Source organism: Mycolicibacterium sp. SMGY-1XX, assembly GCF_059132455.1.
This window is the reverse complement of sequence record NZ_CP101139.1, coordinates 6,019,025-6,134,367: the sequence shown is the minus strand read 5'-3', so window position 1 is coordinate 6,134,367 and position 115,343 is coordinate 6,019,025. Positions and strand designations below refer to the sequence as shown.

Genomic DNA, 115,343 nt, shown 5'->3' with positions numbered 1-115,343 from the left:
GACGTGGTTCAACGCCGGGCTACGGGTCTATGACATCAGCGACGCCTACCTGCCTCGCGAGATCGCCTGGTATCTGCCGGATGATCCCGTCGAACGCCGCGGATTACTGCCCAAGACGCTGGTCACCCAATCCGAGGACGTCGTGGTGGACGCGCGCGGCAACATCTACTTCTCGGACAAGAACCACGGTCTGCACATCGTCCGGTTGACGGTCTAGGGGGTCGACATCGGCGCTGTGAGACCGAGGTCGGCCAGTACCGTGCGCGCGGTGTTGCGTCCCGGCCGCCCTGACACCGAGCCGCCCGGGTGCGACGTCGAACCGGTCAGGTAGAGGCCGTCGATGTCGGTGCGGTAGTCGAGCCAGCCGGGGATGACGGTGCCGTCATCGAGGGTGAACTCGCCGCCGTGACACGATCCGCCGATGTTCGAGAGATTGTGCCGGGCAAGGGATGTGGGGGATTCCGGTCTGACGGCCAGGATGTCGGAGTCGTCGAGTCCGTCGAGGTGGCGACGGGCGATGTCGAGCAGCACCTGAGCGTAGGCCATGGCGTCGTCGTCGGACCACGGATCGCCGTTGCGCATCATGGGCGCTGCGGTCAGGAACTTGAAGGTGCCACCCGGCGCCCGTCCGGGATCGACTGCCGTCGACGACATCATCAGCAGCCACGGGTCTTCGGTCTCCAGGTGTCCGGACTCCAGGCCGGCGACCTGGCGGAGTAGTCCTTCCGGGGTGCCCAGACCCCCGGCCGCCGAGGTGACGGGCCCATTCGCCGAACGGTAGCGCGCGTCGGCACGTAGTGCGAAATGAACGGCGAACAACGGGATTCCGGGACGCCAGCGCCGGGATGCCTCGTCGGCCACCCGGGAGTCGGCGTCGAGCATCCCGGGGAGCTCGCGAAGGTGGCTGCCTGCGACGACCGCGCGGGCAGCCCGGAACTCGCGGCCGTCATCGGTGCGCACCCCGACACAGCGCCCGTTCTCGACCACATAGGCGCGCACCCACGCCGATGTCTCGATGGTTCCACCGTGGTCGGTGATGTGCGCCGCCAGCGCGTTCGGCAACGCGCCCGAGCCGCCGACCGGGGTGGCCCATCCGTAGGCCAGTCGACCGGCCATGATCGCGGCGGGCAACACGCCGGTGCCGGGCCGTTCCGGTGGTTGGATGGTGGCGAAAGCCATCCAGGCCATCACCTGGCGCGTCACCGCGTGCTCGAATGTCGAGGTGATGACGTCCCAGGCGCTGCGGCGGCGGAGCGCCTCATAGCTGTGTGACCACGGTTTGTCCGGCAGCGGCAGACCCGCTGACACATGGGCGTGCGCAAGGCGCTGACCGGCATTCCAGTCGTCGATCATGGTGACAAGAGCGTCCGCGTCGGCAGGGCAGTAGCGGGCGAACTCGGCCGCCGTTGCATGCAGGTCCGGGTGCACCGTCAACAGGTCGCCGTCGGCGAGTGGGAAGGTCACCGCCGGGTCGGTCACGAGGTACCGGAGTCCGTACCGCGCGATGAGGCCGAGTTCGTCGTCGCGGATGAGTGGATTGGACTGCAGCACAACGTGGGCCGTGGAGCAGGAGTCGTGCTGCCAACCGGGGAGGGTGAGTTCTTCGGTCACGGTGTTGCCGCCGAGTACCTCGCGGCCCTCGAGTACGGTGACCGACACCCCGGCCTCGGCGAGATACGCGGCGCACACCAGGGCGTTGTGCCCGCCGCCGACCACGACAACATCAGTCACCGCCGAATGATCATATTGTGTAGGCACTTTCGTCCTTCCGTCGGCGGGAGCCACTTGCTACGGTAGGAGAGGCCGCAATCGTTTGCAATAGGGAATCGGAAGAGGCTCACACCATGGACGACTACGTCGCTTCCGCCCGTTCGCACTGGGGACCCCGATTCACCGCCAACGGTGTCCCAGCGGCGGACTTCGACCGCGTGATGGGCGGTCTGGAGGCATGGGACGACTGGTGTGCGGCGTGGTCGGCCGCAGCGCGGGTGCACGAAGATCTCGGGAACGAAGCTCTCGACCAGGGCCGGCTTCGCTCCGCGGGCGCGCACCTGAGCACCGCGGCCGTGGTGTATCACTTCGCGAAGTTCGTCTACGTCCGCGATCTCGCACAGATGCGGACCGCCCACGAGGCGGCCGTGCGGTGCCTCAATGCGGCGCTGCCCCACCTTGATCCGCCAGGTGAGCGGATCGAGATCCCGTTCGCGGGCTCAACCCTCTACGGAATCCTGCGCAAGCCCGAAGCGGCGCCACCTCATCCCACCGTGATCCTGGTCCCGGGGCTGGACTCGACCAAGGAGGAGCTCAGGGCTACCGAGCAGCTCTTCCTCGAACGCGGCCTCGCGACATTCAGCGTCGACGGCCCCGGGCAGGGGGAGGCCGAGTACGACCTGCCGATCCGGCCGGACTGGGAAGTTCCGGGCCGAGTTTTCGTGGACACCCTGGTGGCGCGCGACGACATCGACGCCGACCGCATCGGCGTCTGGGGAGTCAGTCTCGGCGGCTATTACGCACCACGGTTCGCCAGTGGCGATCAGCGGATCAAGGCCTGCGTGAGCCTCTGCGGCCCCTACACTTTCGGCGAGAACTGGGAGGGTCTGCCCGCGCTGACCCGGGAGACGTTGCAGGTGCGGTCCCGCTCGGACAACGAAGACCAGGCCAGAGCCCTGGCGCTGACGCTCACCATGGCGGGCCGGACGTCGACGCTGCGGTGCCCAACGCTGGTTGTCGCGGGCAAGAAGGACCGGCTGATTCCCTGGCAGCAGGCCCAGCGGCTGCACCGCGAGGTCGACGGCAGCGAGTTCCTACTGCTCGAAGACGGCAACCATGGCTGCGCCAATGTGCTTGCCGCACACCGCTACCGCACCGCCGACTGGATGGCGGCCAGCCTCACCCCGCAGCGTCGATAGCGGCAACGATGTTGTCGGCGGTGAACGGGAGTGTCCGGACCCGCACTCCGAGGGCGTCGGCCAGCGCATTTCCGATGGCAGCGGTGACCGGTCCCTGGGTTGCCTCGCCCGCGCCCAGCGGCGGCTCATCGGGGCGGTGCACGATGTGCACGTCGACCGCGGGCACCTGGCTGAACCGGGCGATGGGATAGGACTCCCAGTCGGTACTGGTGATCGCACGCCGGTCGAAGCGGACCTGCTCGAACAATGCCCAACTGGTGGCTTGGATGGCGCCGCCTTCGATCTGGTTGCGCACCCCGTCGACGTTCACCACCCGACCCACGTCCACGGCGATGGTCAGGCGATGGACGTGCACTCGGTCGGTGGCCTCCACGTCGGCCACGACGGCGCAGTAGGAGCCGCGGTTCTTGTAGCGGCAGAACGCAATTCCGCGTCCGTGTCCCTCCGGTGCGGGCGTTCCCCAGCCGGCCGCTGCCGCGGCGGTGCTGAGCACCTCACGCGCACGGGGGTCCGACAGGTGGTCGAGCCGCATCTGCAACGGGTCCCGGCCGGCGGCCTGGGCCAGGTCATCGATCACCGATTCCAGGGCGAAGGTGTTGAGCTGGCTGCCCAGCGAGCGCAACGACGACGTGCGGACCGGCATCGTCAGCAGCCGGTGGACCGTCACGTCCACCCGGGCGATGTCGTAGTACGGCTCGGCGTTGCGGGCCGAGCCGTGACCGCGCGCGGCCGGGGGGTCGACAGCGGGCGGGAGCATCGCGATACCGGCGCGGTGGGCGTCGGCGAGCAGGCTGTGGTTCGGCGCATAGCCCGGCCGGGCGGTGTGACCGTTGGTCCAGAGTTCGTAGGTCCAGTCGGTGATGGTCCCGTTCCGGTCGATGCTGGCGGTCACCTCGCCCACCATGGCCGGGCCGAACGGTTCCCAGGAGAACTCGTCACCGCGGCTCCACTGCACCCGTACGTGCCGGCCCGGGACTCGGGTCGCCAGCAGAGCGGCGTCCATCGCCGCGTCGTCGGCGGCATTGTGGCCGTAACTGCCCGGGCCTTCCACGTGCTGGACCACCACCGCGGCGGGGCTCAGGTCCAACGCCGCCGCGATCGCGTGGCGCAGGGTGAACACGCCCTGGCTGTGGCTCCAGACCTGAAGTAGTGCACCGTCGTACCGTGCGATGGCACAGCTGGGACCGATGGACGCGTGGGCCAGGAACGGCCGGGAGAAGCTGGCGGATGTCACTGCTGCCTGCGGGTGACGGGCACCGTCGGTGCGGACCAGGTTGGTCTCGGCGTCGGCCGTCCGTAGCCAGCTCTCCACGTTGCCGGGGTCGGGCAACTCGATCCCGGCCGACCACGTGGAGGCTCCCGCGATGGTCTGGGCGGCCGCTGCCGCCTGGCCCTCCCGGCGCGCGATGACGGCCAGGAAGTCGCCTTCCCGCACGATGCGTTCGACACCGGGAATCGACGAGAAGTCCGCGACTGCCACCTCTTCGAGGTGGGCACCAGGGCTGGGGGGTCGCACCACCCTGGCGTGCAGCATGTCCTCGAATTCCAGGTCGTGGATGAAACGCGCGCGGCCCAGCACCTTGTCGGGCAGGTCGATGCGCGCCAGGTCTTTCGAAGTGGGGGCGGCGAGCTTGACCTCCAGTGCCGAGTCGCCGACCCGCACCTCGAGGTCGACGACGCCGGAGAGGTCGGCATAGGACCCGATGCGGGCGCCGTCGGGGCCGCTGAACACTCCCGACGCCAGCCGAACCTGGGTGATGTCCAGACCCGCCTTGTGTCCGGCTGCTCGGCGGAACAACTCCCGGGTCTCGGCGCACACCCGGCGCACGGCGGCTCCGGAGAACGTGATCGAGAGGCTGCCTGCGGTGAGCCCCTCATCGGGCGAGCACGCCGTGTTGGTACCGGTGGCCCTGACCGCCTCGGGCTGGACATCGAGTTCGTGAGCTGCGATCTGAGTGAGGGCGGTGAGAATCCCCTGTCCGAGCTCGACTTTGCCCACCCGCAGCGCGAAGACACCGTCCTCACTCACGCTCAGCCACGTCGAGATCCACGGGTTGTCGGAGAGTGACGGCGGCAGATCGGGTGTCATGTGGTCGACTCTGCCGCTGCCAGAACAGCATCGACGAAACGCAGATGGGTGCCGCACCGGCAGAGGTTGCGGTCCAATGCCGCCGTCACCTCGGCGCGGGTCGGCCGGGGATTGTCCCGAAGCAGCGCGGCAGCACTGACGATCATCCCGGAGATGCAGTAACCGCACTGCCCGGCCTGCAGTTCCAGGAATGCGGACTGCACCGGATGCGGGGCGCCGGGACGGCCCAGGCCGGCCACGGTGTGGACCTCCCCGCGGACGTATTCGACCGGGGTGTCACACGATGGCGTGGGGTGGGCGTCGACCCAGACGAAGCACGCCCCGCACTGACCGAGGCCGCAGCCGAATTTCGGTGATTTGTCGCCGATGTCGTTGCGTAGCACCTCGAGTAGCGAAGTACCCGGCGGAACGTCGACGTGGTACTGACGGCCGTTGACGGTCAGCTGGAACGAAGGCACTGGTGTCTCAGGCGTGGCTCTGCGCTGCCCAGTAGGCGGGGTCGGCCTTGCTGGCGGCGAGGTCTTCGGCGGTGGTGAAGCCGGGCGCCATCGACGCGGCGGTACCGGCCATGTACTGGTGATGGTCGATGCCCAGCAGCCGGATCCAGCTCTGCTGACCGAATGTCAGTGCGATACAACAACCCAACTCGACGAGTTCCTGCTCAGAGAAGTGAGCGTGCAGACGCGCCCAGAGGGTGTCGAGGTCCTGGCTGCCCCAGGCGATGGCCTCGGCGTAGGCCAGTGCGGCCTTCTGGCGACCGTCATAGAGATCGGACGTCTCGAAGTTCAGCAGCTGGTCGTATTGCTGCTCCTGGAGCCCTGCGCTGGTGGCCTTCTCCGAGCGCTGGTTACCGCAGAATTCACACTTGACCGTTCTGGAGATGTAGACCCGGCACAGGTCTTTGATCGCGTGATCGACGACGCCGCTGTGGAACTGGGCTTTCCAGCTGTCGGCGAAGGCCCAGAAGGCTTCGGGGGAGTGCGCGCGCACCGCGGAACTCTCCGGTCGCGGTGTCCCGTGCCGGGCGCAGCGCTCCATCTCCGCTTGCATGCGCTCGTCCATCTGCTCGAAGGGCACGTAACTGATGCGCGGGTCCGTGGTGGCCATGTCACTCCCTTGTGAAGGCACTGCAATCGATTGCTGTCAGTATGTGCCGCTGCGCTGCGGTGGTCAAGGGTCAGTCGAACACCAGGATCTTGACCAGGGCGACCACGCCGATCACCAGGATGCAGGCCCGCAGCACCATGGGCGGGAGCCGCCGGCCGTACCGCGCGCCGAGATAACCGCCGAGGAACGCCCCGGCCGAGATCAGTGCGACCACCGACCAGTCGATGCGGTCCGTCGCGACGATCATGAACAGAATCGCAGCCACTCCGTTCACCACGGTGGCGAGCACGTTTTTGATCGCAGTCAGGCGCTGGATGCCGTCGCTGAGGATCATGCTCATGAGTCCGACGAGCAGAATGCCCTGCGCCGCACCGAAATAACCGCCGTAGATGCCAAGGACGAAGATCCCGGCGGTCAGCAGCACCTGGGAGAGTGTGCCCGGGGGCCCGTGGTGCCGCGCCGCGGCCGACCGGCGCTGCACACTGGGCCCGATGATCACCATGAGCAGCCCGATCGCGATCAGCACGGGCACGATCGCCTTGAACGAGTCGTCGGGAAGCACCAGCAGCAGGACAGCGCCCACCAGTGCGCCCGCCACGGAGGCGGGAGCCAGTTTCAGCAGGACGTCCCGGTTGGGGCGTAGCTCGCGGCGATACCCGTAGACGCCGGAGACGCCACCGGCGACCATGCCGATGTTGTTGGAGATGTTCGCCGTCAGCGGCGGATAACCGAACAGCAGCAGCGTCGGGAAGGTGACCAGAGTGCCCGACCCGACGATGGTGTTGATCGCGCCGGCCCACACCCCGGCCACGAAGATCACCGAGGGTTCGAGCAGGGCCTCGATCATCGGGCGGTGCGCGAGCCGGCGAGGTGTCGGTCGAGAAACGCGATCACCCCGTCGATGGCGCGTTCCTGGATGTCGTCGACCTGGACCCGGCCGTCCGCGCCAGCGACCGGGAACACATAGCCGTGCAGGGGGTGATCCCACGAGACCCATTCGGCGTTCTTCCCGCTGGCGGCCAGCAGGTCGTAACTGATCCGGAAGATGCCCTGGAGGTGATCGTCATCGCGTCCCATCACCAGCATGGGTAGCGAGATGGGCGCGATCCGTTCCAGGGCCAGCGGTTCGTTGATGCGGGAACGGACGAACGCCGGGTCGCGCATCTGCATCTCCTCGATGTTGCGCAGCTGCGTGTCGGGATTGGTGAACGCTGTGTCGTCCGGGGTGAGATCGAGGAACTCGTGATTGGCGGGCTCGCAGGCGATTCCCGCTCTGAGCGGGCTGTCGTACTGCGAGGCGATCTTGAACAGCATCTCGCCGGCATGGCTCACCCCCAGGTGCCCGAGCCGGTCGGCGTCGATCTGCGGGTGCCGGGCTACGTCGGCCAGGATGGCGAGCTCGTCCTCGAACTCCAGCGGCGACCGGCTCATCAGATCCATGCCCTGTCGCCGGTCCACGACCAGCGGCCCGCCCCGGTGGAATCCGAGTTCGACTTCGGTCCGATATCGGCCCCAGGCGCAGGCGTAGCCGGCATCGAGGAGGCGCTCCATGATGTAGCCGTGGGTGGCGACCCGGCGGCGCAGCCATTCCAGGCCACCGCCGCCGTTGCCGTAGGCCAGGAACACGAACGGCAGGCCGGCAGGGGCTTCCGCCGGGAGGCGCAGTGCGTAGGGAACGTAGAGCCCGTCGAAGGTCTCGGCCAGGCGGTAGCTGACCGGCCGGGACGATCCGGGCACGGGCTCGGTGATCACGGGAAAGCCCGTTGCCGGCATGAGGCCGCTCCTGTCGACTGGCCAGTGCTGTGCAATCGATTGCAACACACGCGGGTCGTTTTGGGAAGGAGGGTGATCGGGAAACCCGGCGTGGCGGCGGTCCGGCGAGGGCGATGAGCGGCCCGGGAACAAAACCGCGATGGTCTCAGTTGACCCATTCGACACCAACTTGAGTGCATCAGACTCAACTCTGAGTTGACAGCAGACGGTCAACGGGAGCAATCTTGAGTCCGGTCCACTCAGACCCCTATCAAGCTATTCAGGAGGCACCACTATGGCTCGTGCGGTCGGTATCGACCTCGGGACCACCAACTCCGTCGTATCGGTTCTCGAAGGTGGCGACCCCGTCGTCGTCGCGAACTCTGAGGGCTCCCGTACCACCCCGTCCGTCGTCGCGTTCGCGCGCAACGGCGAGGTGCTGGTCGGTCAGCCCGCCAAGAACCAGGCGGTGACCAACGTCGATCGCACCATCCGGTCGGTCAAGCGCCACATGGGCACTGACTGGTCCGTGGAGATCGACGGCAAGAACTACACCCCTCAGGAGATCAGCGCCCGTGTGCTGATGAAGCTCAAGCGCGACGCCGAGAGCTACCTGGGTGAGGACATCACCGACGCGGTGATCACCGTGCCCGCGTACTTCAACGACGCCCAGCGTCAGGCCACCAAGGAAGCCGGCCAGATCGCCGGCCTCAATGTGCTGCGCATCGTCAACGAGCCCACCGCGGCCGCGCTGGCGTACGGCCTGGACAAGGGCGAGAAGGAACAGACCATCCTGGTCTTCGACCTCGGTGGCGGCACGTTCGACGTTTCGCTGCTCGAGATCGGTGACGGCGTGGTCGAGGTCCGCGCGACCTCCGGCGACAACCACCTCGGTGGTGACGACTGGGACGAGCGCGTCGTGACCTGGCTGGTCGACAAGTTCAAGGGCACCTCGGGCATCGACCTGACCAAGGACAAGATGGCCATGCAGCGGCTGCGGGAAGCCGCCGAGAAGGCCAAGATCGAACTGAGCTCGAGCCAGAGCACCTCGATCAACCTGCCCTACATCACCGTCGACGCCGACAAGAACCCGCTGTTCCTCGACGAGCAGCTGACCCGCGCCGAGTTCCAGCGCATCACGCAGGACCTGCTGGATCGCACCCGTCAGCCCTTCCAGTCCGTGATCAAGGACGCCGGCATCTCGGTGGCCGACATCGACCACGTGGTGCTCGTGGGTGGTTCCACCCGTATGCCCGCGGTCACCGAACTGGTGAAGGAACTGACCGGCGGCCAGGAGCCCAACAAGGGCGTCAACCCCGACGAGGTCGTCGCCGTGGGCGCCGCGCTGCAGGCCGGTGTGCTCAAGGGTGAGGTGAAAGACGTTCTGCTGCTTGACGTCACCCCGCTGTCGCTCGGTATCGAGACCAAGGGCGGCGTGATGACCAAGCTGATCGAGCGCAACACCACCATCCCCACCAAGCGGTCGGAGACCTTCACCACCGCTGACGACAATCAGCCGTCGGTGCAGATCCAGGTGTTCCAGGGTGAGCGCGAAATCGCATCGCACAACAAGCTGCTCGGCTCCTTCGAGCTGACCGGCATCCCGCCGGCCCCGCGCGGCGTGCCGCAGATCGAGGTCACCTTCGACATCGACGCCAACGGCATCGTGCACGTCACCGCCAAGGACAAGGGCACCGGCAAGGAGAACACGATCAAGATCCAGGAGGGCTCCGGCCTCTCCAAGGAAGAGATCGACCGGATGATCAAGGACGCCGAAGCGCACGCCGACGAAGATCGGAAGCGTCGCGAAGAGGCCGACGTCCGCAACCAGGCCGAGTCGCTGGTCTACCAGACGGAGAAGTTCGTCAAGGAACAGCGCGAAGCCGAGGGTGGCTCGAAGGTTCCCGAAGACACCTTGACCAAGGTCGACGGTGCCATCGCCGAGGCGAAGACGGCTCTGGCCGGCACCGACATCTCTGCCATCAAGGCCGCCATGGAGAAGTTGGGCCAGGAGAGCCAGGCTCTGGGTCAGGCGATCTACGAAGCCACGCAGGCCGAGCAGGCCGCCGGCGCAGACGCCAGCGGTGCCAGCAAGAACAGTGACGACGACGTGGTGGATGCCGAGGTCGTCGACGACGACCAGGAGCGCAAGTGAGCCAGAACGATCCGCAGGAGCCGGTGACTGTCACCGACAAACGGCGCATCGATCCGACCACCGGCGAAGTACGCGAACCGAACTCCGGCCCGGCCCCCAGTGGGCCGGCGCCGGAGGCGGCGCCCGCTGATTCAGCTGACACCGACGAGGTCGCCGACCTCAAGGCCACGCTGCAGCGGGTGAAGGCGGAGTACGACAACTACCGCAAGCGTTCCGTGCGTCAGGAGCAGGCCGCCGCCGACCGCGCCAAGGCCACCGTCGTGCACCAGTTGTTGCCGGTGCTCGACGACCTGGACCGGGCCCGTAGCCATGGTGACCTGGAGACCGGGCCGCTGAAGTCGGTGGCCGACAAGCTCGCCACCGCTCTCGACGGCGTGGGGCTGGCGGCGTTCGGCGCCGAGGGCGATCCGTTCGATCCCTCACTGCACGAAGCCGTGCAGCACGAGGGTGACGGGTCCAATCCGGTGATCGGCACCGTGATGCGTCAGGGCTACCGCCTCGGTGAGCAGGTGTTGCGGCACGCACTCGTCGGCGTGGTCGATGCACCCGCCGAGGACTCGAGCCCCGACACGACCGAGAACTCCGGCGCGACAGCCGATCAGGCGACAGAATCTAAGTGAGGCGTACACGACGATGAAGACAGGTAAGGAGGTGACGCACGATGGCCCAGCGAGAATGGGTTGAGAAGGACTTCTACAAGGAGCTCGGCGTCTCCTCTGACGCCGGCCCCGACGAGATCAAGCGCGCCTACCGCAAGCTGGCCTCCGAACTGCATCCCGACAAGAACCCTGACAACCCCACCGCCACCGAGCGGTTCAAGGCGGTGTCCGAGGCGTACAGCGTGCTCTCGGATGACGCCAAGAAGAAGGAGTACGACGAAACCCGCCGCTTGTTCGCGGGCGGCGGTTTCGGTCGGCGGTTCAACGGCGGCGGTACCAGCGGTGCCAGCGGCTTCCCGGGCGGGTTCGGCTCCGACGGTGCCGAGTTCAACCTCGGCGATCTGTTCGACGCCGCCGGCCAGACCGGTGGGACGAACATCGGCGACCTGTTCGGTGGGCTGTTCGGGCGCGGTGCACAACCGCGCCCGAGCCGCCCCCGGCGTGGCAACGACCTGGAGACCGAGACCGAACTCGACTTCCTGGAAGCCACCAAGGGCGTGGCCATGCCACTGCGGCTGACCAGCCCGGCACCGTGCACCAACTGCCACGGCAGCGGAGCGCGCCCGGGCACCAGCCCGAAGGTGTGCCCGAGCTGCAACGGCGCCGGCGTCATCAACCGCAACCAGGGTGCGTTCGGATTCTCCGAGCCCTGCACCGAATGCCGGGGCAGCGGCTCGATCATCGAGCACCCGTGTGACGAGTGCAAGGGCACCGGCGTGACCACCAGGACCCGCACCATCAATGTGCGGATTCCCCCGGGAGTCGAAGACGGCCAGCGCATCAGACTGGCCGGACAAGGTGAGGCCGGACTTCGCGGGGCGCCCTCGGGTGACCTCTATGTCACCGTGCACGTGCGTCCGGACAAGGTGTTCGGTCGTGACGGGGACGATCTCACCGTGACCGTTCCGGTCAGCTTCCACGAATTGGCATTGGGCACAACGCTTTCGGTCCCGACGCTGGAGGGCAAGGTCGGTGTGCGGGTGCCCAAGGGCACCGCTGACGGCCGGATCCTGCGGGTGCGTGGCCGAGGAGTGCCCAAGCGCAGTGGCGGTCATGGTGACCTGCTGGTCACCGTCAAGGTGGCGGTGCCGCCGAGCCTCGAGGGCGAAGCGCTGGAGGCGCTGGAGGCCTACGCCGCCGCCGAGCGCGCCAGCGGTTTCGATCCGCGGTCCGGATGGGCGGGCAACCGGCTATGAGCAAGGCAGATCGAGCTGCGGAAGCACGGACATTCCTTATCTCGGTCGCTGCCGAGCTGGCCGGTATGCACGCGCAGACGCTGCGGACCTATGACCGGCTCGGGCTGGTCAGTCCGCAGCGCAGCTCGGGCGGCGGCCGGCGGTATTCGCAGCGTGATGTCGACCTGCTGCGCGAGGTGCAGCGACTCTCACAGGATGAGGGCGTGAATCTCGCTGGTATCAAACGCATCATCGAGCTGACCAATCAGGTCGAGGCGCTGCAGGGCCGGGTGCAGGAGATGGCGCAGGAGATCGAGATGCTGCGGACCAACCAGCGTCGCGATGTCGGGCCCCCCAAGACGAGTACGGCACTCGTGGTCTGGCAGCCCCGAAATCGACGATGACGCCCGGAGCTTGCGGAGGGCGGCTGAGGAGATGAGCAGTCAGCCCCGAAATCGACGATGACGCCCGGAGCTTGCGGACACAGAATATGCGACCGAGGGTCGCTGAGCACGGCCGTCAGGCCCGCAGCTCGGCGGCCCTTCTCGCATCTGCGCAGCGTCGTCAAATGGAAACAGCGCTGGGGATTTTCACTCGCCCAATGGATGACGGACGTGGCGTGCACGCCCGAACGAGTCGAAGGGCGGCGCCCCAGCGTGTGGTGACGCTTAGACGCTGATGGTGAATTCCGCCAGGCTCGGTGTGCCGGGCTCGGCGGTCCGGTACCCGCCCCGGGTCAGTGCATCGGTGGGCGCGGCCATCGGCTCGAAGCAGATGACGTCCTCCCCGGGCGGGGCGAAGATCTGCGCGGCGGGGTACCCCTGCACGAACCGCACCTCGATACGCCGGCCCGCACCGGACACCGCGAACACCGAACCGTCGGCGACCTCGTCGTACCCGTCATCGAAGGTCTTGTCGCCCAACAGCTCCCGGTCTGCTTCCTGCCTGGTGGCAGCTCCGGTGGGGATACCCCGGTCATCAACGGCCAGGTGTCGCATCGCGGGCGTCTCCACCAGCCACTGATCGCGCGGCACGCCGGGCAGTTGCAGGTACGGATGGAAACCGAAGCACAACGGAACCCCGACGTCGCCAGTGGCACTGACCACGGTCTGGATCGTCAACGTCCGCGCCCGCAGCGTGACGGAGACATCGACGGTGTGGGGGAACGGGAAACTGGCCAGCAGTTCGGGATGGCCGGCGAAGTCGAACGACGCGACCAGTTCGTCGGCGGTCTCGGAGACCACCTGCCAGTCCTTGTGGGCGGCCAGCAGGCCGTGGATCAGCAGTCCGTTCGGATCGGTGCGCACCCCGGCGCCATCCGGTGCGATGTCCACCTTGATGCCCGAAGCCTCAAAAGTATTGGTGCTCAACCGGTTGGCCCACGGATAGAGCAGCGGCAGACCCATCGTCTTGCCGTCGGAGATGTACTTGTCCAGGCCGCGCCGTTGCCCCAGCAGCTCGACACCGTCGTCGGTCAGCGAGATGCCGATCATCCCGGCGCCGGGGACGAACTGCGCCGCGACGGGTCCGTCATGAAGAGTGACGATGTGCATGTCCCGAGCCTAGCGGGCGGCGTCTGTGCTTCGTCGATTTCTGCGCCAGGGCGGTGCACCGCGCGATTTCACGACCCTGGTGCAGAAAACGACGGCGCGGCAGGGGACTGCGGAGAAATGGGGCGACAGGGGAGTTGCACGGACGGACCCTAGCCCCCCAGCGGGTCAAACTGAATGCGTTCGGGCGGCGCGCCTTTGGCGATCAGCGCCGCGCGGGCCCTGGGCACCATCTGCGGCCCGCCCGCGATGAGGATCTGGCGATCACCCCAGCCGCCGTAGCGGGTCACCACGTCGGGTAACAAGCCCTTCTGCCGCACGTGCAGACCCCGCGGCGGATGCGGATCCGGATACTCGGGCGCCCAGGGGGGATCGGTGTCGTACTCCGAGACGGGTGTGACCGACAGCCACGGATTGGTGGAGGCGATCTCCCACAGGGTGCGCAGGTCATAGAGTTCGCAGGGGTAACGGGCGCCGAAGAACAGGTGCACGCGCGGATTGACCCCGAATCGGCACAGGTCCATGATGATCGCCCGCAGGGGGGCCAGCCCGGTGCTGCCGGCCACCATCAACACGTCACCTGCGTCGCGATTCACCTCGAGACCCCCGTGCGGGCTCGACAACCGCCACCGATCGCCGGGCCGGGTCTCCTCGACGATCGCGGTGCTGGCCATGCCGCCCGAGACGGCCCGGACGTGGAACTCGATGCCGCCGTCGGGTTGTGCGGGAATGGCCGGCGACAGATAACGCCACCGGCGCGGCCACTGCGGCACTTCGACGTTGACGTACTGGCCCGGGTGGTAGTCCATGGGACGGTCGAGGTACAGCCGGACCACCGCCAGATCGCGCGAGACGCGGTGGTGTTCGGCCACCGTACCCTCCCACCAGGCGGGGCCTTCCTCGGCGGCGGCGGCCCCGCTCATGACACCGCCGATCAGGTTGATGGCCTGCCGGGCGGCGTCCTCGACGGCCGGTGTCCAGGCCGGGCCGAGCTCATTGCTCAAGGTTGCATACAGTGCGTGCGCCAGCGTCTCGTAGTGCTTGGCGGCGACGCCGTACTTGCGGTGGTCGCGGCCCAGCTGGGCCAGGAAGGCCACCGGCTCGTCGGCGCGCTGTGCGATGAACTCACCGAGCAGCCAGTTCAGCGCCTGGCCGAAGACCGCACGCTGACCGGTCATGTCGGGCGGGAACATGTCGCGCACCGACTCATCGATGGCGAACCAGGTGGTGTAGAACCGGCCGACCATCGCATCGGAGTTGAGTAGGGCGGACTGCAGCACGGCGAGTGCTTCGCGATCTTCCAGGCCCACTCGCGCGATTTTAAGCCTTACACTGACCGCCGAGCTGACCGATGCCAGGAGGCTGCGAGTGTCCCGGTTCTGGAGTTACGTGCGCTTCCAGCTGATGATGTTCGTCTTCGGCATCGTGGGCCCGATTTTCTTGATCGGTTACTTCGCCGCGCAGCCCGACCCGACGCTGAAATGGATGTACTGGTGGGGGCTGTTCATCACCGCAGCGGATGTGCTGTTGGCGTTATGGGCGACCAGCGCACTGGACCGCAGCACGTCCGACTATGACCTGGCGCGCCGGTTGGAGCTGGCAGCGCGGTTGGGGCGTCAACGGTCTGATCCCGAATAACGCAGCGCCGCAATACCTATCAGCAGTGCACCGGCCAGCGCCCAGCATGCCAGGACAGTGATGGAGCCGGCAGCGGTCGCGCCGGAGAAGGGTTCCGGGAAGTAGGCCGTCGACCGGAGCAGGGTCGCGTTGGCGCCTTGGGGAAGCAATTGTCCGAAGGCTCCCCATCCGCGCGGCAGGAGTTCCGGTGCACCGGCGAGGCCAGACAGCGGGTTGCCGAGCAGTACGCCCACCGCGGCGGCGATGCCGATACCGGCGCGTCCGAACAGTGATCCGAGGCCCAGCACCGGCAGTCCCATCGCGAGTACACCGAGCAGCAGGCCGGCGCTGACGGCCCAGAAGTGGGCGTCGATGGAGCCGAACGCGAAGCGCAGCAGTGTGGTGATGGTCAGCGTCATCAGTACCGCCGCGGTGGCGAACGCACCCAGGCGGAGCCAGGGCCGATTCGGGAAGGTCAGTAGCAGTGCGGCGGCGGGCAGAATGCCGGCCAACGTGAGGGGCAGTGCGGCGGCCGACAACCCGACTCCGCGCGGGTCGGTGCTCGGCAGTGGGGCGGCGTCTTCAGTGGCTACCGGCACGCCGGAATGCTGCGACAGTGCCGCGCCGATCTGGCTGAGGGACTGGGCGATCATCGGACTGCCACCGCTGGCGATCAGCACCGTGGGGCCCTGCGGTGTCACAACGACGCCGCCGTAGACGTCGCGGCGGGTGATCGCCTCACGCAGTGCGGCTTCGTCACCGTAGTTGGTGACGAGGAAGCCTCCGGGTGCGCTCTGTGTCAACCGTTCTTCGATCTGTGCGGCGGACGCGGCCGGGCCGGCGACCCCGATCGGCACGTCGTGTGGGGCGGACTTGGCGGCGGGCAGGGCGAACGCAATGAACACCACCGCCAGGGCCGCGGTCAGACCCAGGATGATCCGGGCGGCGTGGCCCAGGGGTGAGCTCGGGTGCGCGGGGGCGGCGTGCCGACTGGGCGCGGGAACGGTGTTGGTGGCCATCTCACGACTCTTTTCACCGACGGTTGAATTACTGAGCGCAGCGTAACGCGACGAGCCGATCTTTTCAACAGTCGGTGAAATGTTAATGTCGTCTCATGCCCTCACCTGCGCCGACCTCGAGGAGACGGGGCCGCCGGCAGGGGAGTCCGGTATCCCGCGAGGCGGTGTTGACCGCCGCCAAACAACGGTTCGCCGAGCAGGGTTACGAGAAGACGACGCTGCGCCAGATCGCCACCGACGCCCACGTCGACCCATCGATGGTGCTGTATCTGTTCGGTTCCAAGGACGGCCTGTTCCGGGAAGCGATGAAGCTGATCATCGACCCCCAGCGATTGGTCGACGCCATCGCCGGCGGCGGCGCCGACGATCTCGGTACCCGACTGGTGCGTACCTATCTGGGCATCTGGGATGACCCCGAAACCGGGGCCAGTATGGTGGCGATGCTCTCGTCGGCGACGTCCAACCCCGACGCGAACCAGGCGTTTCGCGACTTCATGCGCGAGTACGTCCTGACCGCGGTCTCCGGCGCACTCGGCGGCGGGCCGGACACCAGGCTGCGCGCGGTGCTGGCTGCCACGAACATGATCGGGACGGTGTTCCTGCGCTACATCATGCGCGTGGGTCCGCTCGCAGAGGTGTCCACCGAGGAGGCCGTGCGGATGATCGCCCCCAGCGTGCAGCGTTACCTCACCGCCGACGTCGACGAATTGGGCCTGCCCGACGGCTACAGGCCGTGAGTGTCGTGGGGTGCCGGGAAATCCGGGCGGTGACGCACCTGATTTCCGCCGGCACGCTTCGCCTCGTACATCGCTGAATCGGCAGCCCGGACCAACCTTTCGACCAGGTTCGCCTCGAGCTGAAGGGAACCGCCCGCCAGCGGAGCGCCACAGGTGCCGACGCTGGCCGTGACCGGGTAGGGCAGCGCTTCGATCGCGGCGCGCACCCATTCGGCCCGCGGCGCCGGATCCGCCGCACTGTGCCGATCGGCGATCACGAATTCCTCGCCGCCGATCCGACCGATCACCGCGGTGTCGCGGGAGTTCTCCCGCAGCGCCGCAGCCACACTGATGAGGGCTTGGTCGCCCGCGGCGTGTCCTTGAGTGTCGTTGAGCTGCTTGAACTCATCGAGATCGACCAGGGTGACCACGAGGTAGCGGTTGCTCGGGGCACTGTCTTGCATCTGGAGCTCGTGTGCTGCGCGATAGAACGCGCCCCGATTCAGCAGACCGGTGAGCGGATCAAAGCCCGAGTTCCTCAGGTCGCTGCGCAGGGAATGCGCCAGGGAATGGATGCCGAACGGCACTCCGACGTTGAGCGCGATGACGATGAGGAAAGCCGATGCGGCCAGCGCGACGTCACCCGTGCCGTGCAGGAGCCGACAGGCGCCGATCACTGCGCAGGCCACGGCGGCGCCGAGGTTGACCGTCATCAGGGCGACGGTGTGGAAATAGGCCACGAAGCCGCCGATGATGGCGAAGGTGGTGCAGCCCATCAGCGCGGCGTACGGGTCGGACTGGGACAGGCACGTCACTGCGATGACCCCGATCGCCACCATGGAAAACAGCATCGATTGCCGGCGGGTCGGCCAGCGCCGCAGCCACAACACCCCGCTTGCCGCCGCGACCAGCGACGAGATCAGTGACACCCCGATGGTGACGGGTCGGTCGGGGCCGGTGGGGCTGGCGATCAGGACCACCGGAATGAGCGCAAGCAACACCGTGAACACGAAGGTGGTGGCCCGCCAGCGTGATTGCAGACCACGATCACGCAGGTAGGCGCTGAACCAGTCGAACTGATCGGGTTGCCGCCACCATCGCTCGGCCGACACGACCATCAACAACTCCTGTGAAACGCTCGACCACCGGACCTTACCAGTGCGTCAAAACGTCCAACGGCTACAGACCGTGGACCCCTTTGTAGAGCACCATCACGCCGATCACCACCAGAATGCACGCCACCAACGCTGCGTTGTGCTTCTCCATCCAGGTCTTCACCCGGGTCAGGGTCGGATCCAGGCGCGAACCGGAGGCCACGTAGGCCAGAATCGGCAGCGCCACGGTCGACGCCGACAACACGACGAAGACGAAGACGGCACCGGTGCTGGCGCCGCCCAGTCCCGAGGTGCCGATCGCCAAACCGGCTGCCGCGCAGATGAACAACACCTTGGGATTGGCAACCGTCAGAAGGGCCCCGAGCGCCAGGGCTTTTCCGGGGCCGGCTTCGGTCAGGTGGCGTGCACCCGGCATCTGGTGCGGCTTGGAATGCCGCGTCGCCCAGCGAAAGATGCCGAACACGATCAGTGCGGCGCCGACGACAACGCGCAGCCACGATGCCCAGGTGGGTGGTTGGTCGTGCATGCCACCGAGCAGACTCGAGATGGCCAGGAACAACGCGGTCAGCCCAGCGAGTCCGGCCACCCACCCGGCGAGGAAGGCCAGGCCGGTTGGTTTCGGGCGCGGGGTGTGCAGCACCAGAACCGCGGGAATGATCGACAGCGGAGACAAGGCCACGACCAACGAGAGCGGAACAAGCTCTGTCAGTGCCGAACCCAAGCTGGTAGCCACGCCATGAACCTAGTGTCTGGGCAGCGGCCGTGCAGCCACTGTGTTCGTATTGCTCGTGTGGTTCCACACCGAATCGGAGGTTGCCGCATGACCCAGATCCACCTCGGCCACATCTTTCACATCGCCGGTGCCCCGACGGTCAGCGACGCAGCCGATGCGCTGGTCTCCATACCCGACGGTGCGCTGGTGATCGACGACGCGGGCGCCATCGTGTTCTGCGGCGACCGTGCGACTGCGCTCGACCGGCACGATTCCGCGACGGTGCACGACCATCGGCCGGGCTACCTGCTGCCCGGTTTCGTCGACACCCATATCCATTTCCCGCAGACCTATGCCGGCGACTCCTACGGTGGCGGGCAGCTGCTCGAGTGGCTCGATCTGTGCATCTTCCCGGCGGAGTCGCGGTTCGCCGACCCCGAGTTCGCCCGACGAGCCGCCGTTGAGTTCTGTGATCGCCGGGTCGCGGCGGGCACCACGGCGGCCCTGGTTTTCGGCTCGGCGTTCCCGCACGCCCAGGACGCGCTGTTCACCGAAACACAGCGCCGCGGCCTGCGCCTGGTCAGTGGTCGCGGCATCCAGACGGTAGGACCGGAATCGGCGGCGGCGCTGATCACTTCGGAGGAGGACGCCATCCGGCTGACCCGCGACGAGATCGACACCTGGCACGCCGCCGACACCGGGGACGTCGACACCGCCTTGCTGCATGTCGCGATCGTGCCCCGGTTCTCGTTGGCGGTGACCACCGAGACGCTGAGAAACCTTGGTGAGCTCTACGATTCGGTCCGTCATCGCGGTGTGTACGTGCACACCCACCTCAACGAGAACAACCGCCCCGGCACGGGCGAAGTGGACAGCACCAAACAGGCCTACCAGGTGGACTCATACCTGGACACGTACGACGGCAAATTCCTGCCCGGGTCGAGTGTCGGCGGCAAGAGTCTGCTGGGCCGTCGCACCGTCCTGGCGCACTGCGTGCACTGCCAGGACGCCGAACTGGAGCGTATGGCAGAGACCGGGACCTCGATTGCGCACTGCCCGGTTTCGCAACTGTTCCTCGGGTCGGGCACCATGCCGTGGAAACGGACCGTCGCGTCCGGGGTGAACATCTCCGCCGGCACCGATTTCGGTGGTGGCGACGAGTGGCTGATCCCGCGGGTGCTCGGAGACGCCTTCAAGGTGCACATCACCGAACCCGACGGGGTGTCCATGCAACCCGCGGAGATGCTGTTCCTGGGAACCCTTGCCGGTGCACGGGCCCTCGACATGGAGAACCGCTTCGGTAACTTCGACCCGGGCAAGGAAGCCGATTTTGTGGTCGTCGATCCTTCCGCAGTACCCGCGCTGAATTCGGCGCTCACCCACGGAGTGCGCTCCGGTGATCCCCGATTGGCAAGAGATCAAACGCTTTTCGCCCTGCTGATGAGACTGCGGGAAGCGGCGATCGTGCAGGTGTATGTCCAGGGGCGCCGGATCGCCGCGGGTTCGGCAGAACCGACGTGAGCACGCCCGCCACCGTTGTCAGCGTGTTCCACCAGGCTGGTGATGCGGTGGACTTCGATACATGGGCCGGGGATGTCGTGCATTCGGCCCGCTCCGCGGCAGGCTTTCGGTCGGGTCAGATCGCGCTGCATGACGCCGCATATCTCGACTGGGCCGTGGCGCTGACGTTCGACGACGACGCACAGTTGAACGCGTGGCTCGACGGCCCCGACCGGGCAGCGGTATTGCAGGCGGGTAACGCGCGCGGTTACTACTTGCGGACAACGGATCTCGTGATGGTGGACGGCCAGCCCGGTCCCACCGGAGTCGACGCCTTTCGCCACGCGGTGTCACCGGGACGCGAGGCGGACTTCGCCGCAGCTCAGCGAGGGCTCAACGAGGCCAGCGCCGGGTATCCGGGGTTCGAGGGTGCCGCGCTGTTCGGGCCCACCGTCGGCAACGAGTGGTTGTCGCTGGTGCGATACCGCACTGCAGAACAGCTTTCAGCGTGGAAAGCGTCCGTGGAACGGGCGCAGGCGCTGACCCCGCTGCGTTCGGTGCTCACCGAGGAATTCGCCCCGCTGACCTCTACGACACCATTCGCGACAACCGTGCGTATCGAGAACGGTCGCACACTCATGACGCCGAACTGGAAGTCGGCCATGATGGTGCTGCTCGTGCTCTATCCGACCGTGATGCTCTTGTCGCGATTCGCCGGTCCGTTCTTCGACGAATGGGGCGCGCCGCCGTGGCTCGCGCTCTGGCTGAGCCAGGTGCTCAGTATCTCGCTGATGCAGTGGTGGCTGATGCCGTGGGCCACCACACCCTTCAAGCGATGGCTGGACCCGGTCGACGGCCGTGGATGGCGGACCGGCTGCGCGGGAGCGTCCGTCATTGTGGCCGGTTACGCCGCGACGCTGGTGCTGTTCGCCTCCGTGCACTGGTTGCAATTCTGGGATTACAACAGCTGATTCGGCGTCACAGGATCACCACCGAGCGCAGGACTTCGCCGGTGTGCATTTTGTGGAAGGCGTCTTCGATGTCGTCGAGGCTGATGCGTTCGGAGACGAATTTCTCTAAGGGGAGCCGGCCCTGCAGGTAGAGGCTGATGAGGGTGGGGAAGTCGCGCTCGGGTAGGCAGTCGCCGTACCAGGAGGATTTCAGTGCGCCGCCGCGGGAGAAGAAGTCGACCAGCGGCATCTGCAGTTGCATGTCCGGGGTGGGCACGCCGACCAGGACGACGGTGCCGGCCAGGTCGCGGGCGTAGAAGGCTTGTTTCCAGGTTTCGGGGCGGCCGACGGCGTCGATGACGACGTCGGCGCCGAACCCGCCGGTCAGATCCTGAATCGTCTCGACCGCATCCAGTTCGGCGGCGTTGACGGTGTGGGTGGCGCCGAATTCGCGTGCCCAGGCCAGTTTCTTGTCGTCGCGGTCGACGGCGATGATGGTTTTGGCGCCGACCAGGGCGGCGCCGGCGATGGCGGCGTCTCCGACCCCGCCGCAGCCGATGACGGCCACGGTGTCATCGCGGGTGACGGCGCCGGTGTTGATGGCCGCGCCGATGCCGGCCATCACCCCGCAGCCGAGCAGGCCGGCGACGGCGGGGTCGGCTTGGGGGTCGACTTTGGTGCATTGGCCTTCGTGGACCAGGGTTTTTTCGACGAAGGCGCCGATACCCAGGGCCGGGGACAGTTCGGTGCCGTCGGTGAGGGTCATTTTCTGGGTGGCGTTGAAGGTGTTGAAACACAGGTGCGGGCGGCCGCGTTTGCAGGCCCGGCATTGTCCGCAGACCGCGCGCCAGTTGAGGATGACGAAATCACCGGGTTCGACGTTGACCACTCCGTCGCCGATGGCTTCGACGGTGCCGGAGGCTTCGTGGCCGAGCAGGAAGGGGTAGTCGTCGTTGATGCCGCCGTCGCGGTAGGTCAGGTCGGTGTGGCAGACCCCGCAGGCGATGATCTTGACCACCACTTCACCCGGGCCGGGGTCGGGGATCACGATGTCGGTGACCTCCACCGGAGCACCCTTGGACCGAGAAATCACACCACGCACCGTCTGACTCATGCCTGAACGTCTCTTCTTTCTGTGTTCGTGTTCGATGGCACCGAGGCGGCGGCGGCCCTCGGTGCGGTCAGTGTCCGTACTGATGCGGAACGGGAATACGCACCACGAGAAGACAATCCGATGCCACGGCGCCGTTGTTGGCGAACCGGTGCGGGACCTCGGCATCAAGGCGGATCGAGTCGCCCGACTCGAGCTCGGTCACCGTCTCGTTGATGTGGACCGTCAGCGTCCCGCTCTGTACGACCACCACTTCCTGTCCTTCGTGACGCACCAGCTCCGAGCCGGTGTGTGAACCCGGCTCCAGGTGAAGCGATGCCACCTCCAGTCCGTGCTCGCGGCTGCGCTGGATCACCCGGCGCACCACTCCGCGCCCGATCGTCAGCTGTTGCTGCTCGTCGTAGCGCACCAGTGAAAGGCTTGGCGCTGAGGACGATTGGAACAGCTCACCGACAGCGACACCCATGGCCGAGGCGATGGCCACCAGCGATCCCACCGACACACCGGTCTTGCCGCGCTCCAGCATGGACAGCATCGAAACACTCAGTCCGGTGGTGGTGGAGATGTCGACGAGGGTCAGGCCCCGCTCAGCGCGAACACGCCGGATCTCGGCGCCGAGCCGTCGGGTTGCGAGCTCCGATGCAGACTCCGCGTCGGGGGAGGCGGGTCGACGAGCCGGCTGAGGGACGAGGCCGGTGAGGGAGGGCTCGCCTGGGGATGAGGCGCTTTCGCCACCGACGCTCATGTACCTCCTCAACATTCGGCCAGGATCGACTGCAGTACGACTGGAACGCGGGGTCCACACTGTGCACCGCGGGTTGGCGGCATGCGGGGGAACGCGCCAACCCGCGGGCAGCTCAGCGGGGAACCCTCAGCGGGCGCCCTCAGTGCGCGACACCGAAGAACAGTTCTTCGAGCGCGCCCTCGGCCAGCAGGGACCGAGCGTCTGTTGCGGGTCCGAGCGTGCCGTCCGACATGAAGTGCACCTTGTCCACGGCGGGCAGGCAGATACGGGGGTGCTCCTCGATGATCCACAACACCCCGGCACCTTGGTCACGCAACCGCTGGATGTCGGCGATGCGTTCCCGCACGATCAGCGGGGCCAATCCGGTGGTCGGTTCGTCGAGCATGAGCAACGCCGGTGAGCCCACCAGAGCGCAGGCGATGGCGAGCATCTGCCGTTCGCCGCCGGACAGGGTGGCTGCCGCCTGGGTGAACCGCTCATTCAACCGGGGGAACTGAGACAGCACCTGTTTGGTGATGGCACGGCTCTCGGCGAGGCTGCCGCGGCAGGACACCTGCAGGTTCTCGCCGACGGACAGCTCGGGAAAGACATTGCCCTGCTGGGGTACATAGCCGATGCCGCGCTTGGCGATGGCGTTCTGCGGGACTGCCGACAGATCCTCGCCCTTGAACGTCAGTGACCCACCGTGCAGGGGCAACGACCGCGCAATGGCCTTCATCAACGAGGACTTGCCCGCGCCGTTGGGGCCCACGATGGCGACGATCTCGCCTTCGGCCACCGAGAAGGTGGCGTCGCGAACGACGGTCAGTGGGCCGTAACCGGTGCTCAGACCGCGAGTTTCAAGCAACATCGGATTCCTCCGCTCCTCCGAGGTAGATGCGTTTGACGTCGGGGTCATTGCCGATCTGATCCGGTGTGCCCGAGGCGATCACGGCACCGTGCTCGAGCACGTGCACCCGCGCCGCCAGGCCGAGGACGAAGCTGAGGTTGTGGTCGATGACCAGTACGCCGATACCGCGCGCCGAGATGTTGCGGATGATGCCGGCCAGAGTCTCGATCTGGTTGACCGTCATGGCCGCAGCGGGCTCGTCGAGCAGCAACATCTGCGGCGAAAGCGCCAGTTGGCGCAGGATCTCGACGAGTTTGGCGTCGCCGGGGGACAGGTCGGCCATGGACCGGTCCCCGAGGTGGGCGGCATCCGCCTGTTCCAGCTGCGCCCAGGCGGCGTCATGCGCCTCGGAGCGGCGGCGCCGGTCCTTCTTCCACTGCAGGAACGGCGTCCACGGGTAGTCCAACTCGGAACCGCCGGTGGCGAGTGCGATGTTCTCCACCACTGTCATGGATTTGAACCCGACCGGCGTCTGGAATGTGCGGACCAGGCCGGCGCGGGCCACCTTGTGCGCCGGTAGCCCGGTCAGATCGGTGCCGCCGAACTGGACTTTGCCGGTGTACGGCGTGCCGAAACCCGAGATGACGTTGAACAGGGTGGTTTTGCCCGCGCCGTTGGGTCCGATCAGCGCGGTGATCTCCTCGCCGGAGACCTTGATGTTGACATCCCGCAGGGCGCGCACCCCGCCGAATGTCTTGTTGACGCCGATCACTTCCAGATCGGCTGCTGCCTTGCTCATGCGCGGTCCCCGTTCAGGATCGGCTGCTTGGTGGTCTGCTCTGCCGATGCGGCCGCTGCTGCGGACGCGGAGGCCGGCCGGGGGTAGCGCTTGCGCAGTCTGGCGAAAGTGCCGCTCTCGGAGAGCAATCCGTCTGGGCGCCACCTCAGCAGCGCGATGAGCAGCACGCCCACCAGCAGCGGGTGAGCTGCGGCGTGCAGGTTGGCGTACTCGTGCGGAACCTCGACCAGACGCACCATCTCACTGACCGCGGTGAGCAGCAGTGCGCCCACGATCGGACCGAACCGGCTACCCAGGCCGCCGATCACCAGACCAGCCCAGATGGTGAACGTCAGGCTGGAGCGGAACGCCGAGGGCACCAGTGCTTCCAGAATCCACGCGTAGGCCGGTCCGACGAACAGGCCGCAGAGCAGGCCGACGGTGCCGTAGGTGGTCAGCCGCAGACTCTTGATGGACTTGCCCATGGCCAACGCCAGCGGCTCGTTGTCCCGGGCTGCCCGCAGACTGGCCCCGTACGACGATGTGGCGATACGGGAGCAGATCATCCACAGCACCGCGGCCATCAGGATGACGAGCAGCAGGCGGATGTAGGGGTAGGCCGCGTAGGTGAACTGCATCTCGAAAGGCTTTACGACCGAGGTCAGACCGAAAGTGCCGCCCGTGAGGTCCTTTTGGATGATGATCACCTGCCGGATGATCTCGGCGAAGGCGAAGGTGGTGATCAGGAAGTACTCCCCGCGCAGCCGCAGGGCGGGCCACCCGATCAGGACGGCCACCAAGGCGGTGATCAGAGCAGATCCGAGCATGCCCGCCCAGAACGGCAGGCCGAGTCCCGGTACCGCGGAGTCCGGGGAGGTGGTCAGAAGAACGTAGGAGTACGCGCCGACGGCGATCAGACCGGCGATACCCAGGTCCCACATGCCGCCCCAGCCGGCTTCCAGGTTGAGCAGTTGGCCGGCCATCACGAACACGAACGCCAGTGTGGCGATGGTGACGACGAATTCGATCGAGATCACGCTGCCGCCTCCTTACGGGACTGGAAGGAAAAGAGTCCTTGCGGGCGGATCAGCAACACGATGATCAGGATGGCGAATGCCACCACCGGCCGGTACGTGGTGTCGATGACCAGGGCGCTGAGGTCCATCACCACACCGAGGACCAGCGCGGCGGCGATGACCCCCAGGATGTTGCCGGTGCCGCCGAGCACCGCGGCGGCCAGCACGAGAAGGATGTAACCCCAACCGGATTCGATGGACACCGAGCCGAGGATGCCGGTCATGATGCCGGCGACGGCCGCCAGGGCGCCCGAGATGAGCCAGACCGTGGTGCTGACGCGCCCGATGGCCACACCGCGGATCTGGGCCAGCTCGCGGTTGGAGGCCACCGCGCGGATGTCGCGTCCGACGCCGGTGCGTCCGAGCAGCAGCCACAGCCCGCCGATCACGGCCGCGGCCACCAGCAGCAGAACGATCTCACCCGGGGCGACGTCGAAGGGACCGATGGGCTGCGCCGCACCGAGATTGATGTTGAACACCCGCAGTTCGGTACCGAAGACCGCGATCATCACGCCGTAGGTCACGAAGGCCAGGCCGACCGAGGTGAACAGCAGTACGTTACCGCCGCGATGCTTGACGGGATCGAACAGCAGTCTGCCGCAGACTGCCGCGATCACCGAAGTGAGGACGATCGCGCCTGCGATACCGGCGACGACACCGAAGATCTCGCCCAGGGCCAGCGCGATCAGCGCGCCCAACGCCATGAACTGACCGTGTGCGATGTGGAGGAAGCGTTCGGTGTTGCGCAGCAGCGCGAATCCCGACGTCGCCACCGCCAGCATGCAGCCGGTCAGCAGTCCGAACAGCAGATTGTTCAAGAGATGTTGCCTTTCTCGATGTCGTGCCGGTTGGTGGGGCGGTGATGCGCCCGCCCCACCAACGGTGGTCATCCCTCGGCGCGCAGGGACGGGTCGACCTCGATCTGGTCGCCCGGGGTCCAATCGCCGTTCTGGACGGTGAGGATGGCCAGCAGCGGTGACTCGAGGTTGCCGAACTCGTTCATGTCCAGCGTGCTCGACGCACCCTGGAAGTTGATGTCCTCACCCGCAGCCAGTGCGTCCTTGCCCTCTTGGAAGGAGTAGACCTCCTTGCCGGGACCGCTGGCCACCTCGATGATCTTGCCGGCCACGTCGGCGCCGGTGGTGCTCTTGGCCGCCTCCATCGCCAGTGCGAACAGGATGTACTGGTCGTAGTTGTTGGCGTCGTACATACCGGGTTCCGGCTGGTCGCCCGTGGCCGCGGTGAAACGCTCGGCGTAGGACTTGTACGCGGGGCTGGCAGTGTCGAAAGCGGTGAGGGCGGCGGAGAATTGGTCGGAGTTCGACAGTGCCGCCACCTCATGGGTGATCAGATCGGGGGAGACGTAGATCGGCTTGTCGTAACCGCGGCGCTCGATCTCCCGCAGGATGGGGATACCGGCCTCGACACCCGTCCCGACGTACAGCGCGTCCGGATTGCCTTCGAAGGCCTTGGCCACTTCACTGTTGTAGGACGACGCTCCGGGTTCGATGGACACACGGTTGATCGTGCCGCCGGTCTTCTTGAACGCCTCGGTGGCGACTTCGGCAGGCCCGGAGGCGCCTTCGGTGTTCTGCACGATCATGGCGAGGTTCTTCACGCCGGCGTCGCGGGCGACCTGAGCGACGATGATGCCGGCGTCGCTGTCGGAGGCGGCGACGCGGAAGGAGAATTTCCCACCCTTCGCGTCGAGGAAGGTGGTGCCGCAGGAGGAGCAGATGTTGGGGAGCTGACGCTGCTGGATCTGATCGAAAAGGGCTACCTGGCCGTCGGATTCGAGGCTGCCGAGCACGTCCACGTTGCTGACCGAGGTGAGCTTGGAGAACCCGGCGACGGCGCCGTCGACCGTGGAGCGGTTGTCCTCGGTGACCAGTCGGACGTTGCGGTCCAGTACGCCGCCCGCCGCATTGATCTCCTCGACGGCGATGTTGGCTGCGGCGATGGCAGGCGGGGTGAACGGCGCGTAGCTACCGGTGACGCCGATGAGTTGACCGAAGATGATGTCGCCGCTGGCGGAATCGCCGCCATCACCGCCGCTACCGCTGCCGCCGCTGCGATCGCCGTTCTCGGCGCATGAGGTCAGCACGAGTGCCAGAGCGGCAGCCGCAGCCAGGACCGTGGTGCAGGACTTCAACTTCATTCAATGACCTCCAAGAACGGGCGGGCAGGACTTGCTGTCCGAGTGAAACCTGATGCCTCTACTGCCGCCGAGCGTACAATCTGGTTGAAAATTATTCGCTCAATCTCGTTACAGCGGCGTTAATCTTCTCGCCCGGTTCCACGTCGGAATTCAAGATGGTTGAAAGACTAAGGGAATGTGACCCAGATCGCAAGAGGGGGTGCGCAGTGAGGCCGCGGGGACTCGACTATGCCATATTCGGGCTGTTCAAGAGGGTTTACGGCGGCGGATACGTGCGATCGAATCCCCCTTCGGAGGACTGACGGGGCTCCCGGAGGACGGGTTAATTGTTGTGAGCGCCACCTAAGTCCCACCGAAATAGATTTCATCTCTGCTGAATGGCTGTGCGGTGAATCCGAGAGTGGGTGTCATGCGACCGATCATGCGATTTGCCGGTCGTCTCCCACTGCGCAACGGTGCGTTCGGGTTCCGTTGTATTGGTGAAAGACGCTGCCCAGCCTGCATTTAGGGATACCGGAAACGAACCGGGGCCACCGTGCTCAGACCGTGATGGGCAGCGGCTCCGACGCGCGCTGGCGGCCAACCGGGGGCGCGTCCCGGTGACAGCGTGCCTGCAACCACACGGGCAGCGGCAAACTGTTGATGCGCACATGCGCACGTCAGCTTTGGTTGCAGTCCAACTGAAGCTGGGTTGGGGGCGCCGCAGGGCAGCGAATCCCGATAACGATTCGATACCACTGTATTTCTCTGGTGTTGAACGGGTGGTAGCCAGATCTACACGTCGAGGGGTCAGCCGGCGGGCGCTCGGTGGATGGGCCCCCGGATGTCGGCGAGCGGCCGGCCGGTGCCTCCCCAGCGGCCGGCGATGATCTCGGCGGCGATGCTGATGGCGGTTTCCTCCGGCGTTCGAGCACCGAGATCGAGCCCGATGGGACTGGAGAGACGCTCGAGTTCCGCGGCGGTGAGACCGGCGGCCGTCAGCCGCGTCGCCCGGTCCTCGTGGGTGCGCCGGGAGCCCATGGCGCCGACGTAGGCGAGCTCGGGGAGCCGCAGCGCGATTTCGAGAAGTGGGACATCGGACTTGGGATCGTGGGTGAGCACCGTGATGACCGTGCGTGCGTCGAGGCGGCCCGCGTCGCGTTCGGCGGCCAGATAGCGGTGTGGCCAGTCGACGACCACCTCGTCGGCCTCGGCGAACCGGGCCTTGGTCGCGAAAACCGGTCGGGCGTCGCACACCGTGACCTGGTAGCCGAGAAAGGCGCCGACCCTTGCCACTGCCGCGGCGAAGTCGATGGCTCCGAAGACCAACATCCGCGGTTTGGGCGCGAACGCCCAGACGAAGACGCGCATGCCTTCACCGCGCCGCTCGCCGTCGGGCCCATAGCTGAGTGTGCCGCTGGTGCCGGAGGCGAGCAGCCCTGTCGCATCGTCACCGACGGCAGCGTCGGTGTGTGCCGATCCCAGTGAGCCCTGCGGTTCCCGGCCGGGACGCAGCACGAGGCGCCGCCCGACCCGGCCTGCATCGGGATGCTGAATCACGGTGGCCACCGCCACGGGTCGGCCGGCGTCGATATCGGCGGCGATGTCGCCGAGTTCGGGAAAGGTCTGGCGGTCGACCTTCTCGACGAAGACGTCGAGAATTCCGCCGCAGGTCAGGCCTACCGCGAAGGCGTCGTCGTCGGAGACGCCGTAGCGCTGTAGCACCGCTGCCCCGGATCCCGCGACCTCGCGGGCCAGGTCGTAGACCGCCCCTTCGACGCATCCGCCCGACACCGAACCGGTGACGGTGAGGTCGGGCGCCACCAGCATCGACGCACCGGCAGGTCGCGGAGCGGACTTGAAGGTGGCCACCACGGTTCCGAGGCCGACGGTGTCGCCGGCTTCCCACCATCGCATCAGCTCTGGCAATACTTCACGCATGGGGGCAGCCCTCCCGACTTTGCGTTGCTCGCTTCGGTGGAGGCTTAGTGGCGCCTGTCAGGACTGGGCGGCGGCGTCCGGACGCACCGGAAGGGAGGTGCCGGGTGGGAGTTCGATCGTGTCGACGTCGACACCCGCGGCGCGCAGCATGTCGACATCGGCGGGGCACGGACCGCCGACGCTGACGACGCGTTCGCCCAGATCCGCTGCGACGGCATGCCAGAAACCGATCCGGATGTGGATGGTGTCGCCGGGGCCGAAGGTGAATTTCTCTCCGGTGGTCACGTTTTCGGCGGTGCCGTGGCCCTCGAGGATGTGGATGGTGTCCTCGGAGTAGGCGTGCACGTGCTCGCGGTTTCGTTCGCCCGGTTCGAGGACGACGTAGTTCATGTTGGCGGCGACGGCGCCGACACCGAGCCAGACGACCAGTCGGGCGTCGTTGGAGATGAACGGGACGAGCAGGCCGGGGTTGTCCCGGTGATGAACGGAGATCTCGGGCCAGACGTCGGCGGCAGGGGACGGCACCGCGGGCGCCCCGTTGAGGGGGGCGTCACCCGGGCAGGGGCCGCCGACGATGCGGGTGCCCGCGGTGGCCCGCAACCGGTATGTCGTGTTGGGGCGGACATGCACCATCGAGCCCTCGCTCAACGGCTGGGCATCGGACTCGTCTGCACCGTCGTGAATGACCGAACCCGAGCCTGCCACAACGTAATACGCCGCTTCTGAGGTGTGGGTGAGGGGCACTGAACTGCCGTCATCGACGAACTGCAGGTCGAAGAGACCGCGGCACTTGGCGCCGGCATCGGGCCCCACGATCTCGCGCCACGTACCACTTTCGAGCAAGCCGCTATCGGGCCCCCACTCGTCGCGGGAGATGACCCGCATTCCCGTCATCGTCGTCTGCTGCTCAGCCACGAGGGAAGGGTAACACCCATTTCAATAAGATCAAACGATTTTCTGGCCTACTGAAAAAAACTCTCGCCGGGCGAGCCCGGGTCTCTCTTCACCTTAGTTGAACAGTTCGGGATGTGGCGGGCTTGGCTCCTCGAGGAGGCTGCACCCCAAAACCTTGGTGCCGAGCCGAATGTGCGTCCACATTACGCGTCGTCGATCGGTCCACAGGGCGGCCATAGACGCGGGTGCGTTCATATGCGCTGAAACGCACCGGTCGACTCAGCGGCCGCGGCGTGAAACGGAGCCTGGCGCCGGCGCTCTAATACGTGGGCGGTTTTGTTGCGGCGTGGGTCACATGGACTTAAACTTCTTCAAGTCGATTGAAGTACAGCCCTGATCACCGACTATTCGGGTCGACACGGCCGGCCCTGAAACGGCCGCGGAAGTGTCCACCGCGTAGGTGCGGGGTGTGCCGCAGACAGCCAGGAGGTGACGAGCAATGCAACAGGTGTCGGGTATCGCGCTTGTGCTGTTTCGTCGCGGCCTGGTCGACGGCGGCGACTGGAGGTTGATAGCGGGAGAGTGCGGCGCGTCCGGGCCGCGCGGCGGCAGCACCTCTTCCTGACCACAACCTTCTGATGAACGGAGCTTCACATGTCTGCACCTGCACTCGCGGGTTACTGGCACCCCATTGCCACTGTCGACGAAATCGACGAGCAGCCAGAACGTTTTACCCTCCTCGATGATTTCGTCGTGGCATTCCGCGACGAGAACGGTGTGGCCGCCTTCCGCGACCTCTGCATTCACCGAGGCGCCGCACTCTCGCTGGGCTGGGTACGTAACGGCAACCTCGTATGTCCTTACCACGGTTGGCAATACGACCGCAGCGGTGCGTGCGTGCGGATCCCCTCGCGGCCCGCCGATGCGCCCATTCCGAACGCAGCTCGCGCCCGGGCCTACCAGGTACGCGAGAAGTACGGGCTGGTGTGGGTGGCCATCGACGAGCCCCGCGACGAGATTCCGTTGTTCCCCGGCGACATCTACGACCTGCCGGGGTGGAAATCCTTCATCTCCTACCGCGAGACCTGGAAGACGTCGGCTGCGCGCGCCGTCGAGAACTTCATGGATTTCTCCCACTTCCCCTACGTCCACAACGGCCTGCTCGGTACCGAGGACAATGCCGAGATCGCGCCCTACACAGTCGAAAAGCTCGACAACGGCCTGCACTACTGGCTGGAGCAGGAAGAACCGAGCGACCTCTACGGTGCCGGCGGTACCCAGAAGGTCCGCTATGAATACACCCTGGTGGTCCCGTTCACGATCCATCTGAAGAAGATCGAGATCGGCACCGGCCGGGAGACCATCATCACGCAGTTCACGTTGCCGCGGACCACGAACACCACCGAGTTGTTCGTGTTCATCGTCCGCAACCATTCCCAGGACGAACCCGACAGCAAGTTCGGCGATTTCACCAACACGATCATGGAACAGGACCGCTCGGTGGTGGAGAGCCAGCGCCCCGAGGAGCTGCCCGACTCACTGCGCGAAGAGCTGCACATCAAGGTGCCGGACGCCGCCAGCCTCCTCTACCGGCAACGACTGGCGTCGTTGGCCAAGGTCGAGGTGTTCGGGCCCTACGGCGCCTGAGGCTCACTGTGACAACGGGATTGCGGCTGGCGCGCGTCGCCCGCCGGATCAGACGTGCAGATGGTGTGATCGGACTGACGCTGACCGGCGTGGATGACACGCTGCCGTCGTGGACGCCCGGGGCCCACATCGACGTGGTGTTGCCGTCGGGGCAGTGCAGGCAGTATTCACTGTGCGGGCCGGTGACCTCCGGCGACTACGAGATCGCGGTCCGCGTCGAGCCGAACGGCCGCGGCGGTTCACGCGAGGTGCACGAGGCGCTGCGGCCCGACACCGTGGTCAAGATCAGCGCGCCGCGCAACAGATTCCCGCTGGAGCGGGCGGAGTCCTATCTGTTCGTGGCCGGCGGTATCGGCATCACGCCCCTGTTGCCCATGGTGGAGGCGGTCGACGCACTGGGACTGGACTGGCGCCTGGTGTACTGCGGACGCAGCCTGGCGACCATGCCGTTCCGCGATGAGCTGGAGATGTACGACGACCGGGTGCAGTTCTGGCCGGATGACGAACTGGGCCGGCTCGACGTGCCGGCAATCGTGAGTGCCGCAGTGGCCGCGCACCCCGGTGTGGCCATCTACACCTGCGGGCCCACTCTGCTGATCGAGGCCATGGAAACGGCAGTCCAGGCTGCCGGTGCGGCACCGCTGCGGTTCGAGCGATTCGTGTCCGCGATAGCTGGACCCGATACCAGGGCGAGCGCCCCGGCCACCGGAGGCGAGGTCCAATTGGGGCCGGACGGGCCGGTGGTCGCGGTGCGGGGGGACCAGTCGATCCTGCAGGCCGTCCTCGATGCCGGCGGCGACGTCCTGTACTCCTGTGAAGAAGGAACGTGCGGCAGTTGTCAGACGACCGTGCTCGACGGCGAGGTGGAGCACCGCGATGACCTGCTGACCGATGCCGAGCGCGCCGACCGGCAGATGCTGCTCTGTGTGTCGCGCTGCGCCAAAGGCAGGTTGGTCCTCGACATTCCCGCACCGTGAGCGGAAGGGAACATCGGAATTACACGCGCCGAGTGGCGTGTAAATGGACTGGTTCACGTACGCTGAAACCGCACGTCTTCACCCCGCCTCAACGGAGTTTTCATGACGCCTTCTTCGTCCGCTGTGCCGACTGGTACCCGGAAAGCGCCCACGGGCCCTTCCGCCGGTAGCAAGCCGACGTCGCGCAAACCCCGTAAAGCGCAGAAGTCCCGCGCGGCCGCCGACGGCGCAGACTCCCTGCCCTCTGCTGATGCCGGAACGCAGCGCGGTGTCAGCAACGCTGAACAGACGATGCTGGTGGTCGGCGCGCGCATCCGGGCCATCCGCTCCCGTCAGCAGCTGACCCTGCGTGATGTCGCCGAGCGGACCGGGGTCAGCGTGTCGATGCTCAGCATGCTCGAGCGGGGGGTGTCGACGGCGTCGGTGGGCACATTGGTGGCCGTCGCCTCGGCCCTGGGTGTGCACATGTACGACTTGTTCGCGCACCGGGACTCCGCCGACGGATCGCCGGTGACACGTCTTGCCGAGCAGACGGTGGTGCGCATGGGTGAAGGCACCACACGCCGTGTGGCACACAATGATTCGGCTGCGGGCGTGGAGCTCGCCGTCAATGAGTACGAACCCGGCGGGGCCAGTGGTCCGTCGGCCACCCATCACGACGGCCGTGAGTTCGGTGTGCTGATCTCCGGGAGGTTGACCATCGAGTTGGAGGGGGAGAGTCATGTGCTCGAACCCGGCGACGTGATCGCCTACTCCTCGGATCGGCCGCACCGGATCGCCAACACCGGGGATGAGCACGCAATCGCAGTGTGGGTTAACCTCGACGACTCATAAGTGTTTCAAACACACTTAATGACTTCGACGCTATTGAATGCTACGCTCGGTAGGTGACGGACAGTCTGAATCGTGCCGCATACGGCAGGACCAGCAATAATCGGGCTGATCGCGGATCGGCTCGATGGGTGTCAGAGCGCAGTGGCGGACGGGGCGGACAGGCGATCCGGATCCGGTTTCCATCCGGCGAAATTCGGTCAGCCTTAACTTCCTCGTCCGGTGTGAACCGGTGACGGCCGAGAGCGCCGTTGTCACGGTGGCCCTGGAGCAGATCGACGTCAGCGTCGGCCGGGTCGAGGAGAATCGCGGCACCGCCCTGGCGCGCACGCGGGGCGCCTTGGGCGCCGGCGCCGATCTGGTGGTGCTCCCCGAACTCGCCATCAGTGGCTACGTCGTCGACCGCGAGTTGGCCCGGGAGATCGCCGAGCCGCTCGACGGACCCACGTCGGCCGCCTTCGTCGAGCTGGCCGGCGAATTCGAGCGCCTGGTCGCGTACGGCTTCTGCGAACGAGACGGTGACAACATCTTCAACACCGTTGTGATCGTCGACGGTGACGGCCCGGTGCTGCACTATCGCAAGCTCCACCTGTTCGACCTGGAGAAAGGGGTGTACACCCCGGGGGATCTCGGTCTTCCGGTCGCGGACACCGCTTTTGGCCGAATCGGCGTGTGTATCTGCTACGACCTGCGGTTCGTCGAAGTCCTCCGTACGATGTCCTTGCGTGGTGCCGAGATCGTTCTCGCCCCGGCTGCCTGGGTCGGGGGGTTCGATCGGACAGTCCCCGTGACCGGAGGGACCCGTCACGTGGATTCTGTTCTGGCACAAGCTAATCTGGATCAGGTGGCCGTCGTGGCGGTGAGCCAGGTCGCCGGGGCGGCGCGCGGCGGACCTGCCACCTTGGGCGGTTCGGTGGCCTGTGACGCATTCGGCGAGCTGCTCGCCGGACCGTTGTCCCGCACCGCCGCCGACTCGGCGACGGCCACGCTGGACCTCGAGGCAATTCGCGCCGCACGGGTGCGTGGCGAGCGCATCCGGCCACGCGAGGACCGACGTACCGACGTGTACGCCGTGACATACGAAGGGAGAACCTGGTGAAGCCGCGGCCGTTCGAGTACCACGTGCCGGCCAGTCTCGACGAAGCGCTGGACATCCTGGCCGCCGAACCCGACGACTCCAAGATCCTCGCCGGCGGCCAGAGCCTGGTGCCGATGATGAACTTCCGATTGGCCAGCCCGGCCAATCTGGTGGACATCAACCGGGTTCCCGGACTGTCCGGCATCGAGATCGTCGGTGACCGGGTGGCCATCGCGACCAGGACCCGCCACATCGAGGTCCAGCACAACTCACTGGAAGGGCCGCTGGGACTGCTGTTGCGCAAAGCGGCCGCCTATGTGGGGCACCTGCCGATCCGTACCCGCGGCACCTTCGGTGGTTCGATCGCGCACTGCGACGCCGCGTCCGAGTGGTGTCTGGTGGCCTCGCTGCTCGATGCCGAGATGACCGCGGTCAGCAAGGCGCGTGGTGAGCGGACCATCGCCGCCGCCGATTTCTTCCAGTCCATCTTCACCACTGCTCTGGAGCCCGACGAGATCCTGGTCAAGGTGTCCCTGCCCGTCCTCGATGACACCTGGAACGCGGGCATTGCGGAATTCGCGCGCCGGGCAGGGGATTTCGGGATCGTCACCACCACCGCCGCGATTCGCGTGGTCGACGACGTGATTCGGGAGGCCCGGGTCAGCATCGGCGGAGTCAGTGAAGTGCCCTTCCGCAGCGCCGTCGCCGAGCAGACACTGGTCGGCCAGCCGCTCACCGACGAACTGCTGGTGGCGGCCGCCGAAGCCACCGCCGGCGAAGTCGATCCGCCTAGCGACACGCACGGCGATGCGGACTACCGCCGCGATCTGGTCCGTGCGCTGCTGCCCCGCGCGCTGAGCAGGGCCACCTTGGTCGGCGCCTGATGGCCGCGGCACCCACTCAACCCACTACCTGGACCGGCCGGGCGCTGCCCCGGCTCGAGGATCCCGCGATAGTGCGCGGCTGGGGGCGCTACGTCGCCGACGTCGCCTCCCGCAACAAGCGCTGCGCCCATGTGCGGTTCATCCGCAGCACGGTGGCCTCCGGACGTATCGTCTCGGTGACGGCGGCGCCCGGTGTAACCGTCTTCACCGCAGAGGATCTCGCGGACGTCGCGCCCATCCGGGCGGCACTGCACCGGCCCGATTTCGTGGAGGTCGGCACCCCGATCCTGGCCACCGACGTGGTGCGGTTCGTCGGTGATCCGATCGCCTTCGTGGTGGCCGACACCGAGGCCGCCGCCGAGGACGCCGCCGAACTCGTCGATGTCGAGATCGAACCGCTGCCCGCGTTGCTCTCGGCGGTGGACGCGCTGTCCGAGGGCGCACCGCTGGTGCATGACTCCGTTCCCGAGGATCATCCCAACGCCCCCAACACCATGGTGGACGGCCGGATCACCACCCCGGGGGCCGACGACGCGTTCGCCGAAGCGGACGCCGTCGTCTCGGTGCGGGTGAGCTCCGGCCGTCAGAGTGCAATGCCGCTGGAAGCCAGGGCCGCCCACGCCGCCTACGATCGCAGCACCGGACGCACCACCCTGCACGCGACCCTGCAGATGCCGCACGTCACGCGCACCGGGATCGCTGACTGTATCGGTATGGCCGAGGACGACCTGCGGGTCATCGCCCCGGATGTGGGTGGTGGCTTCGGCGCCAAGATGACGTTGGCGCGTGAGGACGTCGCCCTGGTGTGGGCGTCGCGGCACCTGCGCCGCGACCTGGCCTGGATCGAGACCAGGGAAGAGAACTTCATGGCCTCGTGGCACAGCCGCGAGCAGGTCTACGACATCGAGGGCGCCTTCACCGCCGACGGCGAATTGCTGGCTCTGCGTGGCGATCTGATCTGTGACGTCGGTGCCTACTGCTGTTACCCGGTGACCTGGGCGGTGGAGCCGCTGATGGCACTCGCCGAGTTGCCGGGCCCGTACAAGGTGGGTGAGTACGACGTGCGCTCGCGGGCCGTCGCCACCAACAAGTGCCCGATCGCCCCGTACCGCGGTGTGTCACGGCCCATGCAGGTGCTGGCGATGGAACGTCTGATGGACCGTGCCGCCGCCCAACTGGGCCTGGACAAGGTGGAGATCCGTGACAAGAACCTGATCTCGGAGTTCCCCCACCGCGCTCCCACCGGACTGGTGCTGGACCTGGCGTCACATCGCGAAACCTTGGCCGCAGCAGCGAAACTGGCCGACCTCGACGACTTCGCGGTACGCCAGGCCAAGGCCTTGCAGGACGGGCGCTACCTGGGTATCGGCTTCTCCTGCTTCGCCGAACGCACGGGCTACGGCACGCCCGCGTTTGCGGCCCGGTCACGTCCGTTCGGGCTCGACCCCACCAAGGCCGCGCCGGTGATCACCCCCGGGTTCGAGCGCGTCATCCTGACCATGGACCCGTCCGGGGGACTGACGCTGCGCATCGGGGCCTCCCCGCACGGTCAGGGCCTGAAAACCACTCTGGCGCAAGTGGTGTGCGACGAGCTCGGGATGCGTCCGGACCAGGTCCGGGTGATCGCCAGCGACACCGATGCCACCCCGTACGGCTGGGGGAGTTATGCCAGCCGCGCCATGGTGATCGCCGGCGGGGCCTCACTGATCGCCGCCAAGGAGCTGGCCGAGCGTATCCGCGGGCTGGCGGCCGACCGGCTCGGTGGGCTGCCCGACGACATCGTGCTCGAGGACGGCAAGGCCAGGCTCAACGGCTCGGCTCAGGCCGTCGACCTCGCCGTGATCGCGCGGGACACCTACCATTCCAGCCACCTCATCCCGGACAAGGGTGAGCCGGCGCTGGAGACCATCGGCACCTACGACCCGTCGGGTACGTTCGCCAACGCCTGCCACGTCGCCGAGGTCGAGGTGGACGCGCTCACCGGTCAGGTCGAGATCACCCGGTTCCTGGTCGCCGAGGACGCGGGCAAGTTGATCAACCCCGCCATCGTCGACGGACAGATTCACGGCGGGGTGGTCCAGGGCATCGCCAACGCACTGTTCGAAGAGCTGATCTACGACGACAGAGGCGTTCTCGTGACGACATCGCTGATGGATTTCCTGCCGCCCACCATCGCCGAAGTGCCGGACATCGAGATCGCCCACATCTACACGATGTCGCCGGCGTCGCTGACCGGAGCCAAGGGCGTGGGCGAAGGGGGCACCATCGGTGCGCCCGCCGCCATCGCCAACGCGATCAGCGACGCACTGAGCCCGCTCGGTGTCGGTGTCTTTCATCTTCCCGCCACCCCGCACCGGATCCGGACCGCGATCCGCCAGCGCCGCGACATCCAGCCTGCCCGCCACCCCGCCGACCCGCAGGAGATCACCTCATGAGTTCACTTCGCCTGTACGTCAACGGCGATCGTTACGACCTGGACGTCGAACCCCGTCGCACGCTCGCTGACGCCCTGCGCGACGACTGCGGTTTGACCGGTACCCACCTGGGCTGCGAGCACGGGGTATGCGGCGCGTGCACCGTGCTGATGGACGGACAACCCATCCGGGCCTGCTTGATGTTCGCGGTACAGGCCGAAGGTGCATCCATCCGTACCGTCGAAGGCCTGGCACCCGACGACACCACACTGCACCCCGTCCAGCAGGCGTTCTGGGACAACCACGGTCTGCAGTGCGGTTTCTGCACCCCTGGTTTCCTCACCCTGATCGCCGGGTTCCTGGAGGAGAATCCGGACGCCGACGAACACGAGATACGCGAGATGCTCTCGTCGAACCTGTGCCGTTGCACCGGATATCAGAACATCATCAAAGCCACGCTCAGCGCTCAGCGCGTGATGCGCGGAGAGGAACCCGTCGCCGACGAGACCCCGGCATGATCGGCGCTCGCGCCAGGCGCATCGAAGACCCTGTGCTGCTTCGCGGCGCGGGGCGCTTCGCCGCTGACAACCATTACGCCGGTGAACTGCACATGCGGGTGGTCCGCTCGCCGATCGCCCACGGGCGACTGGTGTCTGTCGACGTCACGGCGGCCCTGCATGTCGACGGCGTGGTGGCGGCGTGGTCCTACGCCGACATCGAGACACTGCCGGCCATCGCCTTCCGGCTGACCCCGCGACCGGAACTGCTGCCGTACCGACAGCCGGCCCTGGCAAGGCGATTCGTGCGCTATGTCGGGGAGCCGGTTGCGGTGGTGTTCGCGACGTCGGCCTACCTCGCCGAGGATGCCGCAGAGCTGGTCGAGATCGACATCGAGCCGCTGGAGGCGCGCATCGACGCCGATCTGGAGCCGCGGGTCTGGATCGACGGTGAGCAGGCCACCTGGGCCGCCGGGACGGGGCAGGAGATGCCCGAACAAGACTCGGAAGCAACCTCTTTCGTCGAAGAGTACGGCGACGTCGACGCCGCGTTCGCCGGGGCCGATGCGCTGGTGGCCGCGGGCACCCACCGTGTGTTCGAGATGGACGCGCGGATCGGACGGCATTCCGGGGTGCCCATGGAGTGTCGCGGGCTGGTGGCGGCGTTCAACGAGTCCGAACAGGTGCTCGTGGTCGACGGTGCGGCCAAGGTGCCGTTCTGGAACCGTGAGGCCATTGCCGCGATATCAGGGCTGCCACCGCACCAGGTGCTGGTGCGGGAGACCCACGTTGGTGGTGGCTTCGGTCCCCGCGGCGAGCTCTACCCGGAAGACGTTCTGGTGACCGTGGCGGCCATGCGGCTGCGCCGGCCGATCAAGTGGATCGAGGACCGGCAGGAACACCTGGTGGCCACCAATCACTCTCGCGGCCAGCATCACCGGCTGCGGGCGCTGGTCCGGGTGGCCGACGGCTGGGTCGAAGCGCTCGACGCGGATTTCATCCTGGACCAGGGTGCCTACGTCCGTACCCACGGTGCCACCGTCGCATCGCTCACGGCATCGATGTTGCCGGGGCCGTATGTGATTCCGCATTTCCGGGCCACGGCGCACGTCCGCCTGACCAACAAGACCCCGGCCGGAACCTACCGGTCGCCGGGGCGTTACGAGGGCACGTTCGCCCGCGAACGCCTGATGGACAAGATCGCGCGCGAACTGTCGCTCGACCCGGCGGAGCTGCGGCGTACCAACTTCATCCCGGTCGCCGAGATGCCCTACGAACGGCCGATCCAGGCGATGGGCACCCACCTGGTGCACGATTCGGGTGACTACGAATTGCTGCTGGACAAGGTGTCGGCGAAATTCGACTTCCCGGGCATCCGCGCCGAGGTCCAGGCCAGGCGTGCCCAGGGTGAACTGGTGGGATTCGGTTTCGGCTACTTCGTCGAGAAGAGCGGTATCGGTCCCTACGAGGGTGCCCGGGTCTCCGTCGACGGCAGCGGCCTGATCACCATCAGCTGCGGCGCGTCGTCGGTGGGCCAGGGGGTGGACACCGTGCTGGCCCAGATCGTCGCCGAAACCCTGCAGGTGCCGCACGACTCGATCCGGGTGGTCCGGGGCCGCACCGACCAATTCGAGTACGGCCGTGGCGCATTCGCCACCCGGCTGGCTGTGATGGCCGGATCGGCGGCCGCCCACGCCGCAGAGGCACTGGCGGACAAGGCCCGTCGGGTGGCCGCACACCAGTTCAAGGTCAGCGTCGAAGAGACGAAGATGACCGACGGTGCCGTCACCGTCATCGAGGACCAGCAGAAGGTGCTGACCCTGGGCGAGATCGCGCTGCTGCTGGAACCGGTGCGGGCCGGCGAGATGAAGGAAGACCCCGGGCTGTCCGCCGACGGCTGGTTCCGGTCGGATCACATGACCTATCCGTACGGGCTGCACGCCGCGCTGGTCTCGATCGACCGGGGTACCGGCAACCTGTCCATCGAACGCTTCATCGTCGGTTACGACGTTGGCCGCGCGTTGAATCCGATGTTGGTGGAAGGGCAGATCGCCGGAGGCGTCGCGCAGGGTATCGGCGGCGCGGTGTACGAAGAGTTCCTCTATTCCGAGGACGGCACCCCGACCAGTACGACGTTCATGGACTATCTGATTCCGACGGTGTTGGAGGTCCCGGACGTGGAGACGCTGGTCACCGAGGATGCGCCCAGCCCGATCAATCCCTTGGGCGTCAAGGGGGCCGGCGAAGGTGGTACCACAGCCGTGGCCGCCGCCGTCGCCTCCGCCGTCGACGACGCCCTGCGACTGCCGAACAGCATCACCGCGGTGCCGATTCGGCCGGATCTCGTCCGTCGTCTGGTCAAATCCATTTCAGTGACATAGAATTTGATTCAACGTAGTTGATTTCAGGAGGCTTATATGCGGATTGTCGATCTCACCCACCCCTGGGGTATCCACACTCCCGGCTGGGTCGGGTACCCGGGTGGCAAGATGTACTACACCCAGAACTTGCAGACGAATCAGATTGTCTCGCAACGGATCGAGAGCTCGCTGCACTCCGGCACCCACCTCGACGGCCCCATGCACGGCACCGACGGCGGCCTGGACATGGCGTCGCTGCCGCTGGACAAGCTGATTCACCCCGGCGCAATCGTGGACGTCTCCGACGTGGTCAGCGACTGGGATCTCATCGAACCCGAGCACATCACCTCGAAGGTCGAGATCAAAAAGGGTGACATCCTGATCATCCACACCGGCTTCATCGACTACTACCAAGGCATGCCGCGGCAGGACCTGGTGCGCTACTTCACCATGCACCCGGGCGGCAGCATCCGGCTGGCCCGTTGGATGGCCGACATGGAAATCCGTTGGTGGGGAATCGATGCCGGCTCCGGTGATCACCCCATGAACACCACGATCCGCAACATGCGCCCTGATCTGCTCAAGAAGTTCGAAGAGCACGTCGGGATGACCTACAAGGAATTCCTGGGCGAGTACACCTATACCCACCACATGTCGGGCCGCGAGATCACCTCCGACATCTTCCCGATGCACCACCTGGCTTTCCAGGACGGCTGCATCCATGCCGAGAACGTCGGCGGTGACCTGAAGACCGTTCTCAACCAGCGCGCGATCATCGGCGCCTTCCCGTGGAAGATCGAGGGCGGCGAGGCCTGCCCGTGCCGCATCATGGCATTCTTCGACTGCGGTGCCGACGAGGTCATCGAAGGACTCGCCGGCCGCTGATCGTCGGCCGAAACTCGAAGGGCGGCATCCAATGCCAATGCAACTGAAGAACGAGTTCGAGATCGACACCGATCTGGAACACACCTGGGAGCTGCTGACCGACATCCCTCGGATCATGCCGTGCATGCCGGGTGCCGCCCTCGATGGCGTCGAGGGGGACGACTACCTCGGCAATGTGAAGATCAAGGTCGGCCCCATCGGGGCGCACTTCCGTGGGCGGGCCCGCTTCACCCACAAGGACGACGCCACCCACAGCGCGGTCATCTCGGCATCCGGGAAGGATCCCAAGGGGCAGGCCGCGGCCAACGCGCAGATCCACGCCAGGCTGGAGCCTGTCACAGCCAACCGCACCCGTGTCCTGATCGACACCGATCTGGACATCAGCGGCCGGATGGCGCAGTTCGGCCGCGGCGCCATCGCCGATGTGAGCAACCGGCTCATCGGGCAGTTCGTCACCAACCTGTCGGCACTGCTGACCGCGCCCGGCGGCGCTTCGAGCAACGGTGTTGCGGCACAGCCGGTCACGCCCTCGGCCTCGGTCGGCGGTCCCGCAGCAGCTCCGGCTTCAGCTCCCGCGGGCGATGCCGGTCTGGACGTGGTGTCCTTCGTGCTGCCGATGATCAAGGAACGCTACGGCCAGGCGCTCATCGGCGGCCTGCTCGGCTTCCTGCTCAGCTGGGTGGTGTTCGGCCGCCGGGTCGGCAAGCAGCAGCAACCCACCTTCCGTTACTTCCCGTACCCCGAGGGTCCGCGTTGGCCCAGCGACTGAGCGCTTTGACACCGGACCAGCTCACCGACGAGCAGCGGGCGGTGTACGAGGCAATCACCGGCGGTGACCGTCTCAAGGGGACCCAGCACTTCCCGGTGGTCGCCCAGGACGGATCCCTGAACGGGCCGTTCGGCATCATGGTGAACGTCCCCGGGATGGGTGGCGCGCTCCAGGAACTCGGAGCCGCCATCCGCTACCGGACCAGCCTCACCGCCCGGGTCCGCGAAATCGCCATCCTGCTGGTCGCTTCCAAGTTGGGCTCGGATTTCGAATGGTGGGCCCACGAGCGGGTCGCGCGCGCGGTCGGGCTCACCGACGGCGAGCTCGAACAACTGTCGACAGGGCAGTTGGCTGCGGCGGATCCCGCCGAACAGGCGGCGGCCGATCTGAGTGTGGCGCTGCTGGACAACGCCGCCGTCTCCGACCAGGACTACGCCCGATACGGCGAGGCGCTCGGAGTCCAGGCGATCGTCGAGCTCACCACGCTGGTGGGCTACTACCGGACGCTGGCCCAGCTGATGGCGGTGTTCGACATCGGCGTGCCCGCCGACGCCTGAGCACCACCACACCAGACAGAGGTATGTCATGACGTTGAAAATCGTTCTCGACGACAATCTTTCGCCGACCGTACAGGAAGCGGCGGACGTACCCCAGCCCGGGGCCGGGCAGGTGCGCGTGCGCGTATCCCGTGCCGGCGTCAACTTCTGGGAGGTCATGCAACGCCGCGGGCGGGTCCCGGTACCCGAGCACCGCGTGCCGGGTTCGGAAGGTGTCGGTGTCGTCGAAGCGGTGGGCGACGATGTGTCCGGACTCGTGGTCGGCCAACGCGTGGCGTGGTCCAAGGTGCCGGGCAGCTTCGCCGAGGTGGTCGTCGGTCCCGCCGCGTCCTTCGCCCGGGTGCCGGATACGGTCTCCGACGAGGTGGCCGCCGCCCTGCTGTTCCAGGGCGGCACGGCCTACTACCTGGCCCACGACGCCTGGCACCTGACCGTCGGAGACGTCGCGGTGGTGACTGCCGCCGCCGGCGGCGTCGGCGTGCTGCTGACCCAGCTGCTCACCTCCGCCGGTGTGCAGGTGATCGGTGTGGTGTCCAGTCAGGAGAAGTCCGAGGCGGCCCGCCGGGCGGGTGCCTCTCACGTCTTCACCTACCGCGAGGACCTGATCGACGAGATCCGCGGTGTGGCGCCCCAAGGGGTGGCCGTGGTGTACGACGCAGTGGGAGCCGGTGTCGCCGAACCACTTCTGGCCACTCTGCGGCCACGCGGAGCGATGGTGCTCTACGGCTCTGCCTCGGGCCAGGACGCCGATATCAGCGCCAAAGACCTGGGCCGGGCCTCGCTGTTCCTCACCCGCGCCGCAGGGCGCGACTATGCCGGTGACGCGCACGTTGCGGCCGAGCGCGCGGCACTGCTGCTGGACCTGGCGGCCCGCGGTGTGCTGCGCCCGGAGCTGGGTGCGGAATTCCCGCTGTCCGAGGTCGCGGCCGCGCTGGACGCCCTCGAATCCCGTGCCACCGTCGGCAAGCTGCTGTTGGTTCCCTGACAGTCCTGTCTGCGGTCAGGCGGTGGGGTGCAGAGCTCCCGCCCAGGCCGAGGTGATCACGTCGGCGTCGGTGACCAGCCCGAAATGCAATGACATCATCGCCGTGGCGGCCTGCTCGAGAGATTCGTTGGTGCCCCGCACCAGGTCGGCAGGAATCACCACCCGGTAGCCGATGTTCGACGCCTCGAAGGCACTGTTGAGGACACAGCAGTCGGCCATGATGCCGTTGATGACCACCGCCCGGATCCCCATCTGCCGCAACAGGAAATCGAGATCGGTCGGATAGAACGCCGAGAGGCGCTTCTTCCCGGTCACGATCTCGTCACCCGGCAGTACCTCGGTGACGAACTCCGTCCACTGCGAACCGGCCAGGGCATGCTGGTCCGCGCCGGGGATGGGGCCGGCGAACTGAGGGAAGGTGAGCCGCCAGGCACTGGAACTGGACCCCAGGACATCATCTCGCCCGGACGGACGCAGTTCCGACCGCACGTGGATGACCGGTATCCCGAGCGCGCGGGCGTCGGCGTGGAATGCGTTGATACCTTTGATGATCTCCCGGCCCCGCGGCGCTGGGCACGGGCAGTCCTCGCGCTCGGAGAGATGACCGGCATGCATGTCGATGGAGATGACGGCGGTATGGGCCGGGTCCAGATACTCCGCGAACACACCTCGGGCATCGAGATCGCGGCGCTCGCCGTTGACGTAGTGATGGTGCGTCGTCACCTCTGGTCCTCTCCTTTGGCATCGAACAGGTGCACCGCCGGCTCCGGAGTCGCTTCCCGTCGCCGTTCCAGAAACGGGCGGATACCGAAGTTCACGATGATGTTGAGGCCGATGAGCATCAGGATGCCGAGCATCATCGGTGTGGTGAGCACACTCTGCACCGCCGGTGACATCGACGCCACGATGTCCTCGGGGATCCACTGACCGCCGAGGGCGATGATGAAGGAGGTGGCCGCCACGGTGATGTTCAGGTCATCCCAGTCCACCTTCCGCAGCATCTGGACACCGCTGAAGGCGATGATGCCGAACAGCACCGTGCTGGCGGCGGACAGGACCGCACCGGACAGCCCGGCGATGAAGAGGCTGAGCTGCGGCAGGAAGGCCAGCGCCAGGGCGAAGACACCGGCCGCCATGGTGACGAACCGGCTGCCGATGCGCGTGACGCGAATGATGCCAACGTTTTCCGGATACGAAGTGGTGCCGATACCGCCGAACATCGACCCGATCGAGGTGCCGAGGAACTCGGTGAACAGGCCGCGATTGATGCGGTTGAGGCTCAGCTTCTCACCACCCCAACCCGCGACCAGCGTGTACATACCCATCGCTTCCGCGCCGGCCTGCAGGAACGCCAGGAGCATCAGGACGACCACCGGCCACGCGACGCCGAACCCGAACGGGAACAGCGACGGCACTCCGACGATCGCGGCCTGGCTGAGGTCCGGCGGCGACCACAGGCCCGTCGCCAGTGCCAGCACCGAGCCGGCGATGATGCCCCACACGATGGCGCCGCGCTTGAACAGGGTGTTGCCGCCGAACACCATGCACGCCAGGATCACCAGCACCACCACAGCGCCGACCCAGAAACTCGCCCAGCCGTAACCGGAGGTGCCCTGGACCCCGAACCAGCCCGGCAGGCCGATGCTCGCCAGCTGAGCACCGATGATGATGAACAACGTCCCGAAGACAATGGGGTCGGCCGCGAATTTCCTTATGTGGCCGAACAACCCGAGACGACCGACCGGAATGGTGAGAAGCATGAAGATGACACCGGCCACCAGCATCGAACCGAAGGCCGTGCCCAGGCCATAGGTGGCGCCGGACACCAGCAGTGCGGCGAAGAAGGCCGCGGTGGGCCCCTGCACGATGGGCAGGCGAACTATCCGGCTGGATTGCAGGATGGTGACGATGCCGGTGAGCAGGAAACAGGCCTGCACGATGTGGCTGACGTCGAGAGAACTCAGTTCCAGCGCCGAGCCGAGAAGCACCGGGAAGATCCAGATTCCGGTCAGTGCCAGCAGGTGCTGGAGACCGAAGAGCCCCATCTTCGGAAGCGGGACACGATCCTGGATGCCGACGTCGAGTACCGGCCGCTCGTCCGAAGTGATTTCAGCCATACAAAAATGATTACTGCGTTGTTGAGCTACGTCAAGACTTGGTTTGTGAACAGTTCACGGGGACCGTGATGCCCGGCCGGTCTTGCGGCGTGGGTGGCCGCCGCCGGGTTTATGCTGATCACGCCCAACAACGGCGACGATCTGCGGATTCCGCCGTCGCGCGCGCAGCAATCACCGCAGGCCCGGCGACCGATTCATATGCGAACTGCACTATCTCGTGTTTTAATGCTGTTGAATAGCCGCGTGCTCACGCATCACTGCCTGGAGCGGTGCCGTGCCCTCGTCGAACGGAGACCGTGATGGGGCAACCCGAAGAGCTGTCGCGTGGACCGTGCGAGTCGCGCCCCCGCGCCGCAGGATCGGCATTCCGGCCCGCCTTCCTGGGGCCCATCGACATGCGTAACCGCTTGATCCGGGCCGGAACCGGCGAATCCATGGCCGACGCCGCCGGGCGTATCGGCAGCGATTACGTCGGATTGCACGAAGCGCTGGCTGCGGGCGGGGTGGGGCTGGCCTTCACCGGTCACATCTTCAGTCACGTCCGCGGCCGGTACGGCGCACTACAGGCCGGGCTCGACTCCGACGATGCGATCCCGGATTTCCGGCGGGTCACCGACACCGTGCACCGGCGCGGCGGTCGCATCTTCGCTCAGATCGCACACGCCGGAAGCCAGTCCATGATGTTCGAGACCGAGCCGCTGGCGCCGTCGCGCGTGGACAACGTGATGACCGGCCGCCCGGTCCGGGCGGCGACCGAAGACGAGATACAAGAAGCCATAACCGCTTTCGCGAGCGCCGCCCGCCGGGCAATGGAGGCCGGTTTCGACGGTGTGCACCTGCACGGCGCCAACGGCTACCTCATCAGCCAGTTCCGCTCGCCGCTGACCAACCGCCGAGAAGATGACTGGGGCGGTGATCAGCTGCGCCGCGACCGATTTCCGTTGGAGATCATCCGCGCGATGCGCGCGCAGATCCCCGCGGATCGAGGTTTCACGATGAAAGTCGGGCTCGCCGATCTCGTCGACCAGCGGGGCGGTCTGGAGATCCGCGACTCGGTCCCCGGTGTCGCGAGCTTCGTCGCGGCAGGCCTCGACGGTGTGGAGGTGTCGTCGAACTTGATGAGTGACTATGTGTCGGCGTCCATCCGCGGTTACATCGCCGTCACCCGGCGAAGGGCGTTGCAGGATCTGCTTTTTCACCGCCTGCACCGATCAGCAGAACCCGAGGGCTACTTTCTGCCCTTTGCCGATGCGGTCCGCAAAGGTGTCGACACCAACATCATCCTGGTCGGAGGGATGCGCACGGCGGCGATGATCGATGACGTGATCGCCTCGGGGCGGGCGGATTTCGTGTCGATGGCCCGGCCCTTCATTCGCGAACCCGACCTGGCCAGCCGGCTGTCCGACGGAGGCCAGCTCGGTGCCGCGTGCGTGTCCTGCAACATCTGTCTGATGCACGACGAGCATCACGCGTTGAAATGCTGGCGCACTCCGCGGTCCAACCTGTGGGAGCACGCCCGGTATCGGTTCTCCGGTGGGTTCAAGGGCAAGGGGTCCGGACGCAAACCGTCGGCCGCGGGCAAGGGTGAGTCGACCGGACGCTGATGTTCAGTCGCCGTGCCGGTTGACGGCCTGCGCCCACAGCGCCTCGCCGTCGAGGTGCGAATCCTGGTCCCGGATGGCCTGCGGAACCAGGATGCGGCCGGTGGAGGTCAGGTGTGTGCGCATGGCCTCGGTGGCCACCTCTGGTTGATTCGCCACGATGGCATCGATGATCGGCCGGTGTTCGGCGTCGATGTCGAACAGCGTGCGCGCCCGATCCGTGGTGGCGCCCAACAGTCGGGTCGACTCGCGCAGCGACCTGACAATCGTCCGGGCGCGGGTGTTGCCGGCCGCTTCCATGATGTGGTCGTGCAGTAACTGGTCATGGCGGGTGAAGGTGCGTTCGTCGCCGGCGGCCGCGGCGCCGTGGAGCACCTCCATGCGGTACTGCAGACGCGCCGCCAGGGCGGTGTCGCACACCGTGGCGGCGCGGTGGACTGCGGGGAGTTCCAGCGCCAACCGGATGGCGAAGATATCGGCGATCTCCCGCGGATCGGGCAGCAGGATGCGGAAGCCTTGACGGGCCTCGAAGCGAATCAACCCCACTTCTTCCAGGCGCAACAGGGCGTCGCGGACCGGCGTGCGGGATACCCCGAGGGCGTCGGCGAGTTGGTACACCGAGTACTTGACGCCGGGTCGCATCACCCCGGCATCCAGCGCTGCCCGCACCGCTTCCATCACCTGCTCGGCACGCCGGCCCTGCGCTTGGGGAAGGGGTGACAGTTGGAGCTCGGCCTCGGCCATTTCCGCACTGTAGCAAGGTGCCGCGGCGCCTAGCATGCTACAAGTGTCGTAGCATGCTAGGAATGATCAAGCCAGAAGCCCTGGGTGAGGCCCTGCGCGCTGCCGGTATCGCTGACGTACGGGTGGACGGCACCAGCAGGGCGGCCTACACGTCGGACGCGTCGCTGTACCGGGTCACCCCGACGGCGGTGGTGTTCCCGGCCGGCCATGACGAGGTCGCGGCGGTCCTCGACGTCTGCCGTCGGGAGAGCGTCCCCGTCACCGCCCGTGGCGGGGGGACATCGATCGCAGGCAACGCCGTCGGCGCCGGCGTCGTCCTCGACTTCAGCCGATATATGAACCAGGTGCTGTCCATCGATCCCGAAACGCGCACCGCCGTCGTCCAACCCGGATTGGTGCAAGCGACATTGCAGAAGGCCGCCGCCCCCTTCGGACTGCGGTTCGGGCCGGACCCGTCCTCGTTGTCGCGTTGCACCATCGGCGGCATGATCGGCAACAACGCCTGCGGATCAAGAGCTTTGGGCTACGGCCGCACCTCGGACAACGTCTCGGCGATGCGGATTCTCACCGCGAACGGCGACGACCTGCGGTTGACGTCGCGCGGGGCGGTTCAGCCCACGTCGCCCATCCTGGATGCGTTGTCGGCGGTGACACGCTCCGGGCTCGCCACGATCCGCACGGAATTCGGCACGTTCGGCCGACAGGTATCGGGTTACTCCCTGGAACACCTGTTGCCGGAGAACGGATTTGACGTAACCAGGCTGTTGGTGGGCAGTGAGGGCACGCTGGCGGTGTGCACCGAGGCGACGGTGGACCTGGTTCGCGAACCCCCACACCGCATGCTGGTGGTGCTCGGCTACCCCGACATCGCGGCGGCCGGGGATGCCACGCCGGCCATTCTGGTACACCGGCCGACCGCCTGCGAAGGCATCGACTCCCGCATCGTCGACGTGGTCCGCGAACGCAAGGGGCAGGGCGCGGTGCCGCCCCTGCCTGCCGGCGGGGCATGGGTGTTCGTCGAAGTCGTCGGCGACACCGCCGAGGAGGCCCGGCTCCGTGCCGAAGAGGCCGGAAGAACCTGTGGAGCCATCGATGCGCTGGTGGTCGAGGATCAGGCGCGGGCGGCGACGCTGTGGCGTATCCGCACCGACGGCGCCGGTCTGGCGGCGCGCAGCCCGCGGGGTCGCCCCGCCCACGCAGGCTGGGAGGACGCTGCGGTTCCCCCGGCCCGTCTCGGAGACTATCTGCGCGACTTCGATGCCTTGATGGCCGAATTCGGTGTCACCGGCATGCCCTACGGCCACTTCGGTGAGGGCTGCATGCATGTCCGGATCGACCTGCCGTTGGACCGCCCCGGCGGGTCGAAGGTGTTCCGGGACTTCATGTTTGCCGCGGCAGAGTTGGTGGCCGGTTACGGCGGATCCTTGTCAGGGGAACACGGCGACGGCCGGGCCCGCGGCGAGCTGTTGCCGCTGATGTATTCACCCGACGCGCTGGCGCTGCTGGCCGCCGTCAAACACGCCTTCGATCCCGACAACCTGCTGAACCCGGGCGTCGTGGTGGACCCGGTGCCGCTGGATGCCGATCTGCGCATCCCCGCCGCACCGGTACTGCGCCGCGACCTCGCGCTGGCCTACCGGCACGACGGCGGAGACTTCACCCAGGCGGTGCACCGCTGCACCGGGGTGGGGAAGTGCCGGGCCGACAACACCGGCATCGGTGAGGTGATGTGCCCGTCGTACCAGGCCACCCGTGAAGAGAAGGACTCCACCCGCGGCAGATCCCGCGTCCTGCAGGAGATGATCAACGGGACCGAGGTGCGCGGTGGCTGGCGGTCGCCGGAAGTGCATGAGGCCCTTGACCTTTGCCTGTCCTGCAAGGGGTGCGCGTCGGACTGCCCGACGGGCGTGGACATGGCGGCCTACAAGGCCGAGGTGCTCCATCAGAGTTACCGGCGCCGCATCAGGCCGGCCTCGCACTACTCACTGGGCTGGCTACCCAGGTGGGCGAAACTGGCGAGCGTCGCGCCGCGGCTGGCGAATGCCGGTGTGCGCATTCCCGGTGTGGGGCAGGCCGCGCTCGCGGTGGCCGGTGTCGATCACCGTCGAACCATCCCCGCCTTCGCGCCGCAGAGCTTCCGGTCGTGGTTCCGGCGACAGCAATTCAGGCACACGGGGGATGAGGTGCTGCTGTTCGTCGACACCTTCACCAACTACTTCTCGCCGGACACCGGTATCGCCACCGTTCGGGTCCTGCAGGACGCCGGATACACGCCCCGACTGACCGACCGGCAGCAGTGCTGCGGTCTGACCTGGATCTCCACGGGTCAGCTCGACACCGCCCGACGCAAACTGGACCGCACGCTGCAGGCGCTGGCTCCCAGCGTCGACCGTGGTGTGCCGGTGGTGGGGATCGAACCGTCCTGCACCGCTGTGCTGCGTTCGGAAGCGGTGGAACTGATCGGTGGTGCGCGCGCCGAATCGGTGAGCGCGGCCACCCGGACGCTGGCGGAATTGCTGACCGCCCGCGGGTGGGAGCCTCCCTCTCTGGAGGGCACCAGGGTGATCGCCCAGCCCCATTGCCACCACCACTCGGTCATGAGCTGGAGCCCGGACGCGCGGCTGCTGGGGGCCGCGGGTGCGGAGGTGACGCGGCTCGGCGGTTGCTGCGGCCTGGCCGGCAATTTCGGGGTGGAAAAAGGCCACTACGAGGTGTCGGTGGCGGTCGCCGAACAGCAACTGTTGCCCGCGGTGCGGTCCGCCGCCCCCGACGCGGTGGTGCTGGCCGACGGCTTCTCCTGCCGCACACAACTCGACGACCTCACCGACCGCAGCGGTACACACCTGGCGCAGCTGCTCGCCGCACGGCTGCCTGCCCGGGCGAATTCACCTCACTGCTAACGTTTTCAGGACCATTGAAGTAGTTGGCGTCGCGTACTGCGGGTCTTCGTCGCACCGCGGTATGAGGAGGCACAGTGCGGGGAATGCTCGGCGGGCGAGTGCTCGTCGCGGTATCGGTCTTCGGGCTCGCCTCCTGTCTGCGGCCGGCGCTCACCGCGGTGGGGCCGCTGCTGCCCGACATCAACGCCACCACCGGTCTGAGCTACGCCAGCCTCGGCATGCTGGGCTCGTTGCCGCTGCTGCTGTTCGCGGGTGTCGCACCGTTCGGGGCGCTGGCGCTGCGGTACGGCAGCCCCGCGGTCGTGGCGCGCTGGGTGGCGCTGATCCTGGTGCTCGGCATCGTCGTGCGCTCCACCGCGGGCGTTCCCGGGCTGTGGCTGGGCACGGTGATCCTGGCCGGCGCCGTCGCGATCGGCAACGTGCTGGTTCCCGTGCTGGTGCGCCGCGACTACGCGAGCAGCGCCGCCATCGCCTCCGGCGCCAACGCGCTGGTGATGAGCGGGTTCGCGGCGCTGGGGTCGGGGCTGGCGATCGTCTTCACCGACTGGACCGGGGACTGGCGGCGCACGCTGCTGTTGTGGGCCGTCCCGCCGGCCGCGCTGGCGGTGGTGTGGTTCCTGCGCCGTGATGAACGGCCCGAGGAGTTCCTGGGGCCGCGACCCGAGCGGGCCAGTCAGCTCAAGCGACCGGTGGCGTGGGCGGTGACCGGGTTCATGGGCCTGCAGTCGCTGACCTTCTATCTGATCATCAACTGGATGCCGAGCATCGAACTCACCCGCGGGGTGGGTGTCGAGGGCGCCGCACTGCACCTGCTGGTGTACCAATTGCTGGGCGCGCCGTTCGGATTGGTGGTCAGCTGGTGGCTGCACCGGACGGGCCGCTACGTCCTGGTGACCGTGGTGACGAGCCTGCCGATGCTGATCGGCGCGGTGGGCCTGCTGGTCACCGACGGCAGCGCCCTGCCGTGGCTGATCATCGCCGCGCCAGGCAGCGCGGGCGCCTTGTCGGTGGCGTTTCTGCTCATGGCCTACCACGCCGCCGACGCCAGGGAAGCCGCCGGCCTGTCCGCGATGGCCAACGCCGGCGGTTATCTGCTGGCGGCCACCGGACCCTTCACGGCGGGCCTGCTGCACGAGTGGACGTCATCCTGGACACCCGCGTTGGTCCTGCTCGTCGTCGCCGCCGCGCTGCAGGTGGCCGTCGCGGTGCCGGCCTCCAGGTCGTCCCGGACTTCCGGATGAGGAGGCCGCGCCTCAGCGGGGACTCGTGCCGTTGCCGCGGGGCTTGAGCGTCCACGCCGGAACCCAGTGCGTCACGGGCTTGCGGCGCGAGCCGTAGACCACCTCGTAGGTCACCAGGCCCCACCAGTCGCCCTGTTCGCACAGCCCCCAGCAGCTCAGCTGGCCCTCGACGACCTTGTGCATCTGCAGACCGTGCGGGTGATAGCGGCCGTCACGGTGAGGCTGGCGCGGGAACAGCACCGTCAGGTCCACGAGCACCGTGATCGGCGGCTGCACCCGTCGAAACGGCTCCCGTAGCGGCTGACCGTTGTAACCGATCGACGGCAGCTTTCCCACTGTTCGATCATACGTTCGAACGATGGTGGCAACCAGTGGACGCCGAGCGCGCGCATTTGTACGTCTGAGGCCGGCGTGTTCCGTACAGACACGCTCGCTCACGGGTGGGTGGGGGTGGTGGTGGTTCCTGGTCAATCCGGTCAGTCTGGTCAGTCAGCGCGGATGTTCTCGCGCAGCGTTCGCCCGGGGTAACGGCTGCGGTACCGGCCGCGGCGCTGCAGCTCGGGCACCACCAGGTCGACGAACTCCTCGAAGCATCCCGGGGTGTAGGTGGCCAGCAGCATGAACCCGTCGGCGCCGCCGTCATCCATGAACACCTCGAGTTGATCTGCCACGGACTCCGGCGTGCCGATCACCTGCGGCATGGAGAAGCGGAAGGCGTAGATGTCGGCCGCCTCGGCCACCGTCACCGCCTCGCCGGCACCGGTGGCCACCAGAGCGTCCTTCACACCCTGGATGCCCGGAACCGGGATGTCGTCCAGTGGTGCGGCCGGATCGAAGGTGGAGAAATCCACGCCCAGCTGCCCCGACAGCATGGCCAGCGACGCTTCCGGGCGCAGCAGCGAGCGCAGGTAGTCGGCTTTCTCGTGTGCTTCACGTTCGGTTGCGCCGATGATGACCTGCGCACCGTAATAGAGCTTCACCAACTCCGGATCACGCCCGGCAGCTGCAACCCGTCGGCGCATGTCGTCGGAGTAGGCACGCATGGAAGACACGGTCGGCTGGATCGCGAAGATGGCCTCAGCGGTACCGGCGGCGAACTGCCGGCCCTGTTCACTGGCGCCCGCCTGCCACAACACCGGGCGGCCCTGGGGTGAAGGGGCCACGAAATGCCTTGCCCGGCACCGGAAGTGCTTGCCCTCGAACACCACTTCGGTGATCTTGTCCGGGTGTGCATAGATGCCGGTGGCACGGTCGGCCACCACCGCGTCCGGCTGCCACGAATCCCACAGCCGGCAGCACAGGTCGACATACTCGGCGATCCGCTCGTAGCGGATGGAACGGTCCGGCATGTCCTGGCCGTAGGCGGCGAACTCCGAGGGGGAGTACGACCCGACGATGTTCCAAGCGATCCGGCCACCGGAGAGGTGATCGAACGTCGAGAGCCGCCGCGCCATCGAGTAGGGGTGCTCGAAGGCGGTCGACAAGGTGATGCCGACGCCCAAGTGCTCGGTGGCCCCGGTCAGGATGGGGGTCAGGGCCGCGGGTTCGTGCGTCGGCGCCTGCACCGCGTACCGCACCGTGGCATCCGAGCTGTTCTCGAACGAGTTGTACGGGGCCAGTTCGTCGGCCAGGAAGACCGCGTCGAACAGGCCCCGCTCCAACGTCCGCGCCAGGTGCTGCCAGTACGGCGGCGACGCGTAATCCCAGCCGACCTTGTCCAGCGGGTGTCGCCACATGCCCACGGAGTGACTGCTCACCCCGTGCTGCATGAAGGCCAGAAAGTGCGCTTTGCGAGTCAGCTCAGTACTCCTGCAGGCTCTCGCGCAGGGTGGTTCCGGGGTACCGCGTGCGGAACCGGCCGCGCCGCTGCAACTCCGGCACCAGGAGTTCGGTCATGTCGTTGAAGCAACCCGGGGTGTCGGTGGCCAGCATCATGAACCCGTTGCAGCCGCCGTCGTCGAGGTAGGACTCCATCTGGTCGGCCACATCGGCCGGTGTGCCGACCGCCACGGGCGCACCCATCGACACGCCGTAGATCTGGGCGGCTTCGCGCACCGTCACCGGGGCACCGTCCTTGGCCTCCAGGATCGCGTCGAACAGACCGCGGATGCCCTGTACGTCGGCGTCGACCACGTTGTCGTCGAGGCCGAGGGTGGAGAAGTCGAAACCGGTGTGGCCGGACAGGATTCCGAGTGCACTCTCGATCTGGACGTTCTCGACGAACTCGGCGTAGCGGTCGTTGGCGCGGGACTTGTCCCGGTCGATGATGGTCTGCAGGCCGTAGATCAATTTCACCGATTCGGGGTCGCGGCCGGCGTTGTCGGCGCGGGTGCGGATGTCGTCGGCGTAGGCCCGCATGCTCTTCGGGGTGGGGAAGATGCCGAAGACCGATTCCGCGTGCTTGGCCGCGAATTCGCGACCCTGATCCGAGGATCCGGCCTGCCACAGCACCGGCCGCTTCTGCGGCGACGGGGCCACGAAATGCCTGCCCTTGGAACGGAAGAATTCACCCTGGAAGTCGACCTCACGTACCTTCGACGGATCGGCGAACACACCGTTCTCCCGGTCGTAGACGATGGCGTCGTCGTCCCAGGAATCCCAGAGTTGATACAGCAGCTGCATGTACTCCTCGACCACCTCGTAACGCTTGTCCCGCGGGGTGAGGTTCTCCTTGCCCATCGCCTGGAACTCGCTCTTGGAGTACGAGGTGACGATGTTCCAGCCGACGCGGCCCCCGGTGAGGTGATCCAGCGTCGACAGCTGGCGCGCCATCATGTACGGCGGCACAAAGGATGTCGACAACGTGATGCCGATACCGAGGTTCTTGGTGAACGCGCCCACGATGGGCACCACACTGGCCGGTTCGTGCACCGGGCACTGGCCCGCGAACTTCACCACCGGATCGGAGTTGCCCTTGTACGTCGTGTACGGCGCCAACTCGTCGGCGATGAACATCGCGTCGAACAGCCCGCGTTCCATGGTGCGGCCCAGATCTCGCCAATACTCGGGACGGGACCAGTGGTAGCCGACCTTGTCGCGCGGGTGCGCCCACATGGTCGAGGCGTGGTTCATCACACCGTGCTGGACGAACCCCAGCAGGTGGGCCTTCTTCTTGGTCATGCGTCGCTCCTAGCGTCGATGAGGAATGCCACGATGACGGCCACGGCGGAGCCGATGGCCAGGATCGCGGGGACATACCAGAACACCGGACTGACGCCCAGCAAGGCGATCACCGAGGTCGAGATGACCACGGCGCCAAGCGCTTTCCAGCTGAAAGAGCCGGCGTCGTTGGCCTCCAGGGCATCGGTGTCCAGATCGGCGGTCTCGCCGGAGGCCGCCAGGGCCAGCACGTCCTTGCGGACCCGGAAGAACGCCTGGACTCCCAGCGCGATGTAGACGACTCCGACCACCAGGCCGACGATGACGGCGATCCAGAACGCGATCATGCGACCGGGTCCAGATCGCCGGAGGCCGCGCGGCGTTTGTCGTCGGACAGGGCGCCGCCACGCGACTTCAACGAGTCGTAATCGAACGACTGCTTGGACAACAGGCTGATACCGACGGCAGCCACGAGTGAGATCGCCTCCAATGTGATGATTCCGGGGAGTTCGCCCACGAATTCGCGGACGGGGTAGCCGACGGCGATGGCCAGCAGCAGGCTGGTCACGAACGCCGTCGAGGTCATGCGCCGCCAGAAGATCGCCAGTCCCAGCGGAATGATCAAGGCGGCCTTGATGAAGTACACGGTGTTGACCAGTTCGACGTAATCGATACCGGAGCTGACCACGATGCCGCCCAGGACTCCGGCGATGATGATCGAGGCTTTTGTCCAGCGGAACAACGACTTCGGTGCGATGTCGGGCTTGGCGCGCTTGAGGATGTCGACCGCCACCACCGAGGACAGCGCCGAGAACGCGCCGTCGATCGTGGAATAGCACGCGTTGAGGATGATCAACACGTACAGCGCCACCAGGATGATCGGCAGGCCGAGGTTACTCACCACATACGGGCCGACACCGCCGGGGCCGGCGCTGCCGAGGTCTTCGACGTTGAGGTTGAACGCCAGGGCGACCAGACCGAGCAGACCCATGGCGATCGGAATCGGGTAGAACCACAGTCCGGCCCAGACGAAGGTGCGGCCCATGGTGGCCGGTTTGAGCGCCCACGCCTTCTGCCAGAACGTCTGGTCGGCCATCGTCGAGGCCAGCAGGCCCAGCGCCAGCGAGATGCCGAACGCGGCGGCGGCCTGGCCGTCAAAAGCGTTGAGGGTGTTGGGCCCTGCTTCGTCGACCTTCTGGAAGATCACGTCCGGGCCGCCGACCTTGGCCAGCACGTACAGCACCACGACGGCGGCGGGCACGGTGATCAGCAGGGTGTTGAACGTCGCGGTGATCGCCGAGGTCCACAGCCCGCCGAAGTAGGAGTAGACGGTGACGGTGGCCAGCGTGACGATCAGCACCACGGTCGGATTGAGTCCGAACACCACGCCGGTGACCAGCACGACGCCGAACAGGTTGATGAAGATCTCGGCCAGCAGGCCCAGCAGCATCGCGACGAGCATCACCGTGGTGGCGGGCTTGTTCTGGAAACGCTCGCGGATGAACTCGACGATGGTGTAGCCGGCCGGCATCTGCCGGCGCAGCTTCAGGGCGAAGGGCACCATCACCATGACGGCCAGGCCGTTGGGGACGACAAACCAGATCAGGCCGGAGATGCCGAAGGTGTAGGCCTGCGCGGACGACATCATCACGGCCATCGACCAGGTCCAGACCGCGATGACGGAGCCGACGCCGAACCCGAAGCCGATGCGGCGGTCGGCGATGACGAAGTCGTGGGTGTTCTTCACCATCGAGCGGACCGTGAAGGCGACGACGAACATGAACGCGCCCAGGCCCAGCATCAGCGCGATGCCGATGCCGGGCGACAGGTTGGACGGGTGGAACACGAAGACTCCTAGGCGAGGTGATGGCATCGCGACGTCACCGGCGGTGATCAGCCTGCCGGTCAGGTGGTGATGGTCATGGAGGCATGCGGCAACGGATTCGGCCGCAACGTTGAGGCCGGGTCAGCCTCGCGGACGCAAGGGGGTTTAAGAAATAGTTCAACTCAGGCTGAGCGGATGTATTCAACTCGCGGTTGAGGTAACGGCACCGCGCGCTCGCGCTTCGGGTTGGTCAGCTGCCCTCGAACTGATTGCGTCCCAGGTTGTCGACGAATCTCGGCCCGAGCAGGTCCAGCTCGCTCAGGTAGTCCTCGGCCCAGGAGCTGTACGGGTGGTGCGCCAAATGGTCGTTGCGGAACCGGTCGTCCTCGGACACCTCGGTGGTGCAGAACGAGGGGATGGCCAGATCGAGCACCGGCCCGTCACGTTCGACCTCGGCCAGCAGTAGCGGCGCGTTGCCGCCCAGGAACCGGTCGATGACCCAGCCGTCTTCGCCCAGCCAGACCGATGACCTGATCTTGACGATGACATGCTCGGCACGCGAGACGATCTGGCCCGCCACCAGTGGGTCGAGATCACGCTCGGCTTCGTAGCGGGTGCCGCCTGCGGCGGGACCCTTGGCCGTCATGGTGCCGATGGTGTCTTGCTCGCCCAGCGCGGCGACGAGCTCGGCGGGCGAGACATTGACCTCGGCGGGGGCCGGTCCTTGCAGTCGCACGCGCACCGCGTAGCCGTCCGCGGCGAACAGATAGGCCTGCGCGATCAGCAGGGGGCTGGGGTCGGACGCCGCCACCGGCGGCATTCCGCGGAGGAAGAACTTGCGCTCGAACTCGAAGTCACCAGGGGTGGAGTCGGACATCTGGCGACGTTATCCCGACTGACGGCCGTCACAGTGGGCATGCGGTCCGTGTCCTGGTGGCGAAGAATCCGAAAAATTCCTAGAGTTGAGCGGAACAGACTCAACCTTGACTGCGTTGTGCAAGGCGACAAGCATTTCAAGGGCCCTCCGTGCGGCCCTGTTGTACATGGAAAGGGAGGTGTCGTGGACTCGTTCAACCCGACCACGAAAACCCAGGCGGCGCTGACGTCGGCGTTGCAGGCGGCCACCGCCGCCGGTAACCCGGAGATCCGTCCCGCCCATCTGTTGATGGCGTTGCTGACGCAGAACGACGGCATCGCCGCCCCGCTGCTGGAAGCGGTCGGAGTTGATCCCGCGACTGTCCGTGCGGAAGGCCAACGTCTGGTCGACCGGCTCCCCAGCGTCAGCGGCGCCAATTCGACGCCGCAGCTGTCCCGTGAATCGCTGGCGGCCATCACCGCCGCCCAGCAGCTGGCCACCGAGATGGACGACGAATACGTCTCCACCGAGCACCTGCTCGTCGGCCTGGCCACCGGAGACAGTGACACGGCCAAACTGCTGACGGGTGCCGGTGCGTCGCCGCAGGCTCTGCGCGACGCGTTCGTCAAGGTCCGCGGCAGTGCCCGCGTCACCAGCCCCGACCCCGAAGGCACGTACCAGGCGCTGGAGAAGTACTCCACCGACCTGACCGCCGCCGCGCGCGAGGGCAAGCTGGACCCGGTCATCGGCCGCGACAACGAGATTCGTCGAGTGGTGCAGGTGCTGAGTCGCCGCACCAAGAACAACCCCGTGCTCATCGGTGAGCCCGGCGTCGGCAAGACCGCCATCGTCGAAGGCCTGGCCCAGCGCATCATCGCCGGTGACGTCCCGGAGAGCCTGCGCGACAAGACCGTGGTCTCCCTGGATCTGGGTTCCATGGTCGCCGGGGCGAAGTACCGCGGTGAGTTCGAGGAACGGCTCAAGGCCGTCCTCGACGACATCAAGAACTCGGCCGGTCAGGTCATCACGTTCATCGACGAACTGCACACCATCGTCGGAGCCGGTGCCACCGGCGAGTCGGCGATGGACGCCGGCAACATGATCAAGCCCATGCTCGCCCGCGGCGAGCTGCGACTGGTCGGTGCCACCACACTCGACGAGTACCGCAAGTACATCGAGAAGGACGCCGCCCTGGAGCGCCGGTTCCAGCAGGTGCTGGTGGGTGAGCCTTCGGTGGAGGACACCGTGGGCATCCTGCGTGGCCTCAAGGACCGCTACGAGGTGCACCACGGCGTGCGCATCACCGACTCCGCGCTGGTGGCCGCGGCCACGCTCAGTGACCGCTACATCACCAGCCGGTTCCTGCCGGACAAGGCCATCGACCTGGTGGACGAGTCGGCGTCGCGGCTGCGCATGGAAATCGATTCGCGCCCAGTCGAAATCGACGAAGTGGAGCGGCTGGTCCGTCGCCTCGAGATCGAGGAGATGGCGCTGGCCAAGGAGGAAGACGCGGCCTCGAAGGACCGTCTGGAGAAGCTGCGCGCCGAGCTGGCCGACCACAAGGAGAAGCTGGCGGAGCTGACCACCCGGTGGCAGAACGAGAAGGGCGCCATCGACGTGGTGCGCGACCTCAAGGAGCAACTGGACACGCTGCGCGGTGAGGCCGACCGGGCCGAACGCGACGGTGACCTGGCCAAGGCCGCCGAGCTGCGGTACGGCCGCATCCCCGAAGTCGAGAAGAAGCTCGACGCGGTGCTGCCCGCCGCCGAGGCCCGCGAGAACGTCATGCTCAAAGAAGAAGTGGGGCCCGACGACATCGCCGAGGTGGTCGAGGCATGGACCGGGATCCCAGCCGGCCGCATGCTCGAAGGCGAGACCGCCAAGCTGCTCCGCATGGAGGAGGAGCTGGGCAAGCGCGTGGTCGGGCAGCGCAAGGCCGTGCAAGCCGTCTCGGACGCCGTGCGGCGGAGCCGGGCCGGCGTTGCCGATCCCAACCGGCCCACCGGTTCGTTCCTGTTCCTCGGTCCGACCGGCGTCGGTAAGACCGAGCTGGCAAAAGCGTTGGCGGACTTCCTGTTCGACGACGAGCGGGCGATGGTTCGCATCGACATGAGCGAGTACGGCGAGAAGCACTCGGTGGCCCGCCTGGTCGGTGCGCCTCCCGGCTACATCGGCTACGACCAGGGTGGCCAGCTCACCGAGGCGGTGCGGCGACGCCCGTACACGGTGGTGCTGTTCGACGAAGTGGAGAAGGCCCACCCGGACGTGTTCGACGTGCTGCTGCAGGTGCTCGACGAGGGCAGGCTGACCGACGGCCAGGGCCGCACGGTCGACTTCCGCAACACCATCTTGATCCTGACGTCCAACCTGGGTTCGGGTGGCACCGAGGAGCAGGTGATGGCGGCGGTCCGGGCGGCATTCAAGCCGGAGTTCATCAACCGTCTCGACGACGTGCTGATCTTCGACGCCCTCAACCCCGAGGAACTGGTCCAGATCGTCGACATCCAGCTGCAGCAGCTGCAGAAGCGGCTGGCGCAGCGCCGGCTCGAGCTGCAGGTGTCGCTGCCGGCCAAGAAGTGGCTGGCCGAGCGTGGGTTCGACCCGCTCTACGGCGCCCGGCCGCTGCGCCGGCTCGTCCAGCAGGCCATCGGCGACCAGTTGGCGAAGATGCTGCTGGCCGGTGAGGTGCACGACGGTGACGTGGTGCCGGTCAATGTCACGGCCGACGGCGACGGCCTGATCCTCGGCTAGGTCCGGGCTCGGCAGACACAGACTCGCACTCACAAGGCGCTGAGCATGCGAGTTTGTGTCTGTCCGCGCCCGAAGGTGACCGAGCTGTTATTCGTTCGAGTTCGGGCAACACGGCCCCCACCCAGTAGGCTGGGGGCAATGGTCCCGCTCTGGTTCACGCTGTCCGCACTCTGTTTCGTGGGTGCGGCGGTTTTGCTGTACGTCGATCAAGATCGACGTCGCGGGCTCGGTCGTCGCCGGAAGTCGTGGGCCCGGTCCCATGGCTTCGACTTCGAGCCGGAGTCCGCCGACATCCTCAAGCGCTGGAAGCGCGGTGTGATGTCCACAGTCGGTGACGTCACCGCACGCAATGTCGTGCTGGGACAGATCCGCGGTGAAGCCGTCTTCATCTTCGACCTCGAGGACGTCGCCACCGTCATCGCGTTGCACCGCAAGGTGGGCACCAACGTGGTGATGGATCTGCGACTCAAGGGCCTCAAAGAGCCCCGCGAGGACGACATGTGGCTGCTCGGTGCCATCGGCCCGCGGATGGTGTACTCCACCAATCTCGACGCTGCGCGACGCGCCTGTGACCGCCGGATGGTGACATTCGCCCACACCGCGCCCGATTGCGCCGAGATCATGTGGAACGAGCAGAACTGGACCCTGGTGTCCATGCCGATCAGCAGCACCCGCGCCCAATGGGACGAGGGGCTTCGCACGGTGCGCCAGTTCAACGACCTGTTGCGGGTCCTGCCGCCGATTCCGCAGCAGGCCGCCCTGGCCGGAAACCCACGGCGGAACGCGGCCCCCGGTCGCCCGCTGGCGCCGGCCCGGCCGGGTGAACTGCCGCCCGCCCGCTCCGACGGGCCCACCATCAGCCCGGAGCTCACCCGCCGGGAGGCGCCGCCGGCCGAACCTGCCCGGCGTCCACTGCCGCGCACCGGGCGTCAAGCACCGCATTACCAGCGCTAGCTAGGGTTGTCGGGTGGCTACCGGTACACACCCCAGCCCGCCCACCGCACTGATCACCGGGCCCACCTCGGGTCTGGGTGAAGGGTATGCGCGCCGGCTCGCCTCCGATGGATACGACCTGGTTCTCGTCGCCCGCGATGTGGACCGGCTCAACGCACTGGCCGCCCACCTGCGTGCGCGGCACGGCCGCGGGGTCGAGGTGCTGCCCGCCGATCTGGCGGTCGCCGAGGATCGCCAGGCCGTGGCCCAGCGACTGGCGTCCGGGGTCCGGGTGCTGGTGAACAACGCCGGGTTCGGAACATCGGGGGAGTTCTTCACCGCCGACCCCGCGCTGCTGCAAGCGCAGCTGGACGTCAACGTGACAGCGGTTCTGCAGCTCACCCGGGCCGCCTTACCCGCCATGATCGCCGCCGGTGAAGGCACGGTGATCAACATCGCGAGTGTCGCCGGCCTGGTGTCCGGGCGCGGCTCCACCTACTCGGCATCCAAGGCGTGGGTGGTGTCCTTCACCGAGGGGCTCGCGGGCGGACTGTCGGGCACCGGCGTCTCCATCCACGCGGTGTGCCCCGGGTTCGTGCGCACCGAGTTCCATCAACGGGCCGGGATCAGCATGGCCGGTACGCCGGCGCCGCTGTGGCTCTCCGTCGAGGACGTGGTGCGAGACAGCCTGGCGGCCGTCGGCAGAGGCACCGTGGTGATCGTCCCGGGCTGGCAGTACAAGATACTGACCACTGTGGGCCGACTGGCACCGCGCAACATGGTCCGGGCCTTGGCCACCACCTTCGGCAAGGGCCGGGGACGAACGTGACAGGAGACAGCACAGCCGTGACAGCACCTGCGATGACCGAGGCCGACCGGGCAGAACTCGCCGGACTGGTACGCGACCTGGCGGTGGTGCGGGGCCGGGTCGTCTTGTCCTCGGGCAAGGAGTCGGACTATTACGTCGACCTGCGCCGCGCCACGCTGCATCACCGGGCGTCACGGTTGATCGGCTCCCTGATGCGCGAACTGACCAGCGACTGGGAGTACGCCGGCGTCGGTGGCCTCACCTTGGGAGCCGACCCGGTGGCCACCGCGATCATGCACGCCGCCGGGCGGCCCATCGATGCCTTCGTGGTGCGCAAGTCCGCGAAAACCCACGGGATGCAGAAGCTCATCGAAGGTTTCGACGTCGCCGGCCAGCAGGTGCTGGTGGTCGAGGACACCAGCACCACCGGGGCATCGCCGCTGACCGCGGTGCGGGCCGTCCGGGAAGCCGGCGGCGTGGTGGTCGGGGTGGCCACGGTGGTGGACCGCGCCACCGGCGCGGCAGAGATCATCGAGGCCGAAGGGGTGCCGTATCGCAGTGCACTCGGGCTCGGCGATCTGGGGCTGGGATGAGCGACGCGGACGGCCGGTCCAGCTGACTTGATGGCCAAGTACCGGGTCGACGATGTCGACCATGATTACCGCAGGCCCCGCGGCCGCGCCGGGGCGGACGTCGAGCACGATGACATCGACGACATCGACGAATCGCTGTGGGATGACGTCGTCGACGTCGTCTGCGTCGGCCGGGGGCGCCTCGGTGAGGCGGTCGCGGCCGCTGCCCGCAGGGTCGGCCTGGAGGTGCTGGTGTCCGATCGGCCCGACACCGCCACGAGTGACGCCGAGCACCTCGACGGGCTACTCGGGGTCACCGACGAGCAGACGGTGGCCTATCTGCGAGCGCTGACCGAGGACTTCGGCCCGTTGGCCGAGACCCATTCCGGCATCCCGACGCGCGTTGTGGGCGAGCCGCTGCGCCCAGCGGCGCGGCGGGCCCGGCTCGAGACGTTTTACGGTGCCGCACTTCGGGATTGGGGTACGGCGTGTGTGTCGTCGCCCTACGGATTGCTGTACACCCGCGTGGTCGACCCCATTCTCTCGGTGCCCTACGCGGGGACCGGCGGTTCCATCGCGGCGACGGTGCTGGACTCCATCGACCTCGATCCGGAACTCCCGGAAGACAGCGTGGAGCACTGGCTGTCGGCGACCGCGCAGGGTGACCAGGCTGCGACCGCGGACACGTTCACGCGGTTGTTGTTCGACGACGCTGTGGTGGTGGGGGCGGTCCTGGAGTCACCCGACGGCGAGCGCACCGTCCGGGCCCGGCACGGGGTGATGCTGCCTCTGCGTGACGGAGTCAGCGCGTCTGCGCACGGCGCCGGCCTGAATCTGCGCGAAACCGCCGAGGTGGCACTGGTTTCCCGCACCGCGAGCAGATTCGCCCGGCTGGAGTTCCTGGTTCGCGAGTCGCCCTGATCAGGGTGACACCGGGGCCGGCGTCGGGATGGGAGCCGGTATCCGCTTCTGGGCGAACATGGCCTCCATGGCCGGACCCACCAGCGGCCGTGACAGCAGATAACCCTGTGCCCTGTTGCAGCCATGCTGCACCAGGGTGCGGGCTGCGGCTTCGGTTTCCACTCCTTCGGCCACCAACTGCAGGTCGAAAGCTTCGGCCAGTGCGATGACAGCGCGGACGATCGCCAGATCGCCTGCGCTGCTGCCCAAGTCGTGCACAAAACTCTTGTCGATCTTCAGGGTGTCCACCGGCAGCGACTTCAAGTGCGACAGCACGCTGTAGCCGGTCCCGAAATCGTCGATGGCGATCTGGACGCCGACCGCCTTGAGGGCGGCCAAAGTGATCCGGGTGGTTTCGATGTCTTGTACGACAACACTTTCGGTGATCTCCAGGCATACCGACTCGCCCGCGAGCCCGAACTCGTCCAGAATGTCGGCCACCGCCTCGGCGAACCCCTCGGCTACCAGCTGGACCGGTGAGACATTGAGCCGCAGAACGGCATCGAGCCCGACGCCGCGGGAGCGCCACTGTCCGAACTCGGCGCACGCGGCGCGCATCACCCAGCGTCCCAGCTCACCGGCGAGGTTGATCGACTCGGCGACCGCGATGAACGAATCCGGGTACAGCAGTCCGCGGGTCGGATGCTGCCACCGCACCAGGGCTTCGGCGGCCAGCACCTCGCCGGTGCGCATGTCGATCTCGGGCAGATAGTGCAGCACCAGCGCGTCGCTGTCGATGACGCCCTGCAGGTGCAGTTCGATGTCGTTGCGGAAGGCGGTCTTGAGTGACATGTCCTCGGAGAACACCGCGATCTTGTTGCCGCCGGCGTTCTTGGCGGTCAGCACCGCCTGGTCGGCCTTGCGGAGCAGATCCGAGGCGCTGTCGCGGCCCGGTTCACCCAGTGCGACGCCCACACTGACTGTGCGCGTGAGCATTTCGCCGTCAATGGCGACGCGTTCCCGAAGCGCAGCCTGCATGCGCTGGGCCAGTGCCTCGCCGTCGCCGACATCGGTGGGGACCGTCGGTACCACCACGAACTCGTCACCGCCGAGGCGCGCGATCAGACTGTCCGAGCCGGCCTTGGCGCGCAACCGTTCGGCGAAGATGCGGATGAACCAGTCACCGGCGTTGTGGCCGAGGTAGTCGTTGACGGCTTTGAGCCGGTCCAGGTCCAGGAACAGGACAGCGACGGGCCCCGGTTGGCCGGCCTTGAGTCGGTGCTCGAGGTGGGAGATCAGTGCGCGCCGGTTGTAGACGCCGGTCAGGTCGTCATGATCAGCCAGATACCGGAGCTGTTCTTCGGCGAGGATGCGTGCCTGGACCTGGGCGAACAGTGACGCGATGGCCTTGAGTGCGTTGAGTTCCTCCGAGCCCCACTCGCGGTCGCCGAACTTGATGAAACCCATTGCCCCAGTGGTGACGTCACCGGACAGCAGAGGGACGAAGGCGCCGGAGGTGGCGACCACGCCGCTGCTTTCCTCGATCTTCTTCTGATAGTCGTCGGTGGCCGGGGTGGGCCGGATGACCAGCGGCTCCTTGGCGTGCTCGGCGAAGGCGAAGACAGGGTCGGCGTCGGCGAAGTAGACCACCGCAATGGGATCGGGATCGGGAATGAACGGGCGCGGCGGCCATTCCGCGATCAGCTTGGTCGCACGGATCTCGTGGTCGTTGTACCGGAGGAAACTCACATCGACACCGAGGTATTCGACCAAGTGCTCGAGCACCTGTGTACTCAGCTCGACGTGGGTCTCAGCGTCGGCCGCCATCAGTCGCGTGGCGACTGATGTCACGAGGAGATCCAAGCGCCTCGACATACCGTTACGCCTCAACCATTTTCCTAGTGTAGGCCTCGCGCCGGCTCCGGATGGGTGCGCGTGTCGTATCCGACAGACGCAACATCAGCGCATGGCGTGCACCCGCAGTATCGGTCAGTTCGTTGAATGCAACTTGCAGTTCCCGCAATTCGGGGGCGAAGCGGGGCGACAGCCCGGTGAGATCGTCCTCGTCATGTGCGTACAGGAACACCGGCGAGATCGGTTGCACTCCGAATCCTTGCTGCTGAGCGGCAATCCACACCGCTTCGGTGGCGGCGCCGCCGCGGGCGTAGTCGGTCAGTGTGTCGCCCTCGAAGATCACCAGCGCCAACGCCGAACTCGAGACCACCCGGTCGTAGGTGTCGTCCCCGAGTGATCGACCGGCGTCCCAGTCCGCCAAGGACGCCATGACGTCGGGACGGCGCAGCACATCCAGCAGCACCAGGTCATTGCGTTCGATACCGAGACTGCTGACGTCAATGCCGGTGTCCGGATCGGGATCACCGGGCCAGCGCAGCTCCGAGATCATCTCCCGATGCAGCTCAGCGGTCAGATAGCGAACCCGGTCGGCGGCGGCGAGGATCGTGGCGAGCGAGTCGATGGTCGGCCGGTCGGCGATCAACTGCAGCGCGGCGCCCTCACCGTCGGCCGCCGCTTGCAATACGCGGGTGAGTTCGGGCGACGGCGTCTGCGGAGTGCCGAGATGGCGGTTCGTGCCGCGGCCGAGCATGGCTTCGTAGAGCGACGCGAGGTCCTCGGTCTGGCCGTCGGTGAGCCGGACGGTGGCCCGTAACGGGGAGCCGTCGGCCTCGGGCGGGAGTTCCGTCACGGTGACCTCGGCACGCCGGTGTACTGCCGCCGCGGCGACACGGGCGTTGAACACCGCCGCGCCCAGCGCCACCGCACTGGCGCGGTAGCCGACGTCCATCCTCGAGGTCCGTTCGGGCACCAGGTGCACTGTCACGGTGTCGGCGGTGGTGCTGATCCGCCACGGCTGCGTATTGCCGCCTGAGGGCGCCCGCACGGCCGCAGCGGCGACGATCTCAGCGGGAGAGGCGCCGCCGGCTTCGGCGACGGCCTCGGTGGCCACCAGATCCCGCGGCGGCAGTGGCTGATCCAGGTCATCGAGGGCGGCGCTGACGTCGATGCGCGACCGCCCGGACTGCAGGGGCTCGCCGAGCCCGATGCGGCGCACCCCCTCGACAACCGAGGTGGCGCCCAGGATCACTTCGCCCGCGAGCTGCGGCCACGTGGTCAGCGTGGAGTTCACCTCGAGCATCGACGCGGCCCCGCGTGCCGACGAGTGCGCCACGTCGATGAACCGGAGCATGTGGGGAATCTTGTCACGTGTCGACAAGCCGGCCATCTGGGCCGAATCGATACCGCGCAGGAGCCCGTGCAGGATCGGGCGATCCGGCTCGAGATCGAAGCGCTCCACGTCGATCAGGCCCCGGTCTCCGGTCGACATCAGTACGGGCAGTTTCCGTTCCCGCGCAGCCTCCCGAATGACGACTTTCATGTCCAGGGAGTCGCACTCGTCGATCACGATGTTCAGACCCTGGAAGAACCGGTCCACCGACTCGGTGCTCAGCCCGTGGGTATCCGCTTCCACCTGCAGGTAAGGGTTCAGCTCGGCGATCCTGCGGGCGGCGATGACGGCCTTGTTGAGACCGAGATCGAGCACTGTCGCAGGCACCCGGTTCAGGTTGGAGAGCTCGAGTTCGTCGAAGTCCGCGAGCCGGAGCCGGCCGACCACACCCTGTAGCGCGAGGGTGTGCGCAATGACGTGGCCGACGCTCAGACCCACGACGCCGATGGTCAGCTGCCCCAGCCTGGCCTGCTCGGCGGCGGTGATCATGTTGCGGTTCCGGTCGAGCCGCAGCGCGGCGAACGATCGCGGCCCCAGAACTCCGACGACGGTGCGCCGCCACGGGTAGTACGCCCACCGGTGCGGCTCCTCGAAGAGCTCAGCGGGCACGGCGGGACGCAACCGGCCCAGCGTGTCGCGCTGCTGCGCGAGAGTGTCGAGGACCTCGACCGCCGGGTCGGCACGAAGTTGCTCGAGCACACCTCGATGCTCCGGGTCCCTCTCGTCGAGAAGCGTTGCCCTGTGCGCTCCGCCAGGGGTGTCGTCCACGCCTGCGGGTCGGCTCACAGGCGTGCACCGGCGGAGGTCGCTGGCAACTCGTGCAATCCATAGGTCACCGGGGCAAGGTACGCCGCCTCGGTGAGCACCTTGGCCAACTGGTTGGGTTGGGCGTGGTTGGCGTAGGTGCGGCGGTCCCAGAACATGATCTTGGTCCGGTACCGTTCGTCGGGGTACGGGGTCGCCGGGATCCGGGACACCACCACCCCTCCGGAGGAGCGCCAGCGGTCGAGGACGTGGGCTGCGGCGGTGGCCATGATGAACTGAATATCAAGTACTGCCATGGTGTGCATCGCGGTACGGGCCAAAGTGGTCGTCACGGCGCGGCTCCGATCCGGGTCGTCGGACACCCACGCGGTCTTCATCTCCGAGAGTCCGAACGGGATGCGGTCGTTGATCATCTTGCGCACGGTGCCCTGTCCGGGCTGGCCCTCCCATTCCAGCACGGCATGGGATTGATCAGCGTTACGGTAGGGTTCCTTGGCCCTGACACCGCCGACAACTTTGCCCGATCCGTCGATCGCGGCAAAGAACAGGGCGGTGCCGGTACCATCTGCGATCTCGTCCCAGTCCAGTGCGGCATCGGCGCCGTATTTGTGGTAGCTGCGCTGTGCGCCGGTTAGGTATTCTGCCCACAAATTCTGCTCGCTCTGAGGTTGCGACATCACTATCGTGCAGTCGGTATCGCTGTCGTACCAACTCGCACTGGCCGGCATGTGCAGAGTTTGGGTAACGGCGTCCTGATGCGGAATGGTCACGGTGCTTCCGTTTCTGTCGGGCTTGGAGCCGGGCGTTTGCCACGGCCTTATTCGGTTTGCGCGTCCCCCCGACGTGCTAATCAGCACTCCTAATTATCGCCCGGTATGGGGCGATTTTCCGACTGTTAGCCCAGTTCAGACGCCTTTCCGCAAGTCGGGGGCGTGCGACTGCGGACTGATCGTGTCCGTTACCGTGTGTTTGCCATCCGAACTCGTCAGTAGGTGTTTGAGAACGGTTGGGTACAGCAACTGGCGCGTCCTGAATTCAAAATTTGCGGGATCGTCAGAAAGCATGCAATGCTGGCTCGCGTTTCGGGGTTCAGGTGGGGTTGCATTCACTGCCGGATCGATGCCAAGCGGTCCAACGCCCGACCCCTTGAATTCATCGATTGGAAGTGCGCTGGACTCTATTCCCGAACCGGTTGCCGGTCATAGCGCGCCACGGCCGGATGTTTGCGCCCAAGAAGATCGAGGAGCGCCCCGGTGTTTGCTCAGGGAAGCCTTGCCGAACCGCCGCGGGGGTGTGGACGCTGCGGTTCGGGGACGTCGTCGCTGACATCTAGCGAATAACGCGGCGCTTGGCGGCGGCATCGGTCGATGGGCGAGCACCGTACAGTGCAACGGAGTTCCCGTCCACCGAACACCTGTAGCTGGAGCTGATGTGCACCTCCCACGAGTCCTGCGCCACCGCCTCGCACTCGCGGTGGTGGTCGTGCTCCTCCTGGCGGGCTGCGGCGACAGTGCAGCCAGTACCGCGCCCTACGGCGCGGGCGAGGCGCGTATCGGCGAGTCACTGGCGGTGCTGGGCTGGAACATGTCGGTGGCGAACCTGCGTTTCGAGGCCGATCACGTTCTCATCGACGTCGACGCCGTTCCCACCGACACCGCTGCCCCGCATGCGGCACCCCAGGACATCCGGTTCGGGTTGTACGGCGCGCTCGTCCACCCCATCGAAGCCGCCGGCCTGGGCAGCTGCGACGCGGTGCTCGACGCCGCCACACCGTTGTCGCTGCGCGAACCCGACCACCTTTCCGGCACCGTCTGCCTGGGCCCGATCCGCGACCAGGCGCAGGTGCGTGGCGTGTACGCCTATTCACCCGCAGAGCGCCTACCGGGAACGGCTGCGGCCTACGCCGCGGCATTCCCGGTGGGCTTGCCGCCCACCAACGCCGCCGACACCGGGCTGACCGTGAGCACGACGAGCGTCGAGGCATGGCGCGCCGACGGAGTACCGCTCACCCCCGAGTCGCTGGGTGATCCGGCGGCGTTCTCGGGGGACGGCTACATGCTGCTGGGTCTGCAGATCGACGCCGTCGCCCAGCAGTACCGCGACGACTCGGCACGCCGGGGCGGACCGATGATGGTGATCGTGGCACCGACGCGACCACCACCCGGCGTCAACGCGGCCTGCTCCACCTACGGCGCCGCACTGCTGGTCCTTCCGGACGCCTCCTTGAACTCCGTGCACATGGCTGCCTCGTTGTGCACCCAGGGCGAGATCAATGCCGCGCTGCTGTACGCGACGGTGTCGGTGGTGGGCACACGGGCCGCGGTGTGGACCGAATGACCGGACCTGGACCCACCGAGTGGGGAACGGGCACCACCGGCGTGGGCCCGTGGGAAGGACCTTGGCCCCAGGACCCGCGGTACGACCCCGACCTGCTGCGCGACGGTGACACCCGCAACGTCGTAGATGCCTACCGGTATTGGACCCGGGAAGCGATCGTCGCCGACATCGACACCCGGCGTCACCCCTTCCACATCGCCATCGAGAACTTCGGCAGTGACGCCAACATCGGCGGGGTGGTGCGCACCGCCAACGCGTTCGCCGTCGACACCGTCCACATCGTCGGCCGTCGCCGGTGGAACAGGCGGGGCGCGATGGTGACCGACCGCTACCAGCGATTGCAGCATCACGACACCACCGCCGAACTCCTGGCGTTCGCCGCGGATGCCGATCTGACCGTTGTCGCCGTCGACAACGTCCCGGGCGCCACCCGGCTCGAGACCGCCGAGCTGCCCCGGCGCTGTCTGCTGGTGTTCGGCCAGGAAGGCCCCGGTATCACCGACGCGGCCAGCCAGGGCGCCGAGCAGGTGGTGTCCATCGCCCAGTTCGGGTCGACCCGCAGCATCAACGCCTCCGTGGCCGCCGGCATCGCGATGCACGCCTGGATCCGCCGTTGGGGTGACCTCGACGCCGCCTGGTAAGGAAAGATCGAGGCTCATGGGTGCAAAAAACGATGAGGTCTGGGCCAATCGTGCAGCCTCAGCCGAAACCGCGGTCACCACCCGTCATCTCAAGAAACTCTGGGGCCTGCCGGGCACCCAACTCGGGGTGGTCGCCTGGCCCCCGACCTCACGGGACACCCGCTTTCTCACCTGGCATTACTGGTGGCAGGCCCACGTGCTGGACTGCCTGGTCGACGCCCAGGTGCGCGACCCCCAGCCGGATCGTGTCACCCGGATCAGCCGCCAGATCCGCACGCACCGGCTGCGCAACAACCTGGCCTGGACCAACGACTACTACGACGACATGGCCTGGCTGGCGCTGGCGCTGGAGCGCGCCGGCAGGCTGGTCGGCGTTGCCAAACCCAAGGCGCTGGAGAAGTTGGCCGACCAGTTCCTGAAGGCCTGGGTGCCCGAGGACGGCGGCGGCATCCCCTGGCGCAAACAGGACCAGTTCTTCAACGCACCCGCCAACGGCCCCGCCGGAATCTTCCTGGCGCGATACCTGACTTCTCACGGGGACCGGCTGCGGCGCGCGCAGCAGATGGCCGACTGGATCGACGCGACGCTGATCGACCCCGAGACCAACCTGGTGTTCGACGGCATCAAGGCCGGGTCGCTGGTGCGGGCGCAGTACACCTACTGCCAAGGGGTGGTGGTCGGTTTGGAGACCGAACTGGCGGTGCGCACGCAGGACCCGCGCCACGGGGAACGGGTGCGCCGGTTGATCGCGGCGATCGACACCCACATGACCGCCGACGGAGTACTCAAAGGCGCCGGCGGCGGTGACGGTGGGCTGTTCCACGGGGTGACCGCGCGCTACCTGGCGCTGGCGGCCACCGCGCTGACCGATCAGGAGGCGGCCGACCAAGCCCGCGCACTGGTGCAGCGCTCGGCGGAGTCGGCGTGGGACAACCGCCAGACGGTCGACGGCCTGCCGCTGTTCGGTAGCTCGTGGGACCGGGCCGCCACCATTCCGACCGCGGGAGGCAAAGAGGCCGAGTTCGTCGAGGGCGCGGTGAATGCCTCCGAGGTGCCCGAGCGGGATCTGTCGGTGCAGCTGTCCGGTTGGATGCTGATGGAGGCCGCCTACGCCGTGTCGACCACCGGCGGTGATGACGATGGCTGAGCCCGGTGGTTGGGATCCGGACGTCCACACGGTGGCGCACGCGAACATCACCCGGTTCACCGACTGGTTGCGGGACTCGGGCCGCGGCGACTTCCCGGATTACCCGTCGTTGTGGGAGGCCTCGGTCAGCGACGTCACGTGGTTCTGGTCAGCGATCTGGGACTTCTTCGGCATCAAGGCCGGCGTGCACGCCTCGACCGTGCTGGCGGAGGCCAGGATGCCGGGGGCGGTGTGGTTCCCGGGCGCCAGGCTGAACTACGTGTCGCAGGTGTTCCGGCACGCAGATGACACCCGGGCCGCCGTGGTGGCCGTCGGGGAGGACGGCGCAACGGAGTGGTCGTGGGACCGATTGCGCACCGAGACAGCCGCTTTCGCACACTATCTGCGCCGCGCCGGGGTGCGGCCCGGGGACCGGGTGGTGGGATATCTGCCCAATGTCGCCGAAACCGTCGTGGCATTCCTGGCCGCCGCGTCGGTGGGCGCGACGTGGGCAGTGTGCAACCCCGACCTGGCTGTCGGAGGGGTGATCGCCCGGCTGGGCCAACTCGAACCCACGGTTCTGGTGGCGACCGACGGCACGGTGTACGGCGGCAGACAGCATGACAAGCGCTCCGATCTGGCCGAGATCCAGAGCCGACTGCCCACTCTGGTCGCCACCGTCGTGATACCCCGACTGGGACTGGAGGTCCCGGAAGGCGCGGTGCCGTGGTCGGAGGCGGTGTCGGCGGACGTGCCGTTGGAGATCACCGACGTGGCTTTCGACCACCCGTTGTGGGTGCTCTTCTCGTCAGGCACCACCGGCACCCCGAAAGGTATCGTCCACGGCCACGGCGGCGTGCTGCTCGAACACGTGAAATACCTTTCGCTGCATGTGGATCTGCATCCCGGGGACCGCTTCCTCTGGTACTCGACGACCAGTTGGATGATGTGGAACTTCCTGGTGGGCGGGCTGCTGGTGGGGGCGACGACCGTGGTCTACGACGGCAGCCCGACGCATCCACACACCGACCGTCTCTGGCAGGTGGTCGCCGACCACCACGTCACCGTCTTCGGGGCGGGCGCCGGTTACCTGCTCGCGTGCGCCAAAGAGGATCTCCGCCCGGGCGACGAGTACGACTTGTCCGCGCTCCGCAGTGTGGGCTCCACGGGATCGCCCTTGCCCGCGTCCGGTTTCCGCTGGGTGCAGGACGGGGTGGGACGCGCGATCCCGGTTCAATCATGTTCGGGGGGAACCGATGTCGTGACAGCGTTCATCGGCTCGGCGCCCACCGTGCCCGTGGTCGCCGGTGAGCTGTCCTGTCTGGCCCTGGGCGCTGCGGTGGAGGCCTGGACCGAGGAGGGGACATCCACGATCGGCTCCCCGGGTGAGTTGGTGGTCACCAAACCGATGCCGTCGATGCCGGTGTTCTTCTGGAACGACCCGGACGGGGAGCGTTACCGTGACGCGTACTTCGACAAGTTCCCCGGAATCTGGTGCCACGGCGACTGGCTGACCATCACCGAACGCGGCTCGGTGATCGTGCACGGCCGCTCGGATGCCACCCTCAACCGCCACGGAATCCGAATGGGCAGCGCCGAGATCTACAACGCGGTGGAGCACATGCCCGAGATTCGTGACTGCCTGGTGGTGGGGGTCGACAAGAGCGACGGCGGCTACTGGATGCCGCTGTTCGTCGCGCTGGCCGACGGCACCGATCTCGACGACGATCTCCGTGCCCGCATCACCTCGGCGATCCGCACCCACGCCTCACCTCGCCACGTCCCCGATGACATCATCGAGGTGCCCGGAATCCCCCGCACCATGACCGGTAAACGTTTGGAGATCCCCATCAAACGCATCCTGCAGGGAGCCGACCCGGAGAAGGTCGTCGCGCCCACCGCCATCGATCACCCCGACTTCTTGTCCGCCTTCGCCGAATACGCCCAGACGTGACCGAGACGACGGATCAATCCAGCACGGCCGGTAGCTCCGGGTTGGGCAGGTTGCTGCCCCGCCGGTTCGGGCAGGATCCCACCGCGCCGCGCAGCGGTGAGAACACCGCGGCGGCAATGTTGTTGGTGTTCACCGTCGCGGCCATCGTCTGGGCCAACTCGCCGTGGGCCGACACCTACACCACCTTCTGGGGCACTCATGTCGGCCTGAGCTTCGGCGACGCCCACGTCGAGCTGACGATGAAGCATCTGGTCAACGACGGATTGATGGCGTTCTTCTTCTTCATCGTCGGACTCGAGGTCACCAGCCAGTTCAAGATCGGTGAGCTCACGGACCGGGCCAGGGCGGTGGTCCCGGTGGTCGCCGCGCTGGCCGGATTGATCCTGCCCGCCGTGGTGTTCCTGCTGTTCAACCCCAGCGGCGAGAATGCCGCCGCCTGGGGTGTCGTCATCTCCACCGACACCGCGTTCCTGGTGGGTGCGCTGGCCATCATCGGGCCCAAATTCCCTGCCCGCCTTCGCACCTTTCTGCTGACGCTGGCCGTCGTCGACGATGTGGGCGCCCTGCTGGTCATCGCGTTCTTCTACTCCGAGCACGTCGAGGTGATGCCCCTGGTGGCCGCGGTGGTGCTGCTGGGTGCCATCGCACTGGTCCGGCACCTGCCCGCCTGGCGGGGTCCGGTGTATGCGGTACTGGCCTTCGCCCTGTGGGTGGCGCTGTACAACGGGGGAGTGCACCCCACTCTCGCGGGTGTCGGTGTGGCGCTGCTGATTCCGGTGTTCACTCCGCAGCGACAGCGTGTCGAGGCGGCCGTCGAGGTGATTCGCGCCTTCCGGCAGTCGCCGAACTCGGAGTACGCGCGGGAAGCCAGCCGCAGTCTGCGCGAATCGATCTCGATCAACGAACGCCTGCAGACCGGGTTCGGGCCCTACGTCTCCTTCCTGGTGCTGCCGCTGTTCGCGTTGGCCAACGCCGGGGTGCGGCTCGACGGTGCCACGGTGTCGGCGGCGCTGGCTTCGTCGCTGACCTGGGGCATCATCGCCGGTCTGGTGCTGGGCAAGCTGATCGGTATCACCGGCGCCACGGCTCTGGTGCGCAGATTGGGCCTCGGTCAGTTGGCGCCCGGACTCACGTTGCGCCGCATCGCCGGCGGTGCCGCGCTCTCGGGTATCGGGTTCACCATCTCCCTGTTCATCATCGACCTGGCGATCGAGGATCCGGTGAAACAGGACGAAGCCCGCGTCGGCGTCCTGGTGGCGTCGCTGGCCGCATTCGCCCTGGGCTGGGCCATCTTCCGGGTCACCGACCGGATAAGCCCTCCGGAACCGGTGGGCGCCAAGCTGATCCGCGATATCGACCCGTCCCGCGACCACATCCGCGGCAACCCGAACGCACCGCTGACACTGGTCGAGTACGGCGACTACGAATGCCCGTTCTGCAGCCGGGCCACCGGCGCCATCGACGAGGTCCGCGAGTACTTCGGTGACCAACTGTGCTACGTGTGGCGGCACCTGCCGCTGGAGAAAGTGCACCCCCGCGCCATGGACGCGGCGCTGGCCGCCGAAGCCGCGGGTCTGCAGGGCAAGTACTTCGACATGGGCAAGATCATGTTCCAGTTCCAGGACTACCTCGAGTGGGAGCACCTGTACCGCTACGCCGACAGCGTGGGCTGTGACATCCGGCAGTTCGACGAGGACCTGCAGTCCTCCAAGGTGCTGCACCGGGTCGAAGACGACGTTCAGGACGCCGAGCTGATGGACCTGCAGTCGGTGCCGACGTTCTTCGTCAACGGCAAACGCCACAAGGGACCGTGGGATGCGGCCAGTCTGATCCGTGCGCTGGAAGCCGGGAGGTCGTGAGCTTGCCCTCCACGGGGTGGCGAACGGGCCGGCGGGCTTAGATTGGTTTGGTGCGAGAAGTACTGAACGACCTGTTGGCGGTATGGCGCGCCGGTGGCACCGCCGGAGTGGGGACGGTGGTGCGCACCTTCCGGTCCGCGCCGCGGCCCGCCGGAGCCTCGATGGTCGTCGCGCCGGACGGCACCGTGAGCGGCTCGGTGTCGGGTGGCTGCGTGGAAGGCGCGCTCTACGAGCTGGCCACCGAGATCGCCGCCTCCGGTGAGCCCGTACTGCAGCGTTACGGGGTCAGCGATGACGACGCATTCGAGGTCGGATTGACCTGTGGCGGTGTGCTCGACGTGTTCGTCGAAGCCATCTCGCACACCACTTTCCCTGAATTCGATGCCGTGGCAGACGATATCGCCACGCACCAGCCGGTGGCGGTCGCCACGGTGATCGCCCACACCGACCCGCTGTGGCTCGGCCGACGCCTGATCGTGCGCCCCGGGGAGGTGTCGGGCAGTTTGGGCTCGGTCCGTGCGGACGCCGCGGTGACCGACGACGCGCGAGGCCTGTTGGCGGCCGGCCGTAGCGAAATCCTGACTTTCGGTCCCGACGGTCAACGCCGTGGCGAGGGGATGGAGGTCTTCGTCGCCAGCTACGCGCCGCAGCCGCGGATGCTGGTCTTCGGTGCCATCGACTTCGCCGCGGCCGTCGCGCAGCAGGGTTCGTTCCTCGGCTACCGGGTGACGGTGTGCGACGCCCGGCCGGTGTTCGCCACCGTCGCGCGCTTCCCGACCGCCGACGAGGTGGTGGTCGACTGGCCGCACCGGTACCTCGCCGCACAGGCCGACGCCGGCGCCATCGATGCGCGCACGGTGATATGCGTGCTCACCCACGACCCGAAATTCGACGTTCCCCTGCTCGAGGTGGCGCTTCGACTGCCCGAGGTGGCCTATATCGGCGCCATGGGTTCGCGGCGCACCCACCTCGATCGTCTCGACAGGCTGCGTGAAGCCGGCGTCACCGACGCCGAGATGGCGCTGATGTCCAGCCCCATCGGACTCGACCTCGGGGGCCGCACCCCCGAGGAGACGGCGGTCTCCATCGCGGCCGAGATCGTCGCCAAGCGGTGGGGTGGGGCCGGCCGTCCGCTCACCGAAACCGCCGGGCGGATTCACCACGAGCAGGTTTCGCCGAGCGAGTTGAGCCATTCCTCGCCTCGCGGGTGACGCGACAACCGATGCCGGGTGGGATGCGATGTGGCCCGGGTGTTGTCCTCTGGGACAACGCCAGTAGGGTCGGGACGAACCGTTGACACCTGTCAGGAATCAGGGAGACGCATGACCAGCAGCGAGCGCGCACGGATCGATTTCCCCTCCCGGGTCGGGGTCTGGTGGGCCAGCGACACCTGGGCGATGAGCGACGCCCAGGACGTGGCCCGCGAGATCGAGGACCTGGGCTACGGCTCGCTGTTCCTGCCCGAGACGGTGGGCAAGGAATGCCTCACCCAGTCGATGGCCTTCCTGGCCGCCACCAAGCGTCTGGTGATCGGCACCGGGATCGCCAACATCCACATCCGGCTGGCGTCCGCCGCCGAAGCGGGGGCACGCACCATCACCGGGCTGTACCCGGGCCGTTTTGTGCTCGGACTGGGGGTCAGCCACGGGCCGCTGGTCGAACACGGTATGGGCGGTTCCTACAGCAAGCCGCTTGCCACCATGCGCGGTTATCTGGAGCGGATGGCTGCCCTGCCCGAGCAGATCGAGCCGGGCTCCGGCCGCCCTGTCCGGCTGCTGGCCGCGCTGGGCCCGAAGATGATCGAGTTGTCCGGTGAGCGCGCCGACGGCGCTCATCCCTACCTGGTGACCCCGGAGCAGACCGCGACCACCCGCTCGATCCTGGGTCCGGACAAGTGGATCGTCTCCGAGCAGGCCGTCGTCGTCGGTGGCAGCGATGAGCAGCAACTGCAGTACGCCCACCAGCATCTCAACGTGTACAGCGGGCTGCCGAACTACCGGAACTCCTGGCTGCGTCAGGGGTTCGACGAATCCGATCTGGTTCGAGGTGGGTCTGAACGGCTGGCCCGCGCCGTCGTGGGATTGGGTTCAGTGGAGGATGCGGCCGCGAAGATCACCGCGCACTTGGATGCGGGAGCCGACCACGTGGTGGTGCAGGTGCTCGGCGACAGTCCGGTGGCCGACCCGCGTGAGTCGTTGCGGCAGCTGGCCGAGGTGCTGCAACCGGCGAGTGCCTAAGGCTGCTCCGGGGCCGGTTCCTTGGTTCCGGCGGACCGGCCGCGGGAGCGCTTCACGACTTCCATCACGATCGGGATGATCGACACCAGCACGATCGCGATGAAGATGAAGTCGACGTTGTCCCGGATGATGCTGATCTGCCCCAGCAGGTAGCCGAGCAGCGTCAAGCCGGCGCCCCAGATGATGCCGCCGAGGACGTTCCACTTGATGAACGTGGAGTACTTCATGTTCGCCGCGCCCGCCACCAGCGGCGCGTAGGTGCGCACGATCGGCACGAACCGGGCCAGGAAGATCATCGCCGGGCCGTGCCTGTCGAAGAAGTCGTGGGCTTCGTCGATGTAGCTCCTCTTGAACAGCTTGGCGTCTTCCTTGAACAGCCGTTCTCCGCCGCTCTTGCCGATCCAGTACCCCACCTGATCACCCAGGACGGCCGCCACGGGGATGGTCAGCATCAGCACCCACAGCGGGGCGAACGCCGGGACCTCCTCGGAACCGCCGGCGGCCACCAGGCCCGCGGTGAACAGCAGGGAGTCACCCGGCAGCAGCGGGAACAGCAGACCCGACTCGATGAAGACCACCAACAGCAGCCCCGCCAGCGTCCAGTTGCCGAAGGAGTTGAGCAGGGTCACCGGCTCCAGAAACCCTGGTAACAGGGCCAGATGGGTCACGGTTTCGGTCGAGGCCAGCACGGTCACGGCGACCAGAGTACCGGCGGGACCTGGTTGACCCGGTCCGCGCTGCTGTGGGGTGGCGCCTATTGAGATACTGCTTAGGACGCACGTAACACGCCGAGAAGCCATGCCAGCACGCCAGGAGGAGTCCGCACATGCCGATCGCCACGCCCGAGGTCTACGCCGAGATGCTGGGCCGCGCCAAGGAGAACTCGTACGCGTTCCCGGCCATCAACTGCACGTCCTCGGAAACCATCAATGCCGCTTTGAAGGGCTTCGCCGACGCGGGTAGCGACGGCATCATCCAGTTCTCCACCGGTGGCGCCGAATTCGGCTCCGGCCTCGGTGTCAAGGACATGGTGACCGGCGCGGTGGCACTTGCCGAGTTCGCCCATGTCGTCGCCGACAAGTACCCGATCACCGTCGCGCTGCACACCGACCACTGCCCCAAGGACAAGCTGGACACCTACGTCCGTCCGCTGCTGGCCATCTCGGCCGAGCGGGTCTCCAAGGGCGCCAACCCGCTGTTCCAGTCGCACATGTGGGACGGCTCGGCCGTGCCGATCGACGAGAACCTCGAGATCGCCAAGGAACTGCTGAAGCTGTCGGCCGAGGCCAAGATCATCCTCGAAATCGAGATCGGCGTGGTCGGCGGCGAGGAGGACGGCGTCGAAGCCGAGATCAACGACAAGCTCTACACCACCGCCGAGGACTTCGAGAAGACCATCGACGCACTCGGCGTCGGCGAGCACGGCAAGTACCTGCTGGCCGCGACATTCGGCAACGTGCACGGCGTCTACAAGCCGGGCAACGTCAAACTGCGTCCCGAGGTGCTCGACCAGGGCCAGAAGGTGGCCGTCGCCAAGCTCGGGCTGGCCGAGGGATCCAAGCCTTTCGACTTCGTGTTCCACGGCGGCTCGGGCTCGCTGAAATCGGAGATCGAGGACTCGCTGCGGTACGGCGTGGTGAAGATGAACGTCGACACCGACACCCAGTACGCCTTCACCCGCCCGCTCGCCGGTCACATGTTCTCCAACTACGACGGCGTGCTGAAGATCGACGGCGAGGTCGGCAACAAGAAGGTCTACGATCCGCGCAGCTACCTCAAGAAGGCTGAGGCGTCGATGTCCGAGCGCGTCGTCGAGGCCTGCAACGACCTGCACAGCGCAGGCAAGAGCGTCACGGCTTAGAGGGATTTCGGCGCGCTGGTAACCGCTGAGCGGTTACCAGCGCGCCGAAATCACAGGAATTACTGCGGGGACTGGCAGATCTTCCACTGCTCGTCGCGGAACTCCAGGTCGAAGCTGCGCGTCGACCGCGTGGAGGGGTCATAGGCCATGAAGCTGGTGACGTTGGCCTCGGCGTGGTCCCCGTTGACGACCACCTGGTCGATGCTGGCCACCACGGGATACTGCTTGGCTGCGGCCACCCGGGCGTGGGTGTCCGACCACTGCTGATCGTCGTACCTGGTGTAGCTGTCGGCGGTTTCGCCGCAGGTGACGTTGCGAAGTGTGGACAGGTCGCCGTTCTGGATGGCGGTGTCGAAGCTCTGGATGGTTTCGCGGACCTTGTCTTCCTGAGTGGCGGACGCATCCTCGCCGCGGGTGAGCAGCACCGTGCCCAGGATGGCCACTGCCGCCAGGGCGGCGATCACCAGGATCACCGCGACCACCCACCCCCAGCTGCGCTTGCGGCCGGGAATCTTGGGCTGGTCGGAGCGCGGCGGAATGGCCTGCGGGGCCGCCGGCCGTGGGGGCGACCCGGGCGGCGGCATCATCGGCGGCGCGAACGCGGGATCGGTGGCCCCACCCGGGACGGACATGATCTCCGTGGCCGGTTCGGGGGCGCGGCCGATGATCTGCGTGGAGCCGGCGTCCATTCCCGAGGGCGCGGTGAAGCGGCGCTCGCCCGAGGTGATGGCCGGTTCGGTCTTGTCGGTCTCCGGATGCTGATCCGGAACGGCGAACACCTCGGTGGCCGGCTCGTCATGGGCCTGCGAACTCTCGGTGTCGGCGTCGTGCGGGTGATCGTCGGCGGGGACCTTCGATTCGGCGTCCTGGTCCGGCCCTGAGGGGTCTGACATGGATCTGAGGTCCTCCCGTGTGGCGTGGCTGTGCGTGTTCGAGACTAGTGCCCACGGGCAGCACCAGCCGCCGCATCCCCACTCCCGCCCAGCACGGCACAATAGTCGCCATGACGCGGATGGGTGATCTTCTGGGACCGGAACCGGTGCTTCTGCCCGGTGATATCGAGGCGGAGGGGGATCTGGCGGCCGGCGAGAACCCGGCGATCGTGGCGGCGGCGCATCCGTCGGCCTCGGTGGCCTGGGCGGCGTTGGCCGAGCAGGCGCTCGACGAGGACAGGGCGATCACGGCTTACGCCTATGCGCGTACCGGTTATCACCGCGGACTCGACCAGTTGCGCCGCAACGGTTGGAAGGGTTTCGGCCCGGTGCCGTTCTCGCACGAGCCGAACCAGGGCTTCCTGCGGTGCGTCGCGACACTGGCGCGCGCCGCCGACGCCATCGGTGAGACACCCGAGTACGCGCGCTGCCTGGATCTGCTCGACGACTGCGATCCGCAGGCCCGAAAGGAACTCGGCCTCGGCTGAGCGCCTCTAGTGGGTGTGGCCGTGCTCGGATTCGGGCTCGGCCGGGCTCTGGCAGTCGTCGGTGCACCCGGGCGGTTCCACCTGGACGGTGGCATGGGCCAGCCCACGAGCGGCGAGGACGGCCTTGGCGTCGCCGAGTACCCGCGCGGAGTCGGCGGTGCTGGTCAGGTGCGCGGTGGCCATGTCCCTGCCGGGGACCAGCGTCCACACGTGCAGGTCGTGGACTTCGGTGACACCCGGCACCGCGCCGAGCGCCCGGCGGAGTTCGTCGACGTCGATGTGGTGGGGGGAGCTCTCCGAGAGGATCCGCAGCGCGGACCGCGCGAGCGAGAAAGCCCGCGGCAGCACCCACAGGGCCACCAGGACGGCGACGACGACGTCGGCGTACGGCCAGCCGGTGGTGACGGTGACGACGCCGGCGATCAGGACGCCGATGCTGCCGACCGTATCGGCGACCACTTCCATGTAGGCGCCTTTGACGGCAAGGCTCTTCTCGGAATCGCCGCGCAGCAGGAACACCACCACCGCGTTGGCGATCAGTCCGGCCAGCGCGACCACGATCAGGGGGACGCCGGGCACTGCCGGCGCCGAGTCCAGGCGCTCGAACGCTTCGTAGAGGATGAAGGCCGCGACACCCAGCAGGAGCACGGCGTTGGCGACCGCGGTGAACACCTCGGCGCGGTGCCAGCCGTAGGTGCGGGCCGGTGAGGTGGACCCGCGCCGCGCCAGCAGCACCGCGGTCAGGCCCATGAACATCGCCACCAGGTCGGTCAGCATGTGTCCGGCGTCGGCCAGCAGGGCGATCGAGTTGATCAGCAGCGCGGTGACCAACTCGACGATGAAGAACACGCTCAAGATCGCGGCGGCGATCAGCATGCGACTGACTCGTGTGTCACCGCCATGACTGTGGTCGTGTCCGGCACCCATGCCAGCAATATATGCGCATCCATGCATGTGTTGCAACCATGGGTGCAGCCCGGATTATGGAGCCCTACTTACATACACAGACAAATGTATTGTGGAGCCGTGATCAGGCAGCCGGCACGGCGGCGCAGCCAGGAAGAGCGCAGCGCCGAAACCCGGACCCGCCTGCTCGACGCCACCATCGAATGCCTGCTGCGCTATGGCTACAGCGGCACCACCACGCCGCGCGTCGCTGAGCTGGCCGGCGTGACCCGCGGTGCGCAGGTCCACCATTTCGGCTCCAAAGATGATCTGATGCTGGCCGCGTTGCAGCACCTGACGGCCAAGCGGATCTCCACCGAGGTGGCGCGCTTCTCACTGGATTTCGCCTCGGCCGACGACGTGATCGACGCGATTCTGGAGTTGCTCTGGGATATCCACAGCGCTCCCATCTTCATTCCCATCGTCGAACTGTGGGTGGCCGGTCGCACCGACACCGAGTTGGGCCGTGAGGTGGCAAAGTTCGAATCCGTAGCCACCACCACGTTGCTGTCGGTCATCGCGGAGTTCGCCCCCGAGGGGATACATCGATCGATGGCCGATTTCGTCTACACGGCGATGGACGCGTTGCGCGGAATCCTCATCTCGAGTTTCGTGGACAGCGACCCCAGCCGAGCGCGGCGACGCTGGGAGCGTGCCAGTGCCAACCTGCGTCGCATCGTCGATCCCGATGTCGCCGACTGGGCGCTGGCCCAGAGTGCCCGCTGACAAAAGCCCGGTTGACTGGCGCACTTACATACACGCCTGTATGTTTGTTTGGTCTGACGGCGCGCCAGGGTGGTATCTGCAAGAACGGGCGGCACGGTAGAGGGGGTCGTGTGAGCCCGCCGAGGGGTCTGATTCCGCCCCGGCGTGCCGTCGGACCCGCACTTCAGAGCCAGGCTGACCAGAACCGGGTGAGCTGACCGCCGATCGACGACAGGTGGCCCGGCACCCCGGACAATTCGTAGAGCCAGTACACCCCGCCGAAGAACCACTGGTTGAGTTCCGGTGCGATCAGCAACAGCAGCAGGATCAGGAAGCCCCACGGCTTGAAGCGGTCCAGGGCCCGCTGGGTGTCGTAGCTCAGATGCGGCTCCAGCGCCCCGTAGCCGTCCAGACCCGGGATCGGCAGCAGATTCAGCAGCACGGCCGTGACCTGTAGGAAGCCCAGGAATGCCACGCCCGACCAGAACACTCCGTGCGCCGAGTCGTAGAACAGCCGCGTCAGCGTCAGCAGCACCACCGCCAGCACCACGTTGGCCAGCGGCCCCGCCAGGCTCACCATGGTGCGCTGACGCGGTGACATGTTCGACGTCCGGACGTACACCGCGCCTCCGGGCAGGCCGATCCCGCCCAGCGCGATGAACAGCAGCGGCAGCCCCAGTGACAGCAGGGGACTGGAGTACTTCAACGGATTCAGCGTCAGGTAGCCGCGTACCGCCACGTCGTGATCGCCGTATCGCCACGCGGTGAAGGCGTGCCCGAACTCGTGCAGGCACAGCGACACCACCCATCCTGCGATGACGAACAGGAACACCCCGGCGTAGGCCAGTAGGGTCACCGATTCCGCGGCCAGCCACGCCAGCACACCGCCCACCACGGTGGCGGCGACGATCGCCAGGAAGACCGGGCTGGGGCGCACCGACTGGCCCACGGGGCGAATGCTCACGTGAATTGACGTTACCTAGACGCGCAACCAGCCCTCGATGTGCCGGTAGAACGTCGACCGGCGAGCGGGACGGGAGGCGGGCACGCCGTCGCGCACCACGATCACCCCCGGCGTGCCCAACTGGGCGGCGCGTCCGCTGACCCATGGCCCCGATCGCCAGCCGGTACCCAGCACTCGGGCCCGCAGCCCGGGCATGACGGCCGTCGGCTCCACCTCGACGCCGGCGACCGCGCCGTCGAACAGCACGGTGTCATCGACGATGCCCTCACCTTCGAGAAGCCCGCCCGCGTTGGCCGGCTGCCAGACCGCGCGGCCCACGATCACCTGTCCGGTCTCATCCCGGATCAGTGGAACGCGTTGTGCTGCAGCCGTTGTCGCTCGTCGTGCGCCGCGCCGTCCAGTCAGGTGAGCCACTTCGACTCCCAGCTGTTCCCGGCGCAGCAACCGGGTCAGAACGGTTGCCAGATCAACGTTCGAACCCAGCACCACCACCCGCGATACGCCGTCGACAGCAGTGTCCACGTCGGTCGGCTCGGTCACGTCCACCCGGGGGAGAGCTGCCACTGCCCGGGGCACTGTCCGGCTTCCGAAGCGCAGCACGACGGTCGGTGAGGCGGGCAAAGTCGCTCCTCGGAGATGGGCGGGCCGAAGTTCGGATAAGGTAGCTCACCGGCTGGAACACAATAAGCTGCGAGCCAAGCGGGAGATCTTTTCATGCCGGCAATCGTCCTGATCGGCGCCCAGTGGGGCGACGAGGGCAAAGGTAAAGCCACCGATCTTCTCGGTGGTCGCGTGCAGTGGGTTGTGCGCTATCAAGGTGGGAACAACGCCGGGCACACCGTGGTGTTGCCCACCGGCGAGAATTTCGCACTCCATCTGATCCCCTCGGGGATCCTCACGCCGGGGGTCACCAACGTGATCGGCAACGGCGTGGTCGTCGACCCCGGTGTGCTGCTCACGGAGCTGTCCGGCCTCGAGGAGCGCAACGTCGACACCTCGCGGCTGCTGATCTCCGCCGACGCACACCTGCTGATGCCGTACCACGTGGCCATCGACAAGGTGACCGAGCGCTACATGGGCAGCAAGAAGATCGGCACCACCGGCCGCGGTATCGGCCCCTGTTACCAGGACAAGATTGCCCGCATCGGTATCCGGGTGGCCGACGTGCTCGATCCGGCGTTGCTGGCGCAGAAGATCGAGGCCTCGCTGGAGCTGAAGAACCAGATCCTGGTCAAGATCTACAACCGCAAGGCGCTGAACGCCGACGAGGTGGTGCAACAACTGCTGGAGCAGGCCGAAGGCTTCAAGCACCGCATCGCTGATTCGCGCCTGCTGCTGAACCGGGCGCTGGAGCAGGGCGAGACGGTGTTGCTGGAAGGTTCGCAGGGCACGCTGCTCGACGTCGACCACGGCACCTATCCGTTCGTCACCTCCTCCAACCCGACCTCGGGGGGCGCCGCCGTCGGCTCCGGCATCGGACCCACCCGTATCACCACCGTGCTGGGCATCCTGAAGGCCTACACCACCCGGGTCGGCTCGGGCCCGTTCCCGACGGAGCTGTTCGACGAGTACGGCGCCTACCTGTCCAAGACCGGCGGCGAAGTGGGTGTGACCACCGGACGCGCACGTCGCTGCGGCTGGTTCGACGCCGTGATCGCGCGCTACGCCACCCGCGTCAACGGCATCACCGACTACTTCCTGACCAAGCTCGACGTGCTCTCCAGCCTCGAGACCGTGCCGATCTGCGTCGGGTACACCGTCAACGGCAAGCGCACCGACGAGATGCCGATGACACAGAGCGACATCGCCAAGGCCGAGCCGATCTACGAAGAACTGCCCGGCTGGTGGGAAGACATCTCCGGCGCGCGTTCCTTCGACGACCTGCCGGCGAAGGCGCGTGACTACGTGCTGCGGCTCGAAGAGCTTGCCGGAGCGCACGTTTCGTGCATCGGCGTGGGACCCGGCCGCGATCAGACCATCGTGCGGCGCGACATCCTGGCTCCGCGTCCGTGACGGATCAAGATCCTGAGTACGAGCATCACGGCGGGTTCCCGGTCTTCGAACCTGCCAAGCCGGGCCCCGGGTTCGGCAGGTTCCTGACGTCGATGCGACGGTTGCAGGACCTGGCCGTGTCCGCCGACCCCGGTCCGGACACCTGGGACGACGCCGCTGACCGGGTGGAAGCCCTGGTCGAGCTGCTGGAACCGTTCGAGGCCGGCGAAGGGGTGGGCCCGGCCAACCGCGTGGTCGAACTGCCCGGCGCGGGCAGCCTGCTGATGCCGCCGTACCGGGTCACCCGCTTCGAGCCCGACGGTGTGGAACTGGCGGTCGAGTTCAGCCGCTACCACGTGGGCGGCAACTATGCCGTGCACGGCGGTGTGCTGCCGCTGCTGTTCGATTCGGTGTTCGGCATGGTGATCCACGCTGCGGGCCGGCCGATCAGCCGCACCGCGTTCCTGCATGTCGAGTACCGCAAGGTCACCCCGATCGACACCACCTTGACGGCCACGGGCTGGATTCGCCAGGCCGAGGGCCGCAAGGCGTTCACCAACGCCGAACTACGCGACCCCGAGGGCAATCTGCTCGCCGAAGCCAACGGCCTGATGATCCGGTTGCTGGCCGGTCAACCCTGACGCGGGAATTTCGCGCCAATCCCGCACGGGGCGCGGTTTCAGCGGCACCATGAGCCGGTGAGCACCCCACGTTCTGAGCGCACTCTGCGGCGGCTGTCGACCCCGAAGGCCGCCGGCCTGGCCGGCGTACTGTTCGCGGTGTTGTTCGGTGCGGCCATCACGCTGATACACACCGCGCTGCCCGAGGGCGCCCGACCCGGCTCGCAATGGGTGGAAGGATCCGAAGACAGGCTGCGGCTGGCGGCGCTGCTGATGCCGTTCGCCGGTATCTGCTTCCTGTGGTTCATCGGGGTGGTGCGCGACGGGCTGGGCAAGTTCGAGGACAAGTTCTTCGCCTCGGTGTTCCTGGGCAGCGGTCTGCTGTTCCTGGCGATGATCTTCGTGGCGTCGGCGGTGGGTGTGGCCCTGGTGGCCAGCCGGACTGCGAACCTGGACGAGGTGGGTACGTTCGGGCAGACGCTGCTGATGACCTTGTCCAAGACGTATGCGCTGCGGATGGCCGGCGTGTTCATGATCTCGCTGGCCACCATCTGGCTCAAGACCGGATTGGTGTCACGGTGGCTGGTGGCGCTCACCTACGTGTTGGCGCTGACGTTGTTGGTGGCCAGCGAGCTGTCGATGTGGATGACGCTGACGTTCCCCGTCTGGGTGCTGATCGTCAGCGTGATGGCGCTGAAGCGGGCCGGACTGATCGATCTGCATCGCGAGGAGCCGGGCGCCTAGTCCGCGATGGCCAGTGCTCCCGACGGGCACAGCTGCACGGCCTTGCGCGCGTTGTCCTCTTCGCCGGCGGGGACGTCGGCGGTCAGCACCACCACCAGGCCGTCGTCGTCTTGATCGAACACCGCCTCGGTGCTCATCACGCACACTCCGGCGCCGATGCACACCTCACGGTCAGCCAGGACTCTCACCACGCCACCTCCAGTGACTGCAAGCCGTAGATGAAGTGGAATGACCGGAAGGCCACCTCGTCGAACGGCTCGGCCAGCCGCAGTGTGGGAAACCGTCGCAGCAGCGCCGGGAAGGCGAAACGCATCTCCATCCGGGCCAGCGGTGCACCCAGGCAATGGTGCACGCCGTGGCCGAAAGCCAAGTGGCCCATGGCTCCTCGGCTGATGTCGAGGGTTTCGGGTCTGTCGATGAAGCCTGGGTCGCGATTGCCCGAGGGCAGCGATACGAACACCAGCTGGTGTTTGGGGATCTGCACACCGGCGAGCTCGACCTCAGTGGTGGTGATGCGTGGAATGCCGGAGTGCACGATCGACAACCAGCGCAGCAGTTCTTCGACGGCCGGGCCCACCGCGGCGGGATCGTCACGCACAGCGGCCAGCTGGTCCGGATGCCGCAGCAGCGCCAGTGTGCCCAGGCTGAGCATGTTGGAGGTGGTCTCGTGTCCGGCGAGGAGAAGCAGACTGCAGATGCCCACCAGTTCGTCATCGGTGAGCTCGTCGCCGTGCTCGCGCACCAGCATGCCCAGCATGTCGTCTCCGGGGGCGCGACGGGCGCCGGTGACCAGTGTGTGCATGTAGGCGCGGCCCGTGCGTTGCAACTCGATCCGCTCCTCGAACGGGATCGACAGATCGAGCTGGCGGGCCGAGCGGTGCTGGAAGTCCTCGCGGTCGTCATAGGGCACCCCGAGCAGTTCGCAGATCACCAGCGACGGGATGGGCAACGCGAAGTCGGCCACGAGATCGCTTGGCGGCCCGGCCTTCTCCATGGCATCGAGCTGCCTTTCGACCAGTTCGACGATGCGTGGTTCCAGGCGTTTCATCCGGCGGGCGGTGAATTCCCCGGTCAGCATGCGGCGCAGCCGGGTGTGCCGCGGTGGGTCGAGGCCCAGCAGGTTGCCGGATTGCGCTGCCCTCTGTTCCTCTGCGTCGACGGCAGGAGCGCCGGGCACGACGAACCCGGTTGGCCGCTCGTTGGAGAAGCGCTCGGGATCGGCCAGCACGGCTTTGACGTCCTCGTGGCGGGTCACCAGGTACACCGGCATACCGAAAGCGTTGACGACGGTGCGCACACCCTCGTTCTCGCGGATCTCACCCAGCTCGGGAATGGGGTTGAAATCGGTGCGGCGCATGTGCAGCGGCGGTAGTGACGTGGCTTGCGGCGTCATGCCACGACGTTACGCGCGGTGCGGCTGATCGAGATTTCGCTCAGCGAGGAAATCGTCGATCACCGAGTTCACCAGCCCCCGACCCAGCCGTCGAAGATGGCGTCGGGCTCGTTCTCCGGATGTTGGGAGCGCCCGACCAGGAAGTCGAAATCGCACCCCCGGTCGGCCTGCAGCACCCGGTCGACGTACATCGAGGCGTATCCGCGGGTGTGGGAGGACGGCGGCACAGCGGCCTGCCGGCCCGCGAGTTCGTCATCCGAGACGAGTACCTCGAGAGTCCCGGCGGGTGCGTTCAGGGAAATGATGTCACCGTCGCGCACCAAGCCCAGCGGGCCACCGGCCGCCGACTCCGGGCTGACGTGCAGAACACAGGTACCGTAGGCGGTTCCGCTCATCCGGGCATCGGAGATTCGCACCATGTCGGTGACGCCCTGGCGAAGCAGCTTGCCGGGAATGGGTAGTTGTCCCCACTCCGGCATCCCGGGCGCACCGCGTGGCCCCGCATTACGCAGCACCAGAACGGAATCCGCGGTGACGTCCAGGTCGGGATCGTCGAAGCGGGCCATCATGTCTCGCATGTCGTCGAACACCACTGCCGGGCCCTGATGCACCAGCAGCGACGGGGTGGCCGCACTGCATTTGATCACCGCGCCGTTGGGCGCCAGGTTGCCGCGCACCACCGCGAGCCCCTGCGGCGGCTGAAACGGTGCGTCCAGCGTCGCGATGACCTCTGCGGCGGTGGACAACGTGGCTGGCAGGTTGTCGGCGACGGTCTTGCCGGTGACGGTCAGGGCGTCGGTATGCAGCAGCGCTTCGACCGATTTCATGACCGCCGGGATGCCGCCGGCGTGGAAGACCTGCTCGACGAGGTGCTCACCGGCGGGGCGGACATTGACCACCAGCGGCGTGCGGGCCGACAGTTCGTGGAAGCGGTCCAGCGTCAACGGAATGCCCACCCGGCCCGCGATGGCCAGCAGGTGCACGATCGCGTTGGTGGACCCGCCGACGGCCAGCATCAGAGTGATGGCGTTGTCGAAGGCTTCGGACGTGAGCACCTGCGAGGGCCGCAGTCCCTCGGTGGCCAACCCCACTGCCCGTGCGCCCACCTCTTCGGCCACCTGGAGCCGCCGGGAATCCATGGCCGGCACCGCGGCGGTGCCGGGCAGCGTCATCCCGAGCCCCTCGACGAGCGTGGCCATGGTGGAGGCCGTGCCCATCTCCGGACAGTGCCCGCGCGACGGGCCGGCGGCCGCCTCCAACCGCTCGTAGTCGGCCATCGACATGCGGCCGGCGCGAACGTCGTCGATGTACTGCCACAGGTCGGTGCCCACCCCGATCTGCTTGCCGTCGAACACCGCTGGGGCGGCGGGCCCGCCGGTGAGGACGATGGCCGGCACATCCGCACTGGCCGCACCCATCAGTTGCGCGGGCACGGTCTTGTCGCAGCCGCCCAGCAGTACCACCGCGTCGAACGGATACGCGCGGATGGATTCCTCCACGTCCATCGCCATCAGGTTGCGGAACAGCATGGTCGTCGGCTTCATCAGCTGCTCGCCCAATGACATGGTGGGGAACTCCAGCGGAAATCCGCCCGCTGCCAGCACACCACGCCGCACCGAGTCGGCGAGACCGCGAAAATGCATGTTGCAGTTCACGACTTCGGACCACGAGTTGCAGATCCCGACGATGGGTCTGCCCTCGAAAGCCATCCGTGAGAACCCGGATGCCCGCATGGCCGACCGATGCACGAACCCCGGCACGTTCTGCCCGGCGAACCATTTGGCGCTGCGTAACTCGCTCACCGGACACGCGCCGCGTAGGCGGTGATCTTGCGCAGCGCGGGCTGCCGCGCGGCCTGGTACCCGAACCAGCGGCCCGGCCGGGTGCCCATCAGCGTCCCGACCATCCGCTGCTGCCACGGTGCCTTGGCCGCAGTTGACAGGGCCCTGGGTGCAGGAGCCACCCCGTCGGCATCGGCGAGAGCGACCTTGGCGGCGTTGTGGCCGTTGGCTCCCATCACGCCGCCGCCGGGGTGGGTGCCGGATCCGCAGAGGTAGTAATTCTTCACGGGGGTGCGGTAATTCGCGAGCTCGGGGATGGGGCGGGCACCGAACAGCTGATCGAGCATCATGCTGCCGTGGAAGATGTTGCCGTCGGTGATCAGGTACTCGTTGTGCAGATCGTCGGGGGTGATGATCACCCGGTCCAGGATGTGTTCCCGGAGGTTCGGCGCGTAGGTGTAGAGCTCTTCGAGCACCAGGTCCGCCCACTTCTCCTTCTCGGCGGCCCAGGTGGTGCCGGTGAGTTCGGACGGCAGCTGCTGGATACCGAGGGTCATGGTGTGCAGGCCCGCGGGTGCCAGCGAGTCGTCGGTGACGGACTGGGTGACGGCTTCGATGACGAAGGTGCTGGGGAAGGTGCCGCGGCGTTGCGCTTCGTAGGCCTCTTCGAAGGCCTCGCGGCTGGGACCCAGCAGCTGGTGTCCGTGGTGCTGCGGGCCAACCGATGCGTCGGCGAACGGAAGGTACTGCGGCAGTTCGTCGATCAGCAGGTGGATCCTGGCCATCGAGCCGCGGGTGTCGATGTTCGCGACGTCGCGCACCAACTTCGGCGGAAGGACACCAGGATCGAGGAGCCCCAGCAGTGAGCGCTTGGGGTCGGCGTTGGAGAACACCTGGGCGGCGGTGACCACCGAGCCGTCCCGGAGCCGGACACCGGTGGCCACTCCACGTTCGACGATCACCGTGTCCACCGGAGCCGATGTGCGGATGGTGGCCCCGTGTGCTCGGGCGCCCGCCGCGAGCGCCTCACTGATCGCCCCCATCCCGCCGCGAGCCATCCCGAATTGGCCGAAGTTGCCGTTGAACTCGCCCCAGGAATGGTGCCCGTAGGTGTAGGCGGTGCCCGGGGTGGACGGGCCGCCGAAGATCGAGACCATGCCGAAGAACGTGAGCATGCTCTTGAGCCGTTCGTCGTCGAAATACCGGTCCAGCAGATCGCGCACCGACAGCAGGGTGAACTCGTCGAACAGCGTCTGCTCACCTGCGGCCTCGAACGCCGCGAGAACCTCGGAGCGCTCCGGGGGAGGCTTGAGCAGGTAGGGCGTCACCAGCCCGGCGAAGCGCTGCAACCGGATCCCGAAATCGAGGAACGCCTGCGCGTCCTTCTTGTTCAGCTTCTCGAGTTCGCGCAGGGTCCGGTCGGTCTCCTTCCACATGGTGAAGTGCGTACCGTCGCGGAACAGGCTGAACGACAACGCATCACCCTGGTAGAGATCCAGGCCGTACTTGGCCAGCTCGAGTTCGGTGATGATCTCCGGGCGCAGCAGGCCGGCGATGAACGCGCACGACGACCATTTCGAGCCAGGGATCAGTTCCTCGGTGACGCAGGCGCCGCCGACGACGTTGCGGGCCTCGAGCACCAGCACTTTCTTGCCGGCGCGGGCGAGGTAGTTGGCGGTGACGAGGCCGTTGTGGCCGGCGCCGATGATGACGGCGTCATAGTCGGTTGTCATCAGATCTCCTGAGGCAGCGGGGAATGACGGGTGAAGACGGTGGTGACGCTGCCGGGTTCCACCAGTTCGTCGAAGCGTGCGACGACGGGCTTCAACTGGGGGGCGTTGTCGCGGACCGTCTCCCATTCGGGCCAGGACGCCACGGTCATGATTTCCACAACGGTGCCGTCGTCGGAGAGATAGACCTCGAATCCGAGGACCTCGTCGAAGCTCAGACAGACAGGTCGGTCGAGTTCGGCGGAGAACTGCTCGAAATCCGAAACCGGCACCCCGGGGCGCAGCCGGAACGTGTTGATGGCGCTGACCGTCATGTCAGGCGCTCTCACGGTTGATCATCACGTGCTTGATCTCGGTGTACTCCTCGAGCGCGTACACCGACATGTCCTTGCCGTTGCCGGACTGTTTGAATCCGCCGTGCGGCATCTCGGGGGTGACGGGCAGGTGGTCGTTGACCCACACCGTGCCGAACTGCAGGTCGGCCGAGGCGGTCATGGCCCGGCCGATGTCCTGGGTGAAAACCGATGCAGCCAAGCCGTATTCGGTGTCGTTGGCCCAGGCGATCACATCGTCGTTGTCGCTGAACCTGGTCACCGAGGTCACCGGACCGAACACCTCGGTGCTGACGATCTCGTCGCCCTGGCGCGCGCCGACCACCACGGTGGGGGCGGTGTAGAAGCCGGTGCCGGGGTTGTCGCCCTGGATCAGTTCGGTGTGGCCGGTGGCCTTGGCGCGGGCCACGAACCCTTCCACCCGGTCCCGGTGCTCGGCGGTGATGACCGGTCCCATGGCGGTGTTCTCATCGGCGATGTCGCCGAGATCGAGTTCCTTGACCGCTTTTTCGAGACCGGACACCAGATCGTCGTGCACCGACTCGTGGACGTAGAGCCGGGAGGCCGCCATACAGTCCTGGCCGGAATTGCAGAACGCGCCCTCCATGATCTTGGCGACGGTCAGCGCGATATCGGCGTCGGGGTACACCAGTACCGGGGCCTTGCCGCCGAGTTCGAGGTGCAGCCGCTTGAGGTTGGAGTCGGCCGAGGCGCGCATCAGGGCCCGGCCGGTGTCGACCGAGCCGGTGAGTGAGGACATCCGCACCAGCGGGTGGGAGACCAGGCGCGCACCGACGTCCTCGCCGTCGCCGGTGACGATGTTGAGCACACCGGCGGGGAACAGGTCGGCAGCAAGTTCGGCGAGGCGCAGCACCGAGAACGGGGTGTGTTCAGAAGGCTTGAGCACCAGCGTGTTTCCGGTGAGCAGGGCGGGCGAGATCTTCCAGATGGCCATCAGCAGGGGGTAGTTCCACGGGGCCACCGAGCCGACGACGCCCAGCGGGTCGCGCCGGATGATGCTGGTTTTGCCGCGGACGAATTCGCCGGCCGCGCGGCCTTCCATGGTGCGGGCGCCGCCGGCGAAGAACCGGAGGTGATCGGGGATCATCTCCATCTCCTCGAGGGCCAGGCCGATGGGCTTGCCCACGTTGCGTGACTCGATCTCGGCGAGGGTGGGTGCGTCGTCTTCGATGCGGTCGGCGAGCTTGAGGAAGGCGCGGGCCCGTTCGCCGACGGGCGTGCGGGCCCAGTCCGGGAAGGCGGCGTGAGCGGCGGCGACGGCCTTGTCGACGTCGGCGACGGTGCCGTGGGCCATCTCGGCGAAGGCTTCCCCGGTGGTGGGTGCGGGGATCTGGTCTTTGGCGCCCCCGGAGGCGTCGGTCCAGGCGCCGTCGATGAACATCTTGTCGTGAAAGGTCATGATTGCTCCAGTTCAGTTCGGGCCGGCGTTGGCGGCCGTGGTCAGCAGGGCGCGTACCGCGTCCTTGGAAATCGGTTGTTGCGCAATGGACATGTGCACCATCAGTCCTTCGATGACGACGTCCAGCAGGCGGGCGGTGGCGCGGTCGAAGTGCTGTGCCAGGGCGTCTTCGGCGCGCTCCATCCATTCCTGGGTGATGCGTTTGTTGTCTGCCCTACGCACGGCGTCGCCGTACAGTTCGAAAGTCACGGCGAGTTCGTTGGGGTTGGCGGCCAGGTCGTCGGTGATGGCCAGCACGATGCACTCGATCAGATCCGCGCCGGGTTCGCAGGCCGCCAACCGGTTTTCGAACCGGGTCGCGAGCTTGTCGACGTGGGTCTGGAAGGCGAGTTGGACGATATCGTCGAGCGTCTTGAAGTGATACGTGATCGAACCGAGGGGGACGTCGGCGGCTTCGCCGATCGCGCGGTGCGTGATGCCTGCAACACCGTCGCGGGCCAGGACTGCCAGGGCCGACTCCACGATGCGCTCCTTTCTGTCTGGGTCGTGACGGCGGGCGCGCCGGGGAGCGGTGGCCATGGTCGACCTCTCGTTAGGAACGTTTGTACGTATCGTTACGTACAAACGTACCTATCGCTCCGCCGACGTGCTCGGCTTCGGCTGAATTCGTCTAGACGGCTTCGGGCGCCGGGTCGTCCAACTCGCGTTCGTTGAGTGCTCTGCCGACCAGCGCGTACCTCTCGGGGGCGAAGAAGCGCAGGTAGAGGCCGTAAGCCATGCCTCCCAGCAAGGCGAGGAAGACCAACGAGAGCATGAGTACGGCCGTCGCTCCCGTCACCCCCAGCAGGACGTCCAGGCTGTCGAGCGTCAGGATGAAGAAGGCACTGAGCCCGAGGATCGCGAGGAGGGGTGCGATCACGGTGTTCCACGGACGTTTGTCGACGTCCGATCGGCGGAAGAAGGCGAAGATCGCGATCCCGGCGACCAACTGCGAGAAGATCACGCCGATGGTGCCGATACCGGTGGCCCAGGTGAACAGCGTGGCGAACGGATCCTGGCCGGCGATGGCGAACGCGACGATGACCACGCCGACCGTGACGCTCTGGACGATCGATGCCACCCACGGCGTCTGTCGGCGGGGCAGCGTCCAGCCCAGCGGTTTCCACACCAGAGTCTGGCGGCCCAGCGAGAACATGTATCGCGAGACGTTGTTGTGGAAGGTCACGATCGCGGCGAAAGTTGCTGTCACGATCAGGATCTGGAAAAGCAGCGAGATGTTGTGCCCGATGATGGTGTCGCTGGCGGCGAAGATGAAGTTGCCGCCGGTCTCGGTGGCGATGGACACCACGTTGTCCAGCCCCAACGCGTTCATGATGAGCCAGCCCGACACCGCGTACAGGATGCCCATGAAGGCGATCGAGAGGTAGGTGGCGCGCGGGATGGTACGGGCGGGGTCGCGGGCTTCTTCGCCGTAGATCGCTGATCCCTCGAACCCGATGAACGACGCGTGCGCGAACATCAGTGCCACGCCCAGCGCGCCACCGAGCACGATGCTCGGATTGAAGGGTTCCAGCGAGAAGTCGGAGAGCGGGACATCCTTGCCGAACAGGCTGAACACGCTCAGGACCGAGATCATGGTCACCTCGAGCGTCATGAAGACGCCCAGTACCTTGGCCCCGGAGTGCACGCCCTGGATGCCCAGGCCCAGGCAGGCCAGCAGCCCGGCAAAGGCGTAGGCCCACCAGGGGATGGCCACGCCGAGAACGGGATTGAGCAATTCCGCGGCGTAGTAACCGAATCCGCCGTACAGCCCGGCCTGGATGGCGTTGTAGGCGAAGATCGCCAGCGACGCCGAACCGAGTCCGGTGATGCGGCCGAGGCCGAGCGTGACGTAGGCGTAGAAGGCGCCGGCATTGGTGACGTGCCGACTCATGGCCACGTAGCCGACGGCGAAGATCATCAGGACGACGGCCGCGATGACGAACGCGCCCGGCATCCCGATGCCGTTGCCGGCACCGATGATGATCGGATACAGGGCCACCACCACGGTCAGCGGCGACGCGGCGGCGATGATGTAGAAGAAAATGCTGGGCACGCCGAGGGTGTTCTCTTTGAGCCCGTGGTTTCGCCGCCCGCCGAGCTGGGCGGCCCCGGCGGACGACGATGACGTGTTCTTGACGGGCCTTCTGTTGGTGGGGCGCTGTGGTGGCAAGGACTGGGTGACGTTGTCCATAGTCGTTCAACTCTCGTGGATTGTGACGATCGCGGGGCCAACTTCGTGCCCATGTGCCCGCAGATCAGTGGCGGGCACACGGTCGAAGAGTCTGTTCACCTCCCTCGGGTCGGGCGCGAGACCGATGGTCAGTTGGCGAGAACGGGGGTGGCCGTACGGGGGCGCGGCGACACTGCCACGTCCGGGGAGCTGGTGTGGGCGAGTTCGTTGAGTATCGCCGCGTGGCGCACCTTGTGGCGGATGAGCTCTTCATGGAACTCGGGCCGGACCCAGCCGTTGTACATCACGGCCTCGGATTCACCCGGCTCGACCTTGAAGTACACCGGGCCCGCCACGCGGGCGATGTCGCCGGCTTCCCACAGCCGGTTCATCCCGCCGAATGACTCGAAGGTCTCGGCCCACACGTCCAGGGGCACGTCGACGGCCCGGCGGATGGCGGCGAGCATCGGCCGGCTCAGGTCGCCGACGGGGTTGACGCTGTCGGCGCCGAGGTCCTGCAGGATCCGGATCGAAGCAGGGTTGGCGTGGCCCGCGTACACCGAGATCTTGAACTTGGCGTCGGCGGGGATGTGCCCGGCGTCGCGGGCCTTGTTCAAGATGTCGAGAACGCCTTCGTCCCAGACGAGTACGCCGCGGATACCGGTGGAGAACACCCGGAGGTAGTCGTCGAGCAGGAACCGGACGTTGTCGAGACCGCGTACGCGCCGGCCGCCGGCCTGGCCTTCGGTGCTCAAGGCCTGGCGGCCGAGATCCCATCCGGTGCGAGGGCCGGGGACTGCGATCAGCTCGATGTTGTTCTCGGCCGCCAGCATCGCGACGTCGCGGAGCTCGGAGGTGTTGAGCAAGGTGGTGCCGCCTCCGAAGGCGATGATGCGGTGGATGAAGACGTCCTGTTTCTCGGCTTCGTCCAGCAGTACCTCGAGGGTCGAAAGCCGTTCGACACCAGAGATTTCCAGCCGGTACTTACCGCCGTCGTCGAAAGCCTTGTCCGACGAGGCGAGCGTGTAGTCGTCGGCGGACAGCAGGCCTTGCGAAGCCAGAATGCTGGCCCCGTCGACCTTCGATGAACGGCTGTCGGCTGCGGTGGGCATGGCATCTCCTTCGGGAACGGTCTGTGCGGGTCCGCTCTGAATTTCATTTAGTGAAAATCAACTGCGGTGAATGAAAAACTAAAAGATGGCAAGCGTGGTGTCAATAGGAAGCGGCGAGTCCGTGGCCTTCACTGGGTACTGGTAGCCTTCACTGGGTGAAAAACGAGGCTCGGTCCGAGAAGGGCTCGAATCTGATCGGTGTCGAACGCACAGCGCGAATCCTCAGTGCGATCGCGGATGCGGATTTCGGGAATCTGACCGAAATAGCAAGGCGCACAGAGCTGAACGAGGCCACCGTGCTGCGGTACCTGAACAGTCTCGCGGCCTTGGGCTATGTCGAGCGATTCAACACCGCGCAGTACCGCCTCGGCTGGGAGATCTTCCGCCTCGGGCAGCGGGCCTTCACCGGCCAGGTTCCCGGCGACGTGGTGCTGCCCACCATGGAGCGGTTGATGCTCGAGTTCAACGAAACGGTGAACTTCGCCGCGCACAAGGAGCGCAGCGTGGTGATCCTCGAAGTCGTGGAGGGCCGTCGCGCGGTGACGAAACTGAGCAATGTCGGGCAGTCGGACCCGTGGCATGCCTCGGCGCTGGGCAAAGCCTTGATGGCGAGCATGCCCGACAGCGTCTGGCGCGACATCGTGGCCACCGCAGGGTTGCCGGAACTGACGCCGCACACCATCACGACCATGAAGAAGATGGCCGCCGAGATCACGCAAGTGCGCCAGCAGGGCTTCGCCGTCGACCGGGAAGAAGCCGCCGAAGAACTGACCTGCGTGGCCGCCGCGGTCCCCGCCGCCGGCGGCGGGCCCTCGCGCTACGCGTTGAGCATCAGCTTTCTCACCCACCGGTTGACGCCTGAACGTCTGGAACACGCTGGCGCGCAAGTGATTGCAGGCGCCAACGAGATCGCTCGCAAGCTGCCGTGACGGATCGGCGCCTGGCAGGCAAGGCCGTGGTGGTCACCGGCGCGACGTCCGGCATCGGCTGGGCCACCGCGACGCGCCTGCATGCGGAGGGGGCATCGGTGTTGGCCACCGGCCGCGACTCCGGCCGCGGCGACGAGCTGGTCCGATCGCTGGGTGAGCGCATTCGCTTCATCAGCGCCGACATCACCGATCCCGAGACCGCCGGCGCTGTGGTCAACGGCTGCACCGAGTCGTTCGGCGCCATCGATGCCGTGGTCAACAATGCCGCACTGGACCTGTCTCAGGAGCTGCTGTCCACCCCGATGAGCGCCGTTCGCCGGCTCTTCGAGGTCAACACGTTCGGCACCATCGCGATGGTTCAAGCGGCCGCCGGCTCGATGGTGCACGGTGGGTCGATCGTCAACATCACCTCACGCCTGGCCCTCATCGGGGTGCCGACCATGGCTGTCTACGCCGCCTCCAAGGGGGCGGTGCAGGCGTTCACCCGCTCGGCGGCGGTCGAACTCGCTCCTCGGGGAATCCGGGTCAACGACGTGGCGCCGGGCATGACCAAGACACCGCTCTACGATGAATGGCTGGCGGGCACGGCTGATCCCGATCAGACCGAGAGTGACGTGGTGTCTCGAATTCCGTTGCGCAGGTTGGCACTTCCCGATGATGTTGCGGCGGCGGTGGCCTACCTGATCTCTGATGACGCGCAGTACGTCACCGGCACGACCATCAGGGTGGACGGCGGTTACACCGCGCAGTGATCACTCGGCAGGATCAAGGCGGGCCGGCCACCAGACCCGCGGGCCGATCAAGGTGAACAGTGCCGGGATCACCACCGTGCGAACCAGGAAGGTGTCCAACAGGATTCCCAATCCGACGATGATGCCCAGCTGGGTCAGCACGATCAGCGGCAGAACGCCGAGCACGCAGAACACCGCGGCGAGCACGATTCCCGCGCTGGTGATCACGGCGCCGGTGGCCGAGACCGCCCGCACGATGCCGCTGCGGGTGCCGTGGTCGCGCGTCTCTTCGCGAGCCCTGGTGACCAGGAAGATCGTGTAGTCCACACCGAGTGCCACCAGGAACAGGAACGCGAACAGCGGGGTGCTGTTGTCGAGTGCGGGGAAGCCGAACACATGCACGCTCAACCACCCGCCCAGGCCCAGGGCGGCCAGCGAGCTGAGCACTGTCACACCGACCAGCAACACCGGTGCCACCACGGCGCGCAGCAGGACGAACAACACCGCGAGCACCACGGCGAGGATCGCCGGGATGATGATCAGCCGGTCACGGACGGCGGCGTCGCGGGCATCGAGTGCCTGTGCGTCCGAGCCGCCGACCACCGCGTCCGGATCCGCGGCATGCACCGAATCACGCAGGGCGGTAACGGTGTCGAAGGCTTCGTCGGTGCCGGGTGCGGCCTCGATGACCACGGACCACTGGGTCAGTCCGGACGGAGACTGGCCCGTCGGGTTGGCCGACACCACGCCGGGGGTGTTGTCGATATCGGCTTGCAGCTGCGCGGCTTTGTCGGTAGCGCCGATCACCGAAGTGGGGTCGGTCAGTCCGCTGGGGAAATGCGCCGCCAGCGTTTCGAATCCGCTGACGGATTCGGCTTTCACCCGGAACTGTTCGGTTTGCGACAGCCCGATGTTGAGCCCTAGCAGGCCACAGGCGAGTACGGTCAGCGCCACCACCGAGGCCAGCAGGATCTGGGCCGGCCGTCGCGCCACCGAAGTGGCGATCCGGTGCCAGGCTCCCGCGTCCGCCAGATCTGGGCCGCCCTGGCGGGGGATGAACGGCCAGAACAACCGGACACCGCACACCGCCAGCAGCGGCGGCAGCACCAGCAGTGAGAACATTGCGGCGACAACGAGTCCCGACGCCGCCTGCACACCGAGGCTGCGGGTGCTGGGGGAGGCGGCGAACAGCAGGGTGAGCAGTGCCAGCACCACCGTGGCGTTGCTGGCCACAATGGCGGGGCCGGCGGTGCGTACCGCGGTGCGCAGCGCCGAGCGGTGATCGGTGTCGCGGTGTAGTTCCTCGCGATACCGGGAGATCAGCAGCAATGCGTAGTTGGTGCCCGCGCCGAACACCAGCACGCTGGTGATACCGGCGGTGGATCCGTCGGCGGTCAGGCCGGCCAACGCGGTGACGCGTCCGCCGACGACGGAGCCGAGCCGGTCGGCGAACCCGATGACGGCCAGCGGTACCAGCCACAGCACCGGGGAGCGGTAGGTCAGGATCAGCAGCAGCGCCACCACCGATGCCGTCACCGCCAGCAGGGTGATGTTGGCGCCGGCGAATGCGTTGGCGATATCGGCGCCGAACGCCGGGCCGCCGGTCACCTGCGCCACCAGCTCCGGAGGAAGGCCGGTGGAGGCGGATTCGCGTAGTGCGGTGACGGCATCGTCGAGCGCGAAACCGGACAGGTCGCCGCTGAGCGGGACCGCGGCCAGCGCGGCCTGGCCGTCCTCGGACACCATCAGCGGTGCTCCCGGGGCGCCGGATGTGGCGCGGAGCCGGGCGTCTTCGGCGGCCGTGCGATCGGCCGGGCTCAGGGCGGCGCCGTCGGTCCGGGAGATCACCAGGATGGCGGGTGCCTGGTCGCCGCCGGGAAACTCCGCGGCCAGGGCGCTGGCCCGCGCCGATTCGGCCGAGTCCGGGAGCGCGACCGGGGACTGCCCGGCCGAGGAGTCGCTTCCGGCCAGCGCCATCAATGCCCCGGACAGCAGTGCGATGACGAGCGCGAGAACCCATGAACGCGGTGCGGTGACAAGCCCTGCCAGACGATTCCAGCCCATCGTCCCAATATTTCAGTAACTGAAACATTAATCAAATGAACAAAGAGGCTAAGCTGCCGGGGTGACCGAACGCGGCGACCTCGAAGGCCAGATCGCCGCCGATGTCCGGGCGCTGTCGGCCGAGTCCGAGCAGATCGGCCGCTCGTTCGCCGGCCTGCACGATCTGACGGCCAACGACTTCCGCGCGCTGGTGCACATCCTGGTCGCCGACGACGACGGAGCGCCGCTGACGGCAGGCGACCTCCGCAAGCGGATGGGCTTGTCCGGCGCGGCCATCACCTATCTGGTCGAGCGGATGATCGCCTCCGGCCACATCCGACGGGAATCGGATCCCGCCGACCGGCGCAAGGTGATCCTGCGCTACGACCAGCACGGCATGGCCGTCGCGCGCGGCTTCTTCACCCCACTGTCCGAGCACACCCGCATCGCGCTGGCCGACCTCCCCGACGAAGACCTGGCGGCGGCGCACCGGGTGTTCACCGCACTGGTCGAGGCCATGCGCGCGTTCCAGGAGGGAATGGCCGGGCCCGGCTGACCTCAGTCTCTGTTCAACGTGGCCTCTTCGAGGTCCAGGTTGTGCAGCATCGAACGCAGCACCTCGTCGTCGATGCGCTCCTCGTCGCGCTCCGTGATCAGCGCGGCGCGCTCAGCGGCCAGCATCTCCAATCGGAACCGCCGGAACACCGCCGCCGGGCTCTCGCCGATCGCGCCGCCGTCGCGGCCCAGCTGCTCCCACGCAGCGTCGCCGCGACTGCTGTTCCACCGGCGCAACACCGCGGCCGCGCGCTGATGAACCGCCGAGGACTCCCCGGATTCGGCTTGCTCGGCCAGCAACTCGTCGAGCCGGCGGCCCGCCGCGGCGGTGGCGCGGCTCTGCGCGGCAGCGGCGCGCACGGCGTCGGTCTGGGCTTCGTCGCCCTGCACGCCCAGGGTGCGGATGAGCCACGGCAGCGTCAGCCCATGCAGCAGCAGGGTGCCGATGACCACGACGAAGGTGAGGAACACCAGCTGCGGCCGGCCCGGCAGCGCATCGCCGGACAACGTGGTCAACGGAACCGCGAACGCCGCCGCCAGCGACACCACACCACGCATGCCGGCCCACGCGACGACGAACACCTGCGCAGGTTTGGGCGCTGGGGAACCGTTGCGGATGCCGGGCAGTTGCGTCAGGTAGGCGACCAGGAACACCCAGACGATGCGGGTCAGGATCACCGTCGCCAGCACACCCACCGACGCGAGGGCGATGGTCTTGCCGGGAATGCCGGTCAGTTCGTCGATGACCTTCGGCAGCTGCAGACCGATCAGGAGAAACGCGAACGACTCGAGCAGCAGCTGCAGCGCCCGCCAAACGGCGTCGTCCAGAAGCCGGGTCGCATAACTTGCGCGCGTCGAGCGCTGCCCCACCACCAGAGCCGCGCTCACCACGGCGAGCACACCGGAACCGTGGAGTTCCTCGGCGATCAGGTAGATCAGGAACGGTGCCACCAACCCGATCGCGCTTTCCACCAGCGGGTCGTTGAGCCGGGCCCGCACGAAGACGATCAACTGGCCCAGCACGACGCCCACGAATACGCCGCACACCACCGCGAGGCCGAACGTGCCCAAGGCGCCCTGCCAGCTGGTGGCGGCGCCGATCGCCGCGGCCAGCGCCACCTTGTACGCCGTCAGCGCGGTGGCGTCGTTGAGGAGGGACTCCCCGCCGAGCAGCGTCATCATCCGGCGCGGCAATCCCAGCCGGCGCCCGATCGCGGTGGCGGACACCGCATCGGGTGGGGCGACGATCGCACCCAACGTCAGCGCTGCAGCCAAGGTCAGATCGGGTACCAGCTCGTAGGCCACGATGCCCACCACTGCCGTGGTGACCAGCGGCAACCCCACCGCCAGCATGCCGATGGCCCGCTTGTTGCGCCGCAGGTCCACATAGGAGCTCTCCAGGCCGGCCGACCACAGCAACGGCGGGAGCAGGACGAACAGCACCAGGTCCGGCTCGAGGCTGATCATCGGGACCCCCGGGATCAGGCCGACGCCCAGACCGGCGACCACCAACAACAGCGGCGACGACAGATTGAACCGTCGTGCCAGCGCAGCCACCAACACAGCGGTCACCAGCACCGCCAACGTCTGGGCACCCACGTCCGTCCGACCTCCGTTCGCCGCAACCTATCCTTGGACGCACAGCTTGCAGGATGACGTCCGGAGGTGCCCGACCTTGTTGAGACTGTCCCGGCGGCGTCGGGTCCCTGCGGCCGGCGCGTCGGCGAAGCGAGGCCCCTGCGCGCACCTGCTGGCTGCTGCCGACGCCCACGAACCCAAACCCGCCGCGATGCGCTGTCAGGAATGCGTCGAAGACGGCGAGCCCAGCTGGGCACACCTGCGGATGTGCGTGACATGCGGTCACGTCGGCTGCTGCGATTCCAGCCCGAAGCGGCACGCCACCGCTCACCACGAGGCCACCGGACATCCGGTGATGCGGTCGATCGAACCGGGTGAGAGCTGGCGCTGGTGTTACGTCGACCTGGAGTTGCTGGCATGAGTGACGAGTCGACGGACGCCGATCCGACCGTGCCCGGCGATGCCGAGGACACCCCGGTGGAAGGCACCGAACCCGAGATCGGCACCCCATCGCCGCGGCATGCGCCGGTGATCCTGCTGCTCGGAGCCGGCGAGTACGGCCGTGACCTGGTGAACGCGTTCCAGCAGTTCGGTGCCACGGTCGCTGCCGCCGACACCTACGCCGACGCACCCGGGCATGCGGTCGCCGATGACGCGGTGGTGGTCGAACTGACCGACCCCGAACAGCTTTCGGCGTTGATCGAGCGGGTGCGGCCCGATTACGTGGTGACCGCCACCGATGCGGTCGCCGCGGACGCCCTGGCAGCGGCGGCCGAGGCCGGACTCGCCGAGGTGGTTCCCAGTGCGCGCAGCGCCCGCCTGTCGCTGGACCGGGAAGGCCTGCGCCGATTGGCGGCCGACGACCTCGGGCTGCCGACGGCGCCGTTCTGGTTCGCCGGATCGGTCGAGGAACTGACGGCCATCGCCGACCACGCCGGCTTCCCGTTGGTGGTCAAGCCGCTGGTCGCGCTGCCCGGCGAAGGGCAGTCGGTGCTGTTGCGGCCCGACGACGTCGAACCCGCCTGGGACCTCGCGGTGTCGGCCGGTGGCCGGTTCACCCACAACCGGGTGCTGGCCGAGACGGTGGTCGAGATCGACTACGAGGTCACCTTGCTGACGGTGCGCACCGGTGACGGGCCGAGCGCGCTGCACTTCAGCGAGCCGATCGGCCACCGGCAGGTCGACGGGTTCTCCAGCGAGTTGGTCCTGGAGGCGTGGCAACCGCAGCCGATGGGCACCGCGGCGCTCGACGCGGCGAAATCGATCGCCGCCCGGGTGGTCAACGCGCTCGGCGGCCGCGGCGTGTTTGCCGTCGAACTCCTGGTCCGTGGCGACGAGGTGTACTTCTCCGATGTCACCGCCCGCCCCACCGACACCAGCGTGGTGACGCTGCGCTCGCAGCGGCTCAACGTCTACGAGCTGCATGCCCGCGCAGTGCTCGGCCTCCCGGTGGACACCATCATGATCTCGCCGGCGGCCGCGGAACTGGTCTACGGCACAGGCGCCACCGTCCTCGAGGGAGACGGCCTGATCGCCGGCCTGGCGACCGCGCTGCGTGTGCCCGAGAGCGACGCTCGGGTGTACGGCAATCCGCCCGGACACCCGGCGCTGTCCAGGCGCCGGCTCGGGCTCGGTTTGTCCACCGCCGCCGATGTCACCACCGCACGTGACCGTGTGCGTCAGGTCTCCACGGCGCTGCGTAAGTTGTGGCAGGAATGAACAAGCCCAAGCCCGACGACTCAGGCGGTTCCACGCCGGTGCCGTTCATGATCGCCCTCGCGATCATCGTGGTTGTAATCGGTGGAATCGGCCTGTCCACGTTGATCGGCGGCGACGACGTTCCCGAGGTCGATGTCGTGGCGCAGGCGGCGATCGCGCAGAACGACGCGCTGCAACGCGCCGACTACACCGATTTCGCCGCCTTCACCTGCAAGGCCGAGGTGGGCGAGGAAGCCGATGTGCTGAAACAGCAGCAGGATTCGGTCAACACCAGGGGTGCCCGCTTCATCGACGGGGTGGCCGGTGTCACCATCGACGGCGACAAGGCCACCGGAACGGTGACCTACCACTTCGACAAGGCGCCCGATGACTTGATCGACGCCGCGACCACCTTCGTCCGTGAGGACGGTTCCTGGAAGGTGTGCTCACCCGGTCCGTGACGCGGGCGCGTCGCGTCATGTGGAAAACTCGGCTACGTGAGTTACGCAGGCGATATCACTCCCGAAGAGGCGTGGAACATACTCAGCGACAACCCCGACGCTGTGCTCGTCGACTGTCGTACCGACGCCGAGTGGAAATTCGTCGGCGTGCCTGACCTGTCGGACCTGGGCCGCGACGCCGTCTTCATCGAGTGGAACAGCGTCGACGGCACCCGCAACACCAACTTCGTGTCGGATCTCGCCGCAGCCGGAATCGAGGCCGGTGAGCGTCCGGTCATCTTCTTGTGCCGGTCCGGTAACCGGTCCATCGGCGCCGCCGAGGCGGCCACCGCCGCGGGGATCGCGCCGTCCTACAACGTGCTCGACGGGTTCGAGGGCAACCTCGACGAGCGCCGGCACCGCGGCACCACGGGCTGGCGCGCGGTCGGTCTGCCCTGGGTGCAGTCATGAGCGAAAGTCCTGAGGTGCCCAGCGTCCGGATCCCGGCGCCGCTTCCCGACGGCGTGAGCCAGGCCACCATCGGTGTGCGCGGCGGGTTGCTGCGGTCGGGTTTCGAGGAGACCGCCGAGGCGATGTACTTGACCTCGGGCTACGTCTACCAATCGGCGGCCGATGCCGAGAAGGCGTTCACCGGCGAGATCGACCGTTATGTGTACTCGCGGTACGGCAACCCGACCATCTCGATGTTCGAAGAGCGGCTCCGGCTCATCGAGGACGCACCGGCGGCCTTCGCCACGGCCACGGGGATGGCCGCAGTGTTCACCGCGCTCGGCGCGCTGTTGGGTGCCGGTGACCGGCTGGTGGCCGCGCGCAGCCTGTTCGGTTCCTGCTTCGTGGTGTGCAACGAGATCCTGCCGCGCTGGGGCGTCGAGACCGTGTTCGTCGACGGGGAGGACCTCTCCCAGTGGGAGGAGGCGCTTTCGGTACCCACCCAGGCCGTCTTCTTCGAGACCCCCTCCAATCCCATGCAGTCGCTGGTCGACATCGCCGCGGTCAGCGAGCTGGCCCATGCCGCGGGCGCAAAGGTGGTGCTGGACAACGTCTTCGCCACGCCGCTGCTGCAACAGGGCATCCCCCTGGGGGCTGACGTGGTGGTGTACTCCGGCACCAAACACATCGACGGCCAGGGACGGGTGCTCGGGGGCGCGATTCTGGGGGACAAGGAATACATCGACGGTCCGGTGCAGAAGCTGATGCGCCACACCGGTCCGGCGATCAGTGCTTTCAATGCCTGGACGCTGCTGAAGGGCCTGGAGACATTGGCGGTCCGGGTCGATTACTCGAATCGATCGGCGCAGCGGATCGCCGAGTTCCTCGAAGATCATCCGGCGGTCAAGTGGGTGAAATACCCGTTCCTGGAATCACACCCGCAGTACGACCTGGCCAAGCGGCAGATGCGCGGTGGCGGAACCGTCGTGACCTTCGAGCTCGACGCGGCGGAGGGGGCGGGTAAGCAGCGGGCGTTCGACGTGCTGGACCGGTTGCAGGTCATCGACATCTCCAACAACCTCGGAGACGCGAAGTCACTCATCACTCATCCCGCCACCACCACACACCGGGCCATGGGTCCTGAAGGCCGGGCCGCCATCGGTCTCGGTGACGGCGTGGTGCGGATCTCGGTGGGCCTCGAGGGCACCGACGACGTGATCGCCGACCTGGATCAGGCGCTGCGCAAGGGCTGACAGCGAACCGGCACGCGGCCGGGCGTCCGGGGCTATGCTGAGCGGGTGATCAGCGGCGAGGCGCTGACGGGGCGGGACAGTGAACTGACCGCGATGCGCCGTGTGCTCACCGGGCCGGGCACCTATGCGGGCGTGGTGATAGCCGGTGCCGCCGGCGTCGGCAAGACACGGCTGGCCCGTGAGCAGCTGGCACAGGCCGCGGCGTCCGGTATGCGTACGTGCTGGATCATCGGCACCGCCTCGGCGCGGCCGATCCCGCTGGGCGCCTTCAGCGCGACGCTCGGCGACACCATCACCGACCCCGCGCCCAGCGTGCGTCGTGTGATGAATTCACTTGTCGCCCAGCAACGCCCGGGTCGCGTGCTGATCGGTGTCGACGACGCGCACCTGCTCGACGGCTTCTCCGCGCACGTTGTGCACCAGCTCGCCCAGACCCGCGAAGCGCGACTGATCCTCACCGTCCGTACCGGGGCCGCGGCGCCGGATGCCATCAAGTCGCTGTGGAAAGACGGCCTGCTGCTGCGACTCGACCTCGAACCCCTCTCGCCGGAATCCACCCGGTCCATGGTCGAGGCCATCCTGGACGGTCCGGTGGATTCTTTGAGCGCGCAACGTTTCTGGAAGCTCACCGGCGGCAATCCGCTGTTCCTGCAACAGCTCACCAAGGACCAGGTGGCGGCAGGGCATCTCAAGCAGCTTGCCGGTGTGTGGATGTGGGACGGCGGGGTCGCGGTGTCGCAGAGCATGAGCGACCTGGTGGGTACCCAGCTCGACCAGCTGCCGGCCGAGCTCGCCGCGGTGGTCGACACGCTGTCGCAGTGCGAACCGCTCGAGGTCGACCTGCTGGCCGAACTCGTGGGCCGCGAAAACCTGGAAACCGCTGAACGCATGCACCTGATCACCGTCGACCGCAGTGCCACCGGGTTGGTGGCGCGGTTGGCGCACCCGCTGTTCGGTGAGCTGCGTCGTGCCCGGGCCGGGGAGATGTACCTGTCGAAGGTGCGCGGGGGACTGGCCACGCAGCTGGCCCGGCGGGATGAGCGCGACCCGCAGGTCACCGTGCGACAGGCGCTGCTGACCCTGGAATCGGACCTGCCGCCGGATCCTGGCCTGTACCTCGAGGCGGCGCGCCATGCCATGACGTTGCTCGATCTCGACCTGGCCGACCGGTTCGCCGGCGCGGCGGCGATGTCGGGTTCGGTTGAGGCGGCGGAACTTCGCGCGGTCAACCGCTTCCTCGCCGGGCGTGGTGAGGAAGCGTCGGTGTTGCTGCGTGCACTGGTCGAGCGTGGTGACGAACATCGTCATCGTTGGGTGACGATCCAGGCCGTCAACCTGATCTGGATGCTGGCGCGCCCTGCGGAGGCGGGTGATCTGCTGGCGGAGCTGGCGCAGCTCCCCGAAACCGAGGCGCAGCGGATGTCGCGTTTTGCCGCCGAAGCCTCGGTGGATGCGGTGTTGGCGCGGTGTCTGGACGCCGAACGCAAGGCGCGGGCCGCGCTGGAATCCGGGTTGCTCTCGGATCTCGACCACATGCTCGCCTCGGTGGCCTTGATGATGGCGGCCGGTGCGCTCGGCCGGGCCCAGGACATCACTCCGACCGCCCGCGCGGCGTTGGACCGGGCGGCCGATTCGCACGAGACCGCGCACATGCGGTTCTGGTTCGGGGGTGTCTACGCCCGCGCCTGCAGGCTCACCGGCCGGATCGAAGAGTGCCACAAGACCGCCGATGTGCTGGCGGTGCTGGCCAAGGACATGCCCGGACTGGCCTATGCCAACCTGGCATCCTTCATGGGCAGTACCGCGCTGATGCGCGGCGACCTGCTATCGGCGCAACGATTGCTGCACGAGGCGCTGGCCGGTGTGGAGAACCACGGCATCACCACGGGGCTGCAACCGGCCTGCACGTTCGCCCTCGCCGAGACCCACGCCAAGCTCGGGCAGGCCGAAGAGGCTGCGGACATGCTGGCCCAGGCCCGACGCGTGGTGCGGCCGGAGTTCTTGTTCATGCAGACCGGACTCGCCTTGGCGACAGGCTGGTCACTGGTGGCCGGTGGCGCATTGTCCGAGGGCATCGACACGGTGCTGGCCGAGGCCAAGGTGGCCGCCGGCCGGGGACAACCCACGCACGAGTTGGCCTGCCTGCAGGCCGCGACACAATGGGGCGCCACCGAGCACCTGTCCGAGATCGCCGCCCGGGCCCGGCAGTTGGCCGAACAGTTGGCCCTGCCCGTGGCCGATGCCGTTGCGCTGCACGCCGAAGCGTTGAAACGCCGCGACGGGGAGGGACTGCTGGCGGCGTCGCGGGCCTATCAGGCGCTGGGGGACCGGGCCACCGCCGCCGACGCCGCAGCGCAGGCGGCCGTCACCTTGACCGGCGCTCAGCTGCGCAGCCGAGGGCTCTTCGCCGCCTCGATTTCCGCGCAGCTGGCGGCGGACTGCGGTGGGTTGTCCACTCCCGCGACCCGCATGCCGAAAACGCCCACCCCGCTGACCGGGCGGCAGCGCGAAGTGGCCGAGCTGGTGGTCGCGGGGTTGTCCAACAAACAGATCGCCGAGCGCACCTACAGTGCGGTGCGCACCGTCGAAGGCCACATCTACCGGGCCTGCCAGCGGGTGGGGGCGTCCTCACGTGAGGAACTCGCCGAGATCCTGCGCCGGGGCGGGTTCGGCACGAACGGGCGGAAGTAGCTGGGTCGACGATGCACGCGCCCGGCTCTCGACGTCAGCTCTTGTTCTCGATGACACCCACCGCGCTCTGCGCCCGCTGCTCGTAGGCAGCGCGTGCGGTCGCATCGAAGTTCAGGAACACGTCGTCGTTACCGAATTTCTTGGTGAGCCAGCGCCGGCCCTTGGGGGGCAGCAAGGCGGTGAGCAGGCCGACGAAACGCAACGGGCCGGGCACCGACAGGTGGGTGATCTTCGGGTTGTCCAGAGCCTTGACCACCCCGGCGGCGATCTCTTCGGGCTGCACCGGCTTCTGGGCGCCGGTGTTCTTGGTGCCGGAGGTCAGGTCGGTGTTGGTGAAGGTGGGCATCACGCAGGTGACGTTGACGCCGTGGGGGGCGAATTCGTCGGCCATGGCGGTGGTGAGCCCGACGACGGCGAATTTCGTGCCGGCGTAGACCACCTGGCCGGGCAAAGCGATCAGGCCGGCCAGCGACGCGATGTTGATGATGTGTCCGCTGCGCCGCTTCACCATGTCCGGAAGCACCAACTGACTACCGGTGAGCACGCCGTAGAAGTTCACCTCGACCGAGGTGCGGATGGATTGCTCGGAGGCATCCAGGAACGGGCCGATGGGCATGACGCCGGCGTTGTTGATCAGTACGTCGATGTGGCCGCCGCCGTCGGCGCGGGCCTTGTCCAGGAACACGGCGAAGGATTCGCGATCGGTGACGTCGACGGGGTAGCCGCTGACCTGCCCGAGGCGGTTCAGGTCGGTGACCGATTCGTCGAGGACCGCCACGTCGCGATCGCCGATGACGACCCGCGCGCCGCGCGCCAGCAGTGCCTTCGCGGTGGCCAGGCCGATGCCGCGGGCGGCCCCGGTGATCACGATGGTCTTACCTCTGATGTTGTCCATGGCGGGGAACTTTACACCTGTCAAGTTTTGATGGACAAGTATGTGCTTGCGGCGTGAGCGTGCCGGATTTCGGCGCAGCCTGAGTTGAATGGCCCCCCAGGAATGCATCCGCCGTCCTGGCGTTGGACCCTTGAGTGATGACCGGCTACCCAATCGGCCCATCAGGAGGTCAAGCGATGACTGTGCCGCTCTCGATATTGGATCTCGCGCCGGTCAGCGCCGGTTCCGATGTGGCCACCGCGCTGCGCAACACCGTCGACCTGGCCCAGCAAGCGGAAGCCTGGGGTTTTTCGCGGTACTGGGTCGCCGAGCACCATTTCGTGGCGGTGGCCAGCTCCGCGCCGGCGGTGCTGATCGGACAGATCGCCGCGGCCACCAGCACCATCCATGTCGGTGCGGCGGCGGTGCAGCTGGGTTTCACCACCGCCACTGCGGTGGTGGAGAGCTTCGGGATGCTCGAGGCGTTCTACCCGGGCCGGATCGACCTCGGCGTCGGGCGCTCGGGGCAGCGACGGGCAGAGGCGCAGCAGCAGACGGCGAAAAAGCCTGAGCCGCAGACCCAATGGCGAGACATCGACGGAGTGGTGGTGCCGCCGCCGTTCGACCTGAGTGCGATGATGCGCAGCGAGCGGCTCCGCGCGACGACGACGCTGCTACAGCAACCGAACGCCGTCGCCCCGGATTTCGCTGAGCAACTCTCCGACATCCTGGCGATGATCAACGGGACGCACACCGTCTCCGGTTTCGATGTGCACGCGGTGCCCGGTGAACGCAGCGGTCTCGTCCCCTGGGTGTTCGGCAGCAGCAAGGGGCAGAGCGCGCAGGTGGCCGGCGAGCTAGGCCTGCCGTTTGTGGCCAGCTACCACATCACGCCGGCGACAGCGCTGGACGCGATCACCGCCTACCGCAACGCATTTCGGCCTTCCAGTAGTTTGGCTGCGCCCTATGTGGCGGTGTCGGCTGATGTGCTGGCCGCCGATGACAGTGCCACGGCGCACCGGTTGGCCTCGAGTTTCGGGCACTGGGTGTACTCCATTCGCGCCGGCGGTGGTGCCGTGCCGTATCCGGACCCGGACACCGTTGCGCCGCTGACAGACGAGCAGCGCGCGCTCGTCGCCGACCGGACCGCCACGCAGTTCGTCGGCGACGCCGGCGAGGTGGTTTCGCGCCTGGAGACGTTGCAACGGGTCACCGGCGCAGACGAATTGGTGATCACCTCGGTGGCGCACCGGCATGAGGACCGGTTACGCAGCCACGAACTGATCGCCAAACAGTGGAACTTCGGCTGAACCATCCAAAGTAGGCGCTGCGCAGCCGGTTTCACCGTCCAGGCCGGGCCTCGTCGACCATCTCCCGGATCGGCCCGCGCCAGACGTCGCCGTGCCCGGGAATCAGGACGTCGGTTTCCAACAGGGCCAGGGCGTCGAGACTGCGCACACAGTCGCCCTCGTTGTGGTTGAACACACGGTGCAGAAGCTGCGGGCCGTGTTTGGGGGAAGTGGGGTGCCCGGTGACCAGCGCGTCACCGCTGACCAGTACGCCGTCGACCAGATACGAGCAGTGCCCGCCGGTGTGCCCGGGCGTCGGGATGGCAATCGGGTGGCCGGGCAGCGTCGCGGCGATCCCCTCGGTGAGCACCTGCGCCGACGGGATGCCGTCGTGGACGAAAGCGCCCTTGCGGACGATCTCCAGTGACCAGGCCAGCCACCGTGGCTGCCAGGCGTGCATCACCACATCGATCGGCGAGGCCTGTTCCAGATAGTCCCGTTTGGCGTGGCCGACTTCGTCGGCGTGACAGAACACCGGTGTGCCGTGCTCGCCGGCCAGCCAGATGGCCGTGCCGAAATGGTCGATGTGCGCGTGTGTCAACAGGATTGCGTTGATATCGCCGACATCGAATCCGAGTTGACGCACCGAGGCCAGCACTTCGGCACGCTGACCGGGATAGCCGGCGTCGATCAGGATCACCCCGTCTGTACCGGCCACCAGCGTCCAGTTCACCAGGTGGGTTTGCGCCAGATACACGCTGTCGGTCACCTGGACGAGGTCGTTGACGGCGGCTGCCATTGGGCGAGTTTATCTGGGGACCGAGGCCGGGAACTCTGGGTCTCGGCGCGGGTGGCGGTGCCCTCGGTAGCCGCGAGGAGTAGAAATGAGATCGTGGCTGAACTCAAACTGGGATACAAGGCGTCGGCGGAGCAGTTCGCGCCGCGTGAACTGGTCGAACTGGCGGTCGAGGCCGAAGCGCACGGTATGGACAGTGCGACGGTCAGTGACCATTTCCAGCCGTGGCGCCATGAGGGCGGACACGCCCCGTGGTCACTGGCCTGGATCACGGCCGTCGGCGAGCGCACCAAGCGCCTGCAGCTCGGGACCTCGGTGCTCACACCGACGTTCCGCTACAACCCGGCCGTCATCGCCCAGGCGTTCGCCACCATGGGCTGCCTTTACCCCGGCCGCATTTTCCTCGGCGTCGGCACCGGCGAGGCGCTCAACGAGATCGCCACCGGCTACGAGGGGGAGTGGCCGGAGTTCAAGGAGCGTTACGCCCGGCTGCGCGAATCGGTTCGGCTGATGCGAGAGCTGTGGAACGGTGACCGCGTGGACTTCGACGGGGAGTACTACAAGACCAAGGGCGCCTCGATCTACGACGTGCCCGAGGGCGGGATCCCGATCTACATCGCCGCGGGCGGGCCGCAGGTGGCCAAGTACGCCGGACGGGCGGGTGACGGTTTCATCTGCACCTCGGGCAAGGGCGAGGAGCTCTACAAAGACAAGCTGATCCCGGCGATGCGCGAAGGTGCCGAGGCGGCGGGCAAGAACCCCGACGACGTCGACAGGATGATCGAGATCAAGATCTCCTACGACACCGATCCTGAACTGGCGCTGGAGAACACCCGCTTCTGGGCGCCGCTGTCGCTGACCGCGGAGCAGAAGCACTCCATCGATGACCCGATCGAGATGGAGAAGGCCGCCGACGCGCTGCCCATCGAGCAGGTGGCCAAGCGCTGGATCGTGGCCTCAGATCCCGACGAGGCCGTCGCCAAGGTCAAGGATTACGTGGACTGGGGCCTCAACCACCTGGTGTTCCACGCCCCGGGACACGATCAGCGTCGTTTCCTGGAACTGTTCCAGCGGGATCTGGAACCGAGGCTGCGGAAGCTGGGCTGACCTCGTCCTCGCTCGAGGGCGGCCTTCCGGTGAACCGGTAGACCCGGAACCGCTCGTCGCCGGTTGCGCCGTAAACCGAGAGCACCAGCTTTCCCAGGCCTGCGCCGTCATCCCAGAGAGCGGGGTAGCGCACGTTCAGGGCGTCTGCGTCGGAGACACGCGGATTACTCGCGACGATGTAGCGGACGCCGAAGTCCCACGGACGGTTCATCACCGCGGTGAAGTCGTAATCGCTGGTGATGACGAACTGCTTGGGGTTGTCCGATGCCAGCCACACGCCCCAGGTGTTGAACGAGTCCATCAGAACCGAACCCTCGGGCAGGTCACGGCTGTCGAAGTACTGGGCCAGCGTGCGGTCGTTGACCATCAGTCGCCGGTACCACTGCTCTTCCGGGGGATAGGTCGCCGGATCGAGCAGTGATTTGAATCCGAACTGCAGTTGTTGGTTGCCGACCCTGGAGTCGGACATCGCCATCACGGTGACCGGTATCCCGACCACCAGCGACAACGACAACAGCACCGCGCCGATCCGGCTGGTGGTGTCGTCAGCTCGCCAGGCCCTCTGCTTCACAGCGCCGTTGGGTGTCCACAGTGCCAGCGCTACACAGATCACCAACGGGATGGCCAGGAGGTAGAACCGGAACCAACCGAAGGTGGTCGACGAGTACTGGCTCGCCGCGGCGAAGGTCAACACCGCACCGAACACCACCGCGGGCGCCAGTGCGGCGATGTTCCTGCGCAGCACCGC

105 protein-coding genes (2 of these 105 running past the window's edge) are annotated in these 115,343 nt (G+C 67.1%); 54 read left to right on the top strand and 51 right to left on the bottom strand.

Annotated elements, in window-relative coordinates:
• Positions 1-217 carry the end of an LVIVD repeat-containing protein gene (locus NL241_RS29260; RefSeq protein ID WP_487694068.1) on the top strand. 1,001 nt of this gene lie to the left of the window's left edge, so 217 of the gene's 1,218 nt are visible here — the last part of the coding sequence; the start codon falls outside the window, past its left edge; it ends in the stop codon at positions 215-217.
• Here the strand turns inward: NL241_RS29260 and NL241_RS29255 are convergent.
• Positions 214-1,731 (bottom strand): phytoene desaturase family protein, encoded by a 1,518-nt coding sequence (locus NL241_RS29255; protein ID WP_487694070.1) that lies wholly within the window; start codon positions 1,729-1,731, stop codon positions 214-216. The genes NL241_RS29260 and NL241_RS29255 overlap by 4 nt on opposite strands.
• Positions 1,732-1,844: 113 nt before the next feature.
• On the opposite strand from NL241_RS29255, the gene NL241_RS29250 reads away from it, so the two are divergent.
• Positions 1,845-2,909 carry an alpha/beta hydrolase family protein gene (locus NL241_RS29250; RefSeq protein ID WP_487694072.1) on the top strand — a complete coding sequence of 355 codons (1,065 nt, stop codon included), beginning with the start codon at positions 1,845-1,847 and terminating at the stop codon, positions 2,907-2,909.
• Here the strand turns inward: NL241_RS29250 and NL241_RS29245 are convergent.
• From NL241_RS29245 to NL241_RS29225, 5 genes are all read right to left on the bottom strand, one after another.
• Positions 2,890-4,998 carry a xanthine dehydrogenase family protein molybdopterin-binding subunit gene (locus tag NL241_RS29245; RefSeq protein ID WP_494395779.1) on the bottom strand — a complete coding sequence of 703 codons (2,109 nt, stop codon included), beginning with the start codon at positions 4,996-4,998 and terminating at the stop codon, positions 2,890-2,892. The genes NL241_RS29250 and NL241_RS29245 overlap by 20 nt on opposite strands.
• Complete coding sequence (locus NL241_RS29240) at positions 4,995-5,456, bottom strand: (2Fe-2S)-binding protein (RefSeq protein WP_494395778.1); 462 nt, start codon at positions 5,454-5,456, stop codon at positions 4,995-4,997. The genes NL241_RS29245 and NL241_RS29240 overlap by 4 nt, the downstream gene beginning before the upstream one ends.
• A 7-nt stretch (positions 5,457-5,463) precedes the next feature.
• Positions 5,464-6,105 (bottom strand): carboxymuconolactone decarboxylase family protein, encoded by a 642-nt coding sequence (locus tag NL241_RS29235; protein WP_494395777.1) that lies wholly within the window; start codon positions 6,103-6,105, stop codon positions 5,464-5,466.
• Between the two features lie 70 nt (positions 6,106-6,175).
• The gene (locus tag NL241_RS29230; RefSeq protein ID WP_487694077.1) at positions 6,176-6,952 is read right to left on the bottom strand and encodes a sulfite exporter TauE/SafE family protein; all 777 of its coding nucleotides are present in this window, start codon (positions 6,950-6,952) and stop codon (positions 6,176-6,178) included.
• A complete protein-coding gene (locus tag NL241_RS29225; protein ID WP_494395776.1) occupies positions 6,949-7,878 on the bottom strand; it encodes an alpha/beta hydrolase family protein in 930 nt (309 codons plus the stop codon). Before NL241_RS29225 ends, NL241_RS29230 begins: the two co-directional genes overlap by 4 nt.
• Positions 7,879-8,152: 274 nt before the next feature.
• Between NL241_RS29225 and dnaK the strand changes: the two genes are divergently transcribed.
• Genes dnaK through NL241_RS29205 form a run of 4 tightly spaced genes read left to right on the top strand, consistent with a single transcriptional unit; the run spans position 8,153 to position 12,250 of the window.
• A complete protein-coding gene (gene dnaK, locus NL241_RS29220) occupies positions 8,153-10,012 on the top strand; it encodes a molecular chaperone DnaK (RefSeq protein WP_487694080.1) in 1,860 nt (619 codons plus the stop codon).
• The gene (gene grpE, locus NL241_RS29215) at positions 10,009-10,632 is read left to right on the top strand and encodes a nucleotide exchange factor GrpE (protein ID WP_494395775.1); all 624 of its coding nucleotides are present in this window, start codon (positions 10,009-10,011) and stop codon (positions 10,630-10,632) included. The genes dnaK and grpE overlap by 4 nt, the downstream gene beginning before the upstream one ends.
• 41 nt (positions 10,633-10,673) lie before the next feature.
• Positions 10,674-11,867, top strand: coding sequence for a molecular chaperone DnaJ (gene dnaJ, locus NL241_RS29210; RefSeq protein ID WP_494395774.1), 1,194 nt, complete (start codon positions 10,674-10,676; stop codon positions 11,865-11,867).
• Positions 11,864-12,250, top strand: coding sequence for a heat shock protein transcriptional repressor HspR (locus tag NL241_RS29205; RefSeq protein WP_487694083.1), 387 nt, complete (start codon positions 11,864-11,866; stop codon positions 12,248-12,250). Before dnaJ ends, NL241_RS29205 begins: the two co-directional genes overlap by 4 nt.
• 264 nt (positions 12,251-12,514) lie before the next feature.
• On the opposite strand, the gene NL241_RS29200 is transcribed toward NL241_RS29205, so the two are convergent.
• Positions 12,515-13,399 carry an aldose 1-epimerase gene (locus NL241_RS29200; protein WP_494395773.1) on the bottom strand — a complete coding sequence of 295 codons (885 nt, stop codon included), beginning with the start codon at positions 13,397-13,399 and terminating at the stop codon, positions 12,515-12,517.
• Positions 13,400-13,548: 149 nt separating this feature from the next.
• A complete protein-coding gene (locus NL241_RS29195) occupies positions 13,549-14,706 on the bottom strand; it encodes an FAD-binding oxidoreductase (RefSeq protein WP_494395772.1) in 1,158 nt (385 codons plus the stop codon).
• Between the two features lie 58 nt (positions 14,707-14,764).
• Here NL241_RS29195 and NL241_RS29190 point away from each other — a divergent pair, with 58 nt between their 5' ends.
• The gene (locus NL241_RS29190) at positions 14,765-15,034 is read left to right on the top strand and encodes a hypothetical protein (RefSeq protein ID WP_487694086.1); all 270 of its coding nucleotides are present in this window, start codon (positions 14,765-14,767) and stop codon (positions 15,032-15,034) included.
• On the opposite strand, the gene NL241_RS29185 is transcribed toward NL241_RS29190, so the two are convergent.
• The gene (locus tag NL241_RS29185) at positions 15,013-16,032 is read right to left on the bottom strand and encodes an ABC transporter permease (RefSeq protein WP_494395771.1); all 1,020 of its coding nucleotides are present in this window, start codon (positions 16,030-16,032) and stop codon (positions 15,013-15,015) included. The genes NL241_RS29190 and NL241_RS29185 overlap by 22 nt on opposite strands.
• A 95-nt stretch (positions 16,033-16,127) precedes the next feature.
• On the opposite strand from NL241_RS29185, the gene NL241_RS29180 reads away from it, so the two are divergent.
• Positions 16,128-16,769: a TetR/AcrR family transcriptional regulator gene (locus tag NL241_RS29180; protein WP_494395770.1), complete on the top strand. Its 642-nt coding sequence runs from the start codon at positions 16,128-16,130 to the stop codon at positions 16,767-16,769.
• Here NL241_RS29180 and NL241_RS29175 read toward each other — a convergent pair.
• Entirely contained in the window at positions 16,757-17,866 is a 1,110-nt protein-coding gene (locus NL241_RS29175) for a GGDEF domain-containing protein (RefSeq protein WP_494395769.1), read from the bottom strand. The genes NL241_RS29180 and NL241_RS29175 overlap by 13 nt on opposite strands.
• A gap of 61 nt (positions 17,867-17,927) precedes the next feature.
• Entirely contained in the window at positions 17,928-18,596 is a 669-nt protein-coding gene (locus NL241_RS29170) for a GAP family protein (protein ID WP_487694092.1), read from the bottom strand.
• An 87-nt stretch (positions 18,597-18,683) separates the two neighbouring features.
• On the opposite strand from NL241_RS29170, the gene NL241_RS29165 reads away from it, so the two are divergent.
• Both NL241_RS29165 and NL241_RS29160 read left to right on the top strand, forming a co-directional pair.
• Positions 18,684-20,096 carry a guanine deaminase gene (locus NL241_RS29165; protein WP_494395768.1) on the top strand — a complete coding sequence of 471 codons (1,413 nt, stop codon included), beginning with the start codon at positions 18,684-18,686 and terminating at the stop codon, positions 20,094-20,096.
• Entirely contained in the window at positions 20,093-21,046 is a 954-nt protein-coding gene (locus tag NL241_RS29160; protein WP_494395767.1) for an antibiotic biosynthesis monooxygenase, read from the top strand. Before NL241_RS29165 ends, NL241_RS29160 begins: the two co-directional genes overlap by 4 nt.
• A gap of 7 nt (positions 21,047-21,053) precedes the next feature.
• Here the strand turns inward: NL241_RS29160 and NL241_RS29155 are convergent, their stop codons facing one another.
• The 9 genes from NL241_RS29155 to NL241_RS29115 all read right to left on the bottom strand — a co-directional run bounded on the left by NL241_RS29155 (position 21,054) and on the right by NL241_RS29115 (position 30,557).
• Positions 21,054-22,139 (bottom strand): S-(hydroxymethyl)mycothiol dehydrogenase, encoded by a 1,086-nt coding sequence (locus NL241_RS29155; RefSeq protein WP_494395766.1) that lies wholly within the window; start codon positions 22,137-22,139, stop codon positions 21,054-21,056.
• Positions 22,140-22,206: 67 nt separating this feature from the next.
• The gene (locus tag NL241_RS29150) at positions 22,207-22,881 is read right to left on the bottom strand and encodes a helix-turn-helix domain-containing protein (RefSeq protein WP_494395765.1); all 675 of its coding nucleotides are present in this window, start codon (positions 22,879-22,881) and stop codon (positions 22,207-22,209) included.
• Between the two features lie 139 nt (positions 22,882-23,020).
• Entirely contained in the window at positions 23,021-23,731 is a 711-nt protein-coding gene (locus NL241_RS29145; RefSeq protein ID WP_487694096.1) for an ABC transporter ATP-binding protein, read from the bottom strand.
• Complete coding sequence (locus NL241_RS29140; RefSeq protein ID WP_487694097.1) at positions 23,721-24,509, bottom strand: ABC transporter ATP-binding protein; 789 nt, start codon at positions 24,507-24,509, stop codon at positions 23,721-23,723. The genes NL241_RS29145 and NL241_RS29140 overlap by 11 nt, the downstream gene beginning before the upstream one ends.
• Positions 24,506-25,525, bottom strand: coding sequence for a branched-chain amino acid ABC transporter permease (locus NL241_RS29135; protein ID WP_487694099.1), 1,020 nt, complete (start codon positions 25,523-25,525; stop codon positions 24,506-24,508). Before NL241_RS29135 ends, NL241_RS29140 begins: the two co-directional genes overlap by 4 nt.
• Positions 25,522-26,382, bottom strand: a complete 861-nt coding sequence (locus tag NL241_RS29130; protein WP_487694101.1) for a branched-chain amino acid ABC transporter permease — start codon at positions 26,380-26,382, stop codon at positions 25,522-25,524. The genes NL241_RS29135 and NL241_RS29130 overlap by 4 nt, the downstream gene beginning before the upstream one ends.
• 68 nt (positions 26,383-26,450) lie before the next feature.
• A complete protein-coding gene (locus NL241_RS29125) occupies positions 26,451-27,722 on the bottom strand; it encodes an ABC transporter substrate-binding protein (protein ID WP_494395764.1) in 1,272 nt (423 codons plus the stop codon).
• 789 nt (positions 27,723-28,511) lie between these two features.
• Positions 28,512-29,642, bottom strand: a complete 1,131-nt coding sequence (locus tag NL241_RS29120; RefSeq protein ID WP_487694104.1) for an XdhC family protein — start codon at positions 29,640-29,642, stop codon at positions 28,512-28,514.
• A gap of 57 nt (positions 29,643-29,699) precedes the next feature.
• Complete coding sequence (locus NL241_RS29115) at positions 29,700-30,557, bottom strand: cupin domain-containing protein (protein ID WP_487694105.1); 858 nt, start codon at positions 30,555-30,557, stop codon at positions 29,700-29,702.
• 633 nt (positions 30,558-31,190) lie between these two features.
• Between NL241_RS29115 and NL241_RS29110 the strand changes: the two genes are divergently transcribed.
• The 12 genes from NL241_RS29110 (at position 31,191) to NL241_RS29055 (ending at position 44,420) form a co-directional block, all read left to right on the top strand.
• On the top strand, positions 31,191-32,183 hold the full coding sequence (locus tag NL241_RS29110; protein ID WP_494395763.1) for an aromatic ring-hydroxylating dioxygenase subunit alpha: 993 nt from the start codon (positions 31,191-31,193) through the stop codon (positions 32,181-32,183).
• Positions 32,184-32,272: 89 nt separating this feature from the next.
• Positions 32,273-33,160, top strand: a complete 888-nt coding sequence (locus NL241_RS29105) for a PDR/VanB family oxidoreductase (protein WP_487694107.1) — start codon at positions 32,273-32,275, stop codon at positions 33,158-33,160.
• 102 nt (positions 33,161-33,262) lie between these two features.
• Entirely contained in the window at positions 33,263-33,994 is a 732-nt protein-coding gene (locus tag NL241_RS29100; protein WP_487694108.1) for a type II toxin-antitoxin system RelB family anti-toxin, read from the top strand.
• 229 nt (positions 33,995-34,223) lie between these two features.
• Positions 34,224-35,090 carry a nitrilase-related carbon-nitrogen hydrolase gene (locus NL241_RS29095; protein ID WP_494395762.1) on the top strand — a complete coding sequence of 289 codons (867 nt, stop codon included), beginning with the start codon at positions 34,224-34,226 and terminating at the stop codon, positions 35,088-35,090.
• Positions 35,087-35,953, top strand: coding sequence for an FAD binding domain-containing protein (locus NL241_RS29090; RefSeq protein WP_494395761.1), 867 nt, complete (start codon positions 35,087-35,089; stop codon positions 35,951-35,953). The genes NL241_RS29095 and NL241_RS29090 overlap by 4 nt, the downstream gene beginning before the upstream one ends.
• Positions 35,953-38,388, top strand: coding sequence for a xanthine dehydrogenase family protein molybdopterin-binding subunit (locus tag NL241_RS29085; RefSeq protein ID WP_494395760.1), 2,436 nt, complete (start codon positions 35,953-35,955; stop codon positions 38,386-38,388). The genes NL241_RS29090 and NL241_RS29085 overlap by 1 nt, the downstream gene beginning before the upstream one ends.
• On the top strand, positions 38,385-38,885 hold the full coding sequence (locus NL241_RS29080; protein ID WP_487694113.1) for a (2Fe-2S)-binding protein: 501 nt from the start codon (positions 38,385-38,387) through the stop codon (positions 38,883-38,885). The genes NL241_RS29085 and NL241_RS29080 overlap by 4 nt, the downstream gene beginning before the upstream one ends.
• Positions 38,882-41,245, top strand: a complete 2,364-nt coding sequence (locus NL241_RS29075) for a xanthine dehydrogenase family protein molybdopterin-binding subunit (RefSeq protein ID WP_494395759.1) — start codon at positions 38,882-38,884, stop codon at positions 41,243-41,245. Before NL241_RS29080 ends, NL241_RS29075 begins: the two co-directional genes overlap by 4 nt.
• 36 nt (positions 41,246-41,281) lie before the next feature.
• On the top strand, positions 41,282-42,109 hold the full coding sequence (locus NL241_RS29070; RefSeq protein WP_487694116.1) for a cyclase family protein: 828 nt from the start codon (positions 41,282-41,284) through the stop codon (positions 42,107-42,109).
• A gap of 37 nt (positions 42,110-42,146) precedes the next feature.
• The gene (locus NL241_RS29065) at positions 42,147-42,878 is read left to right on the top strand and encodes an SRPBCC family protein (RefSeq protein ID WP_494395758.1); all 732 of its coding nucleotides are present in this window, start codon (positions 42,147-42,149) and stop codon (positions 42,876-42,878) included.
• Positions 42,863-43,435 (top strand): carboxymuconolactone decarboxylase family protein, encoded by a 573-nt coding sequence (locus NL241_RS29060; RefSeq protein ID WP_494395757.1) that lies wholly within the window; start codon positions 42,863-42,865, stop codon positions 43,433-43,435. The genes NL241_RS29065 and NL241_RS29060 overlap by 16 nt, the downstream gene beginning before the upstream one ends.
• A gap of 28 nt (positions 43,436-43,463) precedes the next feature.
• Positions 43,464-44,420, top strand: a complete 957-nt coding sequence (locus NL241_RS29055; RefSeq protein WP_487694119.1) for a zinc-binding dehydrogenase — start codon at positions 43,464-43,466, stop codon at positions 44,418-44,420.
• A 15-nt stretch (positions 44,421-44,435) separates the two neighbouring features.
• On the opposite strand, the gene NL241_RS29050 is transcribed toward NL241_RS29055, so the two are convergent.
• Positions 44,436-45,143 carry a cysteine hydrolase family protein gene (locus tag NL241_RS29050; RefSeq protein WP_494395756.1) on the bottom strand — a complete coding sequence of 236 codons (708 nt, stop codon included), beginning with the start codon at positions 45,141-45,143 and terminating at the stop codon, positions 44,436-44,438.
• Entirely contained in the window at positions 45,140-46,537 is a 1,398-nt protein-coding gene (locus tag NL241_RS29045; RefSeq protein ID WP_487694121.1) for a uracil-xanthine permease family protein, read from the bottom strand. The genes NL241_RS29050 and NL241_RS29045 overlap by 4 nt, the downstream gene beginning before the upstream one ends.
• A gap of 299 nt (positions 46,538-46,836) precedes the next feature.
• On the opposite strand from NL241_RS29045, the gene NL241_RS29040 reads away from it, so the two are divergent.
• On the top strand, positions 46,837-48,141 hold the full coding sequence (locus NL241_RS29040) for an oxidoreductase (RefSeq protein ID WP_494395755.1): 1,305 nt from the start codon (positions 46,837-46,839) through the stop codon (positions 48,139-48,141).
• A 3-nt stretch (positions 48,142-48,144) separates the two neighbouring features.
• Here NL241_RS29040 and NL241_RS29035 read toward each other — a convergent pair whose 3' ends face one another.
• Entirely contained in the window at positions 48,145-48,882 is a 738-nt protein-coding gene (locus NL241_RS29035) for a GntR family transcriptional regulator (RefSeq protein ID WP_494395754.1), read from the bottom strand.
• Positions 48,883-48,935: 53 nt separating this feature from the next.
• Between NL241_RS29035 and NL241_RS29030 the strand changes: the two genes are divergently transcribed.
• Both NL241_RS29030 and NL241_RS29025 read left to right on the top strand, forming a co-directional pair.
• Positions 48,936-51,782, top strand: coding sequence for an FAD-binding and (Fe-S)-binding domain-containing protein (locus NL241_RS29030; protein ID WP_494395753.1), 2,847 nt, complete (start codon positions 48,936-48,938; stop codon positions 51,780-51,782).
• A gap of 83 nt (positions 51,783-51,865) precedes the next feature.
• Positions 51,866-53,023: an MFS transporter gene (locus NL241_RS29025; protein ID WP_494398411.1), complete on the top strand. Its 1,158-nt coding sequence runs from the start codon at positions 51,866-51,868 to the stop codon at positions 53,021-53,023.
• Positions 53,024-53,035: 12 nt separating this feature from the next.
• On the opposite strand, the gene NL241_RS29020 is transcribed toward NL241_RS29025, so the two are convergent.
• The 6 genes from NL241_RS29020 to NL241_RS28995 form a co-directional block, all read right to left on the bottom strand.
• Positions 53,036-53,359 carry a hypothetical protein gene (locus NL241_RS29020; protein WP_487694125.1) on the bottom strand — a complete coding sequence of 108 codons (324 nt, stop codon included), beginning with the start codon at positions 53,357-53,359 and terminating at the stop codon, positions 53,036-53,038.
• A gap of 149 nt (positions 53,360-53,508) precedes the next feature.
• A complete protein-coding gene (locus tag NL241_RS29015; RefSeq protein WP_494395752.1) occupies positions 53,509-54,792 on the bottom strand; it encodes an LLM class flavin-dependent oxidoreductase in 1,284 nt (427 codons plus the stop codon).
• A gap of 31 nt (positions 54,793-54,823) precedes the next feature.
• Entirely contained in the window at positions 54,824-56,143 is a 1,320-nt protein-coding gene (locus tag NL241_RS29010; protein WP_494395751.1) for an LLM class flavin-dependent oxidoreductase, read from the bottom strand.
• Positions 56,140-56,469: a hypothetical protein gene (locus tag NL241_RS29005; protein WP_494395750.1), complete on the bottom strand. Its 330-nt coding sequence runs from the start codon at positions 56,467-56,469 to the stop codon at positions 56,140-56,142. The genes NL241_RS29010 and NL241_RS29005 overlap by 4 nt, the downstream gene beginning before the upstream one ends.
• Positions 56,466-57,968 (bottom strand): sodium:solute symporter family transporter, encoded by a 1,503-nt coding sequence (locus tag NL241_RS29000; RefSeq protein ID WP_494395749.1) that lies wholly within the window; start codon positions 57,966-57,968, stop codon positions 56,466-56,468. Before NL241_RS29000 ends, NL241_RS29005 begins: the two co-directional genes overlap by 4 nt.
• A 229-nt stretch (positions 57,969-58,197) precedes the next feature.
• Positions 58,198-58,824, bottom strand: a complete 627-nt coding sequence (locus NL241_RS28995) for a CYTH domain-containing protein (protein ID WP_494395748.1) — start codon at positions 58,822-58,824, stop codon at positions 58,198-58,200.
• 183 nt (positions 58,825-59,007) lie between these two features.
• On the opposite strand from NL241_RS28995, the gene clpB reads away from it, so the two are divergent.
• From clpB to NL241_RS28970, 5 genes are all read left to right on the top strand, one after another.
• On the top strand, positions 59,008-61,554 hold the full coding sequence (clpB, locus tag NL241_RS28990; RefSeq protein ID WP_487694128.1) for an ATP-dependent chaperone ClpB: 2,547 nt from the start codon (positions 59,008-59,010) through the stop codon (positions 61,552-61,554).
• A gap of 138 nt (positions 61,555-61,692) precedes the next feature.
• Positions 61,693-62,508, top strand: coding sequence for a trehalose monomycolate transport factor TtfA (ttfA, locus tag NL241_RS28985; protein WP_487694129.1), 816 nt, complete (start codon positions 61,693-61,695; stop codon positions 62,506-62,508).
• A 13-nt stretch (positions 62,509-62,521) separates the two neighbouring features.
• On the top strand, positions 62,522-63,316 hold the full coding sequence (locus NL241_RS28980; RefSeq protein ID WP_494395747.1) for an SDR family NAD(P)-dependent oxidoreductase: 795 nt from the start codon (positions 62,522-62,524) through the stop codon (positions 63,314-63,316).
• Positions 63,317-63,348: 32 nt separating this feature from the next.
• Positions 63,349-63,888: an orotate phosphoribosyltransferase gene (pyrE, locus tag NL241_RS28975; protein WP_494398410.1), complete on the top strand. Its 540-nt coding sequence runs from the start codon at positions 63,349-63,351 to the stop codon at positions 63,886-63,888.
• A gap of 30 nt (positions 63,889-63,918) precedes the next feature.
• Positions 63,919-64,788 carry a hypothetical protein gene (locus tag NL241_RS28970; RefSeq protein ID WP_487694132.1) on the top strand — a complete coding sequence of 290 codons (870 nt, stop codon included), beginning with the start codon at positions 63,919-63,921 and terminating at the stop codon, positions 64,786-64,788.
• Here the strand turns inward: NL241_RS28970 and NL241_RS28965 are convergent, their stop codons facing one another.
• From NL241_RS28965 to NL241_RS28955, 3 genes are read right to left on the bottom strand one after another with little or no spacing between them, the layout of a single operon-like run.
• Positions 64,789-66,642 carry a bifunctional diguanylate cyclase/phosphodiesterase gene (locus NL241_RS28965; RefSeq protein ID WP_487694134.1) on the bottom strand — a complete coding sequence of 618 codons (1,854 nt, stop codon included), beginning with the start codon at positions 66,640-66,642 and terminating at the stop codon, positions 64,789-64,791.
• A 4-nt stretch (positions 66,643-66,646) separates the two neighbouring features.
• Positions 66,647-68,797: an Rv1355c family protein gene (locus NL241_RS28960; RefSeq protein ID WP_494395746.1), complete on the bottom strand. Its 2,151-nt coding sequence runs from the start codon at positions 68,795-68,797 to the stop codon at positions 66,647-66,649.
• Positions 68,794-69,504, bottom strand: a complete 711-nt coding sequence (locus NL241_RS28955) for a hypothetical protein (RefSeq protein ID WP_487694137.1) — start codon at positions 69,502-69,504, stop codon at positions 68,794-68,796. Before NL241_RS28955 ends, NL241_RS28960 begins: the two co-directional genes overlap by 4 nt.
• 721 nt (positions 69,505-70,225) lie before the next feature.
• Here NL241_RS28955 and NL241_RS28950 point away from each other — a divergent pair.
• The 7 genes from NL241_RS28950 to NL241_RS28920 all read left to right on the top strand — a co-directional run bounded on the left by NL241_RS28950 (position 70,226) and on the right by NL241_RS28920 (position 78,930).
• On the top strand, positions 70,226-71,113 hold the full coding sequence (locus NL241_RS28950; RefSeq protein WP_487694191.1) for a hypothetical protein: 888 nt from the start codon (positions 70,226-70,228) through the stop codon (positions 71,111-71,113).
• Positions 71,110-71,754 carry a TrmH family RNA methyltransferase gene (locus NL241_RS28945; protein WP_487694138.1) on the top strand — a complete coding sequence of 215 codons (645 nt, stop codon included), beginning with the start codon at positions 71,110-71,112 and terminating at the stop codon, positions 71,752-71,754. Before NL241_RS28950 ends, NL241_RS28945 begins: the two co-directional genes overlap by 4 nt.
• Positions 71,755-71,770: 16 nt before the next feature.
• On the top strand, positions 71,771-72,901 hold the full coding sequence (locus NL241_RS28940) for a glycoside hydrolase family 76 protein (RefSeq protein WP_494395745.1): 1,131 nt from the start codon (positions 71,771-71,773) through the stop codon (positions 72,899-72,901).
• On the top strand, positions 72,894-74,834 hold the full coding sequence (locus NL241_RS28935; protein ID WP_494395744.1) for an acetoacetate--CoA ligase: 1,941 nt from the start codon (positions 72,894-72,896) through the stop codon (positions 74,832-74,834). Before NL241_RS28940 ends, NL241_RS28935 begins: the two co-directional genes overlap by 8 nt.
• Before the next feature lie 41 nt (positions 74,835-74,875).
• Positions 74,876-76,693 carry a Na+/H+ antiporter NhaA gene (nhaA, locus tag NL241_RS28930; RefSeq protein ID WP_487694192.1) on the top strand — a complete coding sequence of 606 codons (1,818 nt, stop codon included), beginning with the start codon at positions 74,876-74,878 and terminating at the stop codon, positions 76,691-76,693.
• 50 nt (positions 76,694-76,743) lie between these two features.
• Positions 76,744-77,904 carry an XdhC family protein gene (locus tag NL241_RS28925; protein WP_494395743.1) on the top strand — a complete coding sequence of 387 codons (1,161 nt, stop codon included), beginning with the start codon at positions 76,744-76,746 and terminating at the stop codon, positions 77,902-77,904.
• Positions 77,905-78,015: 111 nt separating this feature from the next.
• Entirely contained in the window at positions 78,016-78,930 is a 915-nt protein-coding gene (locus NL241_RS28920) for an LLM class F420-dependent oxidoreductase (RefSeq protein WP_494395742.1), read from the top strand.
• Here NL241_RS28920 and NL241_RS28915 read toward each other — a convergent pair.
• Positions 78,927-79,625 carry a VTT domain-containing protein gene (locus tag NL241_RS28915; RefSeq protein WP_487694144.1) on the bottom strand — a complete coding sequence of 233 codons (699 nt, stop codon included), beginning with the start codon at positions 79,623-79,625 and terminating at the stop codon, positions 78,927-78,929. The genes NL241_RS28920 and NL241_RS28915 overlap by 4 nt on opposite strands.
• Positions 79,626-79,756: 131 nt before the next feature.
• Between NL241_RS28915 and fbaA the strand changes: the two genes are divergently transcribed.
• On the top strand, positions 79,757-80,791 hold the full coding sequence (gene fbaA / locus NL241_RS28910; protein ID WP_487694145.1) for a class II fructose-bisphosphate aldolase: 1,035 nt from the start codon (positions 79,757-79,759) through the stop codon (positions 80,789-80,791).
• A gap of 59 nt (positions 80,792-80,850) precedes the next feature.
• Here the strand turns inward: fbaA and NL241_RS28905 are convergent, their stop codons facing one another.
• Complete coding sequence (locus tag NL241_RS28905; RefSeq protein WP_494395741.1) at positions 80,851-81,684, bottom strand: Rv0361 family membrane protein; 834 nt, start codon at positions 81,682-81,684, stop codon at positions 80,851-80,853.
• Between the two features lie 110 nt (positions 81,685-81,794).
• On the opposite strand from NL241_RS28905, the gene NL241_RS28900 reads away from it, so the two are divergent.
• Positions 81,795-82,211: a DUF3151 domain-containing protein gene (locus NL241_RS28900; protein ID WP_494395740.1), complete on the top strand. Its 417-nt coding sequence runs from the start codon at positions 81,795-81,797 to the stop codon at positions 82,209-82,211.
• A gap of 6 nt (positions 82,212-82,217) precedes the next feature.
• Here the strand turns inward: NL241_RS28900 and NL241_RS28895 are convergent, their stop codons facing one another.
• Positions 82,218-83,138 carry a cation diffusion facilitator family transporter gene (locus tag NL241_RS28895; protein ID WP_487694148.1) on the bottom strand — a complete coding sequence of 307 codons (921 nt, stop codon included), beginning with the start codon at positions 83,136-83,138 and terminating at the stop codon, positions 82,218-82,220.
• Between the two features lie 99 nt (positions 83,139-83,237).
• Between NL241_RS28895 and NL241_RS28890 the strand changes: the two genes are divergently transcribed.
• Positions 83,238-83,882, top strand: coding sequence for a TetR/AcrR family transcriptional regulator (locus tag NL241_RS28890; RefSeq protein WP_487694149.1), 645 nt, complete (start codon positions 83,238-83,240; stop codon positions 83,880-83,882).
• Between the two features lie 163 nt (positions 83,883-84,045).
• On the opposite strand, the gene NL241_RS28885 is transcribed toward NL241_RS28890, so the two are convergent.
• Entirely contained in the window at positions 84,046-84,825 is a 780-nt protein-coding gene (locus NL241_RS28885; RefSeq protein ID WP_487694150.1) for a site-2 protease family protein, read from the bottom strand.
• 15 nt (positions 84,826-84,840) lie between these two features.
• Positions 84,841-85,446, bottom strand: a complete 606-nt coding sequence (locus NL241_RS28880) for a peptidase M50 (protein ID WP_494395739.1) — start codon at positions 85,444-85,446, stop codon at positions 84,841-84,843.
• Between the two features lie 93 nt (positions 85,447-85,539).
• Between NL241_RS28880 and NL241_RS28875 the strand changes: the two genes are divergently transcribed.
• Genes NL241_RS28875 through NL241_RS28865 form a run of 3 tightly spaced genes read left to right on the top strand, consistent with a single transcriptional unit; the run spans position 85,540 to position 88,181 of the window.
• Positions 85,540-86,838: an adenylosuccinate synthase gene (locus NL241_RS28875; protein WP_494395738.1), complete on the top strand. Its 1,299-nt coding sequence runs from the start codon at positions 85,540-85,542 to the stop codon at positions 86,836-86,838.
• Complete coding sequence (locus tag NL241_RS28870; RefSeq protein WP_487694154.1) at positions 86,835-87,458, top strand: PaaI family thioesterase; 624 nt, start codon at positions 86,835-86,837, stop codon at positions 87,456-87,458. The genes NL241_RS28875 and NL241_RS28870 overlap by 4 nt, the downstream gene beginning before the upstream one ends.
• Positions 87,459-87,515: 57 nt before the next feature.
• Positions 87,516-88,181, top strand: coding sequence for a hypothetical protein (locus NL241_RS28865; protein ID WP_487694155.1), 666 nt, complete (start codon positions 87,516-87,518; stop codon positions 88,179-88,181).
• Here NL241_RS28865 and NL241_RS28860 read toward each other — a convergent pair.
• The 9 genes from NL241_RS28860 to NL241_RS28820 all read right to left on the bottom strand — a co-directional run bounded on the left by NL241_RS28860 (position 88,178) and on the right by NL241_RS28820 (position 98,161).
• On the bottom strand, positions 88,178-88,369 hold the full coding sequence (locus tag NL241_RS28860; protein WP_487694156.1) for a ferredoxin: 192 nt from the start codon (positions 88,367-88,369) through the stop codon (positions 88,178-88,180). The two genes, NL241_RS28865 and NL241_RS28860, sit on opposite strands and share 4 nt — an antisense overlap.
• Positions 88,366-89,574, bottom strand: a complete 1,209-nt coding sequence (locus tag NL241_RS28855; RefSeq protein ID WP_487694157.1) for a cytochrome P450 — start codon at positions 89,572-89,574, stop codon at positions 88,366-88,368. Before NL241_RS28855 ends, NL241_RS28860 begins: the two co-directional genes overlap by 4 nt.
• Before the next feature lie 68 nt (positions 89,575-89,642).
• Positions 89,643-91,376: a dihydroxy-acid dehydratase gene (locus tag NL241_RS28850; RefSeq protein ID WP_494395737.1), complete on the bottom strand. Its 1,734-nt coding sequence runs from the start codon at positions 91,374-91,376 to the stop codon at positions 89,643-89,645.
• Positions 91,373-93,088 (bottom strand): phytoene desaturase family protein, encoded by a 1,716-nt coding sequence (locus tag NL241_RS28845; protein WP_494395736.1) that lies wholly within the window; start codon positions 93,086-93,088, stop codon positions 91,373-91,375. The genes NL241_RS28850 and NL241_RS28845 overlap by 4 nt, the downstream gene beginning before the upstream one ends.
• Complete coding sequence (locus NL241_RS28840) at positions 93,088-93,414, bottom strand: RedY/HapK family protein (protein WP_487694161.1); 327 nt, start codon at positions 93,412-93,414, stop codon at positions 93,088-93,090. Before NL241_RS28840 ends, NL241_RS28845 begins: the two co-directional genes overlap by 1 nt.
• Positions 93,401-94,837, bottom strand: a complete 1,437-nt coding sequence (locus tag NL241_RS28835) for an aminobutyraldehyde dehydrogenase (RefSeq protein ID WP_494395735.1) — start codon at positions 94,835-94,837, stop codon at positions 93,401-93,403. The genes NL241_RS28840 and NL241_RS28835 overlap by 14 nt, the downstream gene beginning before the upstream one ends.
• A gap of 12 nt (positions 94,838-94,849) precedes the next feature.
• Positions 94,850-95,359 carry a TetR/AcrR family transcriptional regulator gene (locus NL241_RS28830; protein WP_494395734.1) on the bottom strand — a complete coding sequence of 170 codons (510 nt, stop codon included), beginning with the start codon at positions 95,357-95,359 and terminating at the stop codon, positions 94,850-94,852.
• Positions 95,360-95,507: 148 nt separating this feature from the next.
• Positions 95,508-97,070, bottom strand: coding sequence for an APC family permease (locus NL241_RS28825; RefSeq protein ID WP_487694164.1), 1,563 nt, complete (start codon positions 97,068-97,070; stop codon positions 95,508-95,510).
• Between the two features lie 128 nt (positions 97,071-97,198).
• Positions 97,199-98,161, bottom strand: coding sequence for a hypothetical protein (locus NL241_RS28820; RefSeq protein ID WP_494395733.1), 963 nt, complete (start codon positions 98,159-98,161; stop codon positions 97,199-97,201).
• A 155-nt stretch (positions 98,162-98,316) separates the two neighbouring features.
• Here NL241_RS28820 and NL241_RS28815 point away from each other — a divergent pair, with 155 nt between their 5' ends.
• Together NL241_RS28815 and NL241_RS28810 are read left to right on the top strand one after the other, a co-directional pair.
• Entirely contained in the window at positions 98,317-99,090 is a 774-nt protein-coding gene (locus NL241_RS28815) for an IclR family transcriptional regulator (RefSeq protein WP_494395732.1), read from the top strand.
• Positions 99,087-99,842 carry an SDR family NAD(P)-dependent oxidoreductase gene (locus tag NL241_RS28810; protein WP_494395731.1) on the top strand — a complete coding sequence of 252 codons (756 nt, stop codon included), beginning with the start codon at positions 99,087-99,089 and terminating at the stop codon, positions 99,840-99,842. Before NL241_RS28815 ends, NL241_RS28810 begins: the two co-directional genes overlap by 4 nt.
• Here NL241_RS28810 and NL241_RS28805 read toward each other — a convergent pair whose 3' ends face one another.
• A complete protein-coding gene (locus NL241_RS28805; RefSeq protein WP_494395730.1) occupies positions 99,843-101,885 on the bottom strand; it encodes an MMPL family transporter in 2,043 nt (680 codons plus the stop codon).
• A gap of 61 nt (positions 101,886-101,946) precedes the next feature.
• Between NL241_RS28805 and NL241_RS28800 the strand changes: the two genes are divergently transcribed.
• The gene (locus tag NL241_RS28800; RefSeq protein ID WP_487694170.1) at positions 101,947-102,420 is read left to right on the top strand and encodes a MarR family winged helix-turn-helix transcriptional regulator; all 474 of its coding nucleotides are present in this window, start codon (positions 101,947-101,949) and stop codon (positions 102,418-102,420) included.
• A 2-nt stretch (positions 102,421-102,422) separates the two neighbouring features.
• Here NL241_RS28800 and NL241_RS28795 read toward each other — a convergent pair whose 3' ends face one another.
• Complete coding sequence (locus NL241_RS28795) at positions 102,423-104,018, bottom strand: Na+/H+ antiporter (protein WP_487694171.1); 1,596 nt, start codon at positions 104,016-104,018, stop codon at positions 102,423-102,425.
• Positions 104,019-104,094: 76 nt separating this feature from the next.
• Here NL241_RS28795 and NL241_RS28790 point away from each other — a divergent pair, with 76 nt between their 5' ends.
• From NL241_RS28790 to NL241_RS28765, 6 genes are read left to right on the top strand one after another with little or no spacing between them, the layout of a single operon-like run.
• On the top strand, positions 104,095-104,418 hold the full coding sequence (locus NL241_RS28790) for a UBP-type zinc finger domain-containing protein (protein ID WP_487694172.1): 324 nt from the start codon (positions 104,095-104,097) through the stop codon (positions 104,416-104,418).
• Positions 104,415-105,716: a formate-dependent phosphoribosylglycinamide formyltransferase gene (gene purT / locus NL241_RS28785; protein WP_494395729.1), complete on the top strand. Its 1,302-nt coding sequence runs from the start codon at positions 104,415-104,417 to the stop codon at positions 105,714-105,716. The genes NL241_RS28790 and purT overlap by 4 nt, the downstream gene beginning before the upstream one ends.
• On the top strand, positions 105,713-106,156 hold the full coding sequence (locus NL241_RS28780; protein WP_487694174.1) for an Rv0361 family membrane protein: 444 nt from the start codon (positions 105,713-105,715) through the stop codon (positions 106,154-106,156). Before purT ends, NL241_RS28780 begins: the two co-directional genes overlap by 4 nt.
• Before the next feature lie 36 nt (positions 106,157-106,192).
• Positions 106,193-106,606 (top strand): rhodanese-like domain-containing protein, encoded by a 414-nt coding sequence (locus NL241_RS28775; protein WP_487694175.1) that lies wholly within the window; start codon positions 106,193-106,195, stop codon positions 106,604-106,606.
• Positions 106,603-107,838 (top strand): O-succinylhomoserine sulfhydrylase, encoded by a 1,236-nt coding sequence (locus NL241_RS28770; protein WP_487694176.1) that lies wholly within the window; start codon positions 106,603-106,605, stop codon positions 107,836-107,838. Before NL241_RS28775 ends, NL241_RS28770 begins: the two co-directional genes overlap by 4 nt.
• A gap of 45 nt (positions 107,839-107,883) precedes the next feature.
• Positions 107,884-110,529, top strand: a complete 2,646-nt coding sequence (locus NL241_RS28765) for a LuxR C-terminal-related transcriptional regulator (protein ID WP_487694177.1) — start codon at positions 107,884-107,886, stop codon at positions 110,527-110,529.
• A 34-nt stretch (positions 110,530-110,563) separates the two neighbouring features.
• Here the strand turns inward: NL241_RS28765 and NL241_RS28760 are convergent, their stop codons facing one another.
• Complete coding sequence (locus tag NL241_RS28760; RefSeq protein WP_487694179.1) at positions 110,564-111,424, bottom strand: SDR family oxidoreductase; 861 nt, start codon at positions 111,422-111,424, stop codon at positions 110,564-110,566.
• Between the two features lie 176 nt (positions 111,425-111,600).
• On the opposite strand from NL241_RS28760, the gene NL241_RS28755 reads away from it, so the two are divergent.
• Entirely contained in the window at positions 111,601-112,713 is a 1,113-nt protein-coding gene (locus NL241_RS28755) for an LLM class flavin-dependent oxidoreductase (protein ID WP_487694181.1), read from the top strand.
• Between the two features lie 31 nt (positions 112,714-112,744).
• Here the strand turns inward: NL241_RS28755 and NL241_RS28750 are convergent, their stop codons facing one another.
• Positions 112,745-113,491 (bottom strand): MBL fold metallo-hydrolase, encoded by a 747-nt coding sequence (locus tag NL241_RS28750; protein ID WP_487694182.1) that lies wholly within the window; start codon positions 113,489-113,491, stop codon positions 112,745-112,747.
• Positions 113,492-113,584: 93 nt separating this feature from the next.
• On the opposite strand from NL241_RS28750, the gene fgd reads away from it, so the two are divergent.
• Positions 113,585-114,595 carry a glucose-6-phosphate dehydrogenase (coenzyme-F420) gene (gene fgd, locus NL241_RS28745; protein ID WP_494395728.1) on the top strand — a complete coding sequence of 337 codons (1,011 nt, stop codon included), beginning with the start codon at positions 113,585-113,587 and terminating at the stop codon, positions 114,593-114,595.
• Here fgd and NL241_RS28740 read toward each other — a convergent pair.
• A protein-coding gene (locus NL241_RS28740; RefSeq protein WP_494395727.1) for an ArnT family glycosyltransferase crosses the window boundary here: on the bottom strand, positions 114,498-115,343 show its 3' end. It continues 966 nt past the right edge of the window; 846 of the gene's 1,812 nt are visible here — the last part of the coding sequence; its start codon lies beyond the right edge, outside the window; it ends in the stop codon at positions 114,498-114,500. The genes fgd and NL241_RS28740 overlap by 98 nt on opposite strands.

Coding starts and splice junctions, on each gene's coding strand:
- NL241_RS29125 (WP_494395764.1), bottom strand. CDS start 27,722: ATGAAGTTGAAGTCCTGCACCACGGTCCTGGCTGCGGCTGCCGCTCTG.
- NL241_RS29005 (WP_494395750.1), bottom strand. CDS start 56,469: ATGATCGCGTTCTGGATCGCCGTCATCGTCGGCCTGGTGGTCGGAGTC.
- NL241_RS29145 (WP_487694096.1), bottom strand. CDS start 23,731: ATGTTGCTTGAAACTCGCGGTCTGAGCACCGGTTACGGCCCACTGACC.
- NL241_RS28825 (WP_487694164.1), bottom strand. CDS start 97,070: ATGGACAACGTCACCCAGTCCTTGCCACCACAGCGCCCCACCAACAGA.
- NL241_RS28935 (WP_494395744.1), top strand. CDS start 72,894: ATGGCTGAGCCCGGTGGTTGGGATCCGGACGTCCACACGGTGGCGCAC.
- NL241_RS28900 (WP_494395740.1), top strand. CDS start 81,795: ATGACGCGGATGGGTGATCTTCTGGGACCGGAACCGGTGCTTCTGCCC.
- NL241_RS28805 (WP_494395730.1), bottom strand. CDS start 101,885: ATGGGCTGGAATCGTCTGGCAGGGCTTGTCACCGCACCGCGTTCATGG.
- NL241_RS28845 (WP_494395736.1), bottom strand. CDS start 93,088: ATGACAACCGACTATGACGCCGTCATCATCGGCGCCGGCCACAACGGC.
- NL241_RS29250 (WP_487694072.1), top strand. CDS start 1,845: ATGGACGACTACGTCGCTTCCGCCCGTTCGCACTGGGGACCCCGATTC.
- NL241_RS29010 (WP_494395751.1), bottom strand. CDS start 56,143: ATGACCAAGAAGAAGGCCCACCTGCTGGGGTTCGTCCAGCACGGTGTG.
- NL241_RS29200 (WP_494395773.1), bottom strand. CDS start 13,399: ATGCACATCGTCACTCTTCATGACGGACCCGTCGCGGCGCAGTTCGTC.
- NL241_RS28855 (WP_487694157.1), bottom strand. CDS start 89,574: ATGACGCCGCAAGCCACGTCACTACCGCCGCTGCACATGCGCCGCACC.
- NL241_RS28755 (WP_487694181.1), top strand. CDS start 111,601: ATGACTGTGCCGCTCTCGATATTGGATCTCGCGCCGGTCAGCGCCGGT.
- NL241_RS29245 (WP_494395779.1), bottom strand. CDS start 4,998: ATGACACCCGATCTGCCGCCGTCACTCTCCGACAACCCGTGGATCTCG.
- NL241_RS29040 (WP_494395755.1), top strand. CDS start 46,837: ATGGGGCAACCCGAAGAGCTGTCGCGTGGACCGTGCGAGTCGCGCCCC.
- dnaJ (WP_494395774.1), top strand. CDS start 10,674: ATGGCCCAGCGAGAATGGGTTGAGAAGGACTTCTACAAGGAGCTCGGC.
- NL241_RS28820 (WP_494395733.1), bottom strand. CDS start 98,161: ATGCCCACCGCAGCCGACAGCCGTTCATCGAAGGTCGACGGGGCCAGC.
- NL241_RS29035 (WP_494395754.1), bottom strand. CDS start 48,882: ATGGCCGAGGCCGAGCTCCAACTGTCACCCCTTCCCCAAGCGCAGGGC.
- NL241_RS28940 (WP_494395745.1), top strand. CDS start 71,771: ATGGGTGCAAAAAACGATGAGGTCTGGGCCAATCGTGCAGCCTCAGCC.
- NL241_RS29055 (WP_487694119.1), top strand. CDS start 43,464: ATGACGTTGAAAATCGTTCTCGACGACAATCTTTCGCCGACCGTACAG.
- NL241_RS29165 (WP_494395768.1), top strand. CDS start 18,684: ATGACCCAGATCCACCTCGGCCACATCTTTCACATCGCCGGTGCCCCG.
- NL241_RS28750 (WP_487694182.1), bottom strand. CDS start 113,491: ATGGCAGCCGCCGTCAACGACCTCGTCCAGGTGACCGACAGCGTGTAT.
- NL241_RS29205 (WP_487694083.1), top strand. CDS start 11,864: ATGAGCAAGGCAGATCGAGCTGCGGAAGCACGGACATTCCTTATCTCG.
- NL241_RS28895 (WP_487694148.1), bottom strand. CDS start 83,138: ATGGGTGCCGGACACGACCACAGTCATGGCGGTGACACACGAGTCAGT.
- NL241_RS29065 (WP_494395758.1), top strand. CDS start 42,147: ATGCAACTGAAGAACGAGTTCGAGATCGACACCGATCTGGAACACACC.
- NL241_RS29180 (WP_494395770.1), top strand. CDS start 16,128: ATGCCCTCACCTGCGCCGACCTCGAGGAGACGGGGCCGCCGGCAGGGG.
- NL241_RS28970 (WP_487694132.1), top strand. CDS start 63,919: ATGGCCAAGTACCGGGTCGACGATGTCGACCATGATTACCGCAGGCCC.
- NL241_RS29045 (WP_487694121.1), bottom strand. CDS start 46,537: ATGGCTGAAATCACTTCGGACGAGCGGCCGGTACTCGACGTCGGCATC.
- NL241_RS29015 (WP_494395752.1), bottom strand. CDS start 54,792: ATGCAGCACGGGGTGAGCAGTCACTCCGTGGGCATGTGGCGACACCCG.
- NL241_RS29140 (WP_487694097.1), bottom strand. CDS start 24,509: ATGAGCAAGGCAGCAGCCGATCTGGAAGTGATCGGCGTCAACAAGACA.
- NL241_RS28835 (WP_494395735.1), bottom strand. CDS start 94,837: ATGACCTTTCACGACAAGATGTTCATCGACGGCGCCTGGACCGACGCC.
- NL241_RS28760 (WP_487694179.1), bottom strand. CDS start 111,424: ATGGACAACATCAGAGGTAAGACCATCGTGATCACCGGGGCCGCCCGC.
- NL241_RS29085 (WP_494395760.1), top strand. CDS start 35,953: ATGGCCGCGGCACCCACTCAACCCACTACCTGGACCGGCCGGGCGCTG.
- NL241_RS29110 (WP_494395763.1), top strand. CDS start 31,191: ATGTCTGCACCTGCACTCGCGGGTTACTGGCACCCCATTGCCACTGTC.
- NL241_RS28945 (WP_487694138.1), top strand. CDS start 71,110: ATGACCGGACCTGGACCCACCGAGTGGGGAACGGGCACCACCGGCGTG.
- ttfA (WP_487694129.1), top strand. CDS start 61,693: ATGGTCCCGCTCTGGTTCACGCTGTCCGCACTCTGTTTCGTGGGTGCG.
- pyrE (WP_494398410.1), top strand. CDS start 63,349: ATGACCGAGGCCGACCGGGCAGAACTCGCCGGACTGGTACGCGACCTG.
- NL241_RS29175 (WP_494395769.1), bottom strand. CDS start 17,866: ATGGTCGTGTCGGCCGAGCGATGGTGGCGGCAACCCGATCAGTTCGAC.
- fbaA (WP_487694145.1), top strand. CDS start 79,757: ATGCCGATCGCCACGCCCGAGGTCTACGCCGAGATGCTGGGCCGCGCC.
- NL241_RS29235 (WP_494395777.1), bottom strand. CDS start 6,105: ATGGCCACCACGGACCCGCGCATCAGTTACGTGCCCTTCGAGCAGATG.
- NL241_RS29230 (WP_487694077.1), bottom strand. CDS start 6,952: ATGATCGAGGCCCTGCTCGAACCCTCGGTGATCTTCGTGGCCGGGGTG.
- NL241_RS28920 (WP_494395742.1), top strand. CDS start 78,016: ATGACCAGCAGCGAGCGCGCACGGATCGATTTCCCCTCCCGGGTCGGG.
- NL241_RS28955 (WP_487694137.1), bottom strand. CDS start 69,504: ATGCCGGCCAGTGCGAGTTGGTACGACAGCGATACCGACTGCACGATA.
- NL241_RS29150 (WP_494395765.1), bottom strand. CDS start 22,881: ATGAGCGTCGGTGGCGAAAGCGCCTCATCCCCAGGCGAGCCCTCCCTC.
- NL241_RS29075 (WP_494395759.1), top strand. CDS start 38,882: ATGATCGGCGCTCGCGCCAGGCGCATCGAAGACCCTGTGCTGCTTCGC.
- NL241_RS29025 (WP_494398411.1), top strand. CDS start 51,866: ATGCTCGGCGGGCGAGTGCTCGTCGCGGTATCGGTCTTCGGGCTCGCC.
- NL241_RS29155 (WP_494395766.1), bottom strand. CDS start 22,139: ATGAGTCAGACGGTGCGTGGTGTGATTTCTCGGTCCAAGGGTGCTCCG.
- NL241_RS29100 (WP_487694108.1), top strand. CDS start 33,263: ATGACGCCTTCTTCGTCCGCTGTGCCGACTGGTACCCGGAAAGCGCCC.
- NL241_RS29225 (WP_494395776.1), bottom strand. CDS start 7,878: ATGCCGGCAACGGGCTTTCCCGTGATCACCGAGCCCGTGCCCGGATCG.
- dnaK (WP_487694080.1), top strand. CDS start 8,153: ATGGCTCGTGCGGTCGGTATCGACCTCGGGACCACCAACTCCGTCGTA.
- NL241_RS28780 (WP_487694174.1), top strand. CDS start 105,713: ATGAACAAGCCCAAGCCCGACGACTCAGGCGGTTCCACGCCGGTGCCG.
- NL241_RS29070 (WP_487694116.1), top strand. CDS start 41,282: ATGCGGATTGTCGATCTCACCCACCCCTGGGGTATCCACACTCCCGGC.
- NL241_RS29030 (WP_494395753.1), top strand. CDS start 48,936: ATGCTAGGAATGATCAAGCCAGAAGCCCTGGGTGAGGCCCTGCGCGCT.
- purT (WP_494395729.1), top strand. CDS start 104,415: ATGAGTGACGAGTCGACGGACGCCGATCCGACCGTGCCCGGCGATGCC.
- NL241_RS29080 (WP_487694113.1), top strand. CDS start 38,385: ATGAGTTCACTTCGCCTGTACGTCAACGGCGATCGTTACGACCTGGAC.
- NL241_RS28770 (WP_487694176.1), top strand. CDS start 106,603: ATGAGCGAAAGTCCTGAGGTGCCCAGCGTCCGGATCCCGGCGCCGCTT.
- NL241_RS29120 (WP_487694104.1), bottom strand. CDS start 29,642: ATGCGTGAAGTATTGCCAGAGCTGATGCGATGGTGGGAAGCCGGCGAC.
- NL241_RS28875 (WP_494395738.1), top strand. CDS start 85,540: ATGCCGGCAATCGTCCTGATCGGCGCCCAGTGGGGCGACGAGGGCAAA.
- NL241_RS28995 (WP_494395748.1), bottom strand. CDS start 58,824: ATGTCCGACTCCACCCCTGGTGACTTCGAGTTCGAGCGCAAGTTCTTC.
- NL241_RS28905 (WP_494395741.1), bottom strand. CDS start 81,684: ATGTCAGACCCCTCAGGGCCGGACCAGGACGCCGAATCGAAGGTCCCC.
- NL241_RS29185 (WP_494395771.1), bottom strand. CDS start 16,032: ATGGCCACCAACACCGTTCCCGCGCCCAGTCGGCACGCCGCCCCCGCG.
- NL241_RS28965 (WP_487694134.1), bottom strand. CDS start 66,642: ATGTCGAGGCGCTTGGATCTCCTCGTGACATCAGTCGCCACGCGACTG.